Source organism: Salinispirillum marinum (assembly GCF_042650105.1).
Lineage (GTDB): Bacteria > Pseudomonadota > Gammaproteobacteria > Pseudomonadales > Natronospirillaceae > Salinispirillum > Salinispirillum marinum.
The window spans coordinates 663,679-778,402 of sequence record NZ_JBHSAL010000002.1 but is presented as its reverse complement, the minus strand read 5'-3'; the positions used below and the strand labels follow the sequence as shown (position 1 = coordinate 778,402).

The window sequence follows — 114,724 nt, the reverse complement described above, 5'->3', positions numbered from 1 at the left end:
CACATCAATGTAGATTTCGTTGCCCATTAGGCGCGTCCGTAAATGGTGCACATTATCCACACCCGGAACGGCTTGTATTTCAGTGCGAATGCGACGTTGAATATCCTGCGGAATGGCACGGTCGGCTAGGTCTTGCAGGGCGTTCCAGGTGAGTTCAACACCCATTTTGCCAATCAGCGCGGCTACGACCAGTGCCGCCCAAGATTCCAACCAGCCATAGCCAAACCAAGTGGCAATTACTCCCAGCAGCACCACCAAGCTGGACCAGGCATCACTGCGGCTGTGCCAGGCATTAGCTTCCATCAGGGTGGAATTCAATTTTTTTGCCCAATGCATGCCGTAGCGAAACAGCAGCTCCTTGGCCACCAAAGAAAACGCCGCGGTGACGATGGCCAGCAGGCTGGCATTCGCCGGGGCATCACCGCGCATCAAGCGTGCTGCATTGTCCCATGCCAATCCAAGCGCAATAGACACCAGCACAATACCAATGATCATGGTGCCGAGTGTTTCAAAGCGGGCGTGTCCATAGGGGTGTTCGTCGTCCGGGGCGGTATGGGCCACTTTGTTAATGATCAAGACAAGAAAGTCGGTGATGAGATCCGATAAGCTGTGCAATCCGTCTGCGATCAATGCCGGGGAGCGGACCAGCATGCCGATGAACAGTTTGAGAGCCGACAATGCAAAGTCAACGCCGGTGCTAATCCAGGTCACGCGTTGCATATCCCGGCCACGGGACGCGCGCTGTTCAGAGGTGGTCATCGGTAAGCTCTTTCGGTTGATTTCGTGCCTTTCGGGCACGCACATCTTGATACCACTGCGCGGGATCAAGCACGTCACCCTCGCTATCCAGGGCAGGATAGGCAAGGTTGTTCTTTTGGCAGAATCGGGCCAGTTTCGGGTGGCACCATTCAAAGCGAGTATTGGCGTATTCCGTGGGGCTTAAACGAGAGGGTGACGCATACAGGCCGGCCTGCTCCCGCTGTCGTTGAGCTTCATTTAAGATCAGGGCGGTGGCTACAGACACGTTGTACGACTCCACCATACCCATCATGGGGATGGTCATCTCTGCATCGGTCAAGGCGAGTACGGGGGCCGATACACCAGTTTTCTCTGCCCCCATTACGATCACACAAGGCACCGTATAGTCGAGCGTTCGATAATCCACAGCTTTGTTGGACAGATTTGCCGCGTAAACTCGATAACCTTGTTGTTTTAGGGCCAGGGTCGCATGAGAGCCGTCGGGATGTAAGTGCCTTTTCACCCACCGGGCACTGCCGCCTGCACTGCGTTTCCAGATTCCGGTTCGTTGGCCTGGCTGCGTGACCATGTGCAAATTCATGACACCGGCGGCATCGCAGGTACGCAAAATGGCGGACAAATTTTGCGCTTTGTGTACGCCATCGGTCAGCACCCGCAGGTCGGGTTGGCGTCGGTCAAGTACCTGGCGTATTTTGGCGTATCGTTCTGGGGTCATAAATCGGCAATTAGGTTAAAGGGCACAGTGTATAAAGTAATCTTTCCTATAGGGAAAAACCATGACCAAAAGAGATGAAAAAGGCGGTCTGTTCGGATAAACTAGCGCGCTCTTATACCTGAGCAAATCAGTAGGATATTACCGAATGAAGGTCAGTGAAACGTCGTTGAGCCCGTTGATGCCCGATGTCGCCGAAGCAGGCAAACCCGTACAAAAAGGCACCTTGGATTGGGTAGGCATGAGTGGTATCAGCTTGCCTTTCCCTCTGCGCGATGCCCAAGTGGATACGCCGTTGTTGGTGCAGGCTAAGTTGAATACCTTTGTCAGCCTGGACGACCCGAACGCTAAGGGCATACATATGTCCCGTTTGTATCTGAGCGTTGAGCAAATGGCGAAAAGCGGGGGTGTTTCGCCGCTAGAGTTTACGCGTCAATTGGATACATTTATTGAAACTCACCAAGGTTTGAGCTCTCGAGCCAGCTTGGCGGCAGAGTTTGATCTCGTAACCTTACGTGCTTCTTTGAAGAGCGGTAATGAAGGACATAAGGCTTACCCGGCTGCCATCAGAGCCAGCTATAAAGACGGTAAGCCGACGCTCGAATTGGAAGTGAACGTCCCATACTCATCTACCTGTCCATGTTCAGCGGCGCTGGCCCGTCAAATTATTCAACAAGGCTTTGCCGCCAAGTTTGGTGCTGAGGGACAGGTCAGTGTTGACGATGTGCTGGCATTTTTAGGTTCGGAAGAGGGTATTGGTGCCACGCCACACAGCCAACGCTCGAATGCTCGCGTAAAAATTCAAATCGACCCGACCTTGCACGCGTTTCCGTTCTTGTCGTTGATTGACGCCATTGAAGCCGCGTTGAAAACACCGGTGCAGACGGCGGTAAAGCGCGAAGATGAACAGGAGTTTGCACGGTTAAACGGGCAAAATTTGATGTTCTGTGAAGACGCCGCGCGACGTGTCACTGCCGTGTTGAATCAACAGTCTTGGGTGCGTGACTTCTGGTTACGGGTGGATCATTTCGAGAGCCTGCACGCCCATGATGCGGTAGCGATCAATTCAAAAGGGGTTGCCGACGGTTATCAACCTTGGTAAATCGTCGGGTGGCGGCCATTATGCCGCCACCCCGCTCAAGCCTTTCATTGCTGTCGTAATTCCGCCCGTTTATACTGCACGTCCACCTTTCAAAACTCATCGTCCTAAAGGAATTCTCTCATCATGTTTGAACGAGTGTCCGTTGCGCCTGCCGACCCCATTCTTGGCCTGAACGAAGCTTTTAAAGCCGAAACCCGCCCGGAAAAGATCAACCTGGGGGTCGGTGTGTTCAAAGATGCTGGGGGCAACACCCCAATTCTAGAGACGGTGAAAGAAGCCGAGCGACGGTTATTGAACAGTGAAAACAGCAAGAGCTACTCCAGCATCGAAGGGGCTGCAGAGTATGCGCTGGCGGTACAAAAATTACTCTTGGGTGCTACGTCGCCGTTGATCGCTTCCGGTCGGGTAAAAACGGCTCAGGCTCCGGGTGGTACGGGCGCACTGCGTATTGCCGCCGAGTTAATGACCCGTCAGTTAGGTGTTACCACGGTTTGGATCAGCGAGCCGACCTGGGGCAACCATAACAGCGTGTTTGCTGCCGCTGGGCTGACCATTAAAACCTACCGTTATTTCGATGCGGAAACCAAAGGGCTGGATATTGATGGCATGCTGGCTGATCTCGGCCAGGTGCAGCCCGGTGATGCTGTGCTGCTGCATGGTTGCTGTCACAACCCGACGGGCGTGGATCCAACGATTGCGCAATGGGGCCAGATCACCCAAGTATTGAAACAACAGCAAGCGCTGCCGTTCCTAGATTTTGCCTATCAGGGTTTTGGTGAGGGTGTTGAGGAAGATGCCGCTGGCCTACGCTTGCTGGTGGAGCAGATTCCTGAAGTCATTATCGCCAGTTCATTTTCCAAGAATTTTGGCCTGTACAATGAGCGTGTAGGTGCTATTACTGTCGTTGCTGCCACGGCAGATGAAGCCGCGGCGGTGCTTAGCCAAGTGAAAGTGTTGATTCGGGCTATTTACTCGAATCCGCCGTTCCATGGCGCTGCTGTGGTAAGCACTATTTTGCAAGATCCAGAACTGACCGCTCGTTGGCATCAAGAAGTGGCGGCGATGCGTTCACGCATTCTGGATTTACGCCAAGCCTTCGTTGATGGCTTGAAAGCGCAAGGCGTTAGTCAGGATTTTAGTTTTATTGCGCAGCAAAAAGGCATGTTCAGTTTTTCCGGGCTGAATAAAGAACAGGTTCAACGTCTGCGCGATGAGTACGCCATCTATATGGTCGGCTCTGGTCGTATGAACGTGGCCGGTATGAGTACCGAGCGCATGGAATATCTGTGCAAAGCCATTGCGGCCGTTCTTTAATTATTTCGAGGTTGTATGAGCAAGCCTTTTGTCGTCCATTCCCCTTACGCTCCGGCGGGTGATCAGCCGGAAGCCATTAAAGGGCTGTCGTACGGATTAGATGCGGGCTTGCGGGCGCAAACGCTGTTGGGGGTAACCGGCAGCGGTAAAACCTACGCAATGGCCAAGGTGGTGGAGCAGGTTCAGCGCCCGGCCATCATCATGGCGCACAACAAAACGTTGGCGGCCCAGCTCTACGGTGAATTTAAGGATTTCTTTCCTGAAAACGCCGTAGAGTATTTCGTTTCTTATTACGATTATTACCAGCCAGAAGCCTATGTGCCTGCGTCGGATACCTTCATAGACAAAGACGCCACCGTCAATGAACAGATCGAGCAGATGCGCTTGTCCGCCACCAAAGCCTTGTTGGAGCGCCGCGACGTATTGATTGTGGCCACGGTATCGGCGATCTACGGTTTGGGCGAGCCGGAATCCTACATGCGGATGATTCTGCATTTGGTGCGCGGTGATCAAATAGACCAACGAGCTATTCTGCGCCGCTTGGCGGAACTGCAATACACCCGTAACGACATCGACTTTTTTCGCGGTAATTATCGGGTGCGTGGCGATGTGATCGACATTTTTCCGGCCGAATCAGAAACCGAGGCCCTGCGCATTGAGTTGTTCGATGACGAGATTGAAAAGCTGGTGCTGTTCGACCCGCTGACGGGCGAAGTCATCCAGCCGTTGCAGCGTTATACCGTGTACCCCAAAACGCATTATGCAACACCGCGTGAAACGATTGTCGGGGCTATCGACCACATTAAGGCCGAATTGAAAGAGCGCTTGGCTCTGTTGCATAAAGAGAACCGCTTGGTTGAAGCACAACGCTTGGAGCAACGCACGCTGTACGATCTGGAAATGATGCAAGAGCTGGGTTATTGCAACGGCATCGAGAACTACAGCCGTTACTTGTCCGGGCGTGGCCCTGGCCAGCCACCGCCGACGTTATTTGACTACATACCGAAAGATGCCGTGGTGTTCGTGGACGAAAGCCACGTGACCATCCCACAGCTGGGTGGGATGTATCGCGGTGACCGGTCGCGCAAAGAAACCTTGGTAGAATATGGCTTCCGCCTGCCATCGGCACTGGATAATCGCCCGTTGCGCTTTGAAGAGTGGGAGCAATTAGCGCCGCAGTTGGTGTTCGTATCGGCCACGCCGGGCCCTTACGAAGAGCAGCATGCTGGGCAAGTGGTAGAGCAAGTGGTGCGCCCGACCGGCTTGATTGACCCCGAAGTAGAGATTCGCCCGCAACGTACGCAGGTGGATGATTTGCTGCAGGAAATCAACATTCGCACCCCCAAAGGCCAACGTATTCTGGTTACCACGCTGACAAAACGAATGGCAGAAGATCTCACCGACTTCTTAGCCGACCATGGGGTCCGGGTGAAGTATTTACACAGTGATATCGATACCGTAGAGCGCATCGAAATCATCCGGGATTTACGTTTGGGTGAATTTGATGTGCTGGTGGGCATTAACCTGTTGCGCGAAGGCTTGGACATTCCTGAAGTGGCGCTGGTTGCCATTCTGGATGCCGATAAAGAAGGCTTCCTGCGCTCTGAGCGATCGTTGATTCAAACCATGGGGCGGGCCGCACGGAACTTGGAAGGCAAGGCCATACTGTACGCGGAGAAAATCACGCCCTCCATGGCGAGGGCCATCGCGGAAACCGATCGTCGACGCACCAAACAGATTCAGTACAACGAAGAACGCGGGATTACGCCGCAAGCGCTGAAGAAGAATGTGCAGGACATCATGGAAGGTACCGTGATCCCCGGCAAGGCGAAGAAACAAACTGGCCTGCGGGAGAAGGTCAGGCAGGTGGCCGAACCTGCGGCGGCCTACCGCACGCCTGCCGAACTCACCAAACGCATTCGCCAAGTAGAAGACGAGATGCACAAAGCCGCTAAAGCCTTGGAGTTTGAAAAGGCGGCCGCATTGCGCGATGAATTACTGTCGTTGAAGGAACAGCTAAAGCGTGGCTAGATGCCTGGCGAATCCTTAAAGGCCCAGTGAAAGGCCTTTTTGAGAAGGACTCTGTTTTACATCAAGCCAACAACGTTTAACTGAACGTTGCGGCGCTCTAAATCCACCGAATGTACTTCTACCTGAACCCTTGCACCTAAACCGAAGTCGCCACGTTCAGAGCGATGCGTTTGCAAAATCGGGTCATACTGTGCAGATTTATCGCGCCACCCTTTCACGTTCACAAAGCCACTGATGCCAAGTTTGTCGAGCTGGACGGAGAAGCCGCTGGGGATGGTGTGTTGGATTTCACCGGTGAGTTTCTGTCCTTCAAGGGTTTTCATGTACAGCGTTTTCAGCCAGGTCTCCACATAATTGCTGAGCTGGCGGCTGCTGGATTGGGTTTCCTGCAGGTGCTGCAACTCGGCTTCCGTCAATGTCGGCACGGCTTCTCCACGCCATAAGGCCTTTAACTGACGATGCAACACCAAATCCAGATACTTCCGAATGGGTGAGGTGACCGTGGTGTAGCAGCGGAAACCCAAACCCCAGTGCGGACGGGGTTCGCTCAGCAACGCCGTACGCTGATAGCTCTTGGCCAGCATACGGGCCAGCGGTAGTTCGGGATGGCGCTGGGCCTCTTGCAGCAACGGCAGCATCTGTTCAAAGTTGTTCAGATCCTCAGGCACGACTCCTAAGGATTGCTCGAACAACGGAAGCAAGGTGGTTTCCTGGTCGTCGCGGAAGCCTTCGTGGCACAGAAACAACCCGACATTATGTTGAGCCAAATGTTCCGCGGTTAAGCGGTTAGTCAGCAGCATGCATTCTTCAACCATTTGATGGGCCCGGGTACGTGGCTCTTCGCGAATGGCCGCGATATGCCCGACCTCGTCCAAGTCGTAGCGGTAGTCGGGACGTTCTTCCATCACCAACGCCTGTTGCTGTCTAAGGTGCGTAAGGTCGGTTGTGAGTTGCTCCAAGAGCTGCAATTGATGATGGATGCTGGGTGCCAGCTCAACATCGTTTGCACCCGCTAACAATGCGCTGACCTCGGTATAGGCGAGTTTGGCTTGGCTGATGACGAAGCCAAATGCAAATTGGGGCGTTCCGGCCTGGCCGCTTCCTTTGGCAACATCCACCTTAAACAACAGGGCAGGCCGCCGTTGGGCAGGTTGTAAGGAACAGGCAGTAACCGACAGAGCCTTGGGCAGCATGTGCAGGGTTTCGGCAGGCAGATATCGGCTGGTGCCGCGTTGCAAAGCCTCACGGTCTAAGGTGCTACCCGGTTGTACAAATAAGGAAGGATCGGCAATGGCTACATGCAATCGCCAAGCGTGACCCAAGTCTTCAATGCTGAGGGCATCATCCATATCTTGCGTGCTGGCCGCGTCAATGGTGAAGTAGGGGCGTTGGGTATCATCAATGTAATCTGTTTGTGCGGCCATGATGGCCGTGTAGTCGAGCGCTTGTGCCGCCGTGTCGACGGACTCAGAAAATTCAGCGCTCAAATCAAAGCGCGCTTTGCCGACTGTATGTTCTACTAAGGGATCATCACCCTGTGCGACAACATTCAGCACCTTGGCCACTGCCTTGCCATCGGGAAACGGATGGCGGGTGATTTGACATTTCACCCAGGTGTCTTCTGCGATCGACTCCGCCGACTTGGATGCCAGGCTGATCCAGCGGTTCATCCCGGGATGCTCGGTGTTTAGCAGGCTGTTTGGACCTTTACGAATGACCTTGCCCATAACGCCAGAGAGTGTTGTTGCCAACAAGTTCTCCAGGACCGCCTGCGACTTACCATCGACGTCCGCCAGTGTGAACTCTACGCGATCACCGGGAAACACCCGCTTCATCTCTTCGGGTGGAATGAAATAGCTTTCGCCAGTCGGGCATTCTACAAAGCCGAATCGATTGGACGTGCCGCGCACGACGCCCTGCAAAAGGTTCTTTTCCACTTTGATTTGAGATTTCAGCGCCGCGAGCTGGGCGAGAGAATCGGCATTCAGCATTGAGGTAAAGCCTGTGTCGGAGGTAAAAAGGGGGCCGATTATACCGTGCATGAGTCGGATAAACGAGGGTTCCGGGTATAAGTGTTTTGTCTCTGCGGCTGGCTCAGGTAGGATTCAAAGGGATGTTATTGTGTATTGAAAAGAGATTGCCGAATGGCCGCGTTGTTTGAAACCTTCTGGTTTACCCTGATTCAGCATTTTGCCGCGTCGCTCGCGGTACCCGTGATGGTGGGCTATCACTGTCGGCCGCGCCACTACTGGTGGCGTTTCGTGATCATGATCATCAGTTATGCTTTGCTGTGGGTACTTTGGAGTAGCCTGTTGAGTATCGAAGTGGATAAACATACGGCCTTATTGGTGGCTTTTGTCGCGGTTTATGCCTTTATTCGCAGTGTGGCGCGGCTGCAGCAAAGTTTGCCCGCTGTGTTTTATGACGATGAGGATGAAGATCCCGCTGAAGAAAGCGATAAAGAGCCTTCGAGCCCTGAACAGGCACCGTTGTCGGTAGCAAAACCCCATTGATTCTCTTTGAAAATCAATTTGTTAGCGACATTTAAGTTGACATAAGCCAAAGACCCGATAAAATGCCAACCACTTTCTAGGCACGTAGCTCAGTTGGTTAGAGCACCACCTTGACATGGTGGGGGTCGTTGGTTCGAATCCAATCGTGCCTACCAGAATTCAGCTAAGGCACAACTGTCATGGTATGTGCCTTTTTTGTTTGTCTAAACATGTGGCCCTTGGTATGGGTCACCACTGGAGATTTTATATGCCTGTAATTACCCTTCCCGATGGCAGCAAGCGCGAGTTTGCGAACCCCGTATCTATTATGCAAGTGGCTGAAGACATTGGCCCCGGTTTAGCGAAGGCGACCATTGCAGGTAAAGTCAATGGAGTAGAAAAAGACGCCAGCGATCTTATCACTGAAGATTCGGACCTGAGCATTATCACGGCGAAAGACGAAGCTGGGTTGGATATTATACGGCACTCCACCGCACACTTGCTGGGTCATGCCATTAAGCAGTTGTACCCGGATGTGAAGATGGCCATCGGTCCGGTCATCGACAACGGCTTCTATTACGACATCGATATGGAGCATAAGCTCACCGAAGACGATCTCATAGCGCTTGAAAAACGCATGCTTGAGTTGGCGAAAACGAATTACGACGTCGTAAAGAAAAAGGTCAGTTGGCAGGAAGCACACGACACCTTCGCCCAGCGCGGAGAAGTCTACAAACAAACCATTCTGGAAGATGATATTGCACGCGATGATCAACCCGGTTTGTATCATCACGAAGAATACATTGATATGTGCCGTGGGCCGCACGTACCCAATATGCGGTTTTGCCATCACTTTAAGTTGATGAAGGTGTCTGGCGCGTACTGGCGGGGCAACAGCGACAACAAGATGCTGCAACGCATTTACGGCACCGCATGGGCGGATAAAAAGCAATTGGCCGCCTACTTGTTGCGTTTGGAAGAAGCGGAAAAACGCGATCACCGTCGTTTAGGTAAGCAGTTAGACCTGTTCCATTGGCAAGAAGAAGCACCCGGCATGGTGTTTTGGCATAAGAAAGGTTGGACCATTTATCAGGTGGTTGAACAGTACGTGCGTGACAAACTGGCGCAATACGAATACGAAGAAGTTCGTGCACCCATGGTGATGGATGTCTCCATGTGGGAGAAGTCCGGGCACTGGGACAAATACCACGACAATATCTTCGCCACTGAATCGGAAAAGCGCACTTACGCGGTTAAACCCATGAACTGCCCCGGGCATATTCAGATCTTTAATCAAGGTCTAAAAAGTTACCGTGACCTGCCGTATCGCCTAGCTGAATTCGGTATCGTACACCGCAATGAGCCTTCCGGTTCCTTGCACGGTTTGATGCGCGTGCGTTCGTTCACGCAAGACGACGCCCACGTTTTCTGTACGGAAGGGCAAATTCTGCAAGAAGTGTCCAGCTGCATCAAAATGGTTTATGACGTCTATTCCGATTTTGGTTTTGCCGACAATATCGACGTAAAACTGTCTACCCGTCCAGAAAAACGCATCGGCAGCGATGCGGTTTGGGATAAATCGGAGCAGGCCTTGGCTGACGCCTTGAATGCCAATGGTTTAGCGTTTGAATATCAGCCCGGCGAAGGGGCGTTTTATGGCCCGAAGATCGAGTTCACGCTCTATGATTCCTTGGGTCGGGCGTGGCAATGCGGTACCATTCAGTTGGATTTCTCGATGCCGGGTCGCTTGGGTGCGCAATTCGTTGACGAAGACGGCGCACGCAAAGAGCCGGTAATGATTCACCGAGCGATTTTAGGTTCCTTGGAGCGCTTCATCGGAATTCTTATTGAAGAATACGCAGGCGCCTTGCCATTATGGTTGTCGCCCGAGCAGATTGTGGTGTGTAACATCACCGATAATCAGGCTGACTATTGCAAAAAAGTCGAGAAAGAGTTAAAAGCTCTGGGCTTTCGCGCACATGCGGACTTGAGAAACGAGAAAATCGGCTTTAAAATCCGCGAGCACACGTTGCAGAAGGTGCCTTATATCGCTGTGATTGGCGATAAGGAAATGGAATCTGGCCAGATTGCAGTACGTACCCGTAAAGGCGAAGATTTAGGCGCCATGCCATTGGCGGATTTCGCGGCTTTGTTACGTACGGAATCGGCGTTGCTGGGCCGTAAACAGCAACAAGAGATGACGTAGTGCCCGCCGTGTCAAAGACATCGCAACGCATTACGAAATAATAAACTGGGGAGACACCACTATTAAGAACGCTAAGCCGCGCAAAGGCAATCGTAGTCCGATCAATGATGAAATTGAAGCCACAGAATGCCGTTTAATTGATGAGAACGGCGAGCAAGTAGGCATTGTTTCGCTGACGCAAGCTCTGGAAAGAGCGCAGTCGGTTAGCTTGGATCTGGTGCAGATCGCCGACGCTGATCCGATCGTCTGTAAGATCATGGACTACGGCAAGAAGGTTTTCGAAGAGAAGAAAGCCAAAGCCGCTGCGAAGAAGAAGCAGAAACAAACCCAGATTAAGGAAATGAAATTCCGCCCCAATACGGATGATGGGGACTACAAAATCAAACTGCGTAATGTGGTGCGATTTCTTGAAGACGGTGACAAAGCCAAAATCTCCTTGCGTTTTCGCGGGCGGGAAATGGCCCACCAGGATCTCGGTATGAAACTGATGGAGCGTATCGAAGAAGACTTGAAAGATCAGGCCGTTGTAGAACAGCGCCCGAAACTGGAAGGTCGTCAAATGATCATGGTCATGGCACCGGCCAAGAAGAAGTAAAAACGAGTAAGCATAAGCTTGCTCATTTGATACACCCGGGCAACCGCCAGCCTTGAGTGAGCCACTAGTGTGGCACACAGAGAAAGTGTGAAGCGGTGGGTGAAACCTTGAACTTTGGAGTATTAAAATGCCAAAAATGAAGTCTGTATCAGGCGCCGCCAAGCGCTTCAGAAAAACCGCGAATGGTTTTAAGCATAAGCAGTCTTTTCGTAGCCACATTCTGACGAAGAAACCCCAGAAGCGTAAGCGTCAGCTGCGTAACATGCAGCAAATTGCACCTTCTGACGTAGCGCTGATCCGTCGGATGCTGCCTTACATCTAAGTCAAATTAGTTAACGAAAAAGGGTTTATACTATGCCTCGCGTAAAACGTGGCGTCACCGCACGCCAGCGTCACAAAAAAGTTCTGAAGCTTGCTAAAGGTTATTACGGTGCTCGTAGCCGTGTATTCCGTGTAGCAAAACAAGCCGTTATCAAAGCCGGCCAATACGCCTACCGCGACCGTCGTCAACGTAAGCGTCAGTTCCGTGCCTTGTGGATTGCTCGTATCAATGCTGCTGCACGCCTGAATGGTTTGTCATACAGCCGCTTTATCAACGGTTTGAAGCGTGCAAACGTGGAAATCGATCGTAAAGTGCTGGCCGATATCGCCGTATTTGAAGCAGCCGCATTCACAGCCTTGGCTGAGCGTGCGAAGAAAGCCTTAGCGGCCTGATAGCGCCAATTCTTACTGGAGCAGATGCTCAGTAGATAAAAACCCCGATCTCAGTGTCGGGGTTTTTTTTGGGCAATGTTTGTGGTCGCTATGGGGTTTACGTTAACGTAAATGTCATAGCGTGCTGTCTTGTTTACAGCATACATTAGATGAATGCTGGGCAGGCGGTGTTAAGTTTTTGATTTTGTGTGGTGGGTGGGTAGAATCGCGCGGATGTGTTTTACAAGCCTCGGTCGCGATCGAATAAATAATTACGTCGCCGCAGCCTATCAAAACACCATAACATCACACGGGTCCTCTAAAACCTACGATAATAACGACACGCTTGTTCATCTTCATCGAGCCGATGTCACACACACGGGGAGGGTCAATGACTAACATTATTGACGTTAAGAACGTTTCCAAATCTTTCGGACACCTCAAGGTCATCAATGACTGTTCTATTGCGGTTGAAGAAGGTTCAATTACCGGGCTTATCGGGCCCAACGGGGCTGGTAAATCCACACTCTTTAACATCATTGCCGGTGCTTTTCCGGCCGACGCCGGCAGCATCCATTTTGCCGGAGAAGACATCACCCATATTCCGGCCAATCAACTGTTCCACAAAGGCTTGTTGCGCACGTTCCAAATTGCCCATGAATTTTCCCATATGTCCGCATTAGAAAATCTCATGATGGTACCGGGCGATCAATCCGGTGAAAGCTTGTTCAATGCTTGGTTCAAGCCCGGACTTGTTCGGTCGGAAGAGCTGGCGGTGCGCCAGAAAGCCCTGGATGTTATCGATTTTCTGTCGCTGGGCCACGTTAAAAATGAACTGGCAGGCAATCTCTCTGGTGGTCAGAAAAAGCTGTTGGAACTTGGCCGCACCATGATGGCCGATCCTAAAGTGGTGTTGCTCGATGAGATTGCGGCGGGCGTGAACCGTACGCTCTTGCAAGACTTGATCGCCAATATTCAGCGCTTGAACAAAGAGTTGGGTTATACCTTTCTCGTCATCGAGCATGACATGGACATGATTGCCAAGTTGTGTAACCCCGTGATTGTGTTGGCACAGGGTTCGGTGATGGTGCAGGGCACCATAGAAGAAATCCAAAATAACGAAGAAGTGGTCGAAGCCTATTTCGGCACAGAAGCGCATTAAGGGCGGAGCACCAATATGGCGATTTTTGAAGCAATCAATGTCCATGGTGGCTACGGGGGCATGAATATCCTGAACGGGGTCAATATGTCCATCGAGCAGGGCGAGATCGGGGTGATCGTTGGCCCGAATGGCGCTGGCAAGTCCACCATGTTAAAAGCCATTTTCGGCTTGTTGCATGTTAATGAAGGGTCGATTGCCTTACGTGGCGAAGACATCACCAATGCAGACCCCACGGTTTTGGTCAGTAAAGGCATGGCGTTTGTGCCTCAGGAAAAAAATATTTTTCCCAGTCTGACCGTGCATGAAAATCTTGAAATGGGCGCCTATAGCCGAAAAGACAGTTTTCAGCACATGCTGGATCAGGTGTATGAATTCTTTCCACCGCTGAAAGACAAGCGCAAGCAACCAGCGGGTGAGTTATCCGGCGGGCAGCGCCAAATGGTTGCCATGGGCCGGGCGCTCATGATGGAACCTAGTCTCTTGTTGTTAGATGAGCCTACAGCAGGCTTGTCGCCCTTATACATGAATGAAATCTTCGACCGTATCATCACCATCAACAAAGCGGGTGTAGGTATCTTGATGGTCGAGCAGCATGCCAAGCAGGCATTGCGGATTGCCCATAAGGGGTTTGTTTTGGCGGCGGGTCAAAACCGCTTTACCGACACGGGTGAAAACCTCATCAATGATCCCGAGGTCGCCAAGACCTTTTTGGGCGGTTAATCACCAAGGAGCCATGTTGTGAACGAATTTATTTTCTTTGTTAATAATGTACTGATCTCCGGCGCTGTGTCGGGTTCGGTATACGCGATAGGGGCCGTTGGTGTGACCTTGGTGTTCAGCATCATGCGGTTTGCCCATTTTGCGCATGCCGATATGATGACTCTGGGTGCGTTTATCGTGCTCATTCTGACCACGCTGTTCCCCGGTGTGGGCGCCGTCGTGGGCTTGCCCACAGCCTTTGTCCTAATGCCCATTGCCATGGCGGTCACGGCCGGTGTTGCCGTGGGTATTGATAGAGCATTCTACAAACCGTTGCGCCAGCATAATGTGAAGCCCATTGTGATCGTGATCGCGTCATTAGGGGTAACCCTGATGCTGCAAGGGTTGATCCGACTCTTTGCTGGCACCAGTTCGCGCAGTCTTTATGTGGACGAATTTAAACAAATTTTCCGTATCGATGTGCCCTTTGCCAGCCGTCCGCTGGTGATTACCGAGCCGCAGATATTGCTCTTGGTAGTGACCATTGCTTGTGTGGTTGGCCTACATTACTTCCTGAACAAATCTCGTATGGGTAAAGCCATGCGTGCCATGTCAGACAACCCCGATTTAGCGCGGGTGTCGGGCATCAATACGCAAACCGTGATCATGGTTACCTGGATCATTGCCGGTTCTTTGGCCGTGATTGCGGGGACCTTGCTGTCGCTGGACGTCACCCTAAAGCCGGATTTGAGCTTCTTCCTACTGTTGCCTATTTTCGCGGCCGCCATTGTGGGCGGGGTAGGCCATCCCTATGGTGCTATTGCCGGCGGGTTTGTGGTGGGCTTCGCCGAAACCATGGCGGTCTTTAACTGGGCTGTATTGTTACGGCCATTGCACCGTGCGTTTCCGAATCTCTTTGAACTTCCGGCAAACCTGACCTTGGTCGGCACGGAATACAAAATTGTGGTGCCGTTTTTCATTCTGATCGCCATTTTGGTATGGCGTCCTACCGGTCTGTTTAAAGGGAAGGTGATCTGATGACGACTACTATGAAATCGCTTATCGGTAAGCGGGAGTTGATCCTGTTTGGCTTGTTGTTGTTGGCCATCGTGGTGGTGTTCGGGCTGTTTGGTTCAGCCTACGGTACCCGTATGCTGGTTGAGATTGCGTGCTACGCGATCATCGCCTTGGGCTTGTCCATTCAATGGGGTTATGCCGGACAGTTTAATGCCGGGGTAATGGGCTTTGTTGCCTTGGGTGGCTTTTTTGCCATGTTCTTCAGCATGCCGATCAATGATGACTTTTGGGGCTCCGATCTGCCAGGACAGCTGGGTGGCGTATTCCTCCGCATCGCCATTGGTCTGGCGCTGATCTATGGGGCATCAAAGCTCAATCGTTTTGGCTTGTCGCCAAAGTTACGCACGGTGGTGACCGTATTGGTGGCCATCGTCGTGTATTTTTGGATCAAATCCAACATGGTTCCAGTGACCCAAGCCATTGAACGCGATGCTGACTTTATAGGTGGGTTAGGCTTGCCACCATGGTCCGGCTGGATAGTCGGTGGTATGGTTGCCGGTTTTGTGGGCTACTTTATCGGCCGCATTTGTTTGGGTTTGCGTAGCGACTATCTGGCTATTGCAACCTTGGGCTGTGCGGAAATTATTAAGGCGTTCCTCAAGAATGAAGATTGGTTAACGCGGGGCATTGCTACCGTATCGCCTTTACCATGGCCGGTGCCACAGCCAATCGATGTGGGCTTTGTGGCAGCGCGAGCCATGTATTTCTCCGTTACGGCGGTGATGATTATGGCGATTTATTTCCTGTTACATCGTGCCTATCACGCGCCTTGGGGGCGGATGATTCGTGCGATTCGTGATAATGAGATTTCGGCTTCTGCCATGGGCAAAGACGTCAATAAACGTAGCTTGGAAATCTTTGTTTTGGGTTGCTTTTTAATGGGGCTCGGCGGTGCAACCTTAGGTACCTTCAACGGTCTCTTTGATCCTTCTGGTTATGTGCCTTTAAACCATACCTTTCTCGTCTTGGTGATGGTGATCTTGGGTGGGCCTGGCAATAACACCGGTACCATCATAGGCGCAGCGGTGGTGTACATCATTTGGATCATGTCCGAGCCTCTGGCGCTGTGGATTCTGCAAGTGGTGACGTCAGCGGGCGATGCGGAAGCACAGGCGAACCTCGCCAGCCGCGCCTTGCAAGCACGTGTGTTCTCGATTGGGCTCTTGATCGTATTGGTGCTGCGTTATGCACCGAAAGGGTTGTTGCCGGAGAAGATACAGCAGCACAACTAAGTCGATGTGTCGAAGTTGCTTTGTCTAAGTTGCTTTGTCGTTCGCTTATCGTATGCACAAAAAAAACCCCAAACCTCGGTTTGGGGTTTTTTTTTCACGACGATCAAGCTTCCAGAAAACATGACCGTTTAGTGCTTTTTAGTCGATCAGGCCCAGTGTTTCGAAACGGCCATTACGCACCACCATTTCAACCACAACGCCAGGTACGTCACCTTTGGCATCGAACTCTTGGCTACCAGCAGCGCCTTCGTAGTTGATGTCTTGGCCCGCAGCGATCAGGCGTTTTGCTTTTTCCCACTCACCGGGCAGAATGACTTCACCAGGAGCAGTGGCGACTGAACGCAGGGCATCTGATAAGCTGTCGCGATCAGCTGAACCATTTTTCTCGATCGCCAGGGCCAATAAGAAAGCCGCGTCATAGGCTTGGGCAGCGTAAACTGCATTGGGGTCAAGATTTACCGCATTGGCAGCGGCAGCAAACACGTCAGCACCTTCAATTTCAGGTGAACCGGCACGAGTGGCGATCATGCCTTCCAAAGCCTGTGCACCAACTGCATTGACCAGTGCGTCACCGACCATACCGTCAGCACCGACCAACTGCAGGAAGTTACCACTTTCGTAGGCTTGACGAACAATGGTTTGACCGGAACCGTCAGCATAAGCCAGTACAACCAAGGTTTCAGCGCCTGATGAGGCAATGTTGCCCAGCTCTGAACGGTAATCTGCACGGCCTTCTTCATGCGCAACGTTCGCCAGAACCTGGCCGCCACTCATTTGATATTCAGCCACGAAAGCGTCTGCCAAACCACGTCCATAATCGTTGTTCAGGAAAGTAACCGCTACTTCACGGATGCCTTTCGACAACAGTAAACGTGCCAGTGCGATACCTTGGAAAGAGTCAGAAGGCACCGTACGGAAGACCAAGTCATTGTCGTTGATGTCCGATACCGCAGGTGCGGTAGAGGCAGGAGAAATCATCACAACATTGCCGGGGATGCCCGCATTGTTAGCCGCTGCGATGGTAGCGCCACTGCACAAACCACCCACGATGGCGACAACGCCTTCGCTGTTGACCAAACGGTCTGCAGAGTTTGATGCTGCGGAAGCGTCAACACAGGTCGTATCGGCCGTTGGCATTGACAAGGTACGGCCATTCAATAAACCGCCTTGAGCATTTACCTGACTGACGGCCAGTTGAGCACCCTGTAAAATTCCCGGTGCGAGGCTTTCAATTGGGCCAGTGAAACCACCCAGAAAACCAACTTTGATTTCTTGTGCAACGGCATGTGACCCTGCGGCCATCAAACCGGCCAACGTTGCTGACATAAGCACTTTCTTATTCATGGTTCTTTTCTCTCAAGTTGTTGTTGTGTGTCATGCACGGCTAGTGAAGTTCTGAAAGGTTCGCACCGCACGTCGACAAGTAGACCACCGTGCGAAGATTTCAGATCTGTTCTAATAGTGGTGAGTTTTTTCATGAAACACAAGGGTCCAACTTTTAAGACCTCATCTGGGGTAAACTATTGTGGACAATCAATGGTTTGGAGACCCAGCGCATGAATAAAAAGCCCGTAATAATGAGCCAAAACGAGCCTTTATGGATTGCTGTGGTCAGCGAACGTCTGGAGCAGTGGCAACGGTTGCTGACGACTCAAGATCGATCGGATATACACTGGGTTTTTCTGGACGATCCGGACTTTTTTGCTCGGGCCAAACGCTGTACGGTCATGTGGGGTGATACTCCGGTGGCAGCACAGTGGTTGCCCAAGCTGCCGAATATCCGGTGGTTTCACACCTTCTATTCCGGGGTCGATACGTTGCTGCCTGTACGAGGTGCGTTACCGACGGATCTCATCGTGACGAATTCACGCGATATCGCCGGTCCGCACATCGCTGAATATGCTTTAGGGCAGGTGTTGGCGCATACCCGGCATTGGGCTACGTTTTATGAAGCGCAAAAGCAACGGCAATGGCAGCCTCAAGACTACGTCACGATTGCGGAAGCGAAAGCGTTGATTTTGGGTACGGGCGCTATTGGTGCAACGGTTGCGCAGCGGTTGGCACCATGGTTTGTACAGGTCGATGGACTCAGTCGTTCAGGACAGCCCAAGCCGGGCTTTACGCAGGTGCTGACTTGGGGTGATGCCGCTCTTGATCTGCGCGCGTATCGGGTCATCATCAATACGCTGCCCAGTACGCCAGATACGGTTGAGCGATTGGACCGCGCCTTTTTTACCGCCACGGCAGGCAATATGTTGTTCATTAATGTCGGACGGGGTAGTGCGGTGGTGGAAAGCGACCTGCTGGCCGCCTTGGATGATGCCCCCGCACGCCACGCGGTACTCGATGTGTTTAGAACAGAACCCCTGCCAGCCGAACATCCCTTTTGGCGCCATCCGCAAGTCACGGTGACGCCACATGTTGCAGCACAAAGCCAGCCGCAATGGGTGTTGCCGATTGTGTTGGACAATTTACAGCGCTATCAGGCAGGGCACGCCCTGCGCAATCAGGTGGATTTGGCGGCCGGATACTGAGCCAAGCCAGATGCGTATAGACACTGCATAACGCTGCACAAGACCGTCGGTAAATGCTATATTGGCGCGCCTTTTTAAACCCCCATTTATCAACCCTAGGCGATGAGGTTATCGTGCCATCCATGCCACTCAACACTTTGGCTTTGCAAGCATCCGATCTGTCGTGTGAGCGTGATGATCGCCACCTGTTCAGTGATCTGACGTTTTCATTGTCTTGGGGTGAATGCGTTCGGGTGCTTGGGCCAAATGGCGCCGGTAAAACGACCTTACTCCGTGGCTTGGTGGGTCTGAATCATTACGTTGATGGTGCTATGCGTTGGTCAGCATCCGTCGATGGGCGCCCACCTTTTTTATACAGCGGACATAAAACCGGCGTGTCGGCGCATTTAACGGTCGCCGAAAATTTGCGTTACCTCGTCGGGTTGTCGGGTGTCGTGCTGACCGACGCGCAAGTGGATGAAGCCCTGGCGTCTGTTGGACTCACCGGATTTGATGACAGCCTAGGCAGCGAACTGTCGGCCGGGCAACAACGCCGTATCGCCTTAGCCCAGCTCTACGTTGAGGGTATGCCCAGGTGTTGGGTGTTGGATGAGCCGTTTGTGGCCCTGGACAAAAAGGGTGTGGCTGAACTAGAGCGACATCTGGCCCGGCATTGCGCCCTGGGTGGTGCCGTCTTGCTGACCACACATCATGAACCCACGGCATTAGCGCCGCGCCCTTTGATGTTGCAAGGTGCTGCATGACGTTATGGCAGAGAGAGATATTGCTGGCCTTTCGTCGGCGTTCAGAGCTAGTGAACCCGTTAGCCTTCAATGTGATGGTCATTGCTTTGTTTCCGCTGGCGGTGACACCCGATATGCAACGCCTGGCCATCCTGGCGCCCGGTATATTGTGGGTTGCAGCCTTGCTGTCTACCTTGTTGTCACTGGACACGCTGTTCCGTTATGACCATGCCGATGGTGGCTTGGAGCAAATGGCGACCCGGGGTACACCGCTGGCCTATTCGGTGTTGGCTAAAGTGATCTCCCATTGGTTGTTTACCGGATTACCGTTGATGCTCATGTCGCCGTTGCTGGGCATGATGTTGGGTTTGCCGGTGCGCGTGATGCCGCTCACCATGCTGGTGCTGGCATTGGGTACGCTGACGTTCAGTTGCATCGGCTCTATGGGCGCGGCCTTGGTGGTCGGGCTGCGCCGTGGCGGCCTGTTATTGTCATTATTGGTCTTGCCTTTGTATATTCCCGTACTGATTTTTGGTACAGGCGCCATTGCGGCTGCTTTGTTGCACATGAGCTATATTGCGCCCCTGTTGTTTACCGCCGCCATTGCGTTATTTGCCGTGGCGTTAACGCCCTGGGTAGCGGCAGGTGCCTTACGATTATCCCTTAATGATTAGAGGCTGAGATGTTGAATTGGCTGCGTTTGAATTGGCTTAGCTGGCAGTGGTTCCATCAGTGGACATCGCCACAGAAGTTTTACGGTATCAGTTTAACCCTGGCGCGTGTTTTTGCTTTTTTGGGCTTGATAGGGTTGGCCACCGGTTGGGTATGGGGATTGGTGTTCGCCCCAGAGGACTACTTACAAGGTAACAGTTACCGCATCATCTTTGTGCATGTACCATCAGCCAGCGCATCCATGGCGGTGTATTTGAGCATGGCTATTTTAGCCGTCATCAGTCTGGTATGGCGCATCAAGTTAGCCGATATGGTGGCCCGTCAATGTGTCACTGTCGGCATGGCACTCACCGCCTTGGCGCTGTTGTCTGGAGCCATTTGGGGCAAGCCGACCTGGGGTACTTATTGGGTGTGGGATGCCCGGCTCACGTCCATGTTGATTCAGTTCTTTTTGTTTGTCGGTTTGTGGGCCATTCACAATGCCATAGATGAACAAAAACTGGCCGACAAAGCGGCGGCCATTCTGGTGTTGGTGGGCGTGGTTAATCTGCCCATCATTAAGTTTTCCGTTGAGTGGTGGAATACCTTGCATCAGCCCGCCACCATTCGTATTACGCAGGAAACCACCATGGCCATGGAAATGCTGATTCCCTTATTGTTGAGTATGTTTGCAACCTATTTGTGTGTGGCGGGATTGGTCATCTATCGCACGCGGTTGGAAATTCTGTATAGAGAGCGCAAAACACGCTGGGCACAGGATGAGTTAGCGCAATGGGAGAAGGCATAATATGGGCCAGTTCGAAACCTTCGCAGACTTTGTTCGTATGGGGCGACATGGAATTTACGTGTGGTCCGTCTATGGCATCACCTTGGTGGTGATTGCTGGTCATCTCATCAGCTTGCGCTTGCAAAAACGCCGGTTGCTGCGGGAATACCGCAAAATGAAAAAACGAGGAGCAGTATGAACCCGGTACGTCGTCAACGCTTAACGTTGATTTTAATTGCGGTAACCCTGTTCAGTGTGGCCGTTATTTTGGTGCTGTTTGCTAACCGCCACCAGGTCAATTTGTTTTTTTCACCCACGGAGATTGTCGATGGTGCGGCGCCGATCGGGCAGCCGATTCGTGCCGGGGGCATGGTAGTCCCGGACAGTGTGCGACGTGATCAGGCATCGCTGGCTGTGAGTTTTGAGGTGACCGATTTTTTGTCCGATATCACGATGACCTACACCGGTATTCTTCCTGATTTGTTCCGCGAAGGGCAGGGTGTAGTGGCGATGGGCAGTGTCGATGCCAATGGTGTTTTTCAAGCCACTGAAGTGTTGGCACGGCACGATGAAAATTACATGCCTCCTGAAGTTGCGGCGGCATTGGAAGCCGCAGGACATGCCCTTCCTAAACGGCCTGCGGAGTATTAAATGACACCTGAATTTGGTCTTTTGGCACTGATTTTTGCCTTCTTTCTTAGTCTGGCGCAAGGGGTGTTTCCGCTATTGGGATACTACCGCCAGCACGCAGGCTGGTTGCGGCTAGCCCGGCCCATGGCGGTGGGTGGTGCGGCTTTTCTGCTGCTGGCCTACATCATCTTGACGCGCTCTTTTATTCAAGACGATTTTACCGTGCGCTATGTGGCCGGACACTCCAACAGTGCCTTACCCATCTATTATAAGGTCAGTGCTGTGTGGGGCGGGCATGAAGGTTCCATGTTGTTGTGGGTGATGATTCTGAGTTTCTGGGCGGTGGCGGTGGCGGCCTTCAGTCGGCGCTTACCCTTAGACATGGTTGCCGTTGTTTTGGGTGTCATGGGCCTTATTTTAGCGGCCTTCAATGCCTTCATCATTTTCACCTCCAATCCCTTTGCCCGTAATCTGCCGTTTCCACCCATGGACGGCACCGACCTAAACCCCTTATTGCAAGACATTGGTTTGATTTTCCACCCACCCTTGCTGTACATGGGTTATGTCGGTTTTTCGGTCGCCTTTTCATTTGCCATTGCGGCTTTGTTGATTGGCCGCTTGGACAGTGCATGGGCCCGTTGGTCTCGGCCTTGGACAACCGTCGCTTGGGCCTTTATGACCTTGGGAATCGCTTTGGGTTCCTGGTGGGCCTATTACGAACTGGGCTGGGGTGGCTGGTGGTTCTGGGACCCGGTCGAGAACGCATCCCTGATTCCATGGTTGGTGGGCACGGCGCTGATGCACTCGTTGGCTGCCACCGATAAACGTGGCGTGTACAAGAGTTGGACAGTGTTGCTTGCTATCACGACTTTCTGTATGACCTTGTTGGGCACGTTCTTGGTGCGTTCAGGCGTGTTAACGTCTGTCCACTCGTTCGCTAACGACCCTGAGCGCGGCATGTTTATCTTAGGCATATTTATCGCCTTTACCGCCGGTTCGCTGCTGTTGTATGCCATTCGATTGCCGACCCTAACGTCTGCTACCCGTTTTGAGTGGCTGTCACGCGAGATGTTCTTACTTGGCAATAATCTGATGCTGACGCTGTTTACGGCGTTAATTATTATTTTAACCTTTGCGCCGGTGGCGAATGACCTATTAGGTCTACGTAAAATTTCTATCGGTGCGCCTTGGTTTAACGATCTTACCGTGTTGCTGGCTCCGGTATTGTATCTATTACTCGGTGTGGGGCAGTGGGTACGTTGGAAGCGCCACGAGGTGCAACCCGTTGTGACTTGGGCAGGCTATAGCATCGCCTTGTCCATTGCTTTGGCCGCCTTGTGCAACTGGCTATACGCGGGAGCGCTGAATTGGCGCGTGGTGTTGGGTTTAACCTTGGCATGGTGGGTAACACTGGGGTTAATTAAATCGCTGTATGACAGTACCCGCAATGCGCCCAGTGTTTGGACCGGGTTGCGCAAGTTAAGCCGTAGCTACTACGGCATGATTCTGGGGCACTTGGGTATGGCCCTGTTGGCCGTCGGAGTCACCATGGTGACACAGTTTGAACAGCAAGCGGATGTCCGCATGGGGCCGGGAGACCGTCAAGAAATGGGTGCTTGGACGTTCGAGTTCACCCGCTACGATGAATGGCAAGGCCCTAATTTCGTCAGTCGTATGGGTACCTTCACGGTGTTCAAAGATGACCGGCAATTTGGTGTATTGCGGGCGGAAAAACGGTTTTACACCGCCGCAGGCCAGTGGATGACGGAGGCCGGTATTTTCGGTCGTTTACCGCGTGATCTTTATGTTTCATTGGCCGAGGAGTTGGGAACGAGTGGCGATTGGGCTGTTCGTCTGCAAGTGAAGCCCTTCGTACGTTGGATCTGGCTGGGGGCCATTGTGATGTCCTTAGGTGGGGCGTTGGCCATTGCGGATAAACGGTATCGTCGAATCAAATTGGGAGCACAGTAATGCGTTGGGCACTCTTCATACCTTTCTTTTTGGTCTTGGTGGCGGGCACGATTTTCGGCTATATCCTGTCCACTCAACAGGATTTTGAAACCCTGCCATCGACCTTGATCGGCCGATCGTTACCAGCGTTCGAGCTGCAAGCGTTGGACGATGCCGAAGTCACCATGACCAATGCCGACATCATCGGTGAGCCATTCTTATTCAATGTATGGGGATCTTGGTGCCCAAGTTGTCGTATTGAACACCCGGTGTTGAACAAGCTGGCCGAAGATGGTGTGCGTATTGTTGGGTTGAATTATCGCGACACACGTGAAGGTGGTTTGGAATGGTTGGAACGTTTGGAGAACCCTTACGTGATGAACGTCTTCGACCCACTGGGCACATTAGGTTTTGACCTGGGCATTACCGGCGCTCCGGAAACCTTCTTTGTAGATGCGGAAGGCGTGGTGCGTTATCGCCATGTCGGTGTCATCGACGAGCGGGTTTGGGAAAGCTCTTTGGCTGAGGTTTATAACAACTTATGATGCCACCTCGACCTGCGGTTAAAAGACGGCTCAGTTTGGCCAGCCTGATCTTTTTGTCTCTGTGTTTTAGCTTTATCGCGGCGTCCTACAGCGCCGCGCAAGCGCGCTCGGAAATTGCGGCGTCACCCAGTGAATCGGCGTTTATCCGGGATTTTTCCGACCCCAGCTATGAAGCAAGATACTTTACCCTAACCCATGAGCTCCGCTGTCCGCGCTGCCAGAATCAAAGCATTGCAGACTCGGATGCGCCGATTGCCTTGGACATGCGTCAACGCACGGTACAGTTGCTGGAAGCCGGTTACACCGACGAAGAAATTGTCGACTTTATGATCGAACGTTGGGGTGATTTCGTCACCTATCGGCCACGGTTTGGCGCACACATGGTGTGGATTTTTGCGCTCATCGCGCTGACCGTGGTTGGCTTATTGATGGCGGTTTGGGCGGTGCGGCGTGTCCATAGCCCAGCCAGCAGTCCTGAACAAGAATTAAGCCCGGAGCAGCAACAAGCGCGCATTAACGAACTTCGACAGCAGGTGAATAAGTCATGACTCTTTGGATAATGCTGTTGGTGCTGACGGCATTGGCAGCGCTTTTTATTGCCTACCCGGCGGTGTATGGCGCGCAGCGAGACATCATTCTCGCGCGCAACAGTGATCGGTTGGCAGCCTATGATGCCCGGCGTGCCGAAATTGCCGAAGAGCAAGCCATGGGTGCGCTGGACGAACAACAAGCTGCGATCCTCTTGGCTGAATTGGATAAGAACCTGTTGGCGGAAACCGGCACGGCGGAAGCAACTCTGCGCGCACGCGGTCGATTGCATTGGCCGTGGGCCGTGGTCGCCACGTTGCTGGTGTCCGTAGCAGCGTTGTCCTTGTATCAGCGTCTGGGTGCACAAGAAACGCTGGCTCTGTACGAAAAAGCGCAGGTTCGCGGAGAGAGTGAAGCAGACTTCATGGCGTTCATGAGTGCCTACGAAGACTATGTGTTGGGCAAAGCCAACCCGACGACCGAAGACTGGTTTCTGTTGGCCGACGCCTACACTCAGGCAGGCCGGTTTCCTGAGGCTATCCAAGCGTATGATCGCGTTGAAGCCAACTATCGTGCGCAAGGAGAATACGACCCGCTGGATTTATCCATGATCCTGACGGCACGCGGACAGTTACATTTCTTCTTGGCTGGCCAGACGTGGACCGAAGCATTAGAGCGAGACTTCCGAGAAGCCATTCGCCTGGACCCGGAAAATGTGCGCGCCATGGGCACCTTAGGCATTGCTTATTTTGCCGACGGTGAGTATCAGAAAGCGATTGATATCTGGACGGTGTTCGCGGAGTTGACCCCGGAAGGCAGTGAGCGCGATATCGTACTGGCGGGTATCCAGGCAGCCCAAGAGCAGTTGGGCGGCGAAGCCAATATCCCGATTCTGGCCAGCACTACGCAGCGTGTAGAAGTCGTATTCACGCCGCTGCCTGCCGGTATATCGGCGGATGCCGTGGTGTTTGTTCTGGCCCGGCCTGTGGGTGAGCGTATGCCAGTAGCGGTGCAACGCCATCGGGTCGGTGAACTACCCAGTCGTTTGATCCTGACGGATCGTGATCGGATGAATGACGATGCACGCTTATCCGATTACGACACCGTAGAAGTCACGGCATTTATTTCGCCGGGAGGAACTGCAAACGCCGCACAGGCCACACATGAAGCGCCCATGCTGCAAGTGAATACGGAAGGTGATGACGCGGCCGTAATGCTCAGCTTCTCGCCGATTGCGCGTTAGTGCTGGTGACAGAGCGAAAAAACACTCTACAATGCGACGCATGAATAAAAATCTACCGGTGCAGAGTCAAGCTCATCCATGCGTTTAAAAAGCATCAAACTGGCGGGGTTCAAGTCTTTCGTGGACCCCACGCATATCCCGTTTCCAAATAATCTGACGGCTATCGTCGGGCCAAACGGTTGTGGAAAATCGAACACTATTGATGCCGTGCGTTGGGTCATGGGCGAGTCGTCGGCAAAGAACTTGCGTGGCGAAGCCATGACCGACGTGATTTTTAACGGCTCCACGCGCCGCAAGCCCGTAGCCCAATGCACGGTTGAGCTGATCTTTGATAACAGCGACCACAGCCTTACGGGCCCCTATGCGCAATACAATGAAATTTCCATCAAACGCAAAGTCACGCGAGACGGGCAGTCGTCCTATTACCTCAATAACAGCAAATGCCGCCGCCGGGACATCACCGACCTGTTTGCCGGCACCGGGTTAGGACCGCGCAGTTACGCCATTATCGAGCAAGGCATGATCTCGCGCTTGATCGAATCAAAGCCGGAAGAATTGCGCGTGTTTCTGGAAGAAGCGGCGGGTATATCAAAGTACAAGGACCGCCGCCGGGAAACCGAAAACCGCATGCGGCGTACGCAAGAAAACCTCGAACGTTTGACGGACATCCGTGAGGAACTGCAACGCCAGCTGGCCCATTTAGAGCGCCAAGCGCAGGCTGCGGAAAAATACCGTCAGTTTAAGTCCGAGGAGAAACAACAGCGCGCTTATTTAAGTGCCTTACGGTGGCGCGAATTTGACGCCGAAGCGGCAGCGGTTCGCCTGCAACTGATGGAAGGTGAGCGTGACCGCGAGCAACAGGTAGCGGAGTTGCGTGAACAGGAAGCGGCCACAGAGGATATTCGCCTAGCGAATGAAGCGGCGAATGAGCGCTTTCAAAGCGTACAAAAAGCCTACTACGAAACCGGCAACGACATCGCTCGTTTAGAGCAACAATCGGCGCATCAGCGCGATAAAGTGACCCAATTGCAGGAACAGTTGCGCCAGATCGAACGCGACAGGCATGAGCTACGACAGCACCATGAAACCGATCAAGCCAAGCTGGAAGAATTGGATGAACAGCTTGAACTTTTACGCCCTGAGTTACTGCACTGGCAAGAAGAAAGTGCTGACTTGAGCCTGCGCCTGCAAGAACAAGAAGTCATCTTCCGCCAGTACGAAGAAGAATGGCTGGAATACAGTTTGGGCTCTGCCGAAGCGGCCCGACAAACGGAACGGTTGCGTTCGCGCATCGAGCAAGCCGAGCATCAATTGCATCAACTCAATGCCCGTCGGGAACGCTTACGTCAAGAGTTGAGTCAACTGGAAGATGACCCCGCTACGGAAGAATTGTCGCAACTGGATATGGAGCGTGAAGCCGCACAGCTGCGCTTGGAAGAAGCCGAAGCCGAAGCTTTGCAGGCGGAAGAACGAATCCAGCAACAACGAGAGCAACAGCAGCAACGGCGAGACCATGTGCAAACGCTCCGTCAAACACTGAACCAGCAGCAACAGGAAATCACCCGGCTGCAAACCTTATTGCATGCCCAAGCCGGTGACACCCAACAGGTAAAAGATTGGCTGAACCGATGGCAATTACACCGCAGCCCCCAAGTAATGGAGCAGTTAGATGTACCCCCGGACTGGGCGCAGGCGGTTGAATGGGTACTGGGTCATTGGCTGCAAAGCCATATTGTACCGGCGCAGAGTTTGCCTGAATCCGCTTGGCAACATTTGCCCGATGCTCGTTTGAGTTGGCTGGACGACAGTGTTGCCATGCCCGTTGTGCAAGCCGATACACTGGCCGAAGGGGTAAAAGGCCCGGCTGCTTTATTGGTTGAATTGAATCGTGTACATCGTGCGACAAACTTGGCTGATGCGCGCGCACGGCTGGCGCAACTGAACCCAGGGGAGAGCCTGATTACCCCCGAAGGTGTTTGGCTGGGTAGGGGATGGACGCGGGTCTTTCGCAGCGCTGCCGACCGTGAAGGGGTGTTGGCGCAACAACAGCGATTGGAAACCTTAATCACCGAAGTCGATGAACTGGATTTTGAAGTTGAAGACGCCGAACTGAATCTCAATGCCGTGCAGCTCACCATTGATGCCAGCGCACAGCAATGGCAGCAACAGCGTGCCCAGTTGGATGAAGCGCGGCGTAATGTGCATACTGTCGAAACCCGTATTTCTGCGTTAAGCGCCTCGCATCAGGCGGTACAACAATCGTTGCAGCGCTATCGCACCGAGCTGCGTTCATTAGAGCAGGATTACGAACGTGAATTCACCGCGTTGAACGAGGCTCGGTCGCAACTGGCGCAGACCCAACAGCACGATGACACCGCCGACGATAAAACACATCTGCGCGAGCGCCGCGACGACGCCCGACAGCAATTAGAGACATTGCGCAATCAACAGCGCCAGGCTGATCAACAGCGGCACAGCATCGAACTTAAGGTACAGAGCTTACAAACCCAAGCCGATGCTCTGCGTACAGGCTTGGGCCGCGCCGAACAACAGCAGCGTCAGTTGGATGAGCGGGCGGAAACTCTGCACTTGGATTTGCAAGCCTTACTGGACCCGGACGACAGTGTGCGCGCCGAGTTGGAAGAACACATCGCACGGCAACTCGACTTGCAACAACAGCTTGAGCAGGCGCGGGCGGAAGCGGAAGGCTTTAATGAACAAATTCGTGGCTTCGAGCAGCAGCGTTTGCAGTTGGAGCAACGGATCCAGCAATGGCAGCAACGTATCCAGCAGCATCAAATGGACTTGGAACGTCTGGAAACCCGCAAGTCGACGGTAGAAGAACAGGTGCAGGAACAAAATTACCACCTGCCGACGTTGTTGGAGAATTTGCCACCCGACGCGACGGTGGCTACCACCGAACAGCAGATCGAACAATTGACGCAACGTATTCAACGGCTCGGGCCCATCAACTTGGCGGCCATTGACGAGTATGCGGTGCAGAATGAACGCAAGCAGTACCTGGATCAGCAAAACGAAGATCTCGAGCGCGCTTTGGAAACCCTTGAAGGGGCGATACGGAAGATCGATAAAGAAACCCGAAACCGGTTTAAATCTACCTTCGATCAAGTGAACCAAGGGCTGCAAGAGTTGTTCCCCAAGGTGTTTGGCGGCGGGCACGCCTATTTGGAAATGACGGGTGAAGACTTGCTGGATACGGGTGTTGCCATCATGGCGCGCCCGCCCGGTAAAAAGAATGCCACCATTCACCTGTTGTCGGGTGGTGAGAAAGCGCTGACGGCCATAGCCTTGGTGTTTTCTATCTTCCGCTTGAACCCGGCACCCTTTTGTATGCTGGATGAAGTGGACGCCCCCTTGGATGATGCTAACGTGGCACGCTTTTCGCGACTGGTCGAGGCCATGTCGGAACAGGTAGAATTCATTTACATTACGCACAATAAAGTGGCGATGGAAATTGCACATCAGTTGATGGGTGTTACCATGAACGAACCGGGCGTATCCCGATTGGTTTCTGTCAACCTCGACGAAGCCGTCGAAATGGTGGCGTCATGACCCTTTATCCTATGTCATTGCGGACTGGGCACGGCGCCCAACCGAGATGATTGAATTTTTTATGAGTATGAATTGAATGGACTTACGAGAGTGGATCATCGTACTGGCTCTCCTGTTGATGGCGGTGTTGGCAGTGGATGCATGGCGGCGTGTCAAGCGACAGCAGAAATTTCGCGGTAATTTTATGGCGCCCGAATTTAAGCAGCGCCCATCCAGTAATGATATTAAGGTGAAACGTGTGGCCGCCCGGGATGAACGCTCCGTGGCTATTGAGGAGCGCACACGCAAACTGCAACTGACGGAAAAAGTACCCATGCTGGTGGATTCGGTCGAGCAGGAAGCACCGCCGGAAGATCAATCAGAGACCAAAGAAACGCAGTTTGCGTTCGATTTGCAGCCCCCGGAACCGGTGGCTGATGAAGCAGACCCTTTGTTGTCCCCCACCGACAAGGACACACTGGACGACACTGCGCCCGACCGTACCGAAGCATCAGACCGTTGGCGTGCTGAAGACCTTGATCAGGCACCCTATGACGACGACGGTATAGAGGATGTGCATGACAAGCCCGAGGCCGGACGAGAGTCAACACCAGAGCCCACGTCATCCCTGATGGATGACGATGCCGAACCGGCGTGGGAATATGACCGGGATGTGTTGGACACCAGTAAGGTGGATGCCGCTGGTCAACAGATGCTGGCTGAGCCGGATGAAGTGATCGTCATGACGGTGCTGGCCCAAGACAGCTATGAATTCAGCGGCACGGCATTGCTGGAAATTTTGCTGGCCTGCGGTATGCGCTTTGGCACCATGAACATCTTTCACGCCACCGATGATGAAGGCCGACTGCAGTACAGTGCAGCGAATGCCTACAATCCCGGCACATTCGACATCGACGACTTAGAACACTTCGCCACCCGTGGGGTCACCTTCTTTTTGCAGTTGCCGTGTCAGGCAAACCCCATGAGTGCTTTTGCTGCTATGGAGCACGCCGCACAGACACTCAGTGAACATTTACACGGTGACCTATACGATGACACCCGTAGCATCATGACGCCGCAAACACTCGAACACTACCGTGAACGCATACGAAACTATCAGCGGGCGCAACTCGTCAAACGCGTGTAGTCGAGCGCAACGGTGACCAGTTTCTAATGACGTACGTGAATTAGGCGCTTGCAGCACCCGATGTTTGCCGGACGCCAATAACTAAGAACATATCCATGAATTCAACCGAAGCGCGTATGCAGGCTTTGCGTACGCAATTGCAACAACATAATTATCAGTACTACGTGTTGGATGACCCCAGTGTGCCCGATGCGGAATACGATCGTCTGTTTCAAGAGCTGAAGGCTCTCGAAGCAGAGCATCCCGAGCTGGTAACGCCCGACTCGCCCACACAACGTGTCGGTGCTGCCATCGTTGGTGGGTTCACGCCCGTTGACCATGCCATTCCTATGTTGTCTTTAGACAATGCCTTCAACGAAGATGATTTGGCCGCTTTCTATCGGCGAGTTGAAGAGCGCTTGGCGAAAGAGGGGGTTTCAACACCCTGGGCATGGTGCTGTGAGCCGAAACTGGACGGTATTGCCGTGAGCTTGCGGTATGAGAATGGCGTACTGGTGCAAGGGGCAACGCGCGGTGACGGCAGTACCGGCGAGAACATCACCGCCAATGTGCGTACCATCCCATCCGTTCCGCTGCGCTTGCAAGGTTCGGAGTTTCCGACGGTCCTGGAAGTGCGTGGTGAGATTTACATGCCACGCAGCGGATTTGATCGGATGAACGAGCAGGCCTTGGCGGCGGGTGAGAAAACCTACATGAACCCGCGCAATGCCGCGTCGGGCAGTTTGCGCCAAATCGACCCGGCAGTGACGGCCAAGCGGCCCTTGGAATTTTGTTGCTACGGTTATGGCCTGATCGAAGGTGGTGAACTCGCCAATAGCCAGTTTGAGCGTCTAAAGCAATTTAATACGTGGGGCTTTAGGATCAATGCCGACATGGCCCGTGTACAGGGCATGGATGAATTGGTGGCCTACTATCAACGCATTGCAGAAAAGCGTACCAGCCTGCCTTATGACATTGATGGTGTGGTGTTTAAAGTCGATGACCTCGGCCTGCAACAGCAACTCGGTATGGTATCACGCGCACCGCGCTGGGCCATTGCGCATAAGTTTCCCGCACAAGAAGAAATGACCGTGCTGGAACGGATTGATTTTCAAATTGGCCGTACCGGTGCCGTCACGCCAGTAGCCCGCTTGCAGCCTGTTTTAGTGGGTGGGGTTATGGTCAGTAATGCCACCCTGCACAATATGGATGAAATCGCCCGGCTGGATTTGCACGAAGGCGACACCGTAATCATTCATCGCGCCGGTGATGTGATACCCAAGGTGTTGCGGGCGGTGCCAGAGCGTCGGCCTGCCCATGCGCGCAAAGTGCCGCTGCCCAGTGAATGTCCAGTATGCAGCTCGCCCATTGAACGTTTGGACGGTGAAGTGATAGCGCGCTGTACCGGGGGTGTTACTTGTGGCGCGCAGCGCTTGGAAGCGTTAAAGCACTATGTATCGCGCAAAGCCATGGACATCGATGGTGTGGGCGAGAAATTGCTGGAAACGCTGATCGAACAACAGTGGGTTATGCAGTTTTCCGACCTGTATCAACTGACGTTTGAACAGTTGATGACCTTGGAGCGCATGGGCGAAAAATCAGCCCAGAATGTGCTCGCCGCGATTGAAGAGAGCAAGGACACGACATTACCCCGCTTTTTATTCGCCTTAGGGATTCGTGAAGTCGGCGAAACCACCGCGCGCAATTTGGCCCTGCATTTCGGGAATTTGGACGATCTAATGCGCGCGAGTGAAGATGCCTTAACCGACGTAACCGATGTTGGCCCCATTATGGCCAAGCACATTCGGCAGTTTTTCGCGCAAGAGCACAATATCGACGAAATCCGCAGCTTGATCGGGCATGGTGTTCATTGGCCTGCCATTGAAGTCCCCGCACAAGATGCTCAGCCATTGGCCGGAGAAACCTGGGTCGTCACCGGAAAGTTGGAAACTGCGACGCGCGATGAAGTAAAGGCTGATTTGCAAGCCTTGGGTGCTAAGGTTGCTGGCAGTGTCAGTGTACAAACCACCTGCTTGATTGCCGGGCCGGGCGCCGGCAGCAAGCTGGCCAAAGCCGAACAATTGGGTGTGCCGGTGATTGATGAGGCCACTTGGCTGGACAAACGGCACCAGTTGCTGGGTGAGCCTTGATGGATCAGGAATCACTGGTCTATGGTGTGGTGCGCGCCGTATCCTCTACCGATCGGTTTGAAAGTTTGCATTTTCGACAAACCAATCGAAACGCGATTTTGGCCTTAGGTCAGCACGATGAATTTCCCTATTTAACCGCCGATATGTTTCGCTTGCCCGGCATACATGAAGAGCAGGGCACCTACGTTACTCCCCTGATTCAATTTGCGGGCAGCTACCGTGCGGTGGAATATGAATGGGAGCGTTGGCTCACAAAATTTGAACGCTTGCTGGTGAGCATGTATTGGCGTTCCGCGACCGTTCATTTGGAAACCGAGCTGAACGGTCATCACGTTTTTTCCTGGACCTGCCATGGCGACCATCACGTCCCGGGCAGTCAGGTCATGCAAGTACATTGTGAATGGGAGCATGAGCTTGGACTATAACAATTCTACCGCCGCCTTGGTGCCGATCCCGTGGGATGCGTTGTCAGAAGAAGCGCTGACAGGGGTTATCGAAGCTCACTTGGTCAGTGAGTTGAGTGATCAAAGCGTTGAAGGGTTTAATTTAGCCGAACAGGCAGAACGTATAAAACAAGACTTGAGGGCGGGTGCTTGGGTGTTAATTTATGACACCGAATCCGACAGTTGTCGCCTCCTCGGTAAAGCCGAAGCGCAAGCGTATGAAAAACAGGGGATATTATGATTGGGTTAATGTTAGTCGCTGCCATTGTTCTGCTTGGACTGGCGGGTTACGCCGCTTGGCTGCATATAAAACTGCGCCAGCATCGCCAAGCACAGGCGGCCGAGCAAGCCGAGTTTGAGCGGAAGAAACAGGAACATGAGGCTTTTCTGGTCGACAGCATTCAGATCATTGCCGCCAATATGGTGAACAAGGATTTGAATCTGTCAGAAGGTGCGATTCGTATAAAACATTTGCTAGACGGGCTGGAACTGGCTGACAGCGAGCGTGCGCAATTTGCCGCGTGTGACAACCTGTATGAACAGGTGAAAGACATGGCCACACATGATGCGCGCAAAGCTCTATCGGCTGTCGAACGGCAACGCCAAGACGCCGAGCGCGAAAGCCACGAGCAAGCCCATCAAGTTGAGTTGCTCAAGGCTGCGCGGGTGTTGCAGAGTTATTCCTTTACCACTATTGGCTTTGCTAGGCGGGCACATTAGCTAAAGCGGCCTAGTTGGCCGCTTTAAACCACCCGAGGCTTTGGTTGGCTAGGTCGCGCAACGCCGCTGTCATGATGTGCAAGCCCGCTTCCCATTCGGCAATGGCGGAATCACCGCCTTCTTGTGCGGCTTGCTCCAGCATGTCGTCGCTGTATTTCAGGCGTTTGAACACGCACTTGTCGTTTAACAGCACCGTTACCTGTTCGTTCCAGTTCAGCAGTACCTCGCTTGGGCGATAGCCTGCGTTCAGCAGTGTTTGCACTTCCTCGCTGTCCCACGGCAACTGACGGACTTTGATCACGCCGTCTTCCGTGCCATGTTTTAGGCCTAACTCGTCCATCACCGTAACGCCTGCGGGCAAATTATTGTTGATCAACCAGTCGGCCACCACCGGCTCCGGCTGGCACAGCGAGCCAAGAGGCACGATGGGCAGTTCGCCCAAGGCATCGCGTAAAAATGCTGTGATGTCGTCAGCACGGGCTTCGCTGCCGCATTGCACGAACAGCCAACCCGCTTCCAGGTCAACAATCACCAAGTGGCGCTGGCTGCGGGTGAAGGCACGCGGCAATAAGTCCAAGGTGACTTCGTCTTTTAAATCCATCTTTTCATTACGCCCAACACGGCGGTCTTCTTTACGTTGCACCTCGGCCACCCGTTCGGCCAGTACTTCATTGACTACCGAAGAGGGCAGCAAACGCTCTTCACGGCGCAGTTGCCACACCAAAAACTGTTTTGTACTCAGTTGCAGGTCGGTCATTTCTGGATGCGGGGCAATTAAACCCATGCTCACTGGTTGCGTCGGTAAGCAGTTATGGAACGCATGCGGGCTGAGATCGCGTGGCGACGTCAGACGGCGGAGAAATTCGGAATCACGGACTTGGTAAACAAAGGCATTTTTAAACCACACAGTAAAATCGTCCTGCAGAAAACGGAGCTGCTTTGTAACGAATTTCAGCGCAAAGGGCAAATGGATAACAATATCTGTCCGGCAAGATACTGGAGTGCAGGCCATAAAGCGTCTATGCTGCCCACAACCATTTAAAGCATCGTGAGGGACAGTGTATGGCGGTTATGATTTTGGGCTTGATATTGTTTTTGGGCATTCATTCCGTGCGCTTGGTATCAGACTCCGCACGCGATCACTGGATGAACCGCTTGGGAGAAGGGCCGTGGAAGGGGCTTTACACAGTGATTTCTCTGGTGGGGTTTGTATTGATCATCTGGGGTTATGGATTGGCGCGGCAAAATATGGTGTGGCTGTGGGTGCCACCTGTTGCCCTGGCGCACATTGCCGCGTTACTGATGTTGTTTTCCTTCATTTTTCTGGTCGCTGCCTTTGTCCCTGGCACCCACATTAAAGCCCGACTCGGGCATCCCATGGTGTTGGGCGTAAAGGTGTGGGCCTTGGCGCATGTGTTGTCGAACGGTACGTTAGCGGATGTAATCTTGTTCGGCAGTTTTCTGGTGTGGTCGGTAGCCATATACGCTAAAGCACGTCGTCGTGATCGCGCCAATGGCGTGACCTATAAGGCGATCAGCGCGCAGCGCGATGCCATTGCGGTGGTGATAGGGCTGGTAGCATGGGGCGTGTTTGCATTGTTCCTGCATGGGTGGCTCATTGGCGTTAAGCCATTTGGTTGATCAAGTTTGGTCGTTTATCGCATCGCCTTCGGATTTTTTGGGTAGAAGCGGTCCGCGAGTCGGGGTTGTATGCCGAATTTGCGCGTATTTTTGTACGGCATTTTCATAAACCCCGATACGCCCAAGCCTTGAATGAGGGGTATGGCCTGCACGATGCGTTTTAAAGCGGCGGCAAATTCCAACTGCCGAGTGTCATCGAGCAAGACGTAGTAATTGTGAATTTTGAGGTGTGTGGGCAGCGCCTCAAAGATAATGAGCCCAGTATGGCGAATGTCATTCAGCAGAGTGATTTCGCGCATGATCTCGTCGGGCAGCGTTAAAAATTCATCGGGGTCTTGCCCGTCTTCAAAATACGAATGGTTGCGGCTTTTATCTTCGCTTAAGGGTGCTGTGTGCACATCAAAGGGTATATGAAGTCCCGCCGGTGGCATGAACGGTTCAGATTCCGACACTCGGTCAATGTGCTGGGTGTTCTTCGCGTTGAACATGCAACATTTGAACACCCCTTGCCGATGAATGGCGCGGGCTAGGGTGACGATGTTGTTCACCGTCGTGATGAAGGATTTCTTCAGTCGGCTATCGTGCAGGTTTAGGCTGGAATCAATAAACACTTCGTCACCTTCCCAGCGTACGGCTAAACCGCCCAAAATGGGGTATTTCCCCAAGCGGCTGATGGCGGCTAAAAACGCCCGTTCGGTGTTGCCCATGCCGTGCATAAAGTTTTTGTAGTATTTTTCCAGTTCAACGTCATCCACCTCGGCCAGCATGTACGGGTCTAAGTTTCCGGCTCGTAGGAAGCTCTTGCGTGAGCTGTACACCACGCTTTCGATATCGGGTTGGTCGTCAAAGGCCCAGACCGGCACCTGCGGTTTTTCGTCGTCACCCGGCAGGTCAAGCATCACCAGGTTCTTCATCTGCGGCATGCGGCGGAACCAGTAGTCGCCCGCTGTCCGCCGCTGCGCATCATCACCGCTGAGCAGGATTTGGAGCGTGACGGCGAATTCTTGCGGTAAACCCAACGCCGTGACAGGAATGGCTTCATAGCCATAGCGGCAGCTTTGTCCCGAGGCCAGGGCATAGAGGGTGGCAGCGGCGCCTTGTTCGTCGAACCTCGGCGAACTTAGCCCGCCGTTCAGTTGTTCTTCACCGATAAAATAGACATCGCCCAGCTTGGCGTTGGTGTGGTTCATGTCTTCACTCATCAAGCCAAAGGCGTTGCGGCCAATCGGTTGGCCGTTGATGTCTACTTGGGCAAACACGCTGGAACCCCAATCGATGAGTTTGATGCGTTCAGTTTGTGGGTCAAAGACGATATTCGAGGGTTTGATATCACCATGCACAATGGGGCTGTCGCCTTCCACAGTGTGGAAGTCACGCAAGGCTTGGAGAACATCGATCAGTTGGGCGGCAATTTTGATGATGAGCCGGGGCGAGAGCTTTCCATAGCGCACGGTGTAGGCCTCAAGGTCCATGCCGCGTGCGCGTTCCATCATCAGAACAGACTGGCGGCCAATTTTGGTGTATTCACTTACGGTAGGAATTTGCGGGTGCAAAATTTGGCTTTGCATCCAAGCTTCGTCTTCCAAGCGATCCTGAATATGCTGGGGGAGGTTAATGCGGGAAAATTTGAACACATATTCCGTGCCATCGTCGGCGTTGCCGCCAAACACAAACCCGTAGGCACCTTTACCAATAAACTGTATCTGTGCAAACCCCAGTTGTTGCAGTTGGTTGATGCACAACTGCACCCAGTCTTTTATCTTCTGAGCGTCCTGATGGCTCATCAAATAGATAGACTGTTCTTCATTGATGTAAAACTGCTGCAACACGGGTTGGTTCACACAGTCCTCATTTCTTACCGGCGTTCCTGTTTAGTGACCGGCTGCTTTGGCCTGGGTTCAGGGGTGATCTATTCCCGCGCTGTTGGACTCCTGTCCAAAACGCGCTAATCGCTCTCCTGCCCTCTGGAATAGACACCCCTGAACCCAATCCAGCAGCCTAGCTCAACATTAAACACATCAATTAAATTCAGCCACAACTCAGTAGATCAGTTCATACCAAATTGCTCAACAAGGGAGAAAAGTTGGTCTTAGGGCCTGAATTGATGATTACTTATGGTAGGTCATCGCCGCGTTGGGGGTGTCCAGTGCCAGAGGGCAGGAGCCCGACTAGCGCCTCTTGGGCAGGAGCCCAAGGCGCGGGCACGGACAACCCCCAACGAAGGTGATGACCGGCAACGGAAAAACTATCGCTTTAATTAATCCAGCTTAGCGAAGATCTGCCAGCATCTGCATAGGGTCTTCGAGGTAAGCCTTCCATTGATTGCAGAACCGCGCAATGGTGCCGCCGTCGATCACCCGATGGTCTCCTGACCAACTCACCTGCATGATTTTCCGCTCCACCACCGACCCGTCAGCCGCAAAGCGCGGTAGCGCCTGCACGCGGCCTAATGCCACAATCGCCACCTCCGGCTTGTTAATGATCGGCGTTGCCACCGTACCACCAATCGCCCCAATATTCGAAATGCTGATGGTGCCACCCTTCATATCATTCGGCGCTACCCGACCAGCGCGCGCTGCGTCCGTCAGTCGGTTGACTTCACGCGCCACCTCTTTCAATGACAAGCGTTGCACACCTTTAACATTGGGTACTAACAGCCCCATTGGGGTGTCGGCCGCCATGCCGATATTGATGTCCGCTAAATAAGTGATTTCCGTACAGTCTGCGTTCACGCGACTGTTCAGCACAGGGTAAGCCTGAATCGCCAACGCCATCGCTTTCATAAAGAACGGCATCATACTGAGCTTAATACCTTCTTGGGCAAAGGCATCCTTAAGACGCTGACGTACAGCATCCAGTTCGGTAATGTCCAGCTCGTCGGCGTAGGTAAAATGCGGAATAGTAGAAACCGAATCCATCATCTGCCTCGCCATCGCCGCCTTCACCCCTTTAATGGGTTCGGTACGGTCAGTTGACGGGTTTTGCAGCGCTGCTGTTGTCTGCGCGGGAGCATTCAGAGCAGCCGCGGTGTGGCCTTCCGTAAATGCCACTATGTCTTCTTTCAAAACACGGCCATCTTTGCCGGTCCCGGGCACTTGCGTTAAGTCAACGTCGTGCTCGCGGGCGATGCGCCGCACCGCCGGGCTGGCTAATGCCTTACCGCTAGAGGCCGTGCTGGTGGCTGCCGGTGTGTCCTTCGCTGTGGTTGAGGCGGCTGGCTGATCCTGCGCAGGCGCAGGTTTAACTTCTTCAGCCGTCGTTGACCCGCCCGCTGCGTCCTCGGACGCTACCTCAATTTCAAACAAGGGCGCATGCACTTTGGCGATGTCGCCTTTTTGGCAGTATAGCTTGCTCACCGTACCGGTGTGCATGGCGGTGATTTCCACCAATGCTTTGTCGGTCATGACATCGGCCACGGGTTGGTCTTCCTGAATGTGTTGGCCTTCGCTGACATGCCATTCCACCAGCTCGCACTCGACAATGCCTTCGCCGATGTCGGGTAGAATAAAATCGATTTTCATACGCTGACGTGCTCCGTAATGTAGTGTCGAGGATCAGTAAGCCAAACTGGCCTTAATGGCTTCGTAGGTTTTTAAGTGATCCGGCATGTATTCTTTTTCCAACGCCAGAGGGAACGGCGTATCCAGCCCGCACACACGTGCGATGGGCGATTCCAAATGCAGAAAGCACACTTCCTGAATCGCGGCAGCGATTTCCGCACCAAACCCGGAGGTGCGCGGTGCTTCGTGGTTGATCAGCAATCGACCGGTTTTGCGCACCGAAGCAGCCACGGTATCGCGGTCCCACGGAAGCAGGGTCCGCAGGTCAATGACTTCGCAGGATACGCCGTCTTTGGCCGCGAGGTCGGCGGCTTGTTCGATGGCGTCCATCTGCGCACCCCATGCCAACAGGGTGATGTCGGTGCCTTCACGTACCACATCCGCTTTACCCAGTGGGTGCTCGTAGATACCTTCAGGCACTTCCCCAACGGAAGCCCGGTAGAGTTTTTTAGGCTCGAAGAAGATGACCGGATTCTGGTCATGAATGGACGCCAATAACAGCCCTTTGGCCTGCTCGGGGTTGCGGGGTACGACAATTTTTAACCCTGGCGTGTGCGTAAAATAGGCTTCAGGCGATTGTGAGTGGTAATGCCCACCGTTGATGCCGCCGCCATAAGGGGTACGAATGGTCAGGCCGCCCACATTGAATTCGTTGCCCGAGCGATAGCGGAATTTGGCCGCTTCGTTCACGATCTGGTCAAACGCCGGAAAAATGTAGTCGGCGAATTGAATCTCCGCGACCGGTGTCATGCCTTGCGATGCTAAGCCGTTGGCAAAGCCGACGATGCCTTGTTCGGTCAGAGGGGTATTAAAGCATCGGGTGCGGCCATGCTTTTCTTGCAGGTGGCTGGTGGCACGAAACACGCCGCCGAAATGACCGACATCTTCACCGAAACACACCACGCTGGGGTCGTTGCTTAGCGCGGTATCGAGGGCGTTATTGATCGCCTGTAGCAGGTTCATTTTAGTCATTCTTGAGCCTCCAGGACGATTTCTTATACTGCTCCGGGTACTGCTGAATATGCGTTTTCAACGCCTCATACTGTTCGTTCAGGTGCCAGGGAATTTCGTCGTAAACATCGCTAAATAAATCTTCAAGTGGTGGGGCAGGGAGCTTTTCTGCCGCTTTCATGGCATCCATGATGGCTTTGCGGTGTGCATCTTTGCGCGCGCTGTCTTGGTCTTCGTCCCACCAACCCTGCAACAACAGGTACTGTTTCATGCGCGCGACAGGACATTTTGCACGCCAGGTGTCTTCCTCGGATTTACTGCGGTAGCCGGATGGATCATCGGAGCTCGAGTGCGCACCCAAGCGGTAGGTCATGGCTTCAATCAGTACCGGTTGGTTTTCTTCCACCGCGAGTCGACGGGCTTCTTGCGTGGCCAGCAAGACAGCCAGCACGTCGTTGCCGTCTACCCGGATGGTTTTAATGCCAAAGGCCACACCACGCGGGGCGATGCCGTCACCGGCAAATTGTTCATGTGCTGGGGTAGAGATGGCGTAGCCATTGTTGCGACAGAAGAAAATGACGGGCACTCGCAGCACGCCAGCCATGTTCAAGGCCGCATGGAAGTCGCCTTCCGAGGCCGCCCCTTCACCAAAATAACAGATCACACAGTTCTTCTTGTCTTGCGCTTTATAGCCGTATGCATAACCCACGGCTTGCGGCAGTTGCGTACCCAAGGGTGACGAAATGGTTTGATAGTGCAGGGCTGCTGAGCCATAGTGAATCGGCATTTGCCGCCCCTTGCCCAGATCCTTTTCGTTCGAAAAAATCTGGTTCATGAATTGTTCCACCGTAAAGCCGCGGAAGGCGAGCGCACCTTGTTCCCGGTACTGCGCCATGATCATGTCATCATGCGCGAGTGCGGCTGTGCTGCCAATGTCGGTGGCTTCTTCGCCGGTGGCGGTCAGATAAAAACTGATGCGACCCTGTCGTTGTGCCGCCAGCATCCGCTCATCCAACGCACGTATGAACAAAAACGTATCGTATATTTTTAACGCCAGTGTTTGGTCGATATCGGGCAGCTTGGCCTTCGGGTAGGGTTTGCCGTCTTCCTGTAACACCCGCAGCGTTGGAATGCTCAGATCACTCCCGTCGATGAACACCGGTTGATGCACTATGCGCACATCTATGGGTCGCTTATCCGTCATAGGGTACCTTCTTGTTGTTCTTGTGGTTGTTGTGTTTGTGGTCGTACCGTTGTTTTCCGTCCACCTATTGGCTAATCTGCAGTTTACGTAAAGGTTAGCTTATGTCGACAAGAAGTGCTCGTTTTTAACATTTTTCAACATCGCCAATGTGGCATTGACTGGAAAAATTTATGAACAGTGCAAGTTTTCCTTAATTCCTGTCACTGTCGGCCGCTAAGATAAAGTAATAAAGTTTTAGAGTGGACTATGGAACGAGAGCGTGGCTGCCCCTACTGTTTTCGGGTAATGCTGATCAGTGCTGCAGCGCTGGTTTTTGTGTTGGTGATGTTACAGCCTTCACGCTTTTCTATTCCTGAATGGCCGTTTGAATTGCAGTACTGGGTGGCGGATGAGCCGCTGGACATCTCGGCATTGCCGGCCAGTGACAATGCCGGTTGGCAATGGTTACCGCCCAGTACAGACAGCCTTGGGTTTAGCCGGTCGAGTGTGTGGTTGCGCATGCCATTGCCGGATCGACCCTTAAATGATTCGGTGTTGGTATTCAATTCGCCATTCGTCGACTATATTGATATTTACGTCCGCCGTGATGGCGCACCACCTGAGTTGTTGGCTGCGGTGGGTGATCGTCGATCTTTTTTTGATCGACCGGTGTCGTTGCCACGTTTCATCATCCCTCTGCCGTTTGGACTGACGGCCGAGGATGAGTTGTTGTTGTATGTCGCCAATGACGGCGCAATCATGTTTCCCCTCATATTGGCACCCTCGATGGATGCAGTGCTGGGCAGTTATTCTGCCCAGCTCTATTTTCATGGTTTGATGAGTGGTGTCTTCGTTTTTACGGCACTTCTGGCGTTTGCCATTGGCTTGCTGCTCCGGCGCTCGATGGAACTCTATTTTGGCGGCATGATTCTGAGCATTCTCTTAGTTCAAGCCGAACTCAATGGTGTGTTGTATGCTTTCTTATGGCCCAATTCGCCGGGTCTGAATTTGGCGACCTATGTGGGCACTATGACGGCGGCGATCTGCGGTGCGTCCTTTACCCTACAGTTCCTGCATGGCGAACGACCCTATCGCTGGTATGACCAGCGAATTCTGCGTACCTTGCGTGACCTGTTGGTCGTGCTGTTGGTGCTGTTCCTGGTGAAGACGTTGCTACTGCCTTGGCCAAACCAGCAATGGGTAAAAGTCGGTCAAATAATGACGGCGTTGGTCGGCTTGGGCATGGTGCTGGCCGGGTTAAGGGCCTCACTGCAGGGCAGTGAACGGGGCCAGATATTTTTTGCCGCGATTGTCTTGATCATTGCCGGCATGCTGATTCTGGTGGCGCGTAGCGCAGGCTATGTGCCCGATACCTTGTTGACGGGAGCGGCACTGGAGCTAGGCTCGGTGCTGGCGGTGATGATACTCACCGGAGCCGTCGTTCGGGAGATTTACGCTGAAAAAAACCGGATGATTCGGGTGCAAAAAGACCTGTTGCGCAAAGAAGCCGATGCGACGGAGTTGCAGGCCAAACTCATTCGGCAGGCCCTGACCAACGACAGCTTGAAGCTCCCTAATCGGCAATCGCTGTTGTTGTTTATGGAACAGGAAAAACCGTTGCACGGCACCTTGCTGTTGATCGGCTTTAAGCATCATCAAAACATTGAGCGGACCATGGGCATCAGTGTGGCGAACAATGCCTTGGTCGCCATTACTGAACGTCTCGCGAGCTGGGCGGAAACGCACACGGACAATCTGGCTTACGGTCGTGCCGATCACGAACGTTTGGACAACGGGCCGTTTTACTCTATAGAAGACGCGGTACTCGGCATTCTGATTCGCAGTGACGGTTTGGACGAGGTGCTGGTGGCGCTGCGAAAGGTATTGGAACGCGGTGTATCGGTAGGTAATTTTGAGGTGGATCTGGCACCGGTTTTTTCTTCCATTGCCTGTGCCGATTTCGATTTGGATGAAGAAGATTTGGTGCAGGCGGCTTTGTCTTCGCTGGATTTAGTCACCCTCAGTCCTGACCACTTGGCGTACCAGCCAGCCCACCAACAAGACAGCTTGGATCGGCTGTTCTTGTTGAGTGCTTTGTCAGCCGCGATTGATCAATCGAATCTCGAACTCTATTTGCAGCCCTTAATGAATCTGCAAGGGGATGAAATTGTCGCCGCCGAGGTGCTGTTGCGTTGGCATCATAAGATCCTGGGTGCGGTGTCGCCAATGGTATTCGTACCTTTGGCTGAGGAAACCGGCATCATCACCCGGCTGACGGTCTGGCTGGCGCAAGAGGTGTGTCGTGTCCATCATCAACTGCAACATGCCGGGATAGATATAGGCTTATCCATCAATATATCGGCCGAAGATCTCGCGCATCCGGATGTCATTGCGCGCATACTGGATATTGCGAAAACTCAAGCGGGTGACGCCTTGCGCCTGAAGTTGGAGCTGACGGAGACGGCTGTTATGCGTTCCGGGCGTGCGGTTCGGGAATCGGTTGATCTGATCAAGGCATCGGGGCTGGGTTTCTCCATTGATGATTTTGGCGCCGGACACTCGTCTCTATCGCGCATTCACGAATTGCCGGTTAATGAGCTGAAAATTGATCGTTCAATTCTCGAAACCAGCATGGCGCGGCAGGAGTTCTCGGTGCTGAAGTCGGCTATCGGTCTGGCGCGCAGTTTACGCTTGCGTGTGGTCGTGGAGGGGGTGTCGACGTCGGAGCAATTAAAGCTGTTGCGTAAACTGCGGGTCGATGCGGTACAAGGGTATCTGATTGCCCGACCGCAACCGGTCGAGCAATTTATTGCGTGGCTTAAAGCGCGAAATTCGACATCGCCTGAATAGCTTGATCAATGTCTTCATCACCGATGTCCAAATGTGTGACCCAGCGTACCCGGACCACCGGCCCGCTGGCCCCACGTTGAGACCCGCTGGTCACCAACACACCATGCTCGGCCAGATGTTTGAGCAAGCTGGGTGCCAGAGTGGCATCAACGTCCATAAACAAAATGTTGGTGTTGGCGTCATGCACCACGACCTTACCCTTCAGATCGGGTGATTCATCGCATACGCGACGCAGCTCACTGGCGAGGGTCAGAATGTTCAAGTGATCTTCCGCCAGCCGGTGAATATTGTTTTCCAACGCGTAGCGCCCAGCGGCGGCTAGGATACCGGCTTGGCGCATGCCACCACCCAGCATTTTACGAACGCGTCGGGCTTGCTGAATAAAGTTCTGCGAACCAAGCAACAGAGAACCCACGGGCGCGCCTAGTCCTTTCGACAAGCAAATAGAGACCGAGTCGTAACCCTGGCAAAGTGCACGGGCAGTAACGATAGGATCTGCACCGTCTTCGTGTGCAATCGACACGGCGGCATTGAACAAACGTGCACCGTCGATGTGGGTCACCAATCCGCGTGACTTAGCCAGTTCGGCGGCAGCATGCATATACGACATGGGCAGCACTTTTCCGCCATGGGTATTTTCAATCACCAATAAACGGGTACGGGCAAAATGCGGATCATCCGGTTTGATCGCCGCTTCAATATCGGCAAGAGCAAGGGTGCCGTCTGGCTGGTGTGGCACCGGCTGCGGTTGAATAGAACCCAGCACGGCCATGCCGCCGCCTTCCCAGCGGTAGGTATGCCACTGCTGCCCGACGATGGCCTCATCGCCACGCTGGCAGTGGGTCATTAGAGCAATTAAATTGGTTTGTGTGCCGCTGGGGGCGAAAAGCGCCGCCTCGTATCCCAGCATATCCGCCGCCATGCTTTGAAGGGCATTGACCGTCGGGTCGCCTGCAAATACATCATCCCCTAATGGGGCGGCCAACATGGCGTCTTTCATTGCCAGGGAGGGTTGAGTTACGGTATCGCTGCGGAAGTCGCTCACTGTGGCTCCTGAAAATGGGGTAAGGTTTTTCCGTAATCAATTTGCCCTTATGGACTTTTTATTGCAAGTCTGTATCGATGAGCTGTACTTAATCTTTAATTCAGTTAGCATTAATTCAGTATTTCCTTAATTGCCTTCACGTGGACGGTTGTATGCGCCTTTCGGTTAAGATTCCGCTCGCTGTTGCTTTTATCACCAGTGTTTTCCGCGAGCCGTACCATGGACAGGATGTGCGCAGTGATGTCATGGCCGGGCTTACGGTGGGCATTGTGGCCATTCCGCTCTCCATGGCCTTGTCTATCGCCATCGGCTTACCGCCGCAACATGGGTTGTTCACCGCTTTGGTGGCTGGCTTCTTTATTGCGTTACTGGGTGGCGCTCGTTTATCGGTTTCCGGGCCTACGGCGGCCTTTATTGTGATACTGCAACCCATCGTTTTGCAGTATGGACTGTTAGGTCTTTTACTGGCGACCTTAATGGCCGGCGTCATGCTGGTGTTCATGGGTGTAGCGCGCTTTGGCCGCCTGATTGAGTTCATTCCATCGTCCGTTGTGCTGGGGTTTACCGCCGGTATTGCCGTGGTCATTGCGACCTTACAAATCCCCGATAGCCTTGGGCTGCATTTTGAGGAATTGCCGGAGTTCTACCTAGCGCGATTATGGACCATGCTGTTGGCGCTACCGCAGACGCAATGGCCTGCGTTGTTGATTACCGGCATTACCTTGGCGGTGTTAATCCTATGGCGTCGCCTACCCACAAGCATTCCGCCGCATTTGCCTGCGCTCTTAGTGGGCGTATTCGCCGCCATGTTGCTGCAACAATTTGGGTTTGCCGTTGAAACCTTGGCCGATCGCTTTCAATTCACCTTGCCTGATGGTACGCAGGGTACGGGTATTCCGCCTTTTCTACCGACCTTTAATTGGCCATGGGCCGGTAACTTGGCAGGTGCTGCTTGGTTATTTGCCCTAGCGCGCGAATTGCTGCCCTTTGCATTTGCCATTGCCATGTTGGGGGCTATTGAGTCCTTACTGTGTGCAGTGGTCATGGATAATATGTCCGGCCATCGGCACGACGCCAATGCGGAATTAGTGGGGCAGGGTATTGGCAATATGTTGGTTCCGTTCTTTGGTGGCATTACCGCTACGGCTGCTTTGGCACGGTCGGCCACCAACTATCGTTCCGGAGCGCGTACGCCCATTGCCGCGATGACCCATGCGCTGGTCGTCGGTGCCGCCTTATTATGGTTTGCGCCCTGGTTGGGGTATTTGCCCATGGCATCCATGGCGGCTTTGTTGCTGATGGTGGCGTGGCAAATGAGCGAGCGGCATCACGTGGTGCATCTGGTGAAAAAGGCGCCACAGGGTGACATTGCCGTGCTGATACTGTGCGCGGTGCTGACGGTACTGGTGGATATGGTGGTGGCTATTTTTGTGGGTGTGGTAATTGCCGGATTCTTGTTTATTCAGCAAGTGTCGGTGATGACGCGGGTGCAGGATGTCTCAACGCACCCCAAACATGCACCGCAGGGGCTGCCTGACGGGTGGGCAATTTTTAAAATTACCGGCCCCATCTTCTTCGCGGCTGTAGACCGTGTATTCACCGAGCTGCGAACAATGAGCACTGGCAAGCGCGGGGTGATTCTGTATTTAGATGGGGTGTCGGTATTGGATGCCGGCGGCCTGGATGGCCTGGCGGCGTTCCGCCAGCATTGTGCTCGCCATGGCATTGAACTGGTGTTGGCGGATGTGCAGTTTCAGCCCCTCAAAGCCTTAGTGCGGGCAGGCGTGCAGCCGGAAGACGGCAAGTTTATGTTGACCAGCACGCTGGCTGAAGCGGTTGAACGTGCAACCTAGCCTTGGTCGGATTTCGGGGTCGGGCCACGCCGTTGTTGCTCAATCAACCGTTCCACCCCTTCACTGTTGCGTAACCGTATATCGACTTGTTGGAAGGCAATCTCAATGCCCGCGGCAGCGAATTCGCGGTCGATGTAGCGGTTGATTTCGTCAATGGCGGGGTTGCGGTCGAGCAGTTCGTGCACATGAATGCGCAACTCGTGGTCGAGGGTGCTGGCACCAAAATTCAAAAATAGCACTTGGGGCTCAGGATCATGCAGCACTCTGGGGTTGGCATGAGCCGCATCGAGCAATATTTTTCGCGTAAGTTCCAGGTCGGAACCATAGGCCACACCTACATGCACAATAACCCGTGTCACTGTATCCGTCAGCGACCAATTGATGAGCTGTTCGGTGACAAAGGTTTTGTTGGGCACGATGATGTCTTTACGGTCAAAATCAGTGATGGTGGTGGCGCGGATACGAATTTGCCGGACACGGCCGGATAAATTGCCCAACGTAACAACATCACCAATACGCACCGGACGTTCGAACAGTATGATCAAGCCGGATACAAAATTGGCGAAGATTTCTTGTAAGCCGAAACCCAAGCCGACACTAAGGGCAGCAACTAACCACTGCAGTTTGTCCCAACTGACGCCGAGGCTGGAAAGCGCGATAACGATACCAATCGAGGTGATGATGTAGTTGAACAAGGTAGTAATGGCGTAGGCACTGCCTTGTTGTAACGCTAGTCGAGACAACACCAGCATTTCCAGCACGCCAGGCAAATTGGCGGCCATAAATAGGGTAATACCGACAATAAAGAGTGCCGTGATAAAGTCGGCCATGCTCATTGGCGTTGGAGACTCCGGCCCTCCGTACTCCCATAGCACCAGAGTGTCCAAATAGCCAAGGGCCGTGAACAGATCTGCCCAAACCCAGTAGAGAAGCCCGCCAAATACCGCTAACAACAGAAATCGAGCCAGGCGCAAGGTTTGTTGGCGTACTTGTTGAAGCTCTGCCCGCACCTCGGGTTCCAATATGACGGTTTGTTTGTCTGCCGGAGTGTTGGTGTTTTGTCGAGCGTTTCTCTGCGCTTCTTCGTCGCGTTGGCGTTTTAGGCGCGCGGTTGAGTGGTTAATACCTTGCATAACGGTGACTTCGACAATCACCCAGCCTGCCAACACATAAAACGTCGCCAGTAAACGACCGGTGAGTTGCAAGGCCGTGTAGTAATATCCGGCCAACGTTAACAACACCAAGCCTAGGGGCAGGAGCACCAAAACTGCCGTGAGTAACCAATGCACCGCCTGTGAGCGATAGATCTTGGGTAGACGCCGAAGCAAGCGGGAAAAAAGCCATGCGATGGCCGTCCCGGATGCCAACATGACCCAGACCCCAAGGACATCATCGGCCAAGGACACCGTTTGTTGCTCTGCCAGCGCCAAGATGAAGCTAGTGGGAAGCAATACCCATGAAAAGCGGCTTAAGAAGTGCGTCAAAATCTCACGTTGTTCGCGGGGCCAATTGAAATGACGATGCGCAAGCTGCGAAGTCGTCAGCACGCGGCGTAAAAAAAGCACCACAAATAAACTGAATGCAAACGCCAGCAGTGCCGGGCCAATAGCCATCACATCTTGCGTTTCCCAATGCGTCAACAAGGTACCAAAAGAAAGAATAATCAAAGTGAGGGGTAAGGCCTGAAGGGCCACCCAACACAGGGCCTGCACCGTTAGCCAGATGTTCGGTGGCTCCGGTGGGAGGGGTTCGTCGAGGGTGATTTCGATCTTCTCCCACGACTGAAAATGATTGCTGTGCAAAGCGTCGGTGTAGGCCGTCATCTCGTCATTTATGCGTTGCAGTTGGCGGGCAATCCAGGACTTTGATCGCCACGCGGCGATGCCACTGCCAAATAGGGCCAGCGCCAATAAGGTTTGCCATAAACTCAATGCTTGGGCATCAAACCCCAGCCGGAGGCTCCGGGGTAGTTGAACGATTTGTTGGCCCAGTTGGGCGGGGAATTGCAGCAGCCAAGGTACGCCGATGGGCGGGTTACTGGGAATCCAAAACAGCTGTTCTGCCAGCGAATCGCGCAGGCGTTCGCTGGTGGAGGCCAACGCGCGCTGCTCGCTTTGCAACATCACCGCCAGACTGACCAAGGTTTGCAGCTCGTCGAGCAATTCCTCAACCGGCAGGTTGTTGTCCAAGGTGCTTTGTTGCAGTTGTGAAATCTCGAATTGCCGCAAGCGCGTGTCGGCAATAAGGTCCGATAAATCCGCGTCCAGTGAAACATTGGGCAGCGCCGCGCGCTGTTGTTGCAACACGCGATAGATTTGCACACTGCCGGCAAGCGCCAAGATATGCTCATTCAATGCACTTTCGTTTTCTTGCAACCGGCGATGTTGCGCTTGCACCGTTTGTAAGCGGGCTTCCAGCGCCTGCCGGGTAACCGATAGGCGCATTAAGTCTTGATCCAGTTGTTGCAGCGACATTGTCTGCTCAGGAAGCGGAAGGATAGCATCTTGCGCAACGGGTGCGCCTTGCGACCATGCCAAGGCACTGCAAAACAACAGGGTAAGCAGGCCAACACACATGGCTGCCACGCGCGCTAAGATCATAGTTTGCAAGCCTTTATGGCGGTTTCGAGCGCATCAATGGCTTTTGGTCGCGGGAAGCTGGCCCGCCAAGCCATGGCAACTGTGCGTTGCGGCGGGTCATTGACGAACGGGCGAGAGGTTAAAAACTCTTTGGAATAGGGCGTATGAATCAAGGCGCTGCGCGGCAGAATGGTCACACCCAACCCGGAGGCCACCATGTGGCGAATGGTCTCTAACGAGCTGCCATCGGCCATGGTCTTCACCTTGCCATGCGGGTCGCGGGTAGCCTGTGCAATGGTCGGGCAGGCCTGTAAAATCTGATCGCGAAAGCAGTGACCTTCGCCCAGTAGCAGCAAGTTGGTGTCGTTTAGTTGATCGGCGGATACACTGTCTTGTCCGGCTAATTCATGATTGGCTGGTAAGAGTACTTCGAAATCTTCTTTATAGACCGCCTTGGTTAACACATCGGTTTCGGTGAAGGGCAGGGCAATAATGGCGACATCAATCTGGCCATTGCGCAGGCGCTCGCGCAACCGCGCCGTGTAATTCTCTTCGATCTCCAGCATCATCTCAGGAACAACACGACGCAGTTGCGGGATGAGCTGGGGAAAAAGATAGGGCGCTACCGTATAAATTGCACCGAGTTTCAGCGTACCACTCAGGTCATCGCCGGTATTGCGGGCCAACATTTCCAAACGATCGGCCTGTTCAATGACTTTTTTGGCTTGAGCAATCAGCAGTTCTCCGATCGGGGTGATCATCACCATACTGCGACCCCGTTCGAAGATTTGTACATCTAGCCGTTGCTCTAGCTTGCGAATAGCAACACTTAGCGTAGGCTGACTCACATGACAACGATCGGCCGCTTTGCCAAAATGCTTTTCTTCGGCTAATGCCAGCAAATAGCGTAATTCGGTAAGGGTCATCAACGTCTCCTTTTCTACCCGGAAAGAATAGGCTCTCGTCGATAGATCAGCACTATTCTAATTTTGAAATTGATAAACATTGTACATGGGGAAAGGCATGACACAAGCGAAAATCGGCGTGGTAGGCATGGGTGATTTGGGTGGCCGGATTGCGCAATTGGGTATGGCGTCGGCGCCGGTGGTGGGTATGCGACGAGGTAGCGGTGCACCCCACGGCGTGACGCTGATTCAACATGATGCCAGCACACCCTGGCCAACCTTATTTGACCAACCGGAGTTGGAGATGGTGGCTGATTGGGTGCTGTGTTTGTCGCCGGGTGGCCGCACGGTTGATGCCTATCGACAGGCCTACACGCAGGTTGCAGAACAAGCGCTATCGTGGTTGCAAAAGGTCGCCCCACAGGCGCATGTCTGGCTTATTTCCTCGACCAGCGTGTATGGCGAAGCACAGGGTGATTGGGTTGATGAGTCCACCATCACACGGCCTGAAACGCCAACCGCCAAGGTGTTGGTGGAAGCCGAGCAGTTGTGGTTGACGTCTCCACAACCCTGCACGATATTGCGTCCGGCTGGTCTTTATGGCCCTGGGCGTGAGTACATGTTTCGGCAAGCCCGTGAGGGATTTCAAATTGCCGATGCAGACCCCATTTACACCAACCGAATCCATATCGATGATGCCGCTCGTGCGGTGGTGCACTTGCTCAAACGGCGCCGCACCGGAGAGCGCGTTGCGGATTGCTATAATCTGACCGACAACGCGCCTGCTGCGTTGCAAGAGGTCTTGCATTGGTTGCATCAACGGCTGGGTATAACACCGCATGAGTCGCGCCAACTGGAACGCAGCAGCAAACGCATCGCCGCCCAACGCTTGGCGGATACCGGATTCACATGGCATTACCCCAGCTTTCGTGAAGGGTATAGCATGATGTTAGCAACAGAGTGATCGGGTTAACGACGAACGCCACCACACGGGGCAAGCACGTCCTGCCACAATGCGACATGCGTGCGAGTCAATGCGCGCAGTCGTTCAGCGTCATGGTGCAGTTGCTGGCGATAATTTAGCCAAGCCTCGACCGCTATGCCTGAGGCATTTGCCAGGGCGTCCAGGGCAGGTAATAGCTCCTCCCCCATACGATTCAAGGTGGCCAGATAGGGTTGCACTTCACCAATAAAGAACAGCACTAACACATTGTTGGCCGTTTCACTGCGCTGGGTTGGGCGGCCTTGCGGACAAAGACGGTTCTCGGCGATACCTTGTGCTAATCGTGCATTGCCTGCCGTCAACCCCGCCATGCTGACTTGTACCGAACGATGCCATTGGCCCACCACATTGTGCTGCCCTAGACGTTGGTAGGTTGCTTCGAATTCTTCGTTGACAGGGAGGTCCAGCGTGGGCCATTGTGTTGCCCAACCGGTTAAGATACGCAGGTCATCCAAGGTTTGATGAAGGCCGGGTAGGGCATCGGCGCCCCAGCTTTCATGGGCGGCTTGAAATAATTGCCGGACTTCGGGCGCGGCCAGGGTGCCGTTCCAAACCGCCAGTGGCCATTCCTTTTCTTTCTCGAGCTGCCATATTTTTAGGGTTTCCGCTAACTCGTCATCGGTCAGCGGGTGGCTTAGGCAAGCTTCAATGGCACCGAGCAATCGGGCTTCAAACCGCCAGCGCTGTGTCGGTGCCTGTACCCGACCTAAAATGCTGTTGCGCTCACTGATTATGGTGAACAGTTCACAATGACGCGTGTCCCAAAACGCCAATACGTTTATGCGCAAAGGGGGGATGTCTTGCTGCATATCGCCTGCTCTCGGTGCTATCACTGCGGGAGCAGGTGACCATGCCGTGTTATCCACGTCAAATACATTGCTTAAGCGACTGAGGTAGTCGTCGTAGAGATCTTCGCCGGTTTGCGCACATCCCGTAAGCCCCCAGAATATGACAAATATCACAATTAATCGTGACCACAGAACCAACCACGAGTTGACCACGTAGATAGCCGAAGTTAAAGGAGCCTTATTCATGCCGATCATTACTCGTAAACGCCTCATAACGTGGTTATTGCCCATCATCATCATCGCCATCGGTTTTTCTGTGGTGCGTTATTTGGGCAGTACAGCGCAGCGCCCCACGCCCGAAGTCAGCACCGGAGAAGTTCGTATTGCCGGTGATACCGCCACGGTTTCGGTTTTTCGGGTCAGCCAAAACACCGAAACGCCCGAACTGGTGCTGTACGGTCAGATGGCCGCGAATCGCCAAGTGACCATGACTGCGCCATTCAGTGCCTTGATTACGCAATTGCCGATAGAGGCCGGTGATCAGGTGGTTGCCGGGCAGTTACTGGCGAGGTTAGATACTCGGAACCTAGAACACCAGCTTGCGCAACAACAAACGCGTTTACAAGACTTGCGCGCGCGTCAGTCGCTTTTGCGCGCCGAACATGAAGCGAATATCGAAGCAGTCTCCATTGAAGAAGAATTATTGAGCATTGCCGAACAAACGGTCTTGCGGACACGAAATCTGCGGCAACGGAATGTGGCCTCCGACTCTGACTTAGAGGCCGCCGAACGTGCCATGCAACAACAACGGATGAGCCTGAATACGCGACAACTGGCCGTGCAACGCTATACCGACCAACAAGCACAATTGGCGGCGCAAGAGGCGGAGGCGAACATCGCGTTAGAGCAGTTGCAAGATCAACTGGATGATGCCGAAATTCGCGCCCCGTTTACCGGTCAAATTGCTGCCGTAAACACCGAAGTGGCCACGCGGGTATCCGCTCAATCGCCCCTTTTTACCCTGCTCAGCCAAGACGATGTCCGGTTGAACGTTTCCGTGCCCACCACGCAATTGGCGTCCTTGCGTCCCGGCATGTCAGCAAGTACAGAATACAATGCGGTGAACTATGCGTTAACCCTGACCGGCTGGGAGCCGATCACTCGGGGCGGAGCCGTGACCGCCCGGTTCGCATTTGACGAAGCACCGGAGCAATCGGCGATTGATCAGTTTTTCCGGCTGCAATTGCAACTGGATCCGCTAACAAACGTGTTCGCGGTGCCTGCCACCCTTGTCTATGAAAATCGTTATGTCTATCGCGTGCAAGATGAACGCTTGCAACGGGTTGATGTGGACGTCGTTGGCTACCAGCAGCGTGGCGAGACCACCTGGGCCTTGTTGCGCAGTGCAGCATTGGCGAGCAGTGACCCGTTGCTGGCATCTCGCTTGGCTGATGCGGCCACCGGACTGGCGGTAATCGTGCGTGAGGAGAGCAACTGATGGGTGGTGTAATCCGGTATTTCGCCCGCCATCGCGTTGCCCCGAATGTGTTGATGGCCGTCGTAATTATGTGTGGTCTGTGGGCTTTGGATCGCTTGAATACCCAGTTTTTGCCCGACTTTGATCTCAGCATCGTACAGGTCACGGCTGAATGGTCGGGCGCCAGCGCCGAAGATGTGCAGGAGAGTTTAACCATTCCCCTAGAGCAAAGTTTACTCAGCAACACCGATATAGACGAGTTGCGCAGTACCAGCTTTGAAGGCGGCATGAACATGAACATGACGCTGCGCGAGAGTGTGCAGGATGTTCGCCAAGCCGTGGCCGATATCGAAAGTGCGTTTGCCACGGTGCGGTTGCCAGAAGGCGCGGAAGAACCTGATGTCAGCCAGTTTGTGTTTTTCGAAGATGTGGCCGATGTACTGCTGTACGGTGATTTGAGTTTTGAAGAACTGCGCACCTGGGCCTTACGAGCGGAGCGTTCGCTGAAGGCAGCGGGTATAGCTCGGGTGGATGTGGAAGGTCTGCCTGAAGCCGACCTTACGCTCACCGTGCCTGTTGAGCGTTTGCTGGAATCCGGCCTGACCGTAAATGATCTGGCGCAGCGTTTGGGTGGACAAAACCTGAATACTCCGGCGGGAATTACCGGAGAAAACGTTCTGACGACGCAGTTGCGGTTTCAGAATCAAACGGTTGATCCCCGTTTGTTGAGCGAACAGCGCATTGCCAGCAACAACAGCAATGGCTTCAGCCGTTTAGGTGATTTGGGTGAGTTGAACCGCGAATACGATGACAACAGCACGCGCCTGTTTTATGAGGGACAACCGGCCGTTCGGTTGAGTCTGAGCCGTGCCAGTGGCGAAGATACTTTGGTGGTCGCAGATAATTTGCAAACGTGGCGCGAAACCTTTGAACCCGGATTGCCCGAAGGCATGTCACTGACGGTCTACAACGAAAACTGGCGGTTTGTGTTATCGCGCATCAACATCATCTTAGAGAGTGGCTTGGGTGGTATCGTTTTGGTGCTCTTGGTGTTGTTCTTGTTTCTCAATCACCGGTTAGCCTTTTGGGTTGCTTTGGGGATACCGGTGTCCTTTATGGCCACGTTGATTTTGGTAGAGTTGACGGGCAATTCGATCAACTTAATTTCGTTATTGGGCTTTCTGATTGCCTTGGGCATTATTGTCGACGACGCCATCGTGGTGGGTGAGGACACCTTTGCGCACGTTGAAATGGGGGAAGATCCCAAAAATGCAGCGGTGGCAGCGGCACAGCGTATGTTGCCTGCCGTTCTCGCATCCAGTGTTACTACGATAGCGGCGTTCCTCCCACTGTTGTTGGTGTCCGGGCAGGCGGGCACCTTCACCAAGGCCGTGCCCTTGGTGGTCATTTTTGCCATTGTGGCTTCCTTGATTGAATGCTTTTTGATTTTGCCGGGTCACTTGGCGCACAGTTTAAAAAATCGGGGTCAACGGAAGCCGAACATTTTAAGGCGGGGCCTAGAGTCTGGCATTGAATGGTTCCGGCAGGTGCCGTTTCGGAATGCGGTACAGTTTTTCGTGAGTTACCGATTGGTGACCTATTCCGTGGCACTGTCGTTTTTGTTCATTGCGTTTGCTTTGGTATCGTCTGGACGCGTTAAATTCGTGTTTTTCCCGGATATTCAACAACAGCAGGTAACGCTCGAGGTTGCCTTTACCGAAGGTACGCCGGTCGCGGACGTGCAGGCGTTCTTGCAGGAAATGCAGCGTGGATTGCGTGATATAGAAGACGAGGTGAACTTCAATTTCGTTAACACGGAAGTATTGGAACTGAACCGGGGTGCACCGGAACAAGGCGCGTTGTTCATAGAAATGGACGGAGCAACCGATCGCCCAGTGTCCAACAGCGAAATCGTTAATCGGTGGCGTGAACAAATGAATGTGCCCGCCAATGTATTAAGTGTTCGATTTGTACAACCCGCACAAGGCCCTAGTACGTCGGGCGTCAGCGCACGTTTGCGGGGCGAAGATTTGGTGGAACTCAAGGCGGCGTCGAATTGGTTGCAGCGGGAGTTGCGCAATTTTGGTGGTCTGCGAGAGGTGAGCGATAATCTGCCGTTGGGCAGTGAACAGCTGTCGCTGACCCTGAATGCCGATGCCGAGTCTCTGGGGATCAATGCCCAACAACTGAGTGGACAAATTGCTGCCCTCACTAGTGGGCGTACGGTGCAGACCATCGCTCAGGAAGGCACGGATCTCGCCATTCGCGTTACGGTGCCTGAAGAAGATGTTGCCACCTGGTTTCAGCTCCAAACGATGCCGGTGCAGGTGCGGCCCGGTGAATGGCTACCGCTTTCGGCTTTGGTCACCGTGGATTTCGCGCAAGCGATTGATCGCTTAAACCGGGTGAATGGCGAATTGTCGGCGGTGGTCAGCGCTCGTGTGGCGCGTGAAGACTTGACCATTGGTGAAGTCAACCAGTGGCTACAGGACGATGTAACCGAGCGGCTGCAAAATCAATTCGATGTGGTGCTTTCGGTTGAAGGCGACCAACAGTCGCAAAATGACTTCTTCCGCGATGTGCAGTTTGGTGCCATTTTGGGCTTGTTGCTGATCTTTGGTGCTCTGGCCTGGGTGTTCGAAAGTTGGTTGTGGCCCTTGGCTGTTTTAGCGGCCATTCCTTTTGGTTTGGTGGGTGCGATTGGCGGCCATTGGGCCATGGGGCTGGAATTGTCGGTGCTCAGTGTGTATGGACTGTTTGGACTATCCGGCATCATCATTAACAATGCCATCGTGCTCATAACGTTCTACCGACGATTACGGGATGAAGGCATGAGTGTCGAAGATGCCGTGGTCGAAGCCTCTGTGCAGCGCTTTAGAGCCGTATTGGTGACGTCGTTGACGACCATTGCCGGGTTAAGCTTCTTGTTGTTTGAAACCTCGTTCGACGCCCAGTTCCTGATTCCAGTGGCGGCCGGTATTGTCTTTGGTTTAGGGTTCGGCACGGTGATCATTTTGTTCTTGGTGCCTGCACTGCTGACCAGTTTAGAGCGAATGAACCAGCGGCTGGTCCGGTTAAAGGCGCGTTTTACGCAATCCTCGACGCCTGAGCTTGCAGGTTGAGTGTTCAATAGGCACCCTGTATAGGCTTTTCTAATCGCCATTATTGGGGTGCCTATGATCGAATATTTTGCCCGCTGGTCCAACGCGCTGGTGCGGTGGTCGCCGGTATTCGCGGTTATCACGGTGCTCGGTGGGTTGCTCATTCCTGCGTCTTTGTTGCCTGGCATTGCCGAACGTTGGATGTTCGTCGGCATGATACTTTTGTTGTGGGGATTAACCATCTGGTGCTTTCTATGGTGGTTCCTGCCGCAGCCGCCACAACTGCAAGCGGCCACTGGTTGGTGGTCACGGTTAAAAATCCGTTCACGGCGCCTATTGATGACCGTGAAATGTTGGCTGTTTATCGGCATCGTAGTGGCCGACCTCGGGCTTACTTACCGCTTTTCCGTGCTGGCTATGTCATAGTGATCTAACCTCGTACACTGTTATAACGAATGAGTATTTTTAATTGTCTCTGCTTGCTCTAGACTGGACTGCATAATAATTAACCAGATTGAACACGGGCATGGATGTAAAGGAAGAATTGCTGCGTTCTGAACTGGAACGACTTCCACAAAAGTTTTATCGTCAAATCCTCACGTTGTTGCCTGAAGCCGTGTTGATGGTGGTGGGGCGACGCATCGTTTTCGCCAATGAAGCCACTTGTCGACTGACCGGAATGCTGTTGCATGAATTGGTCGACCATCACTACGCCCGTTTCATTCCGCGCCCGACACAGCGCGAAGTCATGCGCTGTTTTCGCCATATCCGCGACGGATGTCACAAAATGCCGCGCTTGGTGTTTACCTTGCAGCGTCCCGATGCCACTGTGGTGGTGTCGGTGCAGGTCGCCATTGCTAAAGCAATGGACGGTCCCTTGGTGTATTTGGTCACCCTGCGCGACATTACCCGTGAAGTAGAACTCACCGATGTACTGCGGCAACGAGAAGCCAAATTACGCTATTTGGCGGATCATGATCACCTCACCGAGCTCCTGAATCGGAAAGGCTTTACCCAGCAATTGCGGCGCACGTTGGTGCGGGCGCAGCGGCAAAAAACCACTTTCGCCTTGATGTACATTGATCTGGATAACTTTAAACAGGTCAACGATCAACACGGGCATGGCCGGGGCGATGAAGTATTGCGTTTATTTGCGCAACGCTTGCGCGAATGTTTTCGTGAGTCGGACATCGTAGCGCGTTTGGGTGGTGACGAATTCGTGGTGATTTTGGAAGATGTTGATCCGAATATTTCCGACAACTACCTGGTCGAGTTATTGCGTGACCACGCGTTAGCGCCACTCGTATGCAGTTTTGGTGAATATCACCTAGCCGCCAGTACGGGCGTGAGCCGATTTCCGGCGGACGGTGAAAGTGAGGAAAGCCTGTTAAGCGTTGCAGATGAACGTATGTATAAGGTGAAGGGACGCTGAACCTTTTCCGTCATTAACGTCCGGCTAACGCCTGTACCGCCAAATAATCTACAAAACCCGGCTCTGCCGCCAAGTGCTCATGCAGTTTAATGGTGAGCGCAGGGTTCGCTTGTTGTACCTGCTGAACCAGTTCAGGTATGTCGTGGCGCACATGGGTACCGGCCAATAAAAAACACGGCATCACGTCAATGCGTGTCGCGCCCTGGTCGATCAGGCTTTGTAAGCCAGAAGCTATACCGGGTTCGGCTAATTCTAGAAATGCCGTCCCTAGGGCGTCGTATTTTCCGGCTAATTTTTCACGGACACGAGCGGCCAAGTCGGCAAATTCCTCGTTGCTGCTGGCGAGTCGGCTACCATGTGCCACCATCAATAACGCGTTCATAAACCGGCCTTCTTTAGGGCTTCGTATTCGTCTTGGGCAATGTGTCGCGCCTCACTTTCCAACATAACGGGAATGCCATCACGAATCGGGTAGGCCAAACGGCTTGCCGTACAAATGAGTTCGGTTTTGTCTTTGCTTAAACTGACCGGTGCTTTGGTCACCGGACACGCGAGTATATTGAGTAATTGAGCGTCGATCATGATGACTTCTCGTCCTCCGAGTGGTGATGCGTACAGCCGGAACTGTGCGTATGCGAATGCTTGGGTTCAGGCACGGGGTCTAAACCGCCGGGGTGAAAGGGGTGGCATTTACCAATCCGTTGCACCGCCAGCCAGCTGCCTTTGATGGCTCCGTGTTTTTCTAACGCTTCGAGCGCATAGCTGGAACAGGTTGGGTAGAAGCGACAGCGGGGCGGAAACAGGGGGCTGATGGCCACCTGATAACCGCGTACCAGTTTCTTCAGTACCCATGCCAACATGCTGTTACTTCCACTGCCAGCGCGTGCCATCGCGCGTATCCTGGATTTCAACCCCGGCGGCATCCAGTTCGGCGCGAATACGGTCGGCAGCGGCAAAGTCCTTCGCTTTTTTGGCTGCGGTTCGGTCGGCAATTAACTGATCAATTTTGTCCGGTGAAATGGCATTATTTTGGGCCGAAATTTCCTGGAACCACTGCGTCGGTGTGTAATTAAACAACCCCAGAACTTGCCCACAGGCAACAAGCTCAGTACGCAACTGTGCTTTCTCATCATCCGTGGTGCCTTCCTGGTAGATACGGTTGACCAAGGCATGCAGCTCAGCAATGGCAAGGGGCGAATTCATGTCATCGCACAGGGCTTGAATGACCGCATGGGTGCTTACGTCGGGTACATCAACGTGCGGTAGCGTCGCGGTATCACGTAGCGCGCCGTAAAAGCGGTCAAGCGTCATACGTGATTGCGCTAACAGATCGTCCGACCAGTTCAACAATGAGCGATATTGGCCCGACAACAACGCTAAGCGCAGGACTTCACCGGGATGGCTTTCCAGCAGCTCATGTACGGTAATAAAGTTGTTCAATGACTTCGACATCTTTTCGCCATTGATGTTAATCATGCCGTTGTGCATCCAATAGCGCACATAGTCTTCTGGGTGATCATGGCAGCAGGTGCCTTGTGCCACTTCATTCTCATGGTGCGGAAACAACAGGTCCGCGCCACCACCATGGATGTCGATGGTTGGTCCAAGGTGTTTGTTGATCATCGCCGTGCATTCAATATGCCAGCCCGGGCGACCATAACCCCATGGGCTTTCCCAGCCGGGCTCGTGTGCTTCGACGGAGGGTTTCCACAGCACGAAATCCATCGGGTTTTTCTTGTAACTGGCAACTTCTACACGGGCGCCGGCGATCATGTCGTCGGTTTTGCGCTTGGACAGTTTGCCATAGTCCGGCATGGCGGCCACATCAAACAGTACATGGCCTTCCGCGGCATAGGCATAGCCGCGTTCGATCAGGTTACTTATCAGGTCTACCATGACGTCAATGTGTTCGGTCGCTAACGGCTCAACGGTAGGGGGTAGGTTGAACAACGCCGCCATGTCCTGGCGATAGGCGGTGGTATAGCGTGCGCTGTAGGTGGCAATGTCTTCACCGGCAGCGTGCGCGCTGTTGTTGATTTTGTCGTCAATGTCGGTGATGTTGCGTGCATAGATGACGTCCGGGTAAAGCAGGCGTAGCAGCCGGACAAAGGTATCAAACACCACCGCAGGACGCGCATTACCAATATGAATGTAGTTGTACACCGTAGGTCCACAGACATACATCGTGACCCGCTGCGGATTCAGCGGAACAAAGGTTTCTTTGCGGTTGGTCAACGAATTGTAGATCTGGATCGGCATAGTCACGAATGTTTCCTGAAGCGTAAATGAGTTCTGGTATGGCTTTTAAGCCGGTGTATAGGTAGCGATTGCACCCTTATCAACCCCTTCATAGGCGCGTACTTTCCACGCGCAGGTTGGGTCGACCTTGGCTTGCTCTTGCGCGATATGTTCGGCAATCAGCTCTACCGTTGTGTCCGTGTCTAAAATATAACAACGTTCTTTCGGCAGCGTCAGTTCAAAGCGGCCTTGCTGCGCGGTATAGGCAACATGGTAGCACGCTACATCAAACAGGGTGCGCTCTCCTTGAATGTCTTCGCGGGTAATCAGGTAGATGTCTTGCCAGCGTGCGGCCCACGTTTTCTCAGCAAAGCTGTCGCGGCTGCCGGCGCGGTCAATACGAATGTTGGAACGGTGCCCGTGGATCATGCGCTGGCAATCACCTTGGTGTTTTTTCAGCCCGTGCGAATAGTGATAGAACGCACCATGATTTTCTTCCGTGCGTAAGTGCACGATCACCTGTTTCACATTGGCGGGCACGACCTTGCGCACTTGTGCCGTAATATGGCGCGTGGCATCGGTTAGGGTAATGGTCGTGGCGTCCAGCCAGTAAAAAGCTTCATTGGGGGCCCGGTAGTTGAAAGAAAACCCCTGATGGCCTTGTTTGAGCGACAGTGCGCTGTCTTCTGTGCCGCGTTGAATCAGCAAACCGGGCATGTGCTCTGGCACCACAAAACGATGGTCCATGCCGCTGTCGATTTCGGCCTTGATGGCTTTTTTCACATGGCCAAAATCGAACACCATGCCTTCGTCGTTCAGGTCGCCTTCCAGTTCGACATCGACAATCCAACTTTCGCCCACAATACCGCGCTGGGCATCCAGATAACTGAAATCGATAACGGTGAGTGCATCAACAAACAAACTGGCCATGGTTCCTCCTGAAGGGAGCCGAATTCTACCTGAAAGCGCCCATTCGAGCATCCACCTTCTCGGTTCCATGGGCTAAATTATTCGCGGTTAATGGCAATGTGTTTGGGCAGCGTCTAAAGTATAAGCAGATCGTGGTTGAGTGCAGGCGATGAAAAAACATGAAGAAGAGGGCCGTACCCACAGCCACGATATAACGCGCTTGGGTAACGAAGCGAAGGATTTACGCGCGTCGTTGGCGGAAACGTTTTTGATCAGCGCGGCCATTGTCGAAGAGATGCGGGCTATCCGGCAAGCCATTCCATTGGGGCGTCCGGCGGTAACGGATGTCCGCGCGGCCCAGCCCCTGCCACAGCAGGACGATGGCCACGTTTGACTTGCAAACGTCCTGCTCAACCCTAATATATCGACCGTGCGCCGTTGCACAATAAATCGCCTATGGAGGCTCCGATGAGCAAGAAAAAACGACAACCGACGCGACACAGTCAGGTTGAACGCGAACTACGTACCCCTAAATACCGCCTACGTGTGGTCAGCGACAAAACGCAGTACGACCGTAAGCGGGATAAAAAGCCTCGTGCAGAGGATTTCCAAAAGGCAGCGTAGTTGCTGGTTTCTGGAAATTCTCTGCTAGCGTTCTTTTTCTCCTAAGCCATAGCGCGTCGTGCGACAAAATGTCGCGGGTTAATATCCTCTAAATTGTGTAATACTTGTCACAGCTTTCTTTGGAAATGGGTCTCGTGGGTTACTCTTCGACGGCATCGGCCGCGCCGTACAAAACAACACTCATGCTAACGTTAGTGGCCTTGGTTCTTAGTGCTACCGTTGCGTATTTCCTATTTCCTTATGTGCGCCATCTTTACATTGATACACCCGTATGGACAGCTCAAGCTGAGGACGACTGTGACTTGCATCAAGCTGCCTGTCGTGTAGCGGTGCCTAACGGGTGGGTGGAACTGTCGCTAGCGCCGAATCCTATCGAACTGCTGACGCCACTCACCCTAACTGTAACCCTGGAAGGCTACACGCCTGAGCAACTGCACGTGGATTTGAGTAGCCCCGACATGTACATGGGCTTCAACCGGCCAGAATTGTTGCCGACGGGTTTGCCTGGCGAGTTTCAGGGTGTGACCGCCTTAGGTGTTTGTGTTTTGGAAACCATGATGTGGGAAGCCAAAGTTTTATTACCTGTAGCCGGTGGCATGGGTGAGGTGTCCTTCACGTTCTCAACCACACGGAATTTTTAACCATGACGCGACTGAATCAAGGCTTAATGCTGTTGGTGGCCGCGTTATTGGTCGCACTTGCTGCTTTATTGCTGATCCGCAATACGGATAGGGTAAACGAACGTTCGTCTGTGGCAGCGCCGCCACCGGGCGGCGATTTTGTACTCACCATGCAGGATGCGACGTTTCAATTGTCTGATTATGCCGGGCAAATTGTGGTGATGTACTTCGGCTATACCTATTGCCCGGATGTATGCCCGACGTCGTTGGCGGTAATGAATCAGTCCATTCGCCAACTTTCAGACGAACAGCAGGCAGCGATCGTGCCCGTGTTTATCAGCGTGGATCCACAGCGCGATACGCCGGAACGGCTGCATGAATATGCGCAGTTTTTTCATCCGCGTTTGCAGGGCATTACGGGAACTGTGGCTGAATTACAGCGCGTCGGGCAGCAATACGGGGTCGCTTGGCATTATGGTACGCCTGATGAATCCGGTCGTTATTCCGTCGATCATAGCTCTAGTCTCTACGTCATCGACCGAACCGGGCAGTTAGCCCATATTGTGCACCATGATCAACGCCCTGATGCGCTTTTAAAGGCGTTGCAAGATACGCTTTAGAATTTTAGTTGAGTTGGAGAACCAGTCCGTGAAACACCTGAAAGCGAAGATTCAAGTACTATTGGTATGCGCCGCCGCAATGTTGGCGCCTTTGGCTGTTGCAATGGACCATGGCAGTCCGCACGATAAAGATCACGACAGCAGCCATTACGGTACATCCGGTGTGATGATTCATCACCCCTATGTACGCTTGATGCCACCTATGCAACCCAATACTGCTGCCTTTATGCGGTTGGAAAATACCACCTCAGAAGATCGCCAATTGATTGCGGTATACAGTGACATTGCGGAAGTCGTGGAATTGCACACGCACAATAGGGTGGATGGCGTCATGCAAATGCGTCGGGTGTCATCCATTGACGTTCCGGCTGGCGAATCAGCCACATTGCAGCCCGGCGGATACCACATTATGTTAATTGGCTTGAAAGCACCGTTGCAGGACGGCCAAGTAGTACAAATGACATTGCAGTTCGACGATGGGTCAGAACAAAATCTGCAAGCCCCCGTGCAGCACCCGAATGCTGAAATGAGTAGATCGCACGGGCATTAAAGCGCAAAGGCTGTAAAGCGCCCGTTAAGGCTTAAGGGCGCTCACCAATCTGCCTTTAAAAGTCTCCCGTCAGCACACCAGTACTTTATGGACTTTGCGTACCGACCATTTACGGCGTTTACGGGCACCGCGTAGGTCTTGCCCAAGGCGCTCTCTATACTGTTCAGCCTGATACATATGAATGATATATCATTTAAAAAATGTGTTTTTAGATGACATATCATATTAATTTTCCGTCAAGGCGATTCTTGACTTCGGTCGTGAAGGTTTAAAAAAGCATGAGCAAAACCCCGTTGATTACCCGCGCCGGGTATGACGCCTTGAAAGCAGAGCTGGACGAGCTGTGGCGGCGCGAGCGGCCGGAAGTGACGAAGAAAGTCACTTGGGCGGCCAGCTTGGGTGATCGCAGCGAAAACGCCGACTACCAATACAACAAGAAACGCTTGCGCGAGATTGATCGCCGCGTGCGCTATTTACGAAAATGCCTTGAGTATTTAAAGGTGGTGGACTATTCGCCACAACAAGAAGGGCGGGTGTTTTTTGGCGCGTGGGTCACGGTAGAAAACGACGAGGGCGACACTAAACGGTTTCGCATTGTCGGGTACGATGAGATTTTTGGCCGAACAGACTACATTTCCATCGATTCACCCATGGCGCGCGCTTTGTTGAAGAAAGCGGTGGATGATGAGGCAGTCGTTAAAACCCCTAAGGGCGATGCGGTTTGGTATGTGGTCGAGATTAATTACGAAAAACCCGCTGAGGGTTAATTCAGCGGGTTTTTAATGGCGCTATAAATGGCGCAGCGATTTCAATTCATCGGCGATCAAGAACGCTAGTTCTAACGCTTGGTCGGCGTTCAAGCGTGGGTCGCAATGCGTGTGATACCGGTCGGCCAAATCGCTTTCCGTGATGTCGAAGGCACCGCCGGTGCATTCGGTCACATTGCGTCCGGTCATTTCAAAATGCACCCCGCCAGCGTAGGTGCCTTCGGCGTGGTGAATTTGAAAAAACTGCTTCACTTCGGATAACACATCTTCCGCCCGGCGCGTTTTGTAGCCATTGCTGGCCTTGATGGTGTTGCCATGCATTGGGTCTGACGACCACACCACGTTAAAGCCTTCTTTCGTCACCAAACGCAGCAAGCGCGGGAAGTGTTCAGCAATTTTACTTGCACCCATACGTACAATCAGGTTCAAACGACCAGGATCGTTCTTGGGGTTCAGTATGCCGATGAGTTTGATCAGGTCTTCATCGCTGGTGGTTGGGCCTACTTTCAGGCCAATGGGGTTGTGAATGCCGCGCGCAAACTCGACGTGTGCGCCCTCGGGCTGACGGGTGCGGTCACCGATCCATAGCATGTGCGCCGAGGTGTCGTACCAGTGGCCAGTTAATGAATCCTGGCGTGTAAACGCTTCTTCGTAGGGCAGCAGTAAGCTTTCGTGCGAGGTGTAGAACGAGGTCTCACGAATTTGTGGTGTATTGTCCGGACTGATGCCACAGGCGCTCATGAAGGACAGCGTGTCGTCAATGCGGTTCGCCAGTGATTGGTAACGCTCGGAGTTCGGGGTCTTATCGACGAAACCGAGGTTCCATTGATGCACTTGATGTAAATCGGCCAAGCCGCCTTGCGCAAAGGCGCGCAGCAGGTTTACCGTGGCTACCGACTGTTCATAGGCTTTGTACATGCGTTCCGGGTCGGGTGTGCGGTCTGCTTCGGTGAAGCCAATGCCATTGATGATGTCACCACGATAGCTGGGTAGGGTGACGCCATCAATGGTTTCGGTGTCACCAGAACGCGGTTTGGCGAATTGGCCACCCATGCGGCCGATTTTGACCACCTTTTTCTGACCACCAAAGGTCAACACCACGGCCATTTGCAGTAGCACTTTGAAGGTGTCACGAATGTTGTCGGCACGGAACTCTTGAAAGCTTTCGGCGCAGTCGCCGCCTTGCAGCAAAAACGCTTTGCCTTGAGCGACTTCCGATAGGTCGGCACGCAACTGGCGGGCTTCGCCAGCAAATACCATGGGTGGGCGGGTGCGCAGCCGCTCTTCAACGGCTGCCAAGGCAGCCGCATCAGGATACGTTGGCATCTGCTTTACGGGTTTTTCTCTCCAACTACTTGGGGTCCAGCTAGTCATTCTTGCTCCATCATCTTTTTCATTTTAAGCGACACCTAAGGTCGCTGCTTAATCGATTCGTGATGTATTCGGTGAGGCCTCTTGGGGGCGTCCCAACAAAGGGTCCACCTAACCTCTGGAATACCGGCATCGGCAGGTCAAAGTAGTTGATTAAGTAAACTCAAAGGATGCGGCAATGTCGTATCCGATAGCCGCTTGCTTTGCGTGCGGCAAGAATACCCTGATGCCACAAGGCGATCAGATTTCGCCGGGTCTTCCACATAACGCCGCCATGACTGATCGTAAATCGCCTCACTATTAGCGCGATTACGTGTCTCATGCCCATAAGTGCCTGCCATACCACAGCAGCCTGCACTCAGAATTTCCAAACGAAAACCTTGCGAAGCAAACACCTGCTGCCATTGGCGAATACTGGGTGCCGCATTCGTGCTCTCCGTACAATGCGCCAACAAGTAATACGGCTCATCGCTTTTCAACAGACCGGCCGCAGGCAACCGCTGGGCTAAAAACTCCTGCACCAGCAGAACATCAGGCACCGCATCATCACCCAAGAGCTTACGATATTCCGACCGGAAGGTCAGCGCCATGCTGGGATCGACACCGATAAAGGGAATATCGAAACCTGAAAGCCCTTGCAACCACTGCGTATGGTTTTTTGCTGCTCGTTCAAAGGCCCTGTGAAACCCATGCACATGCAATGGCTTACCGTTGGGTTGGAAAGGCATCACCAGCGGATAAAACCCCAGCTTTTGCAGCGTATTGAGGACATCCAACACCGTGTCCGTATCAAAAAATGTCGTGAACGCATCCTGTACCAGAATGACCGCCTTGGCGCGCTGCTCTACCGACAACTCAGCCAGCGTCTGCGCGTTCGCCCAGGGGATGTTGCGTTGGGTAATAGCCTTTTTCAAATTCGTACGGCTGATCAAGGGGCTATCGACCATACCGGCCGTCTTAGCCAGCAGCCATTTCACGGGTGCTGAGCGCATCGGCACGTTGTATAGCCCGCGTACCGGTGCAAAAAAAGGAATCACATATTCTAAACTGCCAATGAAATAGTCCTTCAACGGACGCAAATACCGGCTGTAATAAATCTCTAGAAACCGAGACCGGAACTCGGGCACGTTGACCTTGATGGGGCATTGTCCAGTACAGGATTTACACGCCAAACAGCCCATCATGCTGTCGTGAATTTCCTGGTTAAAGTCGGTGTCGCCGCGACGACGCGCCAGGCGTTCACTGAGGGTTCTAAACAGTTTTCCGGGAAGTGTGAACAAAGCAGACTGTGACCGAGCTTCGGCGGTTAAATCGGTTGTACTGATGCCACGGTCGGCCAGTTGCCGTTCCCATTCCCGAATCAAGGAGGCGCGGCCTTTGGGTGTTTGACGACGATCACGTGTCGCTTTCCACGACGGACACATAAAGTCGTCGGGGTTCCAGTTGTGACAAGCGCCATTGCCGTTGCAGTAGTTGGCGTCGGAAAATTGGTCCCACACTTGTACGGGAATAGTGCTATCCAATTCGCCACGCATGGTCACTTCATCAATTTTCAACAGGGCAATATCGGCTTGCGGGGTGGCGATTTTTCCGGGGTTGAACTGGTTACGCGGATCAAACACCGCTTTGATCTGTTGCAATACCGGATAAAGCTCACCAAAGAATTCAGGCGCGAATTCAGAGCGAACGCCTTTGCCGTGTTCGCCCCACAACAGGCCGTTGTATTTACGCACCAAGGCCACCACTTTTTCGGTGATCACCCGAACTTGCAAGGCTTGTGCGGGATCTTTCATATCGAGCATCGGGCGAACGTGCAGTACCCCGCAGTCCACATGGCCAAACATGCCATATTTCAGGTTGTTACCATCCAATACCGCACGAAACTCCATAATGAAATCGGCCAGGTTCTCTGGCGGTACGGCGGTGTCTTCCACGAACGGAATAGGGCGCGCCTCACCCTTTGCGTTGCCCAACAAGCCAACCGACTTCTTGCGCATGCCCCAAACCTTATTCACCGCGTCCGTGCCACGGGCAATGCTGTATCCCGTCGGTTGGCCTGGCTGTCCTTGTACGCTGTTTAAATGCGCGGCCATGGTGTTGATTTTGGCGTTCAGTTCTTCATCACTCTCGGCGGTATATTCCACCAAGTTGATGCCCTGAATATCGCCGGCGGAGTCGGGGAAGTATTCCTTAACGCTGTGCCAAACAATGTCGCCTTTGGCAAGGTTCAACACGACGTTATCCACCGTTTCAATGGACGTTGGCTGCTGTGACATGAGCGCTTGGGCGTCACGCAGTGAGCTTTCAAAGCTGTCGTAAAATACGTTAACCAGCGCCGATGTTTTAGGAATTACCAGCAGATTGAGTTTAGCTTCGGTAATAAAACCCAAGGTGCCTTCGGAGCCGCACAGGATATTATTCAGGTTGAAGTGGCCTTCTTCATCGCGGATGTGCGCAAGGTCGTAGCCGGTCAAGCAGCGGTTTAGAGGTGGAAACTTGGCCTTTATGGCGCTTTCATGTTGGTTCCAAATCGCGCAAACGGTGCGGTGGATCTCGCCCACGCGGCCGGGTTTACTGCAGTAGGTTTCCAGATCCACATCGGACATGGCTTGGCTGTGCAGCACTGTGCCATCACCCAATACGGTGGTGAGTTCCAGTACGTGGTCGCGGGTTTTGCCATAGGCGACCGAGCCTTGGCCGCTGGCGTCGGTGTTGATCATTCCGCCAATGGTGGCGCGGTTGCTGGTGGAGAGTTCCGGGGCAAAAAATAAACCATGCGGTTTCAGTGCGGCGTTTAATTGGTCTTTGACGACGCCGGTTTGCACGCGTACCCAGCGTTCCTTGGCGTTGATTTCTAAAATACGATTCATGTGGCGCGATAAATCGACCACAATGCCGTCCGTTAACGATTGGCCATTGGTGCCGGTACCACCGCCTCGCGCACTGAGGACGATGTTTTCATAAGGTGCTGTGTTGGCAAGGCGCGTCAATATTTGTATGTCTTCCGCATCACAAGGAAACACCACGGCTTGCGGCAGGACTTGATAGATTGAGTTGTCGGTGGATAAGACGGTGCGGGTGGCATAGTCCGGGGCAAGTTCACCACGAAATCCGGCGGCTTTGACGGCGCGCAGGTAGGCTTGATATTCCTGTTGAACGGGGCTTAATTCCGACAGCTTGGGTAACATGGATTCAGGTCACTCGATCAATCGATGAAGGCCCCGTAGTGTAGCGAAGTTGGGGGGCATCGCACAGTGCGCTGTCGCATTTTTGGTGGCATTCGTCGATATAATCAGCCACCTTTAACGCTGACAGGTACAGTGTGCCGAGGGACACCTACCCGATAGGCTTTCGGGTTATGCCTCCGGCGCTCCACGGCAGGCCGGGAGTCACGCCTTGAGGCATAATCCCTACGCCCCTCGCGCCAGCAACGGGAAGGCATGGTTTTACTTACACGCCCACTCTAGGCTACACCGCCCAATGTGACTGATCACCTCAACGCACATATGTTCTCTAAAAGCCATGTCTTCCAGGGTGGCTGGTATCTTAAAGCTCGGCTGTTTACTGAAAACAACGAGACAGCTATTGGCTAATTTTTCTTTCCAGAATCTGATCTAACGCAGATGGATAGGCGATAAAGGTCTATACTGTTTTTGACGCATACCAAAAGGAGCAAGACCATGAATGTTGAAGCTAAAACCGTTGCTCAATACATGCTGACCACGACAAAAACGGTGTTTGCAAATCAAACCGTTTCTGAAACTGTTAAACATCTGTTGAAATGGAATTTACCCGGCTGTGCAGTGGTCGATGAAGAGCATAGACCCATTGGTTTTGTCTCGGAACAAGACTGTCTGCGCCAGTTGCTGGAAGGTCGATATCACCAATCAGATGCACTGGTGAGCGATGTGATGAGTAAAACACTGCTCAGCGTGGCACCAGACATGTCTATTATTGAATTAGCGCAAATGATGGCGCAGCCAAGACCCAAGATTTATCCCGTCATCCAGAACGGTAAGCTCGTCGGGGAGATTCGTCGCTCTGATGTGTTAAGGGCGTTGTCTGAATCACGTTAGAAAGGTGCCACTGCCGACGGCTTTTAGGAAATTTTGTTGCCGATTTGAATGAGCCCAGCCGCGCTGGAACCAATGGCTTTTAGAGCACATATGTGAATTGAGGTGATCAGTCGCGTTGGGCGGCATAGTCTAGAGCGAGCTTATGTGGCTCGCAGGCAATGCCGGTGTCGGCGCGAGGGGCGCAGGGATTATGCCTCAAGGCGCGACTCCCGGCCTGCCGTGGAGCGCCGGAGGCATAACCCGAAAGCCCATCAGGTAGGTGTCCCACGGCAGGCTATACCGCTCCAACGTGACGGTGCCCTGTCTACCATGTACCAACGGCAGGCTTTACCTTCCTGCCGTGTGGAAAGACTGACGGTTTACACCTTGATACGTTCTGCCAGCGCTTGCGCAATTCCTGCCAATGGCCATTCTTCTTTCTCGCTGGCGCGACGATGTTTGTATTCAATTTGGCCCGCTTCCAAACCACGGTCGCTGACAACGATGCGGTGCGGAATGCCCATCAACTCCATGTCGGCAAATTTCACGCCTGGGCTTGTTTTCTTATCGCGGTCATCTAACAACACTTCAATGCCCATGGCCGTCAGCTCGTCGTACAGCGCCTCAGCGGTGGCCATCACCTCAGGCGACTTATGTGCGTTCAACGGCACAATGCCTACATGGAACGGCGCTATGCTGTCGGCCCAGATAATGCCATTTTCATCGTGGTTTTGTTCAATCGCCGCCGCCACGACACGCGTAACACCAATGCCGTAGCAACCCATCGCCATGGTGACTTCTTTGCCGTTTTCATCCAACACACGCGCCTTCATAGCGGCAGAATACTTGTCTTGCAGCTTGAAAATATGGCCCACTTCAATACCACGACGAATTTCCAACACACCTTTGCCATCCGGGCTCGGGTCGCCAGCCACCACATTGCGCAAATCAGCCACCGGAGGCAACGGTAAGTCGCGGTCCCAGTTGATGTTGAAATAATGCATGCCGTCTTCGTTGGCACCGGCGGAGAAATCGCTGCACAATGCCACGCTTCGGTCGATGATCACCGGCAAATCCAAACCAATCGGGCCGAGCGAGCCAGGACCAGCACCAAAAGCGGCACGAATTTCAGCTTCGGTCGCGAAGGTGAGGGGGGCGGCGACCTCGGGCAGCTTTTCGGCTTTAATTTCATTCAATTCGTGGTCACCACGAATCAACAAAGCAACCAAAGGTTCTCCGACTTCATCGGAGGCTTTCACCACAAGGGTCTTCACCGTTTTCTCAATGGGTATTCCGTAATCGTTTACCAGGTCGGCGATGGTCCGTGCGTTGGGTGTGGCCTTCTTCTCAAGTTCGGCGGTTGGTGCGGCACGTTCACCCACGGCAATGGCTTCCGCCATTTCAATATTGGCGGCGTAGTTGCTTTCTGTGCTGAAGGCAATGTCGTCTTCACCAGAATCCGCCAAAACATGGAATTCTTGACTACCGGAACCACCAATAGAACCCGAGTCTGCCTGCACCGCGCGGTAATCCAGACCCAAACGGTCAAAAATACGACAGTAGGTCGCATGCATGTTCATGTACTCATCGTGCAGACTGTCTTCACCGACATGGAATGAGTAGGCGTCTTTCATAATGAATTCGCGTGAGCGCATAACCCCAAACCGTGGGCGAATCTCATCACGAAACTTGGTTTGAATTTGATAGAAGCTGATTGGCAGTTGTTTGTAGCTGGTCAATTCATTGCGCGCCAAATCCGTGATCACTTCTTCATGCGTTGGCCCTAACACGAAGTCGCGGTCATGCCGATCCTTCATGCGCAACAGCTCAGGGCCATAGGCCTGCCAGCGACCGGACTCTTGCCATAAGTCAGCGTCTTGCACGACGGGCATGACGACTTCAAGGGAGCCGGAGCGATTCATTTCTTCACGTACAATACGTTCAACTTTCTTAAGTACCCGCAAGCCCGTTGGTAACCAAGTGTACAAACCCGATGCCAACTTGCGGATCATACCTGCGCGCAACATAAGCTGGTGGCTGATCACCACGGCATCGGTGGGCGTTTCTTTTAAAGTAGCGGATAAATAGCGGCTGGCGCGCATGCGGAAATCCTTGGTCAGTCAGAATTGTTCAAGGCGCACATTGTACGTTAGGTCTGCCGCAAGTGACCAGTGCTCCACAGTTATGTGGAAAGTTTTTCGCACAGTTGACCGGTTGGCACGTTCTTCGCTAACTGGACTATAAGATCAAGTTTTCTCAGACTGTACGCCAAGACGAGAAAACTTACGGCACCAATATTGGGCAAGACTTTCAAATTTGCGTCAATGATTGCACCAAATTGATCGCGTTAGCGACACGTGAGCAGGTTTTACGAATAAACACTTTATCCCTTTGGCAGAAACGTCTAGTTTTCCACCATAGGCTACGGATGCGAAGTAATAAGTGGGCAATGATTTTGCTCCCGGCGAAGCATCTCAACAATAAGAATCATGAAGGTATGCCCTATGTACCCAGCAGGAACCGATGCGATCATTTACCCTTGTGTGGTGGGTGTCGCCATTCCTTCTCCAGCCCGTCGGTATGCCCTCAGCGAGTGGTTCGACGAATAGCATATTCTATCTCCCCGGTTTCGAATGCATCGAAGGGGCAAGGGTGGAAACGTCTGTCACTTGGTCAGGCGATGCAGTTCGGATAATTAAACACAACACACAGAAAATAACGAGAACGAGGAACATGATGAAAACATTAATCAAAACGGTTGCCGGTACGGTAGCACTGGGCCTGGCCCTGACTGCAGGCGCGCAAGAGCGTAACGTTCGTTTGGCAGTAGACGTACCTTACGAGCCATTCGCTTGGCAACAGCCTGATGGCGAATTGGCCGGTTTTGAAATTGAACTGGGCAATGCCGTGTGTGCAGAAATGAACCTGAACTGCTCTTGGGTAGTGCAGGCTTGGGACGGCATTATCCCTGGCTTGTTGTCGCGTCGTTACGATGTGATCTTCTCTTCCATGAGCATCACCGAAGAACGTGCTCGTAGCGTACTGTTCTCTGAGCCTTACTACACCACGCCCAGCGGTTGGTTCACGCCTGAAGATTCAAGCATTAACCCGGACAATCGTGCGACTCTGGAAGGTCAGCGTGTCGGCGTACAGCGTGGCACTATTCAAGACGATTACGTGACGCAAGAGCTGGGTGATGTTGTACAAGTACGTCGCTACGCGACCGCTGACGACATCGTGGCTGATTTGCGCGGTGGCCGTATTGACGCCATCGTTTTGGACTTCCCCGTAGGTGAAGAAACGATTTTGAGCCTCGGTGGTTTCAAAACCGTTGGCGAAACATTCGTACCGCCTATAGCAGGCCCTGGTGTTGGCGCGGCGTTCCGTCGTAATGACACCGAACTGTCAGAAATCTTCAACGAAGGTCTGCGCCGCGTGAAAGAAAACGGCACCTACAAGACCATCATGGACAAGTTCTTTGCCTACAATGTAATGATCTAATCATTACCCGCAGGAATGCGCCAAACAAAGGAGGGGTCATTCGTGGCCCCTTTTTTTGGTTTGATCGACATTTCCTGACCATTCGGCATGCAATGTCAAAAATATTTACCAGTTGTTCGTTTTAGTGCACGGCCAGCTTCGGTGCAGTAACTGGTTTCGTAATTTGGATTCCCGCAAAGGGTATAAAGCCGCTGTTGAGGAGGCGTTCATGAATCTTTCGGTGATTCAGCGTATCGTATTAGGCTTCGCTGTTCTGGTGGCCATCAATTTGGTGAATGCCGTTTATGCTTGGCGCGGTCAGGTACAGGTAAAAGAACAGTTCAATCATATCGATCAAGACATCGTGCCTTTACGGCAAGCCTTGAATGAGCAAGTGGAAACCTTGCTGCTGCTGAATCGCGTCGTCACGCAGTTTATGGCAGAGGACAACGCGGAGCGTTTAGAGCGGCTAACACAATCGTTTGATGCCCAACAAGCACAATGGGAAGCCTCAGTGGAAGAGGTCGTGTCCGCCGAATTCATGCAAACTTTGAATACCGAACAATACGAACAAACCATTGCGGAAGTGCGCGCCGTGATTGATATCGCTCGGACGCAGTTTCCTAGCCGGTTGATGACCCTACAAAATCAACAGCAATTGCGTACCTTGTTGACCGGTTTTACCGATACATGGACCCGCTTTGACAGTGATCTTGAATCCATGGAGTTTTTGTTGCGCGATAACGACGCCATCGGTTTCTTCGTACCTTATGTGCGTCGGTTAGGCTCAGAAATGGATATGTCGGTATCACAATTGCTGACCTTGGAAACCCTGCAGCAAGTGAATTTTGCCGGTTCAGAGCAGGAAAGTCGGGTCAGTGAAATTATTGGTATGTTACAAGCCATTGGTGAAGAAGAGCCGCGTGTCGCTGAGGACCTAACCGGTTATATTGCCGCCTTAGAAGCCTTGATTCACCCGGAAACCGGAGCCTATGCACTGCAGTCCAGTATTCTGGACGCAGAAGTGGCGCGCGGTGATAGCCTAGCCCAAATGGAAGAAGATGTTGATCTGGCGCTGGTCGGGTATCGTGGTGTCATTGAGCAGATTCAAACGGCAAACAGTAATGCCAGTGCAGACGCTTTGAGAACACAAGAAACGGTGCAGCAGGTGATGTGGGCGTTGACCATATTTGCGTTATTGGTGGCTGTGTTGGTGGCCTACGGTGTTGCGCGGGTGATTCGTGTGCCATTGCAAGCCATTTTGCGAGCCCTCGACCGTCTGCAAGACGGGGATTTGGCCACCCCGGAATTTGGCAAAATGCGCCGCGATGAGTTCGGCCAGATTCAGCAGCGTATGCTGAATGTGGTCGGTAATCTGCGTGGTATTGTTCAGCAAATTCGCTCCGGTAGCGAATCGGTGGACCTTTCGGTGAAAGAAGTTGTGGCAAACAGCCGGAAGACAACACGGTTGGTCGAAGAGCAGCAAGACAAAACAGATCAAATGGCCACTGAGGTTACCGAAATGGAAATGGCTATCGGCGAAGTGGCTCGGTCAGCGCAAACGTCTTTGGAAGAAATTTCTGCGGTGAATCAACGGGCCATTGATAACCAACAGCAAATGACGGTCGCCGTGAGTGCCATTGGTGAGCTGAAAACCTCTCTTGTGGAATCGTCAGAAGTGATTGAGTCACTCAGTGCGGAAAGCGAAAGAATCCGTGAGATCGTCACGGTGATTCAGAACATTGCCGAACAAACCAACTTGCTGGCGTTAAATGCTGCCATTGAGGCCGCGCGAGCCGGTGAGCAAGGGCGTGGCTTTGCTGTGGTGGCCGACGAAGTGCGGACGCTTGCGCAACGCACACGCACGTCCACGGAAGATATTGACGCCATGGTTCAAGCATTGCGCGAAAAAGCCTCTCTAGCCGTTACGCACATGACGAAAAACGACAGCAAAGCCAATGAAGTGGTCGAGCATGCAGAAAACACCGCTGCGTCGCTGCAGGAAATGCTGGAAGGTCTATCCCATATCGACCAAATGGCGCACCAAATTGCCACGGCGGCGGAACAACAAAGCATGGTAGCCAAATCGGTCAGCGAGCACGTGGTTGAAATCGCCGAGGCCGCAAGTCAGGTGTCTACCAATGTGTTGCGTAATGGTGAGTCGTTCAGCGATGTGGCGAAAACGGCAGACGGACTCGTGGCCAGTGTGTCGCATTTCCAAAGCCGCTAATTTTAAAACCGATCTTTCTCAAGCTGGCGTTGGTAAAAATGTCTTCTAAATGCTCATTTACACACTGTAAATTGCGCATTCTCAGAAATTTTTGCCTACCCAGCTTTTCGCCTTAGCAGTTTTAGTAAGTACCACCCTAGACATTAATAAATTTTGACACTACCCATACCAGGACAAACAACGCAACGAAAAACCCGAGACCCATCAACAAACCCACGACAAGAAACCGCAAGGGTGAGGAGCTGCTGGCGTCTTCTTCCCAATTTCTATTGGTTTGCACACCCAGAAAGGCCGCAAAAACACTCTTTATGGCACGCCACCAGGTGGGGCGTCCGCTTTTTTCAAACTCGCTGTTCGTACTGTCTTTCATAGGGTTGCTACCAAAATAATAAGCCAATCTGCGTTTCCGGACGATCTTGCTGGGAATCTTTAATGCCTTGCAAGCCGATACTCAAGAGATTAACGACATCGGCTTTTAGCAATGTTCGCTCACTGTGATAAATGTATTTGAGGTTATCAAGCAAGCGACTCAGTTCCCATCGTAAGGCAACGTGGAACAGTGCCGCCGATTCCAGCTCTTCACCCATGGCCGTCGAGACAGCACCCTGTTGCAACTCTTGCAACCATTGATAGTGCTCTGACGTCAGGACACCGGCACTGTTCACCGCGCGGTGAATGGCAGCCAGCGAATGGTAACACGCCGCCATGATGCGGGAAGGGCGTTCTCGCGGCAAGGCCGTTACCATCGCATAAAGTGACATGTAGCATTGATTGAGTTGATCGACAGAGAGCAGTGAGTGTTCCACCAACGCTGGAATCTGATCTTGAGGGGTCGATAGCTCAGACTTCAATTTTGCAGCCTTTAATGCTTTGACCAAGGCTTCGTAGGTGTTCCGGAAGTGCGCATCGGCAGAAATATGCAGAATATGACGGGCATGGGCTAACGTCATGCCTTGCGGCCACAAGCGCACGGTTAACAAACCCCACAATAAATCCGACATGGCCAATATTTGCCCTAACTGGGACAGTTGCTTTGCGCTTTTCTGGTGTGGATAGCCGCTGCCGTCACAGCGTTCGTGTGATTCTGCAATGGCCCTGATGATCAAGCCCGGCAGCTTGGGGATACGCTCTAGAAATGGTTGCGCGAGCAAGGGATGCTGTTGATAAACCGTCCAATACTCGGGTTCTGTTTTGTTGTCTACCGTCTCTTGTGTCAGACAAACAATACCGAGGTCATGGCACAGGCCGGCGACGAAGGCACCTTGTTGGAACGCTTTATTCTGCCCCATGTGATGCGACAATACGGCTGCCATCGCGGCACAAAATAAGGCTTGTTGAAAGTGTTCCGGAAAGGCTGCACGCAGTATGCTTAACCACTCAAGAACGCGGGGCAACTTGGCCGCAACCACCGTTAGCGATTGCAATTGATCAAGCGTAAAAGTGGTACTGATTAACTGCTGCAAATCGGCGGAATGAGTAACTTGACGCACCAACTCCTTGTAGAGATCTCCCTGCGTAATCTGTGCTTGCACCTTAATGCAATCCAATAACGGTGTCTTCAGGTTACATTGGGCCAGTCTGGTGAGCTGTTCAGCACTTAAGGTCTGGTCGATTGAGTGCAGAAGTCCTTCTTCTTCGTCTACCACCCGTTGGGTGGTCGTGATCTTCAATGTGTCAGCGCAACGAGCGAGATTTAACGCCAGATGCGTCATGGCTTTTGCTACATCAGTGGGCATAAAAGCATCCTGTTTCGTGCCAATCAAAAATCACCGCCGAGTTAAGTACAAATCTGTACAAACATTATGCCGAAGAACATGACAATTCAACGGCTTGCCATGCCAGCGAAGCGTGCATACGTCATGACATCCTTATAGTGTCTGCGCTTGCTTATGACGCCTCGTAACCCAACACGGGTGATAACCACCGTTCCAGTGTAGACAATTCCATGCCTTTGCGCTGCGCTAAATCAATAATTTGATCTTCCTGTACTTTACCCAAGCCAAAATAGTCCGACTGCGGGTGACTGAAGTACCAGCCGCTCACGGCGGATGCGGGCCACATGGCGAACGAATCCGTCAAAGTAACCTGGGCGTTTTCTTCCGCGTTCAACAGGTCAAACAGCGAACGCTTTTCCGTATGGTCGGGACACGCCGGGTAACCGGGAGCAGGGCGGATGCCGTGATAACGTTCTTTGATCAGTTCTTCATTACTGAGCGCTTCATCGCCCGCGTAACCCCAGTAATCCTTCCGCACCATTTCATGCAGTTTTTCAGCAAAGGCTTCGGCCAGACGGTCGGCCAGCGCTTTCACCATAATGGAGTTGTAATCATCATGCTGTGCTTCGTATTCGGCGGTGATCTCGTCGGCGCCCATACCGGTGTTCACCACAAACCCACCGATAAAATCCGGTGTGCCCACAGGCGCGACAAAATCCGCGAGTGACATGTTCGGGCGGCCTTCCGGCTTCTGCGTTTGCTGGCGCAGATGGAACAGCTCTTTGATTGGCTGCGTGCGCGCTTCGTCGGCGTACACCGTAATGGTGTCCGGGCCGGTGCGATTCGCAGGCCATAGGGCAAACACCGCTTGGGCTTTCAAGCGTTTCTCAGTGATCAGCTTTTTCAGCATAGCTTGCGCGTCGGCAAACAGCTTCTTCGCTTCTTCGCCGATGACTTTATCGTCAAAAATGCGCGGGTATTTGCCGTGCAATTCCCAAGTGATAAAGAAGGGTGTCCAGTCAATGTAGTCCACCAAGTCTTCCAATGGGTAGTCACGCAACACATGCAGGCCAGGTTTGTTCGGCACCGGCGGGGTGTAGTCGCTGAAATCCAGTTGCAGGCCATTGGCACAGGCTTGCTCGTAGGTGATCATCGCTTGTGACTTACGGTTTTTATTGCGCTCACGTACTTTACCATATTCGTCTTGCAGCTCTTGCCAGTACTCCGCTTTTCCGGTTTCACTGAGCAAGCGTTGGGCGACTGAAACAGCGCGCGAGGCGTCAGGTACGTAAACGGTGACGTCGTTTTTGTACTGTGGCTCTATTTTTACCGCAGTATGCGCCTTGGAGGTCGTTGCGCCACCGATCATCAGGGGTAATTGGAATTTCTGGCGCTGCATTTCTTTGGCGAGGTGCACCATTTCATCGAGCGATGGGGTGATCAAGCCGCTCAAACCAATGATGTCGCAGTTCTGCTCGCGTGCGGTTTTTAAGATGGTTTCGGCGGGCACCATCACGCCCAAGTCAACCACTTCAAAGTTATTACATTGCAACACCACGCCAACGATGTTTTTGCCGATGTCGTGTACGTCACCTTTGACCGTCGCCATCAAAATCTTGCCCTTGGGCTTGGAGGCTTCAGATTTTTCCGCTTCGATGTAGGGGATCAAATGCGCGACAGCCTGCTTCATCACGCGGGCCGATTTCACCACCTGGGGCAGGAACATCTTACCGGCGCCAAACAGGTCGCCGACCACGTTCATGCCGTCCATTAACGGGCCTTCAATGACTTCGATAGGGCGAGTGGCAAGTTGGCGCGCTTCTTCGGTGTCTTCAATGATGAATTGCGTCAGGCCCTTAACCAAAGCGTGTTCAATACGTTTATTCACCGGCTGTTCGCGCCAGCTCAAGTCCTCCACGCGCACCGCGCCGCCTTCGCCTTTGTATCGTTCAGCCAGTTCCAATAGGCGATCGGTGCCGTCGTCGCGGCGGTTCAATACCACATCTTCCACGGCTTCTTTCAGCTCAGCTGGAATGTCGTCGTACACCACCAACTGCCCGGCGTTGACGATGCCCATGTTCATGCCCGCTTTAACAGCGTGGTACAAGAACACCGAGTGAATGGCTTCACGCACCTTGTCGTTACCCCGGAAGGAGAACGACACGTTGGAAACCCCGCCGCTGACGGACGCATACGGCAGATTTTGGCGAATCCAACGGGTGGCTTCAATGAAGTCCACCGCGTAATTGTTGTGTTCTTCTATGCCGGTGGCGATGGCGAAAATATTCGGGTCGAAAATGATGTCTTCGGGCGGGAAGCCGATGCCCACTAATAATTCATAGCTGCGCTGGCAAATTTCGCGCTTGCGCGCCGCTGTATCGGCCTGGCCCACTTCGTCAAACGCCATCACCACTACCGCCGCGCCATAGCGCATGCACAGGCGGGCATGTTTTAAGAAGGCTTCTTCGCCTTCCTTCATGGAAATGGAGTTAACAATAGCCTTGCCCTGAACGTGCTTTAAGCCCGCTTCAATGACTTCCCACTTAGAGGAGTCGAGCATGATGGGCACGCGGCTAATGTCGGGCTCCGAGGCAATGAGGTTCAAATAGTGCGTCATCGCTTCTTTCGAATCCAACATGCCTTCGTCCATGTTGATATCGATGATCTGCGCGCCGTTGTCCACCTGCTCGCGGGCGACGGTCAACGCTTCGTCGTATTCTTCTTCTTTGATCAGACGACGGAACTTGGCTGAACCGGTCACGTTGGTACGCTCGCCCACGTTGATGAAGATGATGTTGTCTTCATCGACAAACGGCTCCAAGCCGCTCAAGCGCAAGCGCGGGGTGATTTCAGGAATCTTGCGCGGCTTGTAGTTCGGCATCGCATCCGCAATGGCTTTGATGTGCGCGGGCGTAGTACCGCAGCAGCCACCGACGATGTTCAAGAAACCGCTCTCGGCGAAGTCCTTGATAGTGACCACCATCTGGTCGGCCAGTAAGTCATACTCGCCGAATTCGTTGGGCAAACCCGCGTTCGGGTGGGCGGATACATAGGTGTCGGCAATGTCCGACAGCGCTTCAACGTATTGGCGCAGTTCGTCTGGGCCCAAGGCGCAGTTCAAGCCCACTGACAGGGGCTTGGCGTGTTTTACGGAATACCAGAAGGCTTCCGTGGTCTGGCCGGAAAGCGTGCGGCCGGAGGCATCGGTGATGGTGCCGGAAATCATGATAGGCAGTTCAATGCCGGTGTCTTCAAACGCCTGCTGCACGGCAAAAATGGCCGCCTTGGCGTTCAATGTATCAAAAATGGTTTCGATCAAAATCAGATCCGCGCCGCCTTCGATCAAGCCTTTGGTGGCTTCCAAGTAGTTTTCCACCAGTTCGTCGAATGACACGTTGCGGAACGCGGGGTTGTTTACATCGGGTGAAATCGACAGGGTGCGGCTGGTCGGGCCAACCACACCGGTAACCCAACGTGGTTTGTCGGGGGTCTCTAAGGTTTTAGCATCGGCCACGCGGCGGCACAGTTCTGCCCCGGCTTTGTTTAGCTCGTAGGCCAGGTCTTCCATGCCGTAGTCGGCTTGTGACACCCGTGTAGAGTTGAACGTATTGGTTTCAATGATGTCGGCACCGGCGTCCAGATATTGCCGGTAAATGCCTTCAATCACCGCAGGCTGGGTGATGCTTAATAGGTCATTGTTGCCTTTGATGTCGCGGTGATAGTCGGCGAAGCGTTCGCCGCGGTAGTCTTTTTCTTCCAAGCTGTGTGACTGAATCAGCGACCCCATGCCGCCGTCGAGGATCAGTATGCGTTCCTTAATGGCTTGGTGGAGTTGTTGGATGCGAGTACTGCGATCAGTCATAACGTCTCTCGAAAGCGGTGGGAAATAAGTTCGACAACTATATCAAAAAACTTTGATATAGTTAAAGCGGTAATTTCAGGTGCGTGCTTCGGACAGAGGGCTGGCCTTCAACGGGCTAGTCACTCTGCAACGGAATGACGTACTTCGAACCGATGTCCGGGTTGAACGTATCCACGTTCTCCAGCAGTTCATAGTCGCTCCCCGAACCTCTGCGATACCCCGAATTCGGCAGCCAGTAACCGTAGATACAGTCTATGGTGCGGTTCACGGTTTCCGCGTCAACAGAAGCGATATCAAACACCGCCACCCGTTGCGCAGGAAAACGGTGGCTTACCATATCGTCGGGTATGTCTGCCAACGCCTGCACACCGATACCTGCAATGTGTGTGAGTTCTGGCTCGGTAAAGTTGCCGGAAGGGCTCAGTGAAAGTCCGTAGTAGCGACCGGGAATGCGGCTGGGAAGGTCATTCTGGCGTGCCAATAAACGCATCCAGGCATCTTGCATTAAGAAACAACTGCTTTCCGATGTCGCAAAGGGTGACGGTATTTGTGTCGGGTAACCAACGATGTGTAGGACCGGACGCCATTCAATGCTGGGCTCTAGGGTCATTTCTTGCGCGAGATGGACGATCAGATCACGGCTTAATACCGGCTTTCGGTTGAGGGCAATGGCGGGTTTGGCTCGTCGGAAGTCTTTCGGTGCTTGCCCGAAATAGGCCTTGAACGACCGGGTGAAAGCCTCATGTGAGTTAAAGCCCACCCTGAACGCGATGTCGATGAAGCTGTGGTTTGAAGTCAAAATTAGCTGTGCGGCTCTGGTGAGTCTTCTGCCGCGAATATACCCGCCCAAGGTATCACCCACCAAGCTCTTAAACACGCGCTGAAAGTGCCAAGGGGAAATCTGACAAGCTGCTGACAGGGAGGCGATGTTGATGTCTTCGGCCAGGTCTTCCTCAATGCGGTCCACCAATGCCTGCAGAAAAATCACCGGGTCGTTCATCGTTGCTGTATCGCCTCATCACCACCTAAAAAATGCACGGTACCGCACAGATTATCAAATATAGCTGTCCATTAGCGCATACCCTTTGCATCGTGTTTCTAACTTTCAACGCACAGGGTAAACCATGGCAGAACATATACAACATGATAAAGACAAAACACAACGCCGAGCGGCACTGATGGCAGGCATTGGCTTGCTGATGATGGTCCCCTTGGCCGTGTTTGCATTTTTTACTGTCATCGAAAGCTTAGTAGTACCGGGCGATGCCGCCACAACGGCCAGCAATATGCGGGTGGCTGACACGTTATTTCGCCTGGGTATCATGGCTTTTGTCATAATCGCGATGTTGGACATCCTCGTCGCTTGGGCTTTATACGTGGTATTTCAACCGGTTCAGAAGAACATTGCTCTGCTGGCGGGGTGGTTCAGGCTGGCCTACGCTGCGGTGTTTTTGGTGGCCTTTGCACCCTTGCTGCAAGCCATTGAATGGTTGAGTACGGCAGACTATTTAACCGCTTTCACCGAGGAACAGTTGGCGGCGCAAGTGATGCTGGAAATGCATCGGTTTCAAAATACTTGGGACCTCGGATTGGGTATTTTTGGTCTTCATTTGTTGGTGCTGGGTTACTTGGTCTATCGGGCGAGTTTCATTCCGCGCTGGGTGGGCGTGCTCGTGGTGGTTGCCGGTACCGCCTACACCGTCGATTCCATCGGTGGCATCTTGGTGGCTAATTATGCGCTGGACTTAGCCAGCTACGCATTTGTGGGTGAAGTATTGTTGATTGGCTGGCTTATGTGGTTGGGGTTCCGTCGTGCCGATTGATTTTGCGGTTGTGCAATTCGGTCAGAGGGCAGGGCAATTTCGGAGAGCGTCGAAGACAAATAATAACCTAGTAACTTAATCAGGTATTCAGTTCTCCGGTTGCATTAGGTACAATCCCTCGCATTGAATTCATAATCTTCAGAGATGATTGTATGAGCAGTGTAGTGTCCGTATCGCTTGGCGCGCAAAAATACCTTGCCGGGCTGTTGGAACGGCAGAACGTGGAAGGTATGTCCGTGCGTATGTTTGTTACCCAGCCTGGAACAAAATACGCCGAAACCTGTTTGGCGTATTGCCGCCCCGGTGAAGAAAAGCCTACTGACCAATTCTTTGAGCTGGAACACATCTCCCTGTATCTGGAAGAAAATAGTCTGCCGTACTTGGAAGAAGCAGAAGTGGACTTCCAGGAAGACAAAATGGGCGGCCAGCTCACCATCAAAGCGCCTAATGCCAAAATGCCTAAGGTATCGGCCGACAGCCCATTGAAAGACCGAATTACCTACATTTTGTACAGCGAAATCAACCCCGGACTGGCCTCACATGGCGGTGAAGTTTCCTTAGTAGAAGTCACCGCCGATATGGTTGCCGTTTTGAAGTTTGGCGGTGGTTGCCAAGGTTGCAGTGCGGTGGATTTAACGCTGAAAGAGGGCGTTGAGAAAACTCTGCAAGAGCGGATTCCTGAACTAACCGGCGTGCGAGACGTTACGGATCATACGCAGACCGAAAACGCCTATATGTAGCTAGAAACTACTGCGCTGACTCTAGAAACTACGATGTTCGTAACGTTTCTAGAGTCACCTCACGTTTAGCTAAGCCGTATAGAGCAGTAACACCACGCTCACCAAAATCAGCGTCATCCCCACCCATTCCTTACCACCAATCGACTCTTTAAACAGCCGCCAGGTAATCAACAGGGTAACAAAAAACTCTACTTGCCCCAGCGTTTTCACCAAGGCGGGGTTTTGCAAACTCATGGCGGTGAACCAACCAATAGACCCCAACGCACTGGTTAACCCAATAAACGCCGCCCAACGCCAATGCTGTGCCAAGGCTGCAAACAGTGCCCTGTCTCGCCACAGAAACCACAGGGTCATCAACACCAGTTGCATCACAATCATACTCACCAGTACCACGCTGGCGGCCTGCAAGGGTGGCAAACCAAGCTGTTTGCTGCTGGCATGAATGCACAAGGAAGACAGCGCAAAGCCGAACCCGGACAACAACCCCAACCCAGTAGCGGGCGTTAACCACGCACGCAAGGAACGAAAATTAGCTGGGTACGATAACGCCACAATACCCAGCACACCCACCAACACCGAAAGCCAACCGCCCAAGGCGAGTGGAACGCCGATAACCGCGCCCAACACTGCGGTTTGCAAGGCTTCGGTTTTGGCGAAAGTTGTACCCGCCGCAAAATTACGCCACTGGAATACGCTCACCAACGCCCAAGTGGCGATGATTTGCATAATGCCGCCGAACAATATCACTCCCCATACCTGCGCGGGTGCGGCGAATGCCGTAGGTAAGTCGGTTTGCAGTAACAGCATATACAGTGCCGCAATGGGCAACCCGAACACATAGCGTGCATAGGTGACACCTAATGCACTGATTTGGCCCGACAAGCGTTTTTGTGCCGCTGTGCGCACGCTTTGCATCACGGCGGCGAACAGGGTGAAGAAAATCCACGTCATAAGAGGTTTGGCATAAAGAGTGAAGCCAGATAATGGCCTAAAGCGGCGGGGGTTTCGAACGAAAGATATTTATACGGGCTATGCCAAACGGTTATGTACGGTAGAAGAAGTAGGGCAGCGAACGCCGCCCTGAGCGGTTGCAGATTAATCTAGGGGTACGACGGACATGCGCGGCTCAAGCACAATTTCTATTCGGCGGTTTTGGCTGCGCGTGAACTCATTCACTTCTTCCACCAACGGCTGCGTTTCCGCCAAACCAATCGCCCGCAGCCGGTCACGAGGTACGCCATTACGAATCAACACCCGCACCGCCGCAGTCGCCCGCGCGGCACTCAACTCCCAGTTGGTGGGGTAAATGGGCTCCAAATCACGGCTGATGGTACGTGAATCCGTATGCCCCAGCACCGCAACGGTGTGCTCGGGAAAGCTCTCCAATGCGGTCGCCACTGCCGCCAAGGTAGCGACCGACTCATCATTCAGTTCGGCAGAGCCGGAGTTAAACAGCACACGTTCAGGCAATTGGATCACCGTAACGCCGTTTTCCAGTCGCTCTACCAACGCTTGCCGTTCTGAATCCACCAATTGCAGTTCACTTTGCAGTTCATCCAACGCGCGCTGTTCTTCGTCCAAACGGTTCACCAGAGAATTAACTTCTTCTCGTTTTTCCGTGAGCAGCGCCGCTTGTTCTTCAAGCCGTGCTTGCTGCTGTTCGGCCCGTTCACGTGCCGCCGCCAGTTCATCACGCAAGTTGGTCAGCACCGAGGTCGTGTCATTGCTCAGGGCACGAATGTCCACCAGTTCCGCGTCGCGTTCCGCAATGGCTGCTTGTGCATTCGCCAGATCTTCTCGGGTATTTTGATAGTCGGCCTGCACCAGTGACATTGCTTGCTGGCTGGCGGCCATGGCTTGGCGTTGTTCGGCCAGTTCTTGTTCCAGCTCTCGAATTTGCACCAAATTCAAGGAGTCCGACTGATTCAACCGGGTTTCCAACACATTAATACGGCTCTGTAGCTCGGTAATGGTGCGTTGCGCTTGTTGTTCCGTTTGCGTCACGGCCGCGTTCGACGCGCGCGCCGCTACCAGCGCTTCATTCGCATTCTGTTGTTGCAGAAAGAAATAACCGGCCAAGGCAGCAAAGGCCACGGCTACTATCGTCATCAACGTAGCTAGAGTTTTTGCGTTCATAAACAACCTAAACGTAAGGAATGTAAATTGTGGTTAGCATAGACCATTGTGTAATAGATGGAAGCCAATAGACGCGAATTCACGCAAATTATCTCCATTATTCGCGCAGCTTATACCCATTATTTGTCTACAGGGCGTCAGTTGTTTTCGACTTCCGCAGCCATTCGTTTATACTCCGCCACAATTCACTTACGGGGGGTGCATTGTGAGCACTAAAATCGTCGACGTAATGCTGGTAGGGGCAGGCGCGATGAGCGCCACGCTGGGGAATTTACTCAAACATCTTGATCCATCGTTAACGATCACCATGATCGAAAAACTCGATGCCGTAGCCATGGAAAGCTCTGACGGCATGAACAACGCCGGTACCGGCCACGCCGCCTATTGCGAACTCAATTACACCCCCGAAAAAGAAGACGGCACCCTAGACCTCAGCAAAGCTTTTGACATCAACGGTGCGTTCGAACGCAGCTTGCAGTTTTGGTCTTACCTCGTAAAAAAGGGCGCTTTGCCTGAACCCCGCCAATTCATTAACCCCGTACCCCACCTCAGTTTCGTATGGGGCGAAAAGAACGTTGAGTTCCTGCGCAAACGTTATGAAGCCATGGGCGCCATTCACCTGTTCAGTGACATGGAATACAGTGAAGACCACGCCGTCCTGAAAGAATGGATGCCATTGGTGATGCAAAACCGCGACCCCAACCAGCCGGTGGCCGCGACCCGTGTATCCTATGGTTCAGACGTGGATTTCGGCTCGCTCACGCGCAACCTAGTGAAAAACTTAGAACAAAGTGAAGGCTTTAACCTGCTGCTCAGCCACCGTGTAGAAACCATCCGCAGACAACCGGAAGGCCATTGGACGTTAAAACTGCGCCATGAACACACCGGCGAAAGTCAGATCATTGGTACCCGCTTCCTATTTTTAGGCGCCGGTGGTGCGGCCTTACCGCTGTTGCATAAATCCGGTATTCCGGAAGCCGAAAAATACGGCGGCTTCCCGGTCAGCGGCCAATGGCTGGTGTGTGACGACCCTAACATTGTTGAACAGCACCGCGCCAAGGTATATGGCAAAGCCGCGATAGGCGCACCGCCGATGTCCGTTCCACACTTGGATACCCGCATCATTAATGGCAAGCCTGCGTTACTGTTCGGCCCTTTCGCCGGCTTCACCACCAAGTTCCTGAAAAACGGCTCGGTGTTGGACCTGCCCAAATCCGTCAACAAAGGCAACCTCTTGCCTATGCTGTCAGCCGGAATAGACAACCTGGCACTGACGAAATACTTAATGACCGAAGTCATGCAGTCACACGAAGACCGCATGAACTCACTGCGTGAATTCTACCCCGACGCCAAAAGCGACCAATGGAAACTCGCCGTAGCCGGGCAGCGCGTGCAAATCATCAAGCACGACCCGAAAACCAAACGCGGCAAACTGGAATTCGGAACCGAAGTGGTTACCTCCGCGGATGGTTCTCTGGCCGCCTTGTTGGGTGCATCGCCCGGCGCGTCTACCGCCGTAAAAGCCATGATCGAAGTGCTCAGCCGCTGCTTCAAAGAGCGCCTGGAAACCGAGGAATGGGACGCCAAAATGAAGGAAATGATTCCTTCTTTCGGCAAAACCCTGCGCGACGAACCCGAACTGCTAAGAAAAGTGCGGGCGTATACGCTGGAAACCTTGCAGTTGCGGTGATAAACAGCTCAAGTTACCAAAATAAAAAGCGGCCAACCGGCCGCTTTTTATTTTGTACCAAAAATCTTATCCCCAGCATCGCCCAACCCCGGAATGATGTAACCATTTTCGTTCAGATGCGAATCCACCGCAGCGGTATATAGTGTCACGTCCGGGTACGCTTCACCCAATGCCTTAATGCCTTCTGGCGCAGCCACCAACACCAACGCCCGAATGTCTTTACAGCCTTTGGCTTTCAACAAATCAATCGCCGCAATCATTGAACCGCCGGTCGCCAACATTGGGTCCACCACAATCGCAATGCGCTCTTGCAGATCAGACGCCAGCTTCTGAAAATAATGCACCGGCTTCAGCGTTTCTTCATCGCGGTATACACCCACCACACTGATGCGCGCCCCCGGTAAATGCTCTAACACACCATCCATCATGCCCAAACCAGCGCGCAGAATAGGCACAACCGTAATTTTCTTACCCTGAATTTGTTCTACCTCAACCGGCCCGTTCCAGCCTTCAATCGTCACCGTTTCCGTGGCTAAATCCGAAGTAGCCTCATAGGTGAGCAAACTGCCCACCTCCGCCGCTAACTCGCGAAAGTTTTTTGTACTGATGTCGCCACGGCGCATCAAACCGATTTTGTGCTTAACTAAAGGGTGATTCACAGTAACAACGTTCATGCTGGGCCATTCCTTAAACAGATGCCGGAATTGTGCATGAGTGGTCAGGAATGGGCAAACTCAACCGCACAACGCGCAAAAAAAGGTTGCATGCTACCCAAGAAATGAACTAAAAAGGGAATAACAACTCGCGCGGCATTCACCCCTCGCAACCCCCTAGGTGCCACGTACACGGAAGGGCGGTAGCGTATTTGACCGGCTTTACACTGTTTAATTGAAAGACTATCCAATGGCGTTTACCTGTTACCGCCAATCAGGTTATTGCATCTAACGGGCTTGTTAGCCCGGCAAAATGCTGACCGAGCACATGGGTATAAATCTGTGTGGTGGATACATCCGAATGTCCTAGAAGCTCTTGTACCGTTCGAATGTCCCTGCCATTTCTCAGAAGTTCCGTAGCAAAGCTGTGTCGGAATGTGTGGCAAGAGACTCTTTTATTCAATAACTTCGCCGCCGTTACTGCCTTTTTTAATACCTTTCTGGGTACAGAATCATGCAGGTGATGACGGCAGAGAACGCCAGTGATGGGATGGTGGCAAAGATTGTTGGACGGAAACAGAAACATCCATGCGGGTTGCCGATAAGCTGAAGGATATTTTTTTGCCAAAACCCCCGGAATAGAAGGGCCAACGCCTTCCTTATTGTCTCGGACTTGCAGCTCAATCGCGTCACTGATTATGTTTCTTGTACTTTCGTAGATCGACGGGCTAAAGATAGTCACTCTGTCTTTTGCGCCTTTGCCATCCCTGACTGTTATTGAGCCGCGTGTGAAATCAATGTCTTTCACCCTCAGGCGAAGGCATTCAGTTATGCGTAAGCCAGAACCATACAAAATTGAAAAGATCAGTTTGTCTCTGCCTGACATTTCCTTGAGGATGCTTGCAACTTCAGGTGCCATAAGCACCTCAGGCAGCCGCTGTGGTTTAGACGCATATTTGAATTCAAGGTCACCCAAGGGTTGTTTCAGGAACTGGTTGTACAGATACGCTATGGCGTTGAGGGCTATGCGTTGCGTGTTGACGGCGACATTTCGTTCAGAAGCCAAGTAACCTAAGAAATTCACCACTTCAGCAGCACCCATTTCGCTTGGATGACGGCATTTGTTGAATCGAATAAAGTTGCGTATCCAGTAAATGTACGTTTTTTCAGTGCGGAGGCTCATTCCGCGAATGCGAATTGAGGTACGAACTTCATTTAAGAATGGGCTACTGGCCATGTGGTAAAAACTCCTTTTACTGTATGAATGAACAGTATAATCAGTATTTTTGACTCTGCAATGCGTGTTTTTCCGTAAAGTGATGTGCTGGCTATGCTCATTTTTCTGGAGCGTCAATTAAAAAAATTGAATAAAATCAATGACTTGAAAATCGTCTTTGCATGTTTATGCGCAATTTGTAAAGATGGCTAAAAAGATTAACGCGCATGCGCGTTTTTCTAGGAGAGGTTTTGATGAAAAGTCAGAAAACACTAACTGAAACAGTGGGTTACAAGGGGTTCGGCTTTTTAGGCTTTCCAGAAAAACGCGCATGCGCAGAAATAAACTGTTAAAGCTTATGAACTCATTGGCGGAAGAAAGATACGTATTTTATAGGCTTTGCGCTGGCGACATTCAGGAGTGTGTAAAATCTCTTGAGATGCTTAGTCATGCAGTTAGCGACCGGATGCGTGTGGTGCTTGTAAAGGCATCAATCGTGTCTTACGCGCGGCCATTCTCTGGAAATGAATCCCGATATAGAGATAAAGGGAAGTGGCGTCTTGATAAAAAATATGTTCCAAATGAATTTTGTGAAGTCCATGAGCAGGCTATCGAGTATAGAGACAAGTTGATCGCGCACAGTGATATTCCTCATAGAAGCCCAGAACTTCTAATGGGTAGGTCACATTTTGCTATCGGCCATAATGCGCCATTTGACGAAGAGTATATCGAGTTTTCAAAGTTGCTTTATCCAGCAAGTGCAGCGCTCTTGAAAGAGTTGTGGGATCTTATAATCAGTAATGAAAAGGAATGGCTTTAACAAGGCCGTGCACGCGACAAGCGCGTGACGGCGGCGTTAGTTTCGAAAGGTGTCAAAAGGTGAGATATGGATTTGGTCCTCAAAATTTTCCAGATTGGTTTTTACGTTACGGCTTCAATAATTGCCGTTCTGACCTTCGTTAAAGCCAAGAATGGGCTATTGAACTCGGTGAACACTGAGTATCAGAAAAAGGTTATGGAACGACTTTCGGACCTGTCTGATGAAATCTGGGAGGAATTCGATTTTTCTTCAGCTAACCATTGGTCAAAGAATAAAGCTTTGGATGAGGTTTTAGAGCGGATTCATGAGTACGCTATCGAAAACAAGCACGAAATTTTGACCGGTAAAGCTGGATTTCCAGGGGTACCATTGCCGCAGAAGCAATTAGAAATGATGGCATCTTTGGAACGAATAAAATCAGATCCATTCATACCTTCGAAAATTAGAGGAAAGTTGGTTGATATTCTGGAGCGGCGAATATCATCTACATTCGAGGCATATCATACTGTCGTCAAAGACTACCAAGACGATCTTGCAAAGGGTAAAGGCTGGGATTCGTTTGAGCTCAATAAAAGCCTTCTCAGCAATAAGGTACTCGGAGTAATGATCAACAACGGGGTTGGTATTGAGGACCTTCAGGCGGCAGCCCATGAAGTAAGGCTTGAGATTCAAAGATATTATGAAAGCTTTAATCCGATCAAAAACTAACCAGGCGCTCCAGCCGACCGCTAAAGCGGCGGCTGAGCTTCGGCGTTAATGGTCTATGAAAGCGATTGAAATCAAGTCATGTGACGACGCCACAACGCTCTCTTTGAAGATCACTGGTGGCAACGAGGAAGGTTCAAATTTCGTTGCCTCTGTTACTGGCGCTCCCTTTACAGGTGAAGTTAATACAACAACCTATTTTGTCGGCCCGCCAAGTCTTCTTTTTCGGGACATGGCAGACAACTGGCAAGGCTGGAAAGGGGAGAAGATATGGGGGGCGTTGGACGGAGAGTTCACGCTCACGGCAACGGCTACATCACTGGGTAGCATTACAGTCATAATTGAAATGGTCAAGATGTCAGGTGCGTTTAGGCTGGAAGCAACTCTAGCTTTGGAAGCGGGGCAACTTGAAAATATCAGCAAGAGAGTGGAGTCATTGTTCCCGCTCGAAAACCATTAATAAAACTGTTAGGAATCAAGGCAGGGCATGAAGCACATTTCAAGTAGATACGATAATTACGAATTTGACTTTGGTCGTGTGAATGTGATTTTGGGCGCAAATGGTGCTGGAAAGTCAACGTTTTTGCAGGAGCTCAAGGGACATATAGCTACCATTTTGCCTGGGGCAAAGTCGGTATATATCGAAGGTGGGCGCACAATAAAAATCACTGATGTGCTGCAATTAGATCACAGAAATGTGCAGAAATATGACCGACTTGAATCGGCTTTGCAGGCATACGAAGGTAAAAGGGCTAACTCTCTCGCAGACAGAGTATTTGATGCTCTAGTGGTGCTTGAGAAAAAGGGGCTCCAGCTTAAATCACAACACTCTGATGATGTTGAGAAATGGGTGGAGGGTGGTCAGAAAGGCGAATATCCGAAGCGTAAGCAACCTCCTCTTGATAAGCTATTTGAACTGTTCAATGAAATATTTCCACAAATAACTTTAAATTTTAGCAATGAAGCAAGGCGATTAAGCGCGATAAAGAACGGAGCTGAATACGGTCCGTCAAGATTATCCGACGGAGAGAAGCAAGTATTTTCAATACTCGCTGATCTAATCGAACTCGATGAAAATCACAAAGTAGTGATTGCTGATGAGCCAGAGCTAAATTTACATCCAGAGCTTGCAGAGAGACTTTGGACATTAATAGAAAATGAGTTTCCCGAAAAGACATTTATATACGCAACACATAGCATTAATTTCTCTCTTAGAGATAACGTCGATCGAATTTACGTCCTAAGTAGCGATTCAGAAAAAATTACACTTATTGATAGCTTAGATGATATAGATCGGCCCGATGCAACTGCCTTTTTAGGTGGCCTTCCCGGTATTCTTTCAACAAATAAAGTTGTTGTAACTGAGGGGCATGAAAAATCATTTGATTCGATATTCTATCGCTGGTTATTGGATGATAACACTATTGAAATATATCCAGGGGGAGGCTGTGCTGATGTCTCTGATATCGTCGGAAAGTCAGGCCTTTGGTCAAAAATATCTACAAAAATTGCTCTAGTCGGAATTGTAGACCGAGACTTTAGATCGGACGACTATATGTCTAGTCTAGAATCTGATGGTGTGTTACCCCTCCCGTTTCACGAGGCTGAGTCTTTTCTTTGCATCCCAGAGGTTATCTCAAAGATTGGTGAGAGAATTGGCTCTCAAGAAGAAGAGTTTACCGCAGAGAAAGTTTCAGCATTCATACTTACAATGCTCGATGAAGGGAAATTAGAAATAGCAGCAAAACGAGTATTTTCGAGAGCTAAGATCTCACTTGGCGTAAGTCTCAGAAAAAGAGTAGTCAAAGACTCAGAAAACAAGGAGCAGTTACTTTCTCACTTAAAAGAAGCGTCTGATGGCGAACTTCAGAAAGCTGTTCAGGTGTGCGACATTCAAACATTGGAGGCATATTTGGATGAGGAGTTGGCAAGTATATCTGAGGCTGTTGAATCACAAAATATAGATAGAGCTCTGTATTTTATTCCGGGCAAAGAATTGTTAAATAGAATTGCACCAAAAGCTGGATGCAGAAACGGTGATGATCTAATGAGATCACTAAAACGAAACTTTAAACCAGAAGACTTCGCACAGATAAGCGTATTCAAAGAGAAGCTGGGTGCAACAATAAATTCCTAACAATCGCATGTTGCCGGACTGTGAACTTGACCCATTAAAACGGACGCCTCTTTAAACTGAAGAGGTGCACCATGCCCAAGGCCAATTTAGCCAAGAAGACACAGCAGTACAGCTTGGAATTTAAGCGCAAGTCCGTCGAAATGACGTTTGATCCTGATGTGCTGATTAAAGACGTTGCGCTCGCCATGGACATTCATCCGTTTATGCTGTCACGATGGCGCAAAGAATATCGAGAGGGTCTATTACGTCCTTCAAGGAGCAAAAAAACGGTGTCGAAATCGCCACGCAAAGCACCCACAAAAGCCAAACCGAAAGAGTCTTCGAGTGATGAATCTCCGGAGCTGAAACGGCTGCGCAAGGAAAACGACAAGCTCAAGTTGGAGAACGATCTCCTAAAAAAGTGGCAACGGTTTCTGTCGGAAGCACCCAAGACAGATACCGATTCATAGCCCGGCACGGTGCCACTCATGGCGTACGTTATCTGTGCCGTTGGTTGAAGGTGTCGCACAGCGGCTACTATGATTGGAAAGACCGACCAGACAGTCAGCGACAACACCAAAACAACGCACTGCGTCGGCGTATCGCAGAGATCTTTTCTGCCAGCAAGGGTCGTTATGGTTCGCCCCGGATACATTCAGCACTGCAGCGCGAAGGGCAATCTATCAGCAGAAAGCGGGTTGCCCGCTTGATGCGTGAAGGCAGTATGAAAGCGCGTGTCGCTCGAATTTATCGACGCTCACCGGGTACCGCCAAGTTCTTTGCCACGCATAAGAATCTGTTGCTCGGCTCGCCAGCGCCAACAGCCATTAATCAACAATGGGTAGGCGATTTGACCTACATCAAAGTGGGCCAGAAATGGCGGTATCTGTCGGTGGTCATGGACAAGTACTCGCGTAACATCATCAGTTGGCGACTCAGTGAAGAGAAAACCGCGATGCTGACCCGGCTGGTATTACGCGAGGCTATTGAACAAAGACAACCACCGGAAGGGCTTATTTTCCATACCGATCGTGGCGTTGAGTACGGAGCCCATGAGGTACAGAATCTACTCAAGCGGCACGGTATCATTAGCAGTATGAATCGCCCTGGTTGCTGCACGGACAACGGTTATATGGAGTCGTTCTTTCATTCACTGAAAGCGGAATTAATACACGGCAATATTTATAAAACCGATCATGGGTTGCATGCCGCAGTGCGAGAGTACATCAACGACTTCTACAACCCGTGGCGTCTACACTCTGGCCTTGGCTACCAAAGCCCGCTAGAGTACGAGCAGAGAGCCGCATAAATGAACCGGCGTCCGTTTTATTGGGGCAAGATCACAAAGTTTCCGCTGCGCTCCAACTTTGCCGCAGAGCGCGGCGTTATGCGGAAATAGTTTTTGGAGACTTAAGATGGATAAAATTACCAAATCGCTTATAGACACATTCTCTCACCAGTATGAAATAGAGAACGTGAGCGAAGCGACTAAGTTTGAGCATTTCTCGAACTTTTCCGTTGTCTCAAAGTTGTTCCGAGGAAGCTTCGAGCTTGAAGACATTCATGCGGGATCAGGCGGGGATTGCGGGATAGACGGGATTGCCTTAATTGTAAACGGCAGAATTATAATTGATGAAGACGAGCTTCGCGACGTCGTTGACACAACATCACACTTAGATGCGGATGTCACATTCATACAATCGAAAACTTCATCATCCTTCGACGGTTCTTCGATAGGTAGCTTCATTCATGGAGTGAAAGATTTCCTAAGTGATGATCCTCAGCTGGTTCAGAACGACAGAATCCGGAAGATGAAAGCCATTTGGGAATCGGCCATATCAATGTCGTCGTATATGATAAACCGAAGACCGGTATGTAGGTTGTATTACGTATGCACAGGAAAATGGCAGAACGACCAGAACCTAAAAGCGATAATCAGCTCCGGAAAGGCAGAGATCGAGAATATCGGTCTGTTCGAAGAGGTTTCGATAGAGCCGTTGGGCGCTAGTGAAATACAAAGATTGTTTCATGAAACGAAAAACAAACTTTCATCTACGATCAACTTTCAAAGTCGCATAACTTTGCCTGATATTGAAGGTGTGCAGGAGGCATATCTTGGTGTTTTACCTTTTCAAGAGTACGTCAAGCTAATACAGGATGAGAATAGCACTATCTATAGCATTTTTGACGACAATGTCAGAGACTTTCAAGGAAATAATGTCGTAAACAAAAAGATCAAAGGCACCTTAGAGGACAAAAAGTTCGATCTGTTTTGCGTGTTAAATAATGGTATCACTATCGTCGCTTCCGCACTTACGCCAGCAGCAAATAGGTTCACAATAAGAGACTATCAAGTGGTAAATGGGTGTCAAACCAGTCATGTGCTGCATGAGTGTCAGAATATTGAGGGGATCGATGATGTTTATGTCCCGATCAAGATCGTAGTTACAGATAATGACGATATTAAGACTGCAATCACTCTGGCAACCAACAGCCAAACGGAGGTAAAAACAGAGCAGCTCGAAGCTTTGAATATGTTTCAGAAGAAACTCGAACTCTATTACAATGCGGAAAGAAAAGTGTTCCCGTTGTACTACGAACGACGATCTCAGCAGTACAATTCGGACGCAGGCATCAAGAAGACACAGGTGATCTCCATCCCAATACAAATTAAGTCTTTCGCGTCAATGTTCTTGAATTCTCCGCACTTGGTATCAGGATATTACGGGACCATCGTTAAGCGTTTTTCCGGACAAATATTTAATGAGGAGCATAAGTACTCACCATATTATGTTAGTGCGCTATCTTACTACAGAATCGAACAGTTCTTTAGGAGTGGCGGCCTGAAATCTGAAAATAAAAAAGCTCGGTTTCATCTTCTGTATATTGTCAGACTGCTTGCCGCTGGTGAGAGCTTGCCGCCTTTCAACAGCAATAAGATTGAATCTACTTGTGAAGAGCTCAAGAAAACTCTAGTAGATGAGGGTAGGGCACTGTCGCTATTCCAAAAGGCGCAGGAGATATTCGAGTCATCAGGTCTTGATCTTGGCAAGAAGCAATACAAGTCAGAAAGTGAGACCGAGCTTTTGCTGGCAGCGTACAGGTCGCATAACAATTCAATGCAGCCGACCGCTGCCGCGTCGGCTGATTGAGGCGTTATATTGCTTATGGATTATTTAGATGATATCCAATTTTCTTACTTGGTTTGATTCGCTAACTATATTGAGTGTTATAGCTACGGCTATGGCTTTGTATTTACTTGAGTTATTTGTATTTAAAACTATCAATAGATCTAAAGTTCAGAAAATAGTTCTAATCAATGCCTGGCAAATTTTAGGGGTTATGTTTCCCATTTTGTGGGTGCTGCGGTGTAGTACAAATTACTATCAATTAGTGCCAGTGATTTTCATGTTCGTTTATTTTGGCGTATATAAACCAACTAAGATTTTTAAAAATAATGTGCAAGCAGCAATATAACAAGACGCTTCACTCGGAAAAATTACTCGCTACGCTCGCAATTTACCGGTGAGTCGGGCATTAAGCGCCAAACTGTTCTTAGACAAATAGTGAAAGGAGCAAACATGATCATGTATAGGAAAACGTTTGTAATGAACATCGTTGGTGCCATCGGCCTTGGCGTCCTTGGCATCGCGTTATTCATAAACAAGCTGGGCCAACCCAGTACCGGTACATTTGTTTTAATTGTTGCTTATTATGCAGTGCTTGCGGGTATCCCGGCGTTGACCGCCCGCGCGTTGATGGAAACTTCATCGAACGGATTGCGCCGAAGTATGCTGTGGGCAAACGGGCTGTTGATTGGTCTTTGGTGTGTCAGTTTAGTGGGCAGTCTGATGTTAAAGCAGCCGTTCTCACTGCTGCTTGCGGGGGCGCTGCTTTTTGTGCTTCCTCAAACAGTTAACATCATCGCCCTACGTGGGATGAGGCAAGCGAATGAGTGAGCCACATCATAGTTCAAACTGCTTCCAGCCAGAGTAGACCTCCGTAGTAACATTGGTGCCCCGAATTAGAATTTTCCGCAAGCTACAAGCAGGGCAATTTTGAAACCATGAAAAAACTGTTAGCAACGTTAATACTATTGCCGGCTGCTGTCGCAGCAGACAACTTACGGCCCTTTGTGTCGGATGGTTGCAGTTCGTTTCCCAACGGTACGCTGCAACAAAATGAGCTTTGGCTTTCATGCTGTGTTACGCATGATTATGCCTACTGGCAAGGCGGTACCTATCAAGAGCGTTTGATGGCAGATCAGGCTTTGGAAGATTGTGTGGTGGCAGTGGGTGAACCAGAGATTGCGCGCCTGATGTTGGCGGGTGTGCGGGTAGGTGGTACTCCGTTCCTGCCTACCCGGTTCCGGTGGGGCTATGGTTGGCCTTTTCCTCGTGGGTATAAAGCGTTGACAGAGGATGAAAGGGCGCAGGTGGTCGCCATGGATGAGCGTCTTAAGCCCGTTGGTGATCCGTCATTGGTCGAATGATTGACTTCGGGCATGATTTCACGGCGCTAAATGAGTTGATGCCGCACCCTATTTACGGGTGGATGTCTTGGGTACAGGTGCTAAACCCGAGTGCATCGACGTTTGAAAGCATACGTCCTTTGATCGCCGAGGCGCACGCTAAAGCCATCATCAAATTTAACAAGAAAACTGCCAGAAAGTAGCGTCACTGGTGGCTGAACTTAACTCGGAGTAAACGCTTATGGGACTTCTAACCTTCAGCCTAAACCTCACTCTGGACGGTTGCGTCGACCACCAAGAAGGCATCGCCGACGACGAGACACATGCTTTCTTCACCCGCCTGATGGATGAGGGCGGGGCGATGCTGTGGGGGCGCACAACCTACGAGATGATGGAAAGCTACTGGCCCGCCGTCGCGAGCGGTGAGGTAGACGCACCGCCAGCGATCCGTGAGTGGGCGGTTAAGTTGGAAGCCAAGCCAAAATACGTGGTGTCGTCTACAAGAACGGACTTTCCCTGGACCAATAGCCACCACGTCGCTGGCGACTTGCGCACGAGTGTGCAAAAACTCAAAGATGAAACAACCAGCGGGGTGCTCCTCGGTAGCGGTAAGCTCGCGACCGAGCTGGACCGGTTGGATCTGATTGACGAGTACAAATTCCTCGTCCACCCGAGAATCGCTGGTCACGGCCCGACCCTTTTCCAGAGTGGACTACTAAGCACGCGAAAGCTCGATTTACTCTCGTCGATACCGCTCAGCAATGGAGTAGTGGCTATGCACTACCGGCGCGTGCGCGGCTAAGAGCGGGTAGCAGCGGTACAAGGTTCCATAAGGAGTGAAGAAGATGAGTGAACGTCCAGAAGAACTCGTGGTTGCAGAAAGGTATTTAAAAGAGATGCTTGAGGCTGATGATACGGCGAATTATGAGCTGTACACAAAGCGCTATGAGGAAAAGTACCTTGCGAAATTCACGCGCGAGGTCTTTAACCGTGACATAGAACATATGCACGAAAGTAATGGAAAACATACCGGCTATGAGTTCTTGGGAACGCTGAGGAACCAACGTGTCGACGATTTAGACGTCTATAAATCTGTGTGGAAAGCCATTTACGAAAAAAGGGATGCGGTAGTCGAAATGGGCATCTACAAGAAAAATGGTGATTGGCACGTAATACGATCTGCTGTTTATTAATTGAATTGCGTGCTTCATACAGAATATCTTAGCTAACCGTTGCTGGCGACTTGTCACAAGCGCTAGGCTCTGAATTCGGTCTGAGCGCTTTCCTAGGAGAAGCTGATGACGTTTTCATCGCATGAAGAATATTTTGAGAGCATTGCGCCGGAGGTGAGGCCGCTGCTGGTATCCATTCAGGAAAGGGTCGAAAGTGTGCTGCCCGATACCGCACGCTGCATCAGTTACAACCTGCCTGCCTTCAGGGAGAAGCGTGTTTTCTTTTATTTCGCGGCGTTTAAGAAGCACATTGGTATCTACCCTCCGGTTACTCAAGATGCCGTGCTGATTAGGGAGCTGGCGCCTTACCGAGGCGTAAAAGGAAATTTATCTTTTCCGTTGAATCAACCCTTGCCGATTGATCTGATTGAGCGTGTAGCAGTTGCCTTGAATCGCGAGTATGGGGATAAATGAATTCGCACATAGACTAGCAATGTGCTTTATCGGTGGGCGTATACTGGGTTGAAAATACCGCTTTCGATTTGAGGAAAATGGCAATGAGTAATTCAGCACTTAATCTGGCAGACGATTTCGCGGTGTTGAAGCCGAACCTTACGGTTGAGACGGTTAGCGTTTCGCCAACGGTCTACGCTGAGTTGGATGCGAAGTACAATCAGTTTAAAAATCACGCTTTGGTTTCTCAATACGAGTTTTCTGAGGACTGGCCGACATGGGAGCGTCATCCTGCTGGAGACGAGATCGTGGTGCTCCTGTCAGGTAAAGCCGATATGATGCTTCGCGTAGGCGGCAAGGATGAGTGCGTTTCTTTGCGTGAGCCAAGTGCTCACGTTGTGGTTCCTGCGGGTGTGTGGCACACGGCGAAAACATCAGAAAAAACGCGTATGCTTTTTGTGACACCGGGAGAGGGCACTGAGAACTGCGTGGCTAAAGATTTGCCCTAAGGCTAGACAATATATTTCGAGAAGGTAATCAGTATCGGTGAAGCTAAGGGATCTAAAAGGACTCGGCCCGGCGTCTGAAAAATTCTTGGCCGAGATAGGTATTAATACACCAGATGACCTGCGAAAAATTGGGCCTATCAGAGCTTACATGCGCCTGAAAGAAGAGACTGATGTACAGCCAAGCCTGAATCTTCTGTACGCGATGGTAGGGGCGTTGGAAGATAGTCACTGGACCGATATAGCAAAGTTGGAAAGGGAGCGCCTTCTGATGGAGCTAGACGGCTATCGTGACCTAGAAAAAATGTTGCGAGCGGATGGCAATGGCTTTGAGATTTAGTGCTATTTTTGGTGCGGATAACCAGTACGTAAACAATGTCCTAAGTTTAGAGCTTCCGATCCTCAAGCGAACAGACTCTTTAATGGAAAAGGAAAATAAAAATGATAGCTACATCCTTAACAATGCTGATGGGGCTTGTGACGGTATGCATGTTTACGATATGGCCAGCGTTTGAGCTATATAGTGCCTATGGGCTCCCGATTGCACTAGCATACGCTTCAATATCGGCAACACTGCTGTCGGTATTCTGGAACACAAATACCCTTATTCATGCGATCCGTGCCAAGAAGTACCAATGATTGCTAGAGTGCACAGACAGCCACCTTATCATTGGCGACTTGCGCATGAGCGTGCAGAGACTCAAGGGACAACCCCCCGCAGGGTGCTACTTGGTAGTGCCGAGTTTGGCATTGGCCGTCACCTTCGTCATTAGCATTAAGGGGTACGTTCACTTAGTACCCTATGTAGAAAGTGATGATGAAGTGTTTCTCAAAACCATCATTCCCAGCAGGAAATTTACCAAGCTGTACCTTGGAGGCAAATCATGAGCAAAGGCAAGTTATCGACTGAAGAGAAAGCTCTGCTTGATGCTGTAGAAGCTGGCGAGTTTGAATCCGTATTAACTGAATCTCGTAAGCGGGAGTTGGAGGCCATCGGGCAGCATTCGGTCCTGTTAGAGCACGCTGAGGAAGAGTTGTTGCGTAGTGAGGCTGCGGCAAAAAACACTCGTTAAGTCCACTTTGGATGGAGTGATTTTCTAAGAGCAATCTATACTAATGGCCTTTGTTGCCTACTAGAGCCTGATGTTATGAAAATTATTGGCATGTTTTGGTTTTACTTTCTTGCGCTTGGTGTTTCGGGTTATGCGATTTTCGCTTACGGTTTTTTTCCGTTGGGGTCGCTGGTTCATCCTGATATGAAGGTGGTTTACCTTGCGCATCAAGCGGGCATTTATACCCACATATTCGCCTCGGCGGTTGCTTTAACGCTTAGCCCGTTTCAGTTTACGGCTGGGTTGCGGAACAGGTGGCCGCAGGTGCACCGTATGATAGGCCGCACGTATCTTGGCGTTGGTGTGGCTTTGGGCGGGTTGTCTGGCTTGTATATGTCGGTGCATGCCTTTGGTGGCCCGGTGGCGAAAATTGGGTTTGCTGGCCTTGCGCTCTGTTGGTTGTTTACGGGTGTTTGTGCTTTTCTGGCAATCCGCCGAGGTGAGGTGCAAGAGCACCGCAAGTGGGTGGTGCGCAATGTGTCGCTCACGCTGGCTGCGGTGACCTTGCGTATTTATTTGCCGTCTTCCATGGTGGCGGGTATTCCCTTTGAGGTGGCGTATCCTGTTATTGCATGGCTTTGCTGGGTGCCTAATTTGGTTGTGGCGGAGTTGTTGTTTAATAAATCGGGTAGGGGCTTGCTCAAGTTGAAGCAGATGCGCGGTTTGGCTTGATTTCTTCAGAGCGTCCCTAGCGTGAGTTCGTTTGATGCCGGTTGCAACATAAAATTTTAAGGAGAAAATGTGAATACCACCAAGCTAATAAAGGCACTCGTAGTGTTCGATGTTGTGTTAATTGTTATCGCAATTACACTTTCCTATTCGCTGGAGTCTTATTTGCCCCTGCTACTTCAGCAATACCTTATTGAGTATGCTAACTCTGAATATACAACACTTGACCATTTTTTTGATTGGGCTAGGCCGTTGTATCTAGCACTTTTTATTGCGGCTGTCGTTGGCTTGTTGCTTACTAAGCAGTGGGGGAAGTACCTGTATGCTGTGTCATTTGTTTTAGGTCTTCTTCTATCGCCTTTTGCGGGTCCTGTGGTTGAGCACGGTGTTCCGGACATGCTGTTTGATCTCTCGTCGGCCATCTACGGTGCGGCTTTGGCTTTATTGTTCTTTTCAAATTCAGACTTTAGCGACTCAAACGTGAAAGTGCCGGAAGCTGTCGTTTTAGGCAGGTCAAGCCAGAGAGATTAACGGGGTATATAGGCAACATCACACATCTGATATAGCATATGTGACAAGTTAACCAAGCGGCAATGTGAGTAGTATGACGCTTTTTGAAAAGATGCTTTTCCTTGGTCGGACTGACCTGTTCAGTGCGCTGCCAGCTGAAGATTTGGAGTTGATCGCTCTGGCAACGGAAGTCATTGAGGTTGAAGCCGATCAATGGCTGTTTCACCAAGGTGATGTCGGTGATCGTATGTATCTGGTGGTGTCGGGTTCGGTCACGCTGTGGGTGCAGCGGCCCAACGGATTACAGCCGGTCACTACGCGCGGCGCTGGGGACTTCTTCGGCGAGATGGCTTTGTTGGACGATGCGCGTCGCTCGGCCAGCGCGCAATGCGCTGAACATTGCCAGTTTCTGGTGTTGGATAAAGAAAGCTTCGTGCAGTTGGTGATGGACTATCCGGCAATCGCCTTGGCGGTGTTCAAGTTTCTATGCGCGTTAATTCGCGGTGGAGATAAGGACTAAACCATGCGCTGGCTAGAAGGACTGTTTTCGCTAAGACAAGATGAACTCACCAAAGCGCTGCCGTTCCTGGGGCTGTTGGTGTGTTTATTCGGCGGTGTGACCATCGCCCGTAACCTCGCCATGAGTTTTGTGGTGACGGACATGGGGAAAGAGGCGCTGCCGCTGTTGTTTTCCCTCATTGGTGTTTTTCAACTGCTGTTTGCGCTGGTCTATGCCGTACTCAGTGCCCGGTTCGGTACCCGCCAGTTATACAACGGCTTGTTGGTCGCTTTAGCCGTTTTCTGCGCTGCTTGTATGCTGCTGTTGTGGTGGGAAGCACGCTGGGCATCGGCGCTGTTGTACGTTGGTTTATTTGTCCTCTTGCCGGTTATCCTGATTCACGATGGAACACACCTGGCATCTTATCTAAATCCCCATGAGCAAAAAAAACTGGCCGGTTTTATCGCGGCAGGCATTCCACTGGGCGCGATGTTGGGGGGTGCCTTGTTGGTGGTGCTCTTGAAATGGGTGCCTCCGGTGCTGTTGTTGTTGGCCTTGCCGCTTTCAGCGGTACTTACCATTTTAATGGTGTTGCGCATTGCGCGCCGCCGCGTGTCGTTTGGTGACGATGCGCCGGCCAGCGAATCCGTCAATCCTTTGCGCCAGATGCACGCGGGGGTGAAGTCGGCCGCTAAAGTGCCGTTGATTAAATGGTTGGCGGCGGGTGTGTTTGTGGCCACTGTGGTGCAGCAATTGATGGTGTACTTCTATCAGGGGATGATTTACCCCACGGTATTTCCGGATATTGCGGAGCGTGCGGCCTTTTTCGGTAAATATGATCTCTTCATGAATTTCGCCGCGTTGCTGTTTCAACTGACGTTGGCTTCGCGCTTGATCAATCGGTTGGGTGTGGGCGTTTCGAGCGTTCTGCACCCTGTTTTGTACCTTGGTTCGGCGATATTGTTGGCGGTCAGCCAGGGGTTGCTGGCCGGTATCGTCAGTCAGGCTGTAAACCAAGAGCTGCGTACCTACTTTCGTAAACCGGTCGATAACCTGCTGTTTAATGGGCTGAACAGTAAGCTTTGGGGCGTCAGTAAGGCCTTTTTGGGCGGCATTGTGCAACCGGTCGCTATTCTGTTCAGCACGTTGCTGTTGTTTTTGCTACAAGCGTTTTCAATGTCGTTAATGCTGCCGTTATTGCAGGGGTTGGTGGTGTTGTTTGCTTTGCTCGGCGTGGCCTTGGTGGTTCCGCAAGCAAGGGCTTATGATGCCGGTGTGTTGGCCTTGCTGAATTGGATATTTTGGCTTATGTCGCTGAACCCAAAGACGTCGCCTTAATGACATCTGCATTGACGGACAGCGCAGGCGTGGTGCGTGCGGCAGCGTTGCGTGGCTTGACGACTCTGCCTGTTGAGCACTGGCTGACTCCGAATCGAATACAGCAGGCGTTGAGGGATCGTCAGTCTTCTGTGCGCCTAGCCGCCGTACAGGTGTTGCAACGGTATCCTGAAGGTATGACGGATGGGCCTGCACTTGTATTGCCATTGTTGGCCGACCCGGCCCCTCGGGTCGTGCATGCGGTACGCAACTTATTAGAGGCGCAATTACCACACCAACAAGAACCCTTATTGCAGGCTGTGTTTGATCTGAATACGCCGTTTGTGCAACGTGCTCAATTGTTGAGTATTTTGACACCGCTGCGTGACGATGCGTTCAATGAGCGGTTGCAGCAATCTTGCCAGCAGGCGCTCGGTCGCGTGCTTTACGCCAGTAGCCTCGGGCCGCGTATACAGGGCGAAGTCAACGGTGCGCTGGGTGAGTTCCTGCAACGACACATCAACCAACTGATGGCTGATGCCTTGCGATTTGCGGTGTTGGCGGTGGTCACATTGGCGCAGCAGGACGATGAATTGGCACGGCGGATCAGCCGGGGGCTGTTATCTACCCATGCGCGTGAACAGGGTTTAGCGATGGAAGCTCTTTCGCGGTTGCCGCAACGCGTGTTGGCGGGGTGGGTGGTGCGGATTGCGGAGGCCATGTCTTTGCCCGTGTCTCGACGCGATGAGCTCTACCGCGAATTGACCGGTAAGCCCCTGCCTCAGCGAGTGGGGCTGGCCCAACAGTTAGACTTGTTGGGCGGCACCTATTTGCGGGCTGCGGCGTGGCTGTTGCAGAGCGATGAGGTGCCCACGGATTCCGAGATTCGTCGGCTATGGGCGACGACGTGAAGATGTATCCTTCAATGCCAGCATTCAGGTGCTTGGAATGATCACTCTACTAGGTTGCTAGGCATAGGGCTTATGGGACTCTAATCAAGTCGGCTTTTTGATCATGACAAGGCCCATCCAGAGAAACCATATTATTCCTGTAATGCCGAACAGATCTCTCAACACCGGTTCAGCGGAAAAAAGTGTTGCCGCACCGATTGCACCTTTCACCAATGTGAAGGTGCACAGGGGCTTTGACAACAGGCTGTGGCGCCAGCTAACCGCCCCCAACAGCAACAACCACACGCCGCCGACAAACTCGATACCGCCGCCCAAGCTTTCCGTCAACAGGATTCGGGCATAGTAGATCACCTCTGCCGCTGCGGGATTCGAGTTGCTGTAGCTTGCCAGTAATTCATGCGAGCTTATGCCGATCATTCCAGCGCATAACAATATCACCCCCCAGAAGTAGCCAAACAACGTGGCCATTGCCATAGCAGTCGGAGACACCTGTTGGTAAAGGCCACCAATGACATTCACGCAGAAACACAGCAGGCACGAAAAGAGGACGTAGCCCAGAACATAGGTAAGGTTGAGTAAACCCTTATTCTCAATGAGGTAAGCAATCTTTTCAGTGGTATTTGCCTCTGCTGGCATCCGCAATACGGCGCCATAGATAACAAAGAGGGTGACATAACATAAAGCCATGCCAATAAAGGCTGCGCCAGCAAGAGGAGTTAACGGACGCTTGCTTGGGGTCATTTGGTTGGTTAGTGTGTCCATCGTTTGGTTTCCTAGGTGTTTATCTCACGTTGATGGCGTCATTGTTGGCCTTTTTGTGCCTGTCTTCGTCCGTTCCAAGTGAGAAGGACAGGTTTTTGATCAATTTCTGAGGAATTCAGGATGTTTATCGGCGGCATTGGGGTTGGTATCGGGCTGTTGTTTCTATCACTGCTGTATCTGAATCCGGCCGATCACAAGCCGAGAAAGCTCGTTGTCGGTATTATTCTTATCTTGTGTTGGCTGGTGTCCGGCACACTCATGCTCGATACGGGAGGCCTGTCCGCGAGGCTGTATATCGCTTCTATTCCGGTTCTCTTTTTTCTACTGCTACCGCTGATCTATTGGTATCAGCAGTCATTAACTGCCTTTGGTGCTAAGCCAAAACTGGAGAAACGAACCATTCATTGGATACCCGTTGGGTTGGGCGGCCTGCTCAGCCTATCCATTGGCCTAATGCCGAGTGACGACTTCAATAACATGTTCTTTAACGACCCGGAGCAACTTTCAGCCTGGGTGGTTGTTAACTCCGCCGGGTTTGCCTTATTGTTGGCCGGGTGGACGATTCTGAGCTTTTTCTACCTCGGTAGAATCGTGATCAACACCAAGGCATATCACCAACGACTGAATACCGAGTTTGCGGACCATGAAGGGAAGCGCTTGGATTGGCTTATTGGATTTACTGGCCTGCTGGTGGTCACTTGGGTTTATGCACTCATTGTTTTGGGGGCATCGCCCGTGACATCGATGCCGCTTGTTAGCGAAACTGTATTTTCTGTCATGGTCCTTCTGCTGATTTGGCTGTTTTGCCTGCAGACGTTGAACAGAAGACCGGTGTTCGCTCATATTGAACCGGAGCCGGAACAGGAGCCCGAAGCGAAAAGCGTTCCTGGGCAAAAATACGTGAATTCGTCGATGGATAATGAACGTTTAAAGCGCATCGCGGATAAGGTCGAGCGGAAAGTGATGGGGGAGAAATTCTATTTGAATCCGGACATCGATGCCTCATCGCTTGCATCTGAACTGGGTACTTCCGTTCATTATTTATCACAAGTGTTGAGCCAGGAAATGCAGACGACCTTTTACGGTTACATCAATGACGCTCGTATAGCGGCGGCGAAAGAAATGCTTAAAACGAGCCAGCAAAGTGTCTTGGACGTTGCTATGTCCGTCGGGTACAACACCCGCTCGTCTTTTTACAAAGCGTTTAAGCAGAGAACGGGCATGACGCCGAGCAAGTACAAGGCGTCAGTCACTGCGATTGAACCGATTTACGATTGAGGCTTCAACTGACCACTGTCGATCATTTGCTGAAAAAAGTCGTTCATGGACTCTTCTAACGGTCGGTATTGAATGCCCAGTTCTGTTGTTCCCAAAGTTCTCTGGTGGCATCGGCAAAGGCTTTAAACTGCGCGGTAACGCTGCCCATATAGGTGGGCGAACCGAAGACCAGTGCATCGAAACGGGTCAGTTGCTGCAACAGTTCAGTGTTGCGAAAACGTCCATCCTCAATGTCTGCTCCAACAATCTCCGCTTGAATGACTTCTATGTCGGGCTGTGCTGCTCCTTCAGCAATAGCCTGCGCCAATTGTTTGGTCGTGCCAGATGGTGAGTGAAATATTATGGCGATCTTCATTCAGCATTTTCCTTCTGTAGTGTTGCTTCGCGTCATTGGGTTTCTTGGTTGAGATTCCTCTCGGCGGGGATGTCGCTCAGGTACTCAACAAACTCCACTTCAAAGCCGGCCGGGTCGATAAAGTAGACGTTTTTACGAAACGGCTCGGTGGCGCCGGATTTGGCGATTTCAAAACCCGCGTCAGTGAGTCGGGTAATTACCGCCTCTATGTTGTTGGTGACGTAAGCAAAATGCGCCAGACCTACATTGTTGCTTTTCAGGTTGCGGTTCGTGCCTTCGCCCGGTGCACTGAATGCAAGATATTGATGGTCATCCCCAAAGTGCACCCATTTGCGTGGTTTACCATACCATTCGCCGTGACCCTCATCGCGTATCCGCCAGTGCGGGAATGCGGTGCGGTAGAATTTCAGTACGTCTTCAAGATTGGGAACAAACAGGTTTAGGTGTTCTAAGTACATGATGGTCTCCTTGCATTGATTGTTCGGGCAGGGTAAAACCTCAAGTTAGGTTGAGGTAAAGCGTTTTTTGCCAGAATTTGGAAAAAAATTTAGGAGCAGGGTATGGCGGAAGCCAACTGGGGCGTCGGTGCGGTTGCTAAACGCAGTGGTGTGAAAGTGAGCACGTTGCATTTTTATGAGCAACAGGGGTTGATTCAAAGCTGGCGCAACAATGGTAATCAACGGCGCTACAAGGCGGATGTGTTGAGACGCATTTCTGTGATTAAGGCGGCCCAGAAGGTAGGCATCAGCCTGGACGAGATCAAACAGGCTTTTTTGTCACTTCCTAATAATCGTACGCCCACGGTAGACGACTGGACACAGTTGTCTAAACACTGGAGAACTGTTTTGGATGGACGCATTGCGTATTTGCAAGCGTTGCGCGACAACTTGGTGGGCTGTATTGGCTGCGGCTGTTTGAGCATGACGAAATGCCCGCTGTATAACCCGGATGACAAGTTGGCAGAGTCAGGGAGCGGGGCAGTGATTTTGGATAGGGCAGAAGATGAGGCGCGTACGGAAGAGCAATCGCGTTGACGCACGCACACTGCTGCGTACTTAACGCCAAGCAACCTTATGCTCGACGCAGCGGGAAGCGAATATCCGTACCGGCTGCGGAAAAGAAGGTTTGGGCTTCCTGGACCGTCATGGGTTTGTGCCATAGGTTCCCTTGTATCAGGTCGCAGTTCAAATCATTTAACCGTTCGGCATCTTCCTTGCTCCCTATACCGCTGGCAACAACGGGGAGTCCGAGTTCGTGCGCGAAAGCGATTAATGCGCCAACATAACGCTGTCGATCTGGATTGACATGCAAATCCTTGCACAGATCATGGTGCAGCTTGATGAAGTCCAGTGGCACTTTGGCGGCAAAGGTCATCGATGATGCGTTGCCACCGAAGTGGTCGAGCACGACTTGGCCACCCATTTCACGGGCTTGTTGTAAGGCACTGAAGGCCAAGGCGTGGTCACGAAAGTGTGGTGATTCAATGATTTCGAGGGTGAGGTCAACCTTGCCATCGGCGAAATAGGGTATGGCTTCGCGCATAATGTCGACAAAGGAGCCGTCATCCAACTGGCGGCGAGTCAGGTTGATGCCTATGCCGATATCGAATCCTTGATCTTTGAAACTGGCCGACAATTTAGCGGCACTGAGAATCAGCCAACGATCAAAGGCTTTGCCTTCTTCTGAATGGATCAAAAGAGGGTGAAAGTGTTCCAATTCCAACAAACCATATTCGGGGTGTTGCCAACGAGGCAGCACTTCAAACCCAATGGTCTTCCCGTGCTTTGGTGAAATAACGGGTTGGATATACATTTCTAGGCCGTCGGTTTTTAAGGCCCGTACCAGTTCTGCCCGGTTCTGACTTTTTTCCCGACTTTCTACAACATCACCTGCTGTTACGGTGCTAGCGTGCATCTGTTGCTTGGCTCGATACATTGCTTGATCGGCCGCTTTGAGCAAGTCTTCCGCGGAAATTTGCGCGTCTTGCGTGCAGGCGTAGCCAAAGGATGCGCCAATAGGCAATGTCAGGCTGGCATTGATTTCAATGGGTTGGAATACCCGTTCAACCATGCTGTTGAGGTAGTCTGTGATGGCCTCTTGGTTGAGCGTGCCCGTAAGCATGAGGACGAATTCATCCCCTCCTAACCGACCGGCGCGGTTACCGTGGCTCATCTCGGCCAGTAACCGTTCGCCTAGCTGGCTTAAAACGCGGTCGCCGATATCATGCCCGTAGTTGTCATTGATGGGTTTGAATTTATTGAGGTCGATAAAAACGAGGCAAAGGGCGCCCTGATTCACTGTCAGGTCTCGTAATTTGGCCCGCAATTCGTTCAGGAAGGGCTCGCGGGCCAGCAAGCCGGTCAGCGGGTCGAGCGCTGCTTGCTGGCTCAAGCGGGATTCGTTCAATACTTCCCAAGTGATGTCTTGTTCGATTACCAGTATCAAATTGCCACGTGGGTTGTAGATGTCGGATTCGATGGCCGACAGGGCGTGTCGATACCATCGGCCTTGCTCAACGGTATTGTGCAGTGATTCGACGGTAATCGTGCGGTAGTTCTGTGGCGATGATAATACGTCATTGAGCGCAGTAGTGAGGCGATCTTTCGGCGTTGTTCGGTATAGGTTAGCGAACAAAACCGGATCATTGTCCAGCCGCTTGCCGACGGTTTGATGGTGGGTTGACCACCACGCGTTGTTGGCAAATTGGATGGGCTGGTTGGGTAGGCTGCCATCAATCACCATAGCGGGTAGGGCGATGGCATTTAACCAATCTTGGCCGGATGAGACTGCATTAATGGGAGAATTCATGCGCGAAGTTTAGCGTGGCAACCCTTGTTTGGCACGCTGAATTGCAGGTTCTCGTCGTTTGTTGTCCGCCGGGTTGTTACGTTTCGATGGTAATCACAATTTTTCCTTTTGCGCGTCCTGTTTCCAGGTGACGCAGGGCGTTAGCGGTTTCTTCCAGCGGGTAGTAGCGGTCAATGACCGGTTTGATCTGCTCGGCCTCGGCCATCGTGCACAGCGTCAACAAGTCCGCTTGCTTCGGTAGGGCCATGGGCATGATGCCGATTGAATATCCGCCTTTTTTCGACGCCAGTTTGCCTTGCAGACCATAGCCAATCATGTGTAACAGCGACGAAAAACCACACAACAGGGCGCGGCCTTGTGGGGTCAGTATGTGCTTGATCTCGTTGACGCGCCGGTTGGCAGCGATGTCAAATACGAGGTCATACCGCTGATTGCTTTGCGTGAAGTCTTCCTGTGTATAGTCGATCACGTGATCCGCCCCGATGCGCCGTACCATGTCGGCGTTCGCACCGCTGCATACGCCGGTGACTTCAGCCCCCAGCGCTTTAGCGATTTGTACGGCGAAGGTGCCCACCCCGCCCGATGCGCCATTGATCAATACTTTTTCTCCGGCGACCACCTGACCGCTGTCGCGGATACCTTGTAGGGCGGTCATGCCTGACAGCGGAATGGCGGCTGCGTCCACGCCTAGGTTGCTCGGTGCATGAGCCAATAGATGTTCCGGTACGGCGGCGTATTCGGCAAAGGCGCCATTGCCGATTTCGCCGTAGACCCGATCACCTACCTTAAATTGTGTGACGCGAGCACCAACAGCTTCGACCGTTCCGAGTGCATCAGCACCCAAACGTGGATTCTTTGGCCGCATCAAGCCATCGGAGAGACGCACGAAAAAAGGGTCGGCGCGCAGACGGTGCCAGTCGGCGGCGTTGCAGGCCGCTGCTTGTATTTTGATTAGTACTTCGTTGTCCTTGGGTGTCGGTTGTTCAATATCGCGCAGCTCAAGCACATCAGGCGAGCCGTAAGATGGGCAGATGATCGCTTTCATGTAAGCCGTGCTCTAATGATTATTCTATAGGGAACGTTAGTCATTCTTGCCAAACGTTTATAGATACTTAAGTAGGGTTTTGCCCGCTGCATGGTTATAACAGGCCGAGCTCGCGTGCCTTGGCGATGGCTTCCGTTCGTCGCTGCACGTTGAGTTTTTCAAAGATGGATTTGTTGTGGCCCTTAATGGTGCTTAGCGCACGATGCAGCCGCTCGCTGATTTCCTGATTCGATAAGCCTTCGGCGACCAGTTGCAACACTTCAAGCTCACGCTTGCTGATGGGTTCTGGCAGTTCTGCGCTGGGCGTTGAATATTCGGGCTGATCGAACAGGCGCAACACGTTTTGTATAAAAGCTTCATGACTTTTTGTTGCTATTTGTGCTGCTAAAAGCTCTGTAAACAGGGCTTTTACGGCAGTGCCTTCATCCAAAAATACGCGCACAGCGCTCTGCGGTTCGGCTATCTCGATGGCCGGTGCGAGATGTTCCAGTGCTGCAGGCATGTCATGCTGCGCGTAACTTACCAGCGCCCAAGACAAGTGTTGTAGCAGGTGGTCGAGTTGGGTGATGCAGGGTGTAGTGTTCGTGATTAGGGCTGTGTGCGCTTTGGACAGGTCGCCTTGGGCCAAAAAAGCCCTAACGCGATAATATGCCTGCGGTTGCCGCGTGGCCCAATGTTCGGCTTGTACGAAATCTTTTTGTTTTAAGGCAAGCCGAGTACGCAAACGGGCGAGATAAGGACGTTGCAATTCATAATTGTGTTGTTGAATGGCCTTTTCTGTCTGTGTCAGTAGCTCTTCGGCTTTTGTGACGTTCTCTTCTGCCAAAGCAATTTCGGCCAAAAACAATTGGCAGTAGGTGGCGCGGTCGGTATGCAGAATTTTCTGCGCAAATGGAAGCCCGGTGTGTGCGTATTGCTGTGCCTTGTCTAACGCATTCCATTGGTAATGTACCATGGCGAGCGTTAGATAAGCGTCGCAGATGGGTGGGGCAGGTCGATCCCCTGCACACTCGATGGCTTCTAGGCAAATTTTCTCTGCCGGATAAAGTTGCAGGTTATCTAACCAGATCTTAGCCAGGCCCAAACGGCACATATTACCAATGGTGATGTGGCCGATCTGGTCGCACACGTTCAGACTTTCAGCATAGGCTTTTTCTGCTAGGGCGAGCTCACGGCGCAACGAGTGCGCGTATCCCGTCGCCCACGTGATCGACGCTCGCACCGACAGGTTGCTGGGCTTCAAGTGTTTTAGTGCGATGTCGGCTTGCGTGAGAATGTCTTCATGGTCGTGCCTCGTTACTGCCAAGGTGGCGCGAATGGAGGCCATGCGGCCCAATAATTCGGGTTCGGACGCGTCCGGTGTGAGATGTTTTAATGCGCGTTCGGCAGCGTCCACTTTTTCTGCGACCCCATCGGTGCGACCAATCACCAACAGGCATGATGCCCAATTCACCCACAATTCAGGGTGGCGGTTCATGATGTCTGGCGAAAGTGTTGCCAACCAACACATGATGGGGAAAACGCCCCCACGAAACTGTAATGGCATGATGCCACTACCGATAATGCGCAATGCAAGTTCGTAGTCTTCCGCTGCAGCGGCATGTTCAAACGCTTCGATTTCCAACCCTTCCTTTTGGAACCAATGGCTGGCTGCCAGATGACGTTGGCGCAGGGTATCTGGTGATTGCAGCTGCAAGCGCTTGCGCAATAGCTCCGCGAACAGGTGGTGGTACCTGAACCATTTGCGTTCCGCATCCAACGGGATGATGAAAAGGTTGGCGCGCTCGATGATATCTAAGATCTCTTGGCTGGTCTTAAGATTGGCGTCGATGTTGATGTGTTCGACCACGGCATCGCATAAGGGCGCGCAGAAGCGTTTGAGCACGGCGGTATTCAGCAAGAAATGTTGGATGTGTTCGGGCTGTTTCAGTAAGACGTCTTCGAGCAGATAGTCGATGATGAATTGGTGGCCGTGCTCAATTTGCGTGAGAAGTTCATCCAAACTGACCTGACTTTGCAGCGACAAGGCCGCGAGTTGCAGTCCGGTAATCCAACCTTCCGTGCTTTTTTCCAGCGCGGCTATGCCTTGCGTCGGCACATTCAAATGCATGATGTGATTCAGGAACTGCGTTATTTCGTCGGTATTGAAGCGTAGGTCTGCCACTCTGAATTCGGTCAGGTCGCCCTTTGCCCGCAATTTGGCCAGTGCCAAACTCGGTTCTTCGCGGGTGGTGATGATGACGCGTACCGTATCAGGCAGGTATTCCAACAAGGTCGTAAACAGCGGATTGGTTATTTCTGACTGTGCACTGTGTAAGTCGTCCAATACGAGTGTTATACCTTCGTCCAACGCATGCAGTTCGTTGATCAGTTCGGCAGTAACGGCGTCGAGCGCAGGTGGTTGTGGACCTTGTAAGGCGGCCATCAAACTGCGGCCAAAGGGTTTTCTTACCGATTGAATAGCGGCAATGAGATACGTCAGTAAGCGATAAGGGTCTTTGTCATTGTCGTCTAAAGACAACCATGCTGCGGTCGTGCCTTGGTCGGCTAACCAACTGCTGACGAGGGTGGTTTTTCCGAACCCCGCCGGTGCGGAAATCAACGTCAGTTTGCCTTCGCGTCCGGCACGAATACGCTCCAATAAGCGCGGCCGAGGGATAACCGTCGACCGCACTGGGGGCGCGTAGAGTTTGGTGGCAAGAAGAAACGTAGGCATGACGCCATCGTACAACATAAGATCGCTCAAGGAACATCTGAACATTCAGTTATTTTTCTGCCAAACGTTGGTGCTAATAGCATTCGCCCTAGAAGCTAACACCAAATGATAGGAGCTGATCTTCGCCACCGGCTATGTCCAGTTGCCAGTCGAAGGTTTTAAAGAGGGCATGCTCCTGTTTGCCGTTCTGTAATTGCTTAACGGCGCGTTCGGCCGGGCTTTGGAAGGCCAAATAGGCAATGCCTGCAGCGAGGGATGCAACGCCGTTAAACGTGGCGGAGTCACTATCATTGTCATCTAGAAAGAAGTAATAAGACGCTATACCGACGTTGAAAACGCCGGATGTCATACGACCTCTGCGCTGTTCACTGGCAAGTTGAAACAGGGCATCCCGCGCTCGTTGTTCGCGCTCGTTAGGATCTTCAATTGATATAACCCGACCTAATGCTCGCTCGGTGGAGGTTTCAAAATGTCGTGCAATGACTCCGCCGCCCAAGGCTAATGCACTTCCCACGGATAGGGCCGACGCTGTTTTGTGCTCTCCTTCTATGTGCAGGCCAAGACTGGTCAGCGCTGCGACACCCGCCCCGACAAAGAGGACATTGCTGGCGAGAGCACGTTCATCTTCCGCACGCACGGAAAGCTCGTTAAGCGTGCCAAACGCTGAGATTTCAAATTCTGTCGCGGCACTGTCTTGTATTACGATGGTCAGCATTAAGGGAACTGCGAGAAAAACACGGGTAAAAATAGGCATATTGCGCCAACTCCATTGGTTAATAGACGTTGCGCAGCTTAGATGGTCGGCTAGGATACTCTTAGGTACTAAAGTAGGGTTCGGAGTAGGGTTTTGAGGGTTATTTTGATCCGACATGGCTTCTTAACGTCAATTCAATACAGCGGAGTAGATAGAAAGCCGACTGGTTGGGGCTTTGTAACGCGCGCGCCAATAGGGCACGGTAGCACGTCACACCACTGCCTGATGACGAAATGCACACATTCATGATAGGCTTCTCGGCATGAGAATTTATAATTGGAACTCAGATAAAAATCAGGAGCTTATTGTCGGGCGGGGCGTGTCCTTTGAGGAGGTAATCTTTCATATTGAGCGAGGTGGTCTGCTAGATGACATTACCCATCCTAACGCCGTTGAATACCCCAACCAACGCATCTTCGTCAA

Annotated in this window: 107 protein-coding genes and 1 tRNA gene (1 of these 108 cut by a window edge); 72 read left to right on the top strand and 36 right to left on the bottom strand. The window is 52.1% G+C overall.

The genetic code is table 11. The features are described from left to right. Positions 1-759, bottom strand: partial view of a cation diffusion facilitator family transporter gene (locus ACFOSD_RS10775; RefSeq protein WP_380696356.1) — the 5' portion only. It extends 381 nt beyond the left edge of the window; 759 of the gene's 1,140 nt are visible here — the first part of the coding sequence; its start codon is at positions 757-759; its stop codon lies off the left edge, out of view. Next, the gene (gene trmH, locus ACFOSD_RS10770; protein ID WP_380696354.1) at positions 746-1,474 is read right to left on the bottom strand and encodes a tRNA (guanosine(18)-2'-O)-methyltransferase TrmH; all 729 of its coding nucleotides are present in this window, start codon (positions 1,472-1,474) and stop codon (positions 746-748) included. The genes ACFOSD_RS10775 and trmH overlap by 14 nt, the downstream gene beginning before the upstream one ends. Before the next feature lie 145 nt (positions 1,475-1,619). Here trmH and folE2 point away from each other — a divergent pair, with 145 nt between their 5' ends. The 3 genes from folE2 (at position 1,620) to uvrB (ending at position 5,918) form a co-directional block, all read left to right on the top strand. Beyond that, the gene (gene folE2 / locus ACFOSD_RS10765) at positions 1,620-2,573 is read left to right on the top strand and encodes a GTP cyclohydrolase FolE2 (protein ID WP_380696352.1); all 954 of its coding nucleotides are present in this window, start codon (positions 1,620-1,622) and stop codon (positions 2,571-2,573) included. 123 nt (positions 2,574-2,696) lie between these two features. After that, a complete protein-coding gene (locus ACFOSD_RS10760) occupies positions 2,697-3,887 on the top strand; it encodes an amino acid aminotransferase (protein ID WP_380696350.1) in 1,191 nt (396 codons plus the stop codon). 15 nt (positions 3,888-3,902) lie between these two features. After that, positions 3,903-5,918 (top strand): excinuclease ABC subunit UvrB, encoded by a 2,016-nt coding sequence (gene uvrB / locus ACFOSD_RS10755; protein ID WP_380696348.1) that lies wholly within the window; start codon positions 3,903-3,905, stop codon positions 5,916-5,918. Positions 5,919-5,974: 56 nt separating this feature from the next. Here uvrB and ACFOSD_RS10750 read toward each other — a convergent pair whose 3' ends face one another. Next, on the bottom strand, positions 5,975-7,909 hold the full coding sequence (locus tag ACFOSD_RS10750; RefSeq protein WP_380696346.1) for a VacB/RNase II family 3'-5' exoribonuclease: 1,935 nt from the start codon (positions 7,907-7,909) through the stop codon (positions 5,975-5,977). A 153-nt stretch (positions 7,910-8,062) separates the two neighbouring features. On the opposite strand from ACFOSD_RS10750, the gene ACFOSD_RS10745 reads away from it, so the two are divergent. From ACFOSD_RS10745 to ACFOSD_RS10700, 10 genes are all read left to right on the top strand, one after another. Beyond that, positions 8,063-8,431 (top strand): hypothetical protein, encoded by a 369-nt coding sequence (locus ACFOSD_RS10745; protein ID WP_380696344.1) that lies wholly within the window; start codon positions 8,063-8,065, stop codon positions 8,429-8,431. A 78-nt stretch (positions 8,432-8,509) separates the two neighbouring features. Continuing rightward, positions 8,510-8,586: transfer RNA gene (locus ACFOSD_RS10740), tRNA-Val, on the top strand. Positions 8,587-8,678: 92 nt separating this feature from the next. Beyond that, positions 8,679-10,616: a threonine--tRNA ligase gene (thrS, locus tag ACFOSD_RS10735; protein ID WP_380696342.1), complete on the top strand. Its 1,938-nt coding sequence runs from the start codon at positions 8,679-8,681 to the stop codon at positions 10,614-10,616. A 19-nt stretch (positions 10,617-10,635) separates the two neighbouring features. Next, on the top strand, positions 10,636-11,211 hold the full coding sequence (gene infC, locus ACFOSD_RS10730) for a translation initiation factor IF-3 (protein WP_449329099.1): 576 nt from the start codon (positions 10,636-10,638) through the stop codon (positions 11,209-11,211). A 127-nt stretch (positions 11,212-11,338) separates the two neighbouring features. Next, positions 11,339-11,533 carry a 50S ribosomal protein L35 gene (rpmI, locus tag ACFOSD_RS10725; RefSeq protein WP_380696340.1) on the top strand — a complete coding sequence of 65 codons (195 nt, stop codon included), beginning with the start codon at positions 11,339-11,341 and terminating at the stop codon, positions 11,531-11,533. 32 nt (positions 11,534-11,565) lie between these two features. Beyond that, on the top strand, positions 11,566-11,925 hold the full coding sequence (rplT, locus tag ACFOSD_RS10720) for a 50S ribosomal protein L20 (RefSeq protein ID WP_380696338.1): 360 nt from the start codon (positions 11,566-11,568) through the stop codon (positions 11,923-11,925). Positions 11,926-12,295: 370 nt separating this feature from the next. Next, the gene (locus ACFOSD_RS10715) at positions 12,296-13,066 is read left to right on the top strand and encodes an ABC transporter ATP-binding protein (RefSeq protein ID WP_380696336.1); all 771 of its coding nucleotides are present in this window, start codon (positions 12,296-12,298) and stop codon (positions 13,064-13,066) included. 15 nt (positions 13,067-13,081) lie between these two features. After that, entirely contained in the window at positions 13,082-13,786 is a 705-nt protein-coding gene (locus tag ACFOSD_RS10710) for an ABC transporter ATP-binding protein (protein WP_380696334.1), read from the top strand. A gap of 18 nt (positions 13,787-13,804) precedes the next feature. After that, the gene (locus tag ACFOSD_RS10705; protein ID WP_380696332.1) at positions 13,805-14,803 is read left to right on the top strand and encodes a branched-chain amino acid ABC transporter permease; all 999 of its coding nucleotides are present in this window, start codon (positions 13,805-13,807) and stop codon (positions 14,801-14,803) included. Further along, positions 14,803-16,074: a branched-chain amino acid ABC transporter permease gene (locus ACFOSD_RS10700; protein WP_380696330.1), complete on the top strand. Its 1,272-nt coding sequence runs from the start codon at positions 14,803-14,805 to the stop codon at positions 16,072-16,074. Before ACFOSD_RS10705 ends, ACFOSD_RS10700 begins: the two co-directional genes overlap by 1 nt. A 138-nt stretch (positions 16,075-16,212) precedes the next feature. Here ACFOSD_RS10700 and ACFOSD_RS10695 read toward each other — a convergent pair whose 3' ends face one another. Beyond that, on the bottom strand, positions 16,213-17,418 hold the full coding sequence (locus ACFOSD_RS10695) for an ABC transporter substrate-binding protein (protein ID WP_380696328.1): 1,206 nt from the start codon (positions 17,416-17,418) through the stop codon (positions 16,213-16,215). Positions 17,419-17,630: 212 nt separating this feature from the next. On the opposite strand from ACFOSD_RS10695, the gene ACFOSD_RS10690 reads away from it, so the two are divergent. The 16 genes from ACFOSD_RS10690 to ACFOSD_RS10615 all read left to right on the top strand — a co-directional run bounded on the left by ACFOSD_RS10690 (position 17,631) and on the right by ACFOSD_RS10615 (position 33,655). After that, positions 17,631-18,608 (top strand): D-2-hydroxyacid dehydrogenase, encoded by a 978-nt coding sequence (locus ACFOSD_RS10690; protein WP_380696326.1) that lies wholly within the window; start codon positions 17,631-17,633, stop codon positions 18,606-18,608. A gap of 122 nt (positions 18,609-18,730) precedes the next feature. Beyond that, positions 18,731-19,351 (top strand): cytochrome c biogenesis heme-transporting ATPase CcmA, encoded by a 621-nt coding sequence (gene ccmA, locus ACFOSD_RS10685; protein WP_380696324.1) that lies wholly within the window; start codon positions 18,731-18,733, stop codon positions 19,349-19,351. Beyond that, complete coding sequence (gene ccmB / locus ACFOSD_RS10680; RefSeq protein WP_380696322.1) at positions 19,348-20,004, top strand: heme exporter protein CcmB; 657 nt, start codon at positions 19,348-19,350, stop codon at positions 20,002-20,004. The genes ccmA and ccmB overlap by 4 nt, the downstream gene beginning before the upstream one ends. An 8-nt stretch (positions 20,005-20,012) precedes the next feature. Next, positions 20,013-20,789 carry a heme ABC transporter permease CcmC gene (gene ccmC / locus ACFOSD_RS10675; RefSeq protein ID WP_380696320.1) on the top strand — a complete coding sequence of 259 codons (777 nt, stop codon included), beginning with the start codon at positions 20,013-20,015 and terminating at the stop codon, positions 20,787-20,789. Between the two features lies 1 nt (position 20,790). Further along, complete coding sequence (gene ccmD / locus ACFOSD_RS10670) at positions 20,791-20,967, top strand: heme exporter protein CcmD (protein WP_380696318.1); 177 nt, start codon at positions 20,791-20,793, stop codon at positions 20,965-20,967. After that, on the top strand, positions 20,964-21,419 hold the full coding sequence (gene ccmE, locus ACFOSD_RS10665; RefSeq protein ID WP_380696316.1) for a cytochrome c maturation protein CcmE: 456 nt from the start codon (positions 20,964-20,966) through the stop codon (positions 21,417-21,419). Before ccmD ends, ccmE begins: the two co-directional genes overlap by 4 nt. Then, positions 21,420-23,369 (top strand): heme lyase CcmF/NrfE family subunit, encoded by a 1,950-nt coding sequence (locus ACFOSD_RS10660; RefSeq protein ID WP_380696315.1) that lies wholly within the window; start codon positions 21,420-21,422, stop codon positions 23,367-23,369. After that, complete coding sequence (locus ACFOSD_RS10655) at positions 23,369-23,893, top strand: DsbE family thiol:disulfide interchange protein (protein ID WP_380696313.1); 525 nt, start codon at positions 23,369-23,371, stop codon at positions 23,891-23,893. The genes ACFOSD_RS10660 and ACFOSD_RS10655 overlap by 1 nt, the downstream gene beginning before the upstream one ends. Beyond that, positions 23,890-24,441 carry a cytochrome c-type biogenesis protein gene (locus ACFOSD_RS10650; protein WP_380696311.1) on the top strand — a complete coding sequence of 184 codons (552 nt, stop codon included), beginning with the start codon at positions 23,890-23,892 and terminating at the stop codon, positions 24,439-24,441. The genes ACFOSD_RS10655 and ACFOSD_RS10650 overlap by 4 nt, the downstream gene beginning before the upstream one ends. Then, positions 24,438-25,664, top strand: coding sequence for a c-type cytochrome biogenesis protein CcmI (ccmI, locus tag ACFOSD_RS10645; RefSeq protein WP_380696309.1), 1,227 nt, complete (start codon positions 24,438-24,440; stop codon positions 25,662-25,664). Before ACFOSD_RS10650 ends, ccmI begins: the two co-directional genes overlap by 4 nt. Before the next feature lie 78 nt (positions 25,665-25,742). Further along, a complete protein-coding gene (gene smc / locus ACFOSD_RS10640) occupies positions 25,743-29,237 on the top strand; it encodes a chromosome segregation protein SMC (protein ID WP_380696307.1) in 3,495 nt (1,164 codons plus the stop codon). A 76-nt stretch (positions 29,238-29,313) separates the two neighbouring features. Then, on the top strand, positions 29,314-30,363 hold the full coding sequence (gene zipA / locus ACFOSD_RS10635) for a cell division protein ZipA (RefSeq protein ID WP_380696305.1): 1,050 nt from the start codon (positions 29,314-29,316) through the stop codon (positions 30,361-30,363). Between the two features lie 95 nt (positions 30,364-30,458). Next, a complete protein-coding gene (gene ligA, locus ACFOSD_RS10630; protein ID WP_380696303.1) occupies positions 30,459-32,492 on the top strand; it encodes an NAD-dependent DNA ligase LigA in 2,034 nt (677 codons plus the stop codon). Next, the gene (locus ACFOSD_RS10625; RefSeq protein ID WP_380696301.1) at positions 32,492-32,917 is read left to right on the top strand and encodes a hypothetical protein; all 426 of its coding nucleotides are present in this window, start codon (positions 32,492-32,494) and stop codon (positions 32,915-32,917) included. Before ligA ends, ACFOSD_RS10625 begins: the two co-directional genes overlap by 1 nt. Next, entirely contained in the window at positions 32,901-33,176 is a 276-nt protein-coding gene (locus tag ACFOSD_RS10620) for a YheU family protein (RefSeq protein ID WP_380696299.1), read from the top strand. The genes ACFOSD_RS10625 and ACFOSD_RS10620 overlap by 17 nt, the downstream gene beginning before the upstream one ends. Then, entirely contained in the window at positions 33,173-33,655 is a 483-nt protein-coding gene (locus tag ACFOSD_RS10615) for a DUF2489 domain-containing protein (RefSeq protein ID WP_380696297.1), read from the top strand. Before ACFOSD_RS10620 ends, ACFOSD_RS10615 begins: the two co-directional genes overlap by 4 nt. Positions 33,656-33,665: 10 nt before the next feature. Here ACFOSD_RS10615 and ACFOSD_RS10610 read toward each other — a convergent pair whose 3' ends face one another. Continuing rightward, positions 33,666-34,562, bottom strand: coding sequence for a recombination-associated protein RdgC (locus ACFOSD_RS10610; RefSeq protein ID WP_380696295.1), 897 nt, complete (start codon positions 34,560-34,562; stop codon positions 33,666-33,668). A gap of 155 nt (positions 34,563-34,717) precedes the next feature. Between ACFOSD_RS10610 and ACFOSD_RS10605 the strand changes: the two genes are divergently transcribed. After that, on the top strand, positions 34,718-35,296 hold the full coding sequence (locus ACFOSD_RS10605) for an NnrU family protein (protein WP_380696293.1): 579 nt from the start codon (positions 34,718-34,720) through the stop codon (positions 35,294-35,296). Between the two features lie 14 nt (positions 35,297-35,310). Here ACFOSD_RS10605 and ACFOSD_RS10600 read toward each other — a convergent pair whose 3' ends face one another. From ACFOSD_RS10600 to ACFOSD_RS10585, 4 genes are all read right to left on the bottom strand, one after another. After that, on the bottom strand, positions 35,311-37,137 hold the full coding sequence (locus ACFOSD_RS10600; RefSeq protein WP_380696291.1) for a protein kinase domain-containing protein: 1,827 nt from the start codon (positions 37,135-37,137) through the stop codon (positions 35,311-35,313). A gap of 426 nt (positions 37,138-37,563) precedes the next feature. After that, entirely contained in the window at positions 37,564-38,817 is a 1,254-nt protein-coding gene (locus ACFOSD_RS10595; RefSeq protein WP_380696289.1) for a 2-oxo acid dehydrogenase subunit E2, read from the bottom strand. Positions 38,818-38,850: 33 nt separating this feature from the next. Next, on the bottom strand, positions 38,851-39,828 hold the full coding sequence (locus ACFOSD_RS10590; RefSeq protein ID WP_380696287.1) for an alpha-ketoacid dehydrogenase subunit beta: 978 nt from the start codon (positions 39,826-39,828) through the stop codon (positions 38,851-38,853). Beyond that, positions 39,821-41,011: a thiamine pyrophosphate-dependent dehydrogenase E1 component subunit alpha gene (locus ACFOSD_RS10585; RefSeq protein ID WP_380696285.1), complete on the bottom strand. Its 1,191-nt coding sequence runs from the start codon at positions 41,009-41,011 to the stop codon at positions 39,821-39,823. The genes ACFOSD_RS10590 and ACFOSD_RS10585 overlap by 8 nt, the downstream gene beginning before the upstream one ends. A 246-nt stretch (positions 41,012-41,257) precedes the next feature. On the opposite strand from ACFOSD_RS10585, the gene ACFOSD_RS10580 reads away from it, so the two are divergent. Continuing rightward, a complete protein-coding gene (locus ACFOSD_RS10580) occupies positions 41,258-43,840 on the top strand; it encodes an EAL domain-containing protein (RefSeq protein WP_380696283.1) in 2,583 nt (860 codons plus the stop codon). On the opposite strand, the gene ltaE is transcribed toward ACFOSD_RS10580, so the two are convergent. Next, positions 43,809-44,885, bottom strand: coding sequence for a low-specificity L-threonine aldolase (ltaE, locus tag ACFOSD_RS10575; RefSeq protein ID WP_380696281.1), 1,077 nt, complete (start codon positions 44,883-44,885; stop codon positions 43,809-43,811). The two genes, ACFOSD_RS10580 and ltaE, sit on opposite strands and share 32 nt — an antisense overlap. Before the next feature lie 152 nt (positions 44,886-45,037). Here ltaE and dauA point away from each other — a divergent pair, with 152 nt between their 5' ends. After that, the gene (gene dauA, locus ACFOSD_RS10570; RefSeq protein WP_380696279.1) at positions 45,038-46,738 is read left to right on the top strand and encodes a C4-dicarboxylic acid transporter DauA; all 1,701 of its coding nucleotides are present in this window, start codon (positions 45,038-45,040) and stop codon (positions 46,736-46,738) included. Here dauA and ACFOSD_RS10565 read toward each other — a convergent pair. Together ACFOSD_RS10565 and ACFOSD_RS10560 are read right to left on the bottom strand one after the other, a co-directional pair. Further along, positions 46,735-49,338, bottom strand: coding sequence for a mechanosensitive ion channel domain-containing protein (locus ACFOSD_RS10565; RefSeq protein WP_380696277.1), 2,604 nt, complete (start codon positions 49,336-49,338; stop codon positions 46,735-46,737). The genes dauA and ACFOSD_RS10565 overlap by 4 nt on opposite strands. Beyond that, entirely contained in the window at positions 49,335-50,243 is a 909-nt protein-coding gene (locus ACFOSD_RS10560) for a hydrogen peroxide-inducible genes activator (RefSeq protein WP_380696275.1), read from the bottom strand. The genes ACFOSD_RS10565 and ACFOSD_RS10560 overlap by 4 nt, the downstream gene beginning before the upstream one ends. Before the next feature lie 97 nt (positions 50,244-50,340). On the opposite strand from ACFOSD_RS10560, the gene ACFOSD_RS10555 reads away from it, so the two are divergent. Beyond that, complete coding sequence (locus ACFOSD_RS10555; RefSeq protein ID WP_380696273.1) at positions 50,341-51,186, top strand: NAD-dependent epimerase/dehydratase family protein; 846 nt, start codon at positions 50,341-50,343, stop codon at positions 51,184-51,186. Between the two features lie 5 nt (positions 51,187-51,191). Here ACFOSD_RS10555 and ACFOSD_RS10550 read toward each other — a convergent pair whose 3' ends face one another. Then, on the bottom strand, positions 51,192-52,259 hold the full coding sequence (locus ACFOSD_RS10550; protein WP_380696271.1) for a DUF3080 family protein: 1,068 nt from the start codon (positions 52,257-52,259) through the stop codon (positions 51,192-51,194). Here ACFOSD_RS10550 and ACFOSD_RS10545 point away from each other — a divergent pair. From ACFOSD_RS10545 to ACFOSD_RS10530, 4 genes are all read left to right on the top strand, one after another. After that, positions 52,258-53,511, top strand: coding sequence for an efflux RND transporter periplasmic adaptor subunit (locus tag ACFOSD_RS10545; RefSeq protein ID WP_380696269.1), 1,254 nt, complete (start codon positions 52,258-52,260; stop codon positions 53,509-53,511). The two genes, ACFOSD_RS10550 and ACFOSD_RS10545, sit on opposite strands and share 2 nt — an antisense overlap. After that, entirely contained in the window at positions 53,511-56,612 is a 3,102-nt protein-coding gene (locus tag ACFOSD_RS10540; protein ID WP_380696267.1) for an efflux RND transporter permease subunit, read from the top strand. The genes ACFOSD_RS10545 and ACFOSD_RS10540 overlap by 1 nt, the downstream gene beginning before the upstream one ends. Before the next feature lie 54 nt (positions 56,613-56,666). Then, positions 56,667-57,017: a hypothetical protein gene (locus ACFOSD_RS10535; protein WP_380696265.1), complete on the top strand. Its 351-nt coding sequence runs from the start codon at positions 56,667-56,669 to the stop codon at positions 57,015-57,017. 100 nt (positions 57,018-57,117) lie between these two features. Next, entirely contained in the window at positions 57,118-58,023 is a 906-nt protein-coding gene (locus tag ACFOSD_RS10530; RefSeq protein ID WP_380696263.1) for a sensor domain-containing diguanylate cyclase, read from the top strand. A 13-nt stretch (positions 58,024-58,036) separates the two neighbouring features. Here ACFOSD_RS10530 and ACFOSD_RS10525 read toward each other — a convergent pair whose 3' ends face one another. The 5 genes from ACFOSD_RS10525 to ACFOSD_RS10505 are packed head-to-tail and all read right to left on the bottom strand — an operon-like array spanning position 58,037 to position 61,191. Continuing rightward, complete coding sequence (locus ACFOSD_RS10525) at positions 58,037-58,405, bottom strand: sirohydrochlorin chelatase (protein WP_380696261.1); 369 nt, start codon at positions 58,403-58,405, stop codon at positions 58,037-58,039. Next, entirely contained in the window at positions 58,402-58,605 is a 204-nt protein-coding gene (locus ACFOSD_RS10520) for a Trm112 family protein (RefSeq protein WP_449329095.1), read from the bottom strand. Before ACFOSD_RS10520 ends, ACFOSD_RS10525 begins: the two co-directional genes overlap by 4 nt. Then, positions 58,602-58,883, bottom strand: coding sequence for a membrane protein insertion efficiency factor YidD (yidD, locus tag ACFOSD_RS10515; RefSeq protein WP_380696259.1), 282 nt, complete (start codon positions 58,881-58,883; stop codon positions 58,602-58,604). Before yidD ends, ACFOSD_RS10520 begins: the two co-directional genes overlap by 4 nt. Before the next feature lie 4 nt (positions 58,884-58,887). Next, positions 58,888-60,282 carry a cysteine--tRNA ligase gene (gene cysS / locus ACFOSD_RS10510; protein WP_380697263.1) on the bottom strand — a complete coding sequence of 465 codons (1,395 nt, stop codon included), beginning with the start codon at positions 60,280-60,282 and terminating at the stop codon, positions 58,888-58,890. Between the two features lie 45 nt (positions 60,283-60,327). Then, on the bottom strand, positions 60,328-61,191 hold the full coding sequence (locus ACFOSD_RS10505; protein WP_380696257.1) for a 6-pyruvoyl trahydropterin synthase family protein: 864 nt from the start codon (positions 61,189-61,191) through the stop codon (positions 60,328-60,330). Positions 61,192-61,339: 148 nt separating this feature from the next. Here ACFOSD_RS10505 and ACFOSD_RS10500 point away from each other — a divergent pair, with 148 nt between their 5' ends. The 6 genes from ACFOSD_RS10500 (at position 61,340) to greB (ending at position 64,351) form a co-directional block, all read left to right on the top strand. Beyond that, the gene (locus ACFOSD_RS10500) at positions 61,340-61,564 is read left to right on the top strand and encodes a hypothetical protein (RefSeq protein ID WP_380696255.1); all 225 of its coding nucleotides are present in this window, start codon (positions 61,340-61,342) and stop codon (positions 61,562-61,564) included. A 74-nt stretch (positions 61,565-61,638) separates the two neighbouring features. Then, positions 61,639-61,794, top strand: coding sequence for a hypothetical protein (locus tag ACFOSD_RS10495; protein WP_380696253.1), 156 nt, complete (start codon positions 61,639-61,641; stop codon positions 61,792-61,794). 134 nt (positions 61,795-61,928) lie between these two features. Next, positions 61,929-62,435 (top strand): hypothetical protein, encoded by a 507-nt coding sequence (locus tag ACFOSD_RS10490; protein WP_380696251.1) that lies wholly within the window; start codon positions 61,929-61,931, stop codon positions 62,433-62,435. Between the two features lie 2 nt (positions 62,436-62,437). Then, positions 62,438-63,034, top strand: coding sequence for an SCO family protein (locus ACFOSD_RS10485; RefSeq protein ID WP_380696249.1), 597 nt, complete (start codon positions 62,438-62,440; stop codon positions 63,032-63,034). A 28-nt stretch (positions 63,035-63,062) separates the two neighbouring features. Continuing rightward, positions 63,063-63,584, top strand: a complete 522-nt coding sequence (locus ACFOSD_RS10480; RefSeq protein WP_380696247.1) for a copper chaperone PCu(A)C — start codon at positions 63,063-63,065, stop codon at positions 63,582-63,584. Between the two features lie 278 nt (positions 63,585-63,862). After that, positions 63,863-64,351, top strand: coding sequence for a transcription elongation factor GreB (gene greB / locus ACFOSD_RS10475; RefSeq protein ID WP_380696245.1), 489 nt, complete (start codon positions 63,863-63,865; stop codon positions 64,349-64,351). 21 nt (positions 64,352-64,372) lie between these two features. Here greB and ACFOSD_RS10470 read toward each other — a convergent pair whose 3' ends face one another. Further along, the gene (locus tag ACFOSD_RS10470; RefSeq protein ID WP_380696243.1) at positions 64,373-65,725 is read right to left on the bottom strand and encodes a class II 3-deoxy-7-phosphoheptulonate synthase; all 1,353 of its coding nucleotides are present in this window, start codon (positions 65,723-65,725) and stop codon (positions 64,373-64,375) included. 137 nt (positions 65,726-65,862) lie between these two features. After that, a complete protein-coding gene (gene ydiJ, locus ACFOSD_RS10465; protein WP_380696241.1) occupies positions 65,863-68,910 on the bottom strand; it encodes a D-2-hydroxyglutarate dehydrogenase YdiJ in 3,048 nt (1,015 codons plus the stop codon). Between the two features lie 492 nt (positions 68,911-69,402). Here ydiJ and ACFOSD_RS10460 point away from each other — a divergent pair, with 492 nt between their 5' ends. Beyond that, positions 69,403-69,798 carry a CBS domain-containing protein gene (locus ACFOSD_RS10460; protein ID WP_380696239.1) on the top strand — a complete coding sequence of 132 codons (396 nt, stop codon included), beginning with the start codon at positions 69,403-69,405 and terminating at the stop codon, positions 69,796-69,798. Between the two features lie 359 nt (positions 69,799-70,157). Here the strand turns inward: ACFOSD_RS10460 and ACFOSD_RS10455 are convergent, their stop codons facing one another. Next, a complete protein-coding gene (locus ACFOSD_RS10455) occupies positions 70,158-71,879 on the bottom strand; it encodes a proline--tRNA ligase (protein ID WP_380696237.1) in 1,722 nt (573 codons plus the stop codon). A gap of 631 nt (positions 71,880-72,510) precedes the next feature. On the opposite strand from ACFOSD_RS10455, the gene ACFOSD_RS10450 reads away from it, so the two are divergent. After that, positions 72,511-73,278, top strand: a complete 768-nt coding sequence (locus tag ACFOSD_RS10450) for a transporter substrate-binding domain-containing protein (RefSeq protein ID WP_380696235.1) — start codon at positions 72,511-72,513, stop codon at positions 73,276-73,278. Between the two features lie 208 nt (positions 73,279-73,486). Continuing rightward, positions 73,487-75,487: a HAMP domain-containing methyl-accepting chemotaxis protein gene (locus tag ACFOSD_RS10445; protein WP_380696233.1), complete on the top strand. Its 2,001-nt coding sequence runs from the start codon at positions 73,487-73,489 to the stop codon at positions 75,485-75,487. Between the two features lie 136 nt (positions 75,488-75,623). Here the strand turns inward: ACFOSD_RS10445 and ACFOSD_RS10440 are convergent, their stop codons facing one another. The 4 genes from ACFOSD_RS10440 to ACFOSD_RS10425 form a co-directional block, all read right to left on the bottom strand. Further along, positions 75,624-75,857 (bottom strand): DUF2970 domain-containing protein, encoded by a 234-nt coding sequence (locus ACFOSD_RS10440; protein ID WP_380696231.1) that lies wholly within the window; start codon positions 75,855-75,857, stop codon positions 75,624-75,626. A gap of 7 nt (positions 75,858-75,864) precedes the next feature. Then, positions 75,865-77,223 (bottom strand): HD-GYP domain-containing protein, encoded by a 1,359-nt coding sequence (locus tag ACFOSD_RS10435; protein ID WP_380696229.1) that lies wholly within the window; start codon positions 77,221-77,223, stop codon positions 75,865-75,867. A 151-nt stretch (positions 77,224-77,374) separates the two neighbouring features. Continuing rightward, entirely contained in the window at positions 77,375-81,064 is a 3,690-nt protein-coding gene (gene metH, locus ACFOSD_RS10430; RefSeq protein ID WP_380696227.1) for a methionine synthase, read from the bottom strand. Between the two features lie 115 nt (positions 81,065-81,179). Further along, entirely contained in the window at positions 81,180-82,064 is an 885-nt protein-coding gene (locus tag ACFOSD_RS10425) for an AraC family transcriptional regulator (protein WP_380696225.1), read from the bottom strand. Between the two features lie 124 nt (positions 82,065-82,188). Here ACFOSD_RS10425 and ACFOSD_RS10420 point away from each other — a divergent pair, with 124 nt between their 5' ends. Together ACFOSD_RS10420 and nfuA are read left to right on the top strand one after the other, a co-directional pair. Continuing rightward, positions 82,189-82,887 carry a DUF4386 domain-containing protein gene (locus ACFOSD_RS10420; protein ID WP_380696223.1) on the top strand — a complete coding sequence of 233 codons (699 nt, stop codon included), beginning with the start codon at positions 82,189-82,191 and terminating at the stop codon, positions 82,885-82,887. Positions 82,888-83,039: 152 nt separating this feature from the next. Further along, a complete protein-coding gene (gene nfuA / locus ACFOSD_RS10415) occupies positions 83,040-83,627 on the top strand; it encodes a Fe-S biogenesis protein NfuA (RefSeq protein WP_380696221.1) in 588 nt (195 codons plus the stop codon). 69 nt (positions 83,628-83,696) lie between these two features. Here nfuA and ACFOSD_RS10410 read toward each other — a convergent pair whose 3' ends face one another. After that, positions 83,697-84,578 carry an EamA family transporter gene (locus ACFOSD_RS10410; RefSeq protein WP_380696219.1) on the bottom strand — a complete coding sequence of 294 codons (882 nt, stop codon included), beginning with the start codon at positions 84,576-84,578 and terminating at the stop codon, positions 83,697-83,699. A 144-nt stretch (positions 84,579-84,722) separates the two neighbouring features. Next, positions 84,723-85,736 (bottom strand): OmpA family protein, encoded by a 1,014-nt coding sequence (locus tag ACFOSD_RS10405; protein ID WP_380696217.1) that lies wholly within the window; start codon positions 85,734-85,736, stop codon positions 84,723-84,725. A 232-nt stretch (positions 85,737-85,968) separates the two neighbouring features. On the opposite strand from ACFOSD_RS10405, the gene mqo reads away from it, so the two are divergent. Beyond that, the gene (gene mqo, locus ACFOSD_RS10400) at positions 85,969-87,453 is read left to right on the top strand and encodes a malate dehydrogenase (quinone) (protein ID WP_380696215.1); all 1,485 of its coding nucleotides are present in this window, start codon (positions 85,969-85,971) and stop codon (positions 87,451-87,453) included. A gap of 47 nt (positions 87,454-87,500) precedes the next feature. Here the strand turns inward: mqo and upp are convergent, their stop codons facing one another. Then, a complete protein-coding gene (gene upp, locus ACFOSD_RS10395) occupies positions 87,501-88,127 on the bottom strand; it encodes a uracil phosphoribosyltransferase (protein WP_380696213.1) in 627 nt (208 codons plus the stop codon). Positions 88,128-88,380: 253 nt separating this feature from the next. After that, on the bottom strand, positions 88,381-89,343 hold the full coding sequence (locus ACFOSD_RS10390; RefSeq protein WP_380696211.1) for an integron integrase: 963 nt from the start codon (positions 89,341-89,343) through the stop codon (positions 88,381-88,383). Between the two features lie 310 nt (positions 89,344-89,653). On the opposite strand from ACFOSD_RS10390, the gene ACFOSD_RS10385 reads away from it, so the two are divergent. From ACFOSD_RS10385 to ACFOSD_RS10285, 21 genes are all read left to right on the top strand, one after another. Continuing rightward, on the top strand, positions 89,654-90,142 hold the full coding sequence (locus tag ACFOSD_RS10385) for a hypothetical protein (RefSeq protein WP_380696209.1): 489 nt from the start codon (positions 89,654-89,656) through the stop codon (positions 90,140-90,142). 66 nt (positions 90,143-90,208) lie between these two features. Further along, a complete protein-coding gene (locus ACFOSD_RS10380) occupies positions 90,209-90,850 on the top strand; it encodes a hypothetical protein (protein ID WP_380696207.1) in 642 nt (213 codons plus the stop codon). Between the two features lie 55 nt (positions 90,851-90,905). After that, entirely contained in the window at positions 90,906-91,307 is a 402-nt protein-coding gene (locus ACFOSD_RS10375; RefSeq protein WP_380696205.1) for a DUF6228 family protein, read from the top strand. A 27-nt stretch (positions 91,308-91,334) separates the two neighbouring features. Continuing rightward, positions 91,335-92,984, top strand: coding sequence for an AAA family ATPase (locus ACFOSD_RS10370; RefSeq protein WP_380696203.1), 1,650 nt, complete (start codon positions 91,335-91,337; stop codon positions 92,982-92,984). Positions 92,985-93,055: 71 nt separating this feature from the next. Beyond that, positions 93,056-94,272, top strand: a protein-coding gene (locus ACFOSD_RS10365; RefSeq protein WP_380696201.1) for an IS3 family transposase whose coding sequence is annotated in 2 segments (ribosomal slippage) — positions 93,056-93,385 and positions 93,388-94,272 — 1,215 coding nt in all. Because the reading frame shifts where the segments join, the coding sequence is not laid out codon by codon here. 106 nt (positions 94,273-94,378) lie between these two features. Continuing rightward, on the top strand, positions 94,379-96,115 hold the full coding sequence (locus ACFOSD_RS10360) for an AIPR family protein (RefSeq protein WP_380696199.1): 1,737 nt from the start codon (positions 94,379-94,381) through the stop codon (positions 96,113-96,115). Between the two features lie 429 nt (positions 96,116-96,544). Then, the gene (locus ACFOSD_RS10355) at positions 96,545-96,922 is read left to right on the top strand and encodes a hypothetical protein (RefSeq protein ID WP_380696197.1); all 378 of its coding nucleotides are present in this window, start codon (positions 96,545-96,547) and stop codon (positions 96,920-96,922) included. A gap of 107 nt (positions 96,923-97,029) precedes the next feature. Next, positions 97,030-97,455: a hypothetical protein gene (locus tag ACFOSD_RS10350; protein WP_380696195.1), complete on the top strand. Its 426-nt coding sequence runs from the start codon at positions 97,030-97,032 to the stop codon at positions 97,453-97,455. Further along, on the top strand, positions 97,452-97,637 hold the full coding sequence (locus tag ACFOSD_RS10345; RefSeq protein WP_380696193.1) for a DUF6194 family protein: 186 nt from the start codon (positions 97,452-97,454) through the stop codon (positions 97,635-97,637). Before ACFOSD_RS10350 ends, ACFOSD_RS10345 begins: the two co-directional genes overlap by 4 nt. 38 nt (positions 97,638-97,675) lie before the next feature. Continuing rightward, positions 97,676-98,236, top strand: coding sequence for a dihydrofolate reductase family protein (locus tag ACFOSD_RS10340; RefSeq protein ID WP_380696191.1), 561 nt, complete (start codon positions 97,676-97,678; stop codon positions 98,234-98,236). Between the two features lie 43 nt (positions 98,237-98,279). Continuing rightward, the gene (locus tag ACFOSD_RS10335; protein ID WP_380696189.1) at positions 98,280-98,627 is read left to right on the top strand and encodes a hypothetical protein; all 348 of its coding nucleotides are present in this window, start codon (positions 98,280-98,282) and stop codon (positions 98,625-98,627) included. Between the two features lie 105 nt (positions 98,628-98,732). Next, positions 98,733-99,080 (top strand): iron chaperone, encoded by a 348-nt coding sequence (locus tag ACFOSD_RS10330; RefSeq protein WP_380696187.1) that lies wholly within the window; start codon positions 98,733-98,735, stop codon positions 99,078-99,080. 83 nt (positions 99,081-99,163) lie between these two features. Further along, a complete protein-coding gene (locus ACFOSD_RS10325; RefSeq protein ID WP_380696185.1) occupies positions 99,164-99,568 on the top strand; it encodes a cupin domain-containing protein in 405 nt (134 codons plus the stop codon). A 37-nt stretch (positions 99,569-99,605) separates the two neighbouring features. Then, positions 99,606-99,905: a TfoX/Sxy family protein gene (locus tag ACFOSD_RS10320; protein ID WP_380696183.1), complete on the top strand. Its 300-nt coding sequence runs from the start codon at positions 99,606-99,608 to the stop codon at positions 99,903-99,905. Then, positions 99,883-100,080, top strand: a complete 198-nt coding sequence (locus ACFOSD_RS10315; protein ID WP_380697289.1) for a hypothetical protein — start codon at positions 99,883-99,885, stop codon at positions 100,078-100,080. The genes ACFOSD_RS10320 and ACFOSD_RS10315 overlap by 23 nt, the downstream gene beginning before the upstream one ends. Before the next feature lie 369 nt (positions 100,081-100,449). Next, a complete protein-coding gene (locus tag ACFOSD_RS10310; protein ID WP_380696181.1) occupies positions 100,450-100,638 on the top strand; it encodes a hypothetical protein in 189 nt (62 codons plus the stop codon). A gap of 75 nt (positions 100,639-100,713) precedes the next feature. Continuing rightward, positions 100,714-101,349 (top strand): DUF2306 domain-containing protein, encoded by a 636-nt coding sequence (locus tag ACFOSD_RS10305; RefSeq protein WP_380696179.1) that lies wholly within the window; start codon positions 100,714-100,716, stop codon positions 101,347-101,349. Positions 101,350-101,418: 69 nt separating this feature from the next. Continuing rightward, entirely contained in the window at positions 101,419-101,877 is a 459-nt protein-coding gene (locus ACFOSD_RS10300) for a hypothetical protein (protein WP_380696177.1), read from the top strand. Positions 101,878-101,950: 73 nt separating this feature from the next. Next, entirely contained in the window at positions 101,951-102,376 is a 426-nt protein-coding gene (locus ACFOSD_RS10295) for a cyclic nucleotide-binding domain-containing protein (RefSeq protein ID WP_380696175.1), read from the top strand. A 3-nt stretch (positions 102,377-102,379) separates the two neighbouring features. Then, positions 102,380-103,693 (top strand): MFS transporter, encoded by a 1,314-nt coding sequence (locus tag ACFOSD_RS10290; protein ID WP_380696173.1) that lies wholly within the window; start codon positions 102,380-102,382, stop codon positions 103,691-103,693. Then, complete coding sequence (locus ACFOSD_RS10285) at positions 103,693-104,583, top strand: hypothetical protein (protein ID WP_380696171.1); 891 nt, start codon at positions 103,693-103,695, stop codon at positions 104,581-104,583. The genes ACFOSD_RS10290 and ACFOSD_RS10285 overlap by 1 nt, the downstream gene beginning before the upstream one ends. A gap of 84 nt (positions 104,584-104,667) precedes the next feature. On the opposite strand, the gene ACFOSD_RS10280 is transcribed toward ACFOSD_RS10285, so the two are convergent. Continuing rightward, the gene (locus ACFOSD_RS10280) at positions 104,668-105,345 is read right to left on the bottom strand and encodes a hypothetical protein (RefSeq protein WP_380696169.1); all 678 of its coding nucleotides are present in this window, start codon (positions 105,343-105,345) and stop codon (positions 104,668-104,670) included. Between the two features lie 120 nt (positions 105,346-105,465). Here ACFOSD_RS10280 and ACFOSD_RS10275 point away from each other — a divergent pair, with 120 nt between their 5' ends. Next, positions 105,466-106,623, top strand: a complete 1,158-nt coding sequence (locus ACFOSD_RS10275; protein ID WP_380696167.1) for a helix-turn-helix transcriptional regulator — start codon at positions 105,466-105,468, stop codon at positions 106,621-106,623. A 55-nt stretch (positions 106,624-106,678) separates the two neighbouring features. Here ACFOSD_RS10275 and ACFOSD_RS10270 read toward each other — a convergent pair whose 3' ends face one another. After that, a complete protein-coding gene (locus ACFOSD_RS10270) occupies positions 106,679-106,978 on the bottom strand; it encodes a flavodoxin family protein (RefSeq protein WP_380696165.1) in 300 nt (99 codons plus the stop codon). A 32-nt stretch (positions 106,979-107,010) separates the two neighbouring features. Beyond that, positions 107,011-107,436 (bottom strand): VOC family protein, encoded by a 426-nt coding sequence (locus tag ACFOSD_RS10265; RefSeq protein WP_380696163.1) that lies wholly within the window; start codon positions 107,434-107,436, stop codon positions 107,011-107,013. Between the two features lie 102 nt (positions 107,437-107,538). Here ACFOSD_RS10265 and soxR point away from each other — a divergent pair, with 102 nt between their 5' ends. Then, on the top strand, positions 107,539-108,012 hold the full coding sequence (gene soxR / locus ACFOSD_RS10260) for a redox-sensitive transcriptional activator SoxR (RefSeq protein WP_380696161.1): 474 nt from the start codon (positions 107,539-107,541) through the stop codon (positions 108,010-108,012). 37 nt (positions 108,013-108,049) lie between these two features. Here soxR and ACFOSD_RS10255 read toward each other — a convergent pair whose 3' ends face one another. The 4 genes from ACFOSD_RS10255 to ACFOSD_RS10240 all read right to left on the bottom strand — a co-directional run bounded on the left by ACFOSD_RS10255 (position 108,050) and on the right by ACFOSD_RS10240 (position 114,301). Then, complete coding sequence (locus ACFOSD_RS10255; protein ID WP_380696159.1) at positions 108,050-109,786, bottom strand: putative bifunctional diguanylate cyclase/phosphodiesterase; 1,737 nt, start codon at positions 109,784-109,786, stop codon at positions 108,050-108,052. A gap of 76 nt (positions 109,787-109,862) precedes the next feature. Beyond that, positions 109,863-110,831, bottom strand: coding sequence for an NAD(P)-dependent alcohol dehydrogenase (locus ACFOSD_RS10250; protein WP_380696157.1), 969 nt, complete (start codon positions 110,829-110,831; stop codon positions 109,863-109,865). 94 nt (positions 110,832-110,925) lie between these two features. Beyond that, positions 110,926-113,547 carry a LuxR C-terminal-related transcriptional regulator gene (locus tag ACFOSD_RS10245; protein WP_380696155.1) on the bottom strand — a complete coding sequence of 874 codons (2,622 nt, stop codon included), beginning with the start codon at positions 113,545-113,547 and terminating at the stop codon, positions 110,926-110,928. A gap of 88 nt (positions 113,548-113,635) precedes the next feature. Further along, positions 113,636-114,301, bottom strand: a complete 666-nt coding sequence (locus tag ACFOSD_RS10240) for a hypothetical protein (protein WP_380696153.1) — start codon at positions 114,299-114,301, stop codon at positions 113,636-113,638. Positions 114,302-114,724 lie beyond the last annotated feature (423 nt).

Bases quoted from the DNA above. Each gene is read 5' to 3' on its own strand.
- ccmD (WP_380696318.1), top strand. From the start codon at position 20,791: ATGGGCCAGTTCGAAACCTTCGCAGACTTTGTTCGTATGGGGCGACAT.
- ACFOSD_RS10305 (WP_380696179.1), top strand. From the start codon at position 100,714: ATGAAAATTATTGGCATGTTTTGGTTTTACTTTCTTGCGCTTGGTGTT.
- ccmI (WP_380696309.1), top strand. From the start codon at position 24,438: ATGACTCTTTGGATAATGCTGTTGGTGCTGACGGCATTGGCAGCGCTT.
- trmH (WP_380696354.1), bottom strand. From the start codon at position 1,474: ATGACCCCAGAACGATACGCCAAAATACGCCAGGTACTTGACCGACGC.
- ACFOSD_RS10255 (WP_380696159.1), bottom strand. From the start codon at position 109,786: ATGAATTCTCCCATTAATGCAGTCTCATCCGGCCAAGATTGGTTAAAT.
- ACFOSD_RS10375 (WP_380696205.1), top strand. From the start codon at position 90,906: ATGAAAGCGATTGAAATCAAGTCATGTGACGACGCCACAACGCTCTCT.
- ACFOSD_RS10560 (WP_380696275.1), bottom strand. From the start codon at position 50,243: ATGACCCTTACCGAATTACGCTATTTGCTGGCATTAGCCGAAGAAAAG.
- ACFOSD_RS10660 (WP_380696315.1), top strand. From the start codon at position 21,420: ATGACACCTGAATTTGGTCTTTTGGCACTGATTTTTGCCTTCTTTCTT.
- ACFOSD_RS10650 (WP_380696311.1), top strand. From the start codon at position 23,890: ATGATGCCACCTCGACCTGCGGTTAAAAGACGGCTCAGTTTGGCCAGC.
- cysS (WP_380697263.1), bottom strand. From the start codon at position 60,282: ATGCCGATCCAGATCTACAATTCGTTGACCAACCGCAAAGAAACCTTT.
- ACFOSD_RS10450 (WP_380696235.1), top strand. From the start codon at position 72,511: ATGATGAAAACATTAATCAAAACGGTTGCCGGTACGGTAGCACTGGGC.
- ACFOSD_RS10310 (WP_380696181.1), top strand. From the start codon at position 100,450: ATGAGCAAAGGCAAGTTATCGACTGAAGAGAAAGCTCTGCTTGATGCT.
- ACFOSD_RS10410 (WP_380696219.1), bottom strand. From the start codon at position 84,578: ATGACGTGGATTTTCTTCACCCTGTTCGCCGCCGTGATGCAAAGCGTG.
- ydiJ (WP_380696241.1), bottom strand. From the start codon at position 68,910: ATGTTACCCAAGCTGTCGGAATTAAGCCCCGTTCAACAGGAATATCAA.
- ACFOSD_RS10700 (WP_380696330.1), top strand. From the start codon at position 14,803: ATGACGACTACTATGAAATCGCTTATCGGTAAGCGGGAGTTGATCCTG.
- metH (WP_380696227.1), bottom strand. From the start codon at position 81,064: ATGACTGATCGCAGTACTCGCATCCAACAACTCCACCAAGCCATTAAG.
- ACFOSD_RS10275 (WP_380696167.1), top strand. From the start codon at position 105,466: ATGTTTATCGGCGGCATTGGGGTTGGTATCGGGCTGTTGTTTCTATCA.
- uvrB (WP_380696348.1), top strand. From the start codon at position 3,903: ATGAGCAAGCCTTTTGTCGTCCATTCCCCTTACGCTCCGGCGGGTGAT.
- ACFOSD_RS10555 (WP_380696273.1), top strand. From the start codon at position 50,341: ATGACACAAGCGAAAATCGGCGTGGTAGGCATGGGTGATTTGGGTGGC.
- ACFOSD_RS10330 (WP_380696187.1), top strand. From the start codon at position 98,733: ATGACGTTTTCATCGCATGAAGAATATTTTGAGAGCATTGCGCCGGAG.
- ACFOSD_RS10425 (WP_380696225.1), bottom strand. From the start codon at position 82,064: ATGAACGACCCGGTGATTTTTCTGCAGGCATTGGTGGACCGCATTGAG.
- greB (WP_380696245.1), top strand. From the start codon at position 63,863: ATGAGCAAAACCCCGTTGATTACCCGCGCCGGGTATGACGCCTTGAAA.
- ACFOSD_RS10745 (WP_380696344.1), top strand. From the start codon at position 8,063: ATGGCCGCGTTGTTTGAAACCTTCTGGTTTACCCTGATTCAGCATTTT.
- soxR (WP_380696161.1), top strand. From the start codon at position 107,539: ATGGCGGAAGCCAACTGGGGCGTCGGTGCGGTTGCTAAACGCAGTGGT.
- ACFOSD_RS10345 (WP_380696193.1), top strand. From the start codon at position 97,452: ATGATTGACTTCGGGCATGATTTCACGGCGCTAAATGAGTTGATGCCG.
- ACFOSD_RS10295 (WP_380696175.1), top strand. From the start codon at position 101,951: ATGACGCTTTTTGAAAAGATGCTTTTCCTTGGTCGGACTGACCTGTTC.
- thrS (WP_380696342.1), top strand. From the start codon at position 8,679: ATGCCTGTAATTACCCTTCCCGATGGCAGCAAGCGCGAGTTTGCGAAC.
- rplT (WP_380696338.1), top strand. From the start codon at position 11,566: ATGCCTCGCGTAAAACGTGGCGTCACCGCACGCCAGCGTCACAAAAAA.
- ACFOSD_RS10695 (WP_380696328.1), bottom strand. From the start codon at position 17,418: ATGAATAAGAAAGTGCTTATGTCAGCAACGTTGGCCGGTTTGATGGCC.
- ACFOSD_RS10455 (WP_380696237.1), bottom strand. From the start codon at position 71,879: ATGCGCGCCAGCCGCTATTTATCCGCTACTTTAAAAGAAACGCCCACC.
- ACFOSD_RS10580 (WP_380696283.1), top strand. From the start codon at position 41,258: ATGGAACGAGAGCGTGGCTGCCCCTACTGTTTTCGGGTAATGCTGATC.
- dauA (WP_380696279.1), top strand. From the start codon at position 45,038: ATGCGCCTTTCGGTTAAGATTCCGCTCGCTGTTGCTTTTATCACCAGT.
- ACFOSD_RS10520 (WP_449329095.1), bottom strand. From the start codon at position 58,605: ATGATCGACGCTCAATTACTCAATATACTCGCGTGTCCGGTGACCAAA.
- ACFOSD_RS10250 (WP_380696157.1), bottom strand. From the start codon at position 110,831: ATGAAAGCGATCATCTGCCCATCTTACGGCTCGCCTGATGTGCTTGAG.
- ACFOSD_RS10265 (WP_380696163.1), bottom strand. From the start codon at position 107,436: ATGTACTTAGAACACCTAAACCTGTTTGTTCCCAATCTTGAAGACGTA.
- ACFOSD_RS10715 (WP_380696336.1), top strand. From the start codon at position 12,296: ATGACTAACATTATTGACGTTAAGAACGTTTCCAAATCTTTCGGACAC.
- ACFOSD_RS10540 (WP_380696267.1), top strand. From the start codon at position 53,511: ATGGGTGGTGTAATCCGGTATTTCGCCCGCCATCGCGTTGCCCCGAAT.
- ACFOSD_RS10440 (WP_380696231.1), bottom strand. From the start codon at position 75,857: ATGAAAGACAGTACGAACAGCGAGTTTGAAAAAAGCGGACGCCCCACC.
- ACFOSD_RS10360 (WP_380696199.1), top strand. From the start codon at position 94,379: ATGGATAAAATTACCAAATCGCTTATAGACACATTCTCTCACCAGTAT.
- ACFOSD_RS10245 (WP_380696155.1), bottom strand. From the start codon at position 113,547: ATGCCTACGTTTCTTCTTGCCACCAAACTCTACGCGCCCCCAGTGCGG.
- upp (WP_380696213.1), bottom strand. From the start codon at position 88,127: ATGAACGTTGTTACTGTGAATCACCCTTTAGTTAAGCACAAAATCGGT.
- ccmE (WP_380696316.1), top strand. From the start codon at position 20,964: ATGAACCCGGTACGTCGTCAACGCTTAACGTTGATTTTAATTGCGGTA.
- ACFOSD_RS10485 (WP_380696249.1), top strand. From the start codon at position 62,438: ATGACGCGACTGAATCAAGGCTTAATGCTGTTGGTGGCCGCGTTATTG.
- ACFOSD_RS10420 (WP_380696223.1), top strand. From the start codon at position 82,189: ATGGCAGAACATATACAACATGATAAAGACAAAACACAACGCCGAGCG.
- ACFOSD_RS10505 (WP_380696257.1), bottom strand. From the start codon at position 61,191: ATGGCCAGTTTGTTTGTTGATGCACTCACCGTTATCGATTTCAGTTAT.
- ACFOSD_RS10595 (WP_380696289.1), bottom strand. From the start codon at position 38,817: ATGAAAATCGATTTTATTCTACCCGACATCGGCGAAGGCATTGTCGAG.
- ACFOSD_RS10620 (WP_380696299.1), top strand. From the start codon at position 32,901: ATGAGCTTGGACTATAACAATTCTACCGCCGCCTTGGTGCCGATCCCG.
- ACFOSD_RS10750 (WP_380696346.1), bottom strand. From the start codon at position 7,909: ATGCTGAATGCCGATTCTCTCGCCCAGCTCGCGGCGCTGAAATCTCAA.
- rpmI (WP_380696340.1), top strand. From the start codon at position 11,339: ATGCCAAAAATGAAGTCTGTATCAGGCGCCGCCAAGCGCTTCAGAAAA.
- ACFOSD_RS10370 (WP_380696203.1), top strand. From the start codon at position 91,335: ATGAAGCACATTTCAAGTAGATACGATAATTACGAATTTGACTTTGGT.
- ACFOSD_RS10605 (WP_380696293.1), top strand. From the start codon at position 34,718: ATGGCGGTTATGATTTTGGGCTTGATATTGTTTTTGGGCATTCATTCC.
- ligA (WP_380696303.1), top strand. From the start codon at position 30,459: ATGAATTCAACCGAAGCGCGTATGCAGGCTTTGCGTACGCAATTGCAA.
- ACFOSD_RS10340 (WP_380696191.1), top strand. From the start codon at position 97,676: ATGGGACTTCTAACCTTCAGCCTAAACCTCACTCTGGACGGTTGCGTC.
- ACFOSD_RS10470 (WP_380696243.1), bottom strand. From the start codon at position 65,725: ATGACTAGCTGGACCCCAAGTAGTTGGAGAGAAAAACCCGTAAAGCAG.
- ACFOSD_RS10280 (WP_380696169.1), bottom strand. From the start codon at position 105,345: ATGGACACACTAACCAACCAAATGACCCCAAGCAAGCGTCCGTTAACT.
- ACFOSD_RS10350 (WP_380696195.1), top strand. From the start codon at position 97,030: ATGAAAAAACTGTTAGCAACGTTAATACTATTGCCGGCTGCTGTCGCA.
- ACFOSD_RS10565 (WP_380696277.1), bottom strand. From the start codon at position 49,338: ATGATCTTAGCGCGCGTGGCAGCCATGTGTGTTGGCCTGCTTACCCTG.
- ACFOSD_RS10325 (WP_380696185.1), top strand. From the start codon at position 99,164: ATGAGTAATTCAGCACTTAATCTGGCAGACGATTTCGCGGTGTTGAAG.
- ACFOSD_RS10535 (WP_380696265.1), top strand. From the start codon at position 56,667: ATGATCGAATATTTTGCCCGCTGGTCCAACGCGCTGGTGCGGTGGTCG.
- ACFOSD_RS10550 (WP_380696271.1), bottom strand. From the start codon at position 52,259: ATGAATAAGGCTCCTTTAACTTCGGCTATCTACGTGGTCAACTCGTGG.
- ACFOSD_RS10500 (WP_380696255.1), top strand. From the start codon at position 61,340: ATGAAAAAACATGAAGAAGAGGGCCGTACCCACAGCCACGATATAACG.
- smc (WP_380696307.1), top strand. From the start codon at position 25,743: ATGCGTTTAAAAAGCATCAAACTGGCGGGGTTCAAGTCTTTCGTGGAC.
- ACFOSD_RS10525 (WP_380696261.1), bottom strand. From the start codon at position 58,405: ATGAACGCGTTATTGATGGTGGCACATGGTAGCCGACTCGCCAGCAGC.
- ACFOSD_RS10405 (WP_380696217.1), bottom strand. From the start codon at position 85,736: ATGACGATAGTAGCCGTGGCCTTTGCTGCCTTGGCCGGTTATTTCTTT.
- zipA (WP_380696305.1), top strand. From the start codon at position 29,314: ATGGACTTACGAGAGTGGATCATCGTACTGGCTCTCCTGTTGATGGCG.
- ACFOSD_RS10625 (WP_380696301.1), top strand. From the start codon at position 32,492: ATGGATCAGGAATCACTGGTCTATGGTGTGGTGCGCGCCGTATCCTCT.
- ACFOSD_RS10710 (WP_380696334.1), top strand. From the start codon at position 13,082: ATGGCGATTTTTGAAGCAATCAATGTCCATGGTGGCTACGGGGGCATG.
- ACFOSD_RS10335 (WP_380696189.1), top strand. From the start codon at position 98,280: ATGAGTGAACGTCCAGAAGAACTCGTGGTTGCAGAAAGGTATTTAAAA.
- ACFOSD_RS10545 (WP_380696269.1), top strand. From the start codon at position 52,258: ATGCCGATCATTACTCGTAAACGCCTCATAACGTGGTTATTGCCCATC.
- ACFOSD_RS10445 (WP_380696233.1), top strand. From the start codon at position 73,487: ATGAATCTTTCGGTGATTCAGCGTATCGTATTAGGCTTCGCTGTTCTG.
- ACFOSD_RS10530 (WP_380696263.1), top strand. From the start codon at position 57,118: ATGGATGTAAAGGAAGAATTGCTGCGTTCTGAACTGGAACGACTTCCA.
- ACFOSD_RS10285 (WP_380696171.1), top strand. From the start codon at position 103,693: ATGACATCTGCATTGACGGACAGCGCAGGCGTGGTGCGTGCGGCAGCG.
- ACFOSD_RS10690 (WP_380696326.1), top strand. From the start codon at position 17,631: ATGAATAAAAAGCCCGTAATAATGAGCCAAAACGAGCCTTTATGGATT.
- ACFOSD_RS10590 (WP_380696287.1), bottom strand. From the start codon at position 39,828: ATGACTAAAATGAACCTGCTACAGGCGATCAATAACGCCCTCGATACC.
- ACFOSD_RS10270 (WP_380696165.1), bottom strand. From the start codon at position 106,978: ATGAAGATCGCCATAATATTTCACTCACCATCTGGCACGACCAAACAA.
- ACFOSD_RS10385 (WP_380696209.1), top strand. From the start codon at position 89,654: ATGCGCAGAAATAAACTGTTAAAGCTTATGAACTCATTGGCGGAAGAA.
- ccmB (WP_380696322.1), top strand. From the start codon at position 19,348: ATGACGTTATGGCAGAGAGAGATATTGCTGGCCTTTCGTCGGCGTTCA.
- nfuA (WP_380696221.1), top strand. From the start codon at position 83,040: ATGAGCAGTGTAGTGTCCGTATCGCTTGGCGCGCAAAAATACCTTGCC.
- folE2 (WP_380696352.1), top strand. From the start codon at position 1,620: ATGAAGGTCAGTGAAACGTCGTTGAGCCCGTTGATGCCCGATGTCGCC.
- ACFOSD_RS10460 (WP_380696239.1), top strand. From the start codon at position 69,403: ATGAATGTTGAAGCTAAAACCGTTGCTCAATACATGCTGACCACGACA.
- ccmC (WP_380696320.1), top strand. From the start codon at position 20,013: ATGTTGAATTGGCTGCGTTTGAATTGGCTTAGCTGGCAGTGGTTCCAT.
- ACFOSD_RS10495 (WP_380696253.1), top strand. From the start codon at position 61,639: ATGAGCAAGAAAAAACGACAACCGACGCGACACAGTCAGGTTGAACGC.
- ACFOSD_RS10655 (WP_380696313.1), top strand. From the start codon at position 23,369: ATGCGTTGGGCACTCTTCATACCTTTCTTTTTGGTCTTGGTGGCGGGC.
- ACFOSD_RS10380 (WP_380696207.1), top strand. From the start codon at position 90,209: ATGGATTTGGTCCTCAAAATTTTCCAGATTGGTTTTTACGTTACGGCT.
- ACFOSD_RS10585 (WP_380696285.1), bottom strand. From the start codon at position 41,011: ATGACGGATAAGCGACCCATAGATGTGCGCATAGTGCATCAACCGGTG.
- ACFOSD_RS10760 (WP_380696350.1), top strand. From the start codon at position 2,697: ATGTTTGAACGAGTGTCCGTTGCGCCTGCCGACCCCATTCTTGGCCTG.
- ACFOSD_RS10435 (WP_380696229.1), bottom strand. From the start codon at position 77,223: ATGCCCACTGATGTAGCAAAAGCCATGACGCATCTGGCGTTAAATCTC.
- ccmA (WP_380696324.1), top strand. From the start codon at position 18,731: ATGCCACTCAACACTTTGGCTTTGCAAGCATCCGATCTGTCGTGTGAG.
- yidD (WP_380696259.1), bottom strand. From the start codon at position 58,883: ATGTTGGCATGGGTACTGAAGAAACTGGTACGCGGTTATCAGGTGGCC.
- ACFOSD_RS10390 (WP_380696211.1), bottom strand. From the start codon at position 89,343: ATGGCCAGTAGCCCATTCTTAAATGAAGTTCGTACCTCAATTCGCATT.
- ACFOSD_RS10240 (WP_380696153.1), bottom strand. From the start codon at position 114,301: ATGCCTATTTTTACCCGTGTTTTTCTCGCAGTTCCCTTAATGCTGACC.
- ACFOSD_RS10355 (WP_380696197.1), top strand. From the start codon at position 96,545: ATGATCATGTATAGGAAAACGTTTGTAATGAACATCGTTGGTGCCATC.
- ACFOSD_RS10615 (WP_380696297.1), top strand. From the start codon at position 33,173: ATGATTGGGTTAATGTTAGTCGCTGCCATTGTTCTGCTTGGACTGGCG.
- ACFOSD_RS10315 (WP_380697289.1), top strand. From the start codon at position 99,883: ATGGCAATGGCTTTGAGATTTAGTGCTATTTTTGGTGCGGATAACCAG.
- ACFOSD_RS10290 (WP_380696173.1), top strand. From the start codon at position 102,380: ATGCGCTGGCTAGAAGGACTGTTTTCGCTAAGACAAGATGAACTCACC.